Below are 115343 nucleotides of genomic sequence, written 5' to 3' on the forward strand. Positions count from 1 at the left end.
AGCTCCAACAGTCTTAGCACTTTTCAATATTTTATTAACAAGGTCATTAAAATACTCTTGTTTATATTCTGTTGATAATGAGGAAGAAAAATTAATCATTAAAATCCAGTAATCCTAGCATTCAATTTTTAAACAAAAAACATATAAAATATATAACATTTCTTACATTCTTATTAAACAAACAGCTTAGTTAATAAATGATAAAATATTACATAATTAATACTAAATTTAGTATTAATATATAAATACAATTTACATATCAATACAACTATATTATATATCAATATATTTATATTATTAAAATGAAAAATATTAATATTCTCGAATTCGAAACAAGTCCCAATCCCCAATATACGATAATTTGGATTCATGGTTTGGGTTCAAATTCTAAAGATAGCATGTCACTACTACATCTTTTAAACATATCAGATTTAAAAATAAGATTTGTCTGTCCTGACGCTCCCAGAATACCTGTCACCATAAATAATAAAATGATTATGCAATCATGGTACGATATAAAAGACAAAGAAATAAATGATGTTGATTTAGAAGGACTTAAAGAATCTAAATTCATCATTGATAATCTTATAAACAAAGAAGTCAACAGAGGAATTAAAAGCACTAATATTATACTAGGAGGATTCTCACAAGGAGGAGTTTTATCTCTCTATGTAGCAAATAGTTTAAATAAAAAATTGGCCTCTATAATATGCTTATCTGGATACCTAGCAATAGATACTGATATTACCAATAATAATACATCAATACCATTCTTTCTTGCTCATAGATTATTTGACAACATCATACCAATACAAAGATTTTACTCATATACAAAATTACTGAAAAAAGCAGGCTATGCTAATTTGTTTATAAAAGAATATGAAAATGAACACAACGTCTGTCAAGAAGAGCTATATGACCTACATGCTTTTATAAGAAGATTAATGATCTAAATATTGTCTGTTTAAATCAAATCTAACAATACACATAGTGTTATCTTCCTCATCATATGAACTAGAAAAACCCAAGTTTTTCAATAAAGACAACATGGGTTTGTTTTTTCTTAAAACATATCCTTCTATATAGTCTAGTTTTCTTTCTCTAGCTATTTGAATAAGATATATCATCATTTGCCTACCTATACCTAATCTCTGCCAATCATCGCTTACAACAAGAGCATACTCAACTCCCAAACCATCTTCGTTATATAAATAATGAACAAATGCAATCATTTTTTCATTGTTTAAGTTAATAACACTATAGTTAGAAACCTTTGGAATAACCGCTACCAATGCCAATTCTCTATGATAATCAACCTGCGTATAATGAGCTAACATTCTTGGAGTTAATTCACGCATAGCTGAAATAAATCTCATGTATCGTGATTTATCAGATAAACATCTAATAAAATCCTGTAAAATCTCAGCATCTTCTGGTCTAATGGGTCTAATAATATATTCAGCGCCATTATTCATTTTATGTTTTTTTACAAGATTAACAGGATAAGGATGTATTGCCATATGAGGATAATTAATTTTTTTGCTAAATAATGCAATAGATGAATCAGACTTTAATAAAAGTTCAATATTTAAAGATCTCAAATATGTTTTGCCAACAAAACAACCACTTAGATTTAAACTTTCAATCTCAGGAAACTCACTAATTAGCTCAGATACCTGCACTAAAACCCTTTGCAAATTGTTAAATACTTCCTTCTCTATGATAGGATTTATATTATCCTGATATATTCCACTACGTTCCATCAAACGACTAGCAAGAAAATTATTTAATGGTGGTATATCAATACCAATATTCTCAGAAACAAAAATATTATTTTTAGCTAAAGATGTTAAACTTATAATAGGACCAAAAATTGAATCACTCCATATATTTATTGAAAAAGGACCTATCTCTTGATCCAAATCAATATTATTAGAAAAATTAAGATTTATATTAAACAATTCAAATAAAGAACTAATTTCTTTAACATCCAAAAAAAGATGTTTTTTGAGAATAGCAGTTTTTATAATTTTTTGGGCATGATTAATATAATTTAAAGGACTGAATGGAATAGATGGTTGAACCTGCAGTAACATCTGTTGATTATAATAATGCTCTGCTAAAACCTGCATTGCACAAGCTGCAGATTCTGGAGTGCGAAATGTAAAAACCCCAGAGTCATCTAATAGTTTCCTCAATGGTTTCATTTCAGCATCACCCATTAAACAAATAATAATAGGCTTACTTGCGTTCAGAACTGATTTCGATAAATATTTTATAACATTTAAAGCTTCTGATGAAAAATCAGGAGCTAACAATATTAAAACACCATCAACATTTTTATCATTCAGAAGACAGTTAATAACTTTGTCTAAAATATCAATAGTAAATGCTCTATGAACAACAATTACATTATTCTGAATATAATCTTTATCTATAAAAGTCTCTAAATATTGTAAAGTACTAACACTAAGTCCTGACTTGAGAAGAACTGAATCATTACCTAACATATCTAAAGCTAGCTGTGGAGGACCACTACCATTTGATAATAATACTATATTACGACCATAAATCTTTTTAGGATAAGATAAAGCCTTTACTGCAGAAAATAACTGAACAAAATAATGCACACGAACAGCGCCAGCTCTACGCATTACAGCGCTAAAGGCAATATCAGCATTGCGATCATTTTTACCTGTTTTCAAAACTATAACAGGCTTAATCCTTGCAAGAGCACGTAAAGAACTAACAAATTCACGTGCTATACCCATAATATCTTCTAAATAAAGAACTATACTTTCCGTATAAGGATCGTATATCAAATAATCTAGTATTTTAGAAACACTAAGAAAATCTTTTTTCCCTATTGAGGCAACTAAAGAAAAACCTATATTAATATCTTCAGCCCAGTCCATAATAGAAGCAACAATTGATTTTGATTGTGCCAATAAAGCGACCTTACCTGCCCTTGCTAGGCGAGTATGCAATCCTAAGTTTAAAGAAATTTGTGGGCGCTGTATCCCTGAAGATTCTGGCCCTAATAATTCACATTGATTTGTCATTGCCCACTGTTTACAAAAATCTATAGTCTTAGAACAAGATCTATCATATTGGCAACTTAAAACAATTACAGATCTAGGTCTAAAATCAACTAAAAAATTTAAAACATTTGTTATTAAACCACTTGGCATACAAATTACAGCTAAATCCAGTCTATTATCAGAAGAGTAATCGGTAAAATATCCCTTTTTTAAATAAAACCCAGTGCTTGAATTATAATCAAAATATGCTGTCCTCACATTTGGATTGCTGGGAAACGAAAGTTTTATTTTAACTCTCGCATCAATAAAGAAAAATATAGAATTAGGATCAAATAACGAATTAAGGAAGTGTCTAGACATCAAAACCCTCAAGAAATTATTTACATATTTATAATATAATAACTATGTAAATAAATATCATTAATAATTTATTTTAATCCAATAAACAACAAACTCTTTAATTTTAAATAAATCTTATGTCCTATAACCAAATTAGATTACGATTCGCACCTTCACCCACAGGTTTCCTACATTTGGGAGGAGCTAGAACAGCTTTGTTCTCATGGGCTTTTGCTAGGCATCATAATGGCTCTTTCCTATTAAGGATAGAAGATACAGATCTAAAAAGATCAACTAAAGAAGCGGTGGATTCAATAATATACGGTATGAAATGGTTAGGATTGGAATCTGATGAACCTCCAATATACCAAACAAGCAAGATGTCAAGATACAAAGACATACTAAATAATATGCTTGCGAATGGCTCTGCCTACTATTGCTATAGTTCACAAGAAGAAATAGAAGCCATGAGAGAAGAAGCAAAACAAAAAGGCCTTAAACCAAAATACAGTGGATTATGGAGACCAGAAGCAGGAAAAACACTACCTAAAATACCAGAAAATCGTCAACCAACAATACGATTTAAATCACCTTTACATGGAACAACTTCTTGGAAAGACATCGTAAAAGGAGAAATAAGCATTCCTAATCAAGAATTAGATGACTTAATAATAGCTCGCTCAGATGGCTCTCCAACATATAATTTCTGCGTGGCTATAGATGATTGGGATATGAAAATTTCACATGTTTTACGTGGAGATGATCATGTCAGCAACACACCAAAACAGATAAACATATTGAAATCAATAGGAGCACAATTACCAGAATATGGTCATTTGCCTATGATTCTTGGTCCTGATGGAGAAAAATTATCCAAACGACATGGAGCAGTCAATATATTAGAATACAAAAAATTAGGCTATCTGCCAGAAGCAATGATAAATTATCTTGCTAGGTTAGGATGGAGTCACCAAAATGATGAAATATTTAACTCACAAGAATTAATCAAATGGTTTGATTTCAAACATTTATCAAAATCTGCCGCAAAATGGGACAATAAGAAACTTAATTGGATCAATTCTTATTATATAAAAAACACAAATACATCTACTCTAGCAAAGACAATAGAAAAAACAATTAGAGAAAAAGAAAACTACAATAATGCTGCAACAACAAACCTAGAAAATATAATAGACCTATTCAAAGATAGATCTGAAACTCTAGTAGATCTAATTAACTCAGCTATGATATTTTATAGCGAACCAAGCAATAAATTAATTAAAGAACTTACAAAAGAAGATATTCTAATATTAAAGTTATTTATTCAAAAAATTAAAAATATAGACTGGACATTGACTAACATAGATATAGCAATTAAAGAAATATTAGAACAAAACAATTTATTAATGAAACAACTTTTACTACCTATAAGAGTATCTATTACTGGAATGTCAAAAACTCCCGCTATAAATAAAATCTTGTTAATTATGACCAAAGACGAAGTTATTAAACGTATACAAAGAGTTATAAGCTCCTAATTATCAATATATCATTAATACTAAATAGGTTTGTTATTATAATATTCCTATTTAGTACTTTTAGTATTCTAAACAGATATGCTTTATCTGCATACAAAAAAATAACATCAAATAATTTTCACTTGTAAAAATAAAATTAAAACACTACAATTGGTAAACTAATGCACATTAAACACTATATATAGTATATTGAAAGCTACACCAGCACCTTTTACAGTAACAAAATTAAGTTTTATCATATTGAAACAAGTTTCTGTTATTCCACCAAACATATGGATAAAATATGCATAACAAAACAAACATTATAATAGATATAAATCACCAAGAAGATCCTTTGCCTTCATTAAATAATGATAATGAACGATGGTTAAAATACAAAATAATACGTCGTAATGGATCCATTGTGTCATTTGCACCTTACAAAATAAGTACAGCTATAACAAAAGCATTCATAGCCGTGCGTAATGAACAAATCTCACTATCAATAGGAGATAGAGAACTTATAGAAAAATTAACTTTTCAAGTAATCAATGCATTAACAAGAAACAAATCTGACACAGCTATATTTCATATAGAAGATGTACAAGACCATGTTGAACTCTCTTTAATGAGATCAGGATTACATGATGTTGCCAGAGCCTACGTTCTATATAGAGAAAAAAGAAACCAAGCTAGAGCAATAGAACTAAGTAATATACAAAAAGAACAAGAGTTTGAATTTCCAACAATTAACATTCTAGAAAATGGTAAAAAACACAAATTAGACATAAATAGACTAAAATCTATAATACAATCCGCTTATAATGGCTTTGAGCATAAACTAGATTTAAAAGATATAATAAAAGACACACTAAAGAATCTATATGATGGTATTCATATAAATGAAGTTTTTAAATCCATCATTTTTACCACAAGAGCCAGAATTGAAAAAGATCCCGATTATAACTATATAACAGCACGTTTACTATTAAATACAATAATAAAAGAAGTCATAGGAGAAGATATTGTCAGTAGTGATTTAAATACTCAATACAAAAAATATTTTCCAGAATTTATAGAAAAAGGGTTGGAATCAGGATTGCTTGCCCCTGAAATGAGTACTTATGATTTAAATAAATTAGGATCTGTTCTTGATTATAAAAAAGATCTAAAATTTAAATATCTAGGGTTACAAACACTATATGATAGATATTTTCTACATATTGATGGAAAAAGAATTGAATTACCCCAAATATTTTTTATGAGAGTTGCTATGGGGATAGCTATAAATGAACCTCAAAAAGACGATAAAGCAATAGAATTTTATGAAATCTTATCTTCTTTTGATTTTATGAGTTCTACCCCTACTTTATTTAATTCTGGCACCAAACATTCACAAATGTCATCTTGTTACTTAACAACAGTACCAGATAACCTAATAGGAATTTATGATGCAATCAAAGAAAATGCTTTACTTGCAAAATATGCTGGTGGTTTAGGTAATGATTGGACTCCAGTAAGAGCACTACGAAGTCATATAAAAGGAACTAACGGGGAGAGCCAAGGAGTAGTGCCCTTTCTTAAAGTTGTAAACGATACAGCTGTAGCTGTTAATCAAGGAGGTAAACGCAAAGGAGCTGTTTGCACATACTTAGAAACATGGCATTTGGATATTGAAGAATTTCTAGAATTACGAAAAAATACTGGAGATGAGAGAAGAAGAACTCATGATATGAATACTGCTAATTGGATACCAGATTTATTCATGAAACGCGTACATGAAAACCTTGACTGGACTCTGTTTTCTCCATCAGACTGCCCAGATTTACATGAAAAATATGGTAAAGAATTTGAAATAGCATATATACAATACGAAAACAAAACAACTACTGGTGAAATAAAATTATTCAAAAAATTACCTGCTGTTACATTATGGCGCAAAATGTTATCAATGTTATTTGAAACAGGTCATCCATGGATAACATTCAAAGATCCATGTAACATTAGATCACCACAACAACATGATGGCATCATTCATAGCTCGAACCTTTGCACAGAAATAACTCTAAATACTAATAATAATGAAATAGCTGTTTGTAATTTAGGATCAATAAATTTAGTTAACCACCTAAAAAAATCAAACAATGGATATTTTTATTTGGATGTAGAAAAAATACAAAAAACCATTACAACAGCTATGCGTATGCTAGATAATATTATTGATATAAATTACTATGCAGTGTCGAAAGCAGAGATATCTAATAGAAAACATAGACCAGTAGGTCTTGGACTTATGGGATTTCAAGATTGTTTACACTTAATGAGAATTCCATACTCCTCACAAGAAGCGGTAGATTTTTCTGACAAATCAACAGAAATTTTGTGCTATTACTCATACTTAGCATCAAGCAATTTATCTAAAGAACGTGGAAGTTATAATTCATACAATGGTTCATTATGGTCTAAAGGCATTATGCCTCATGATACCTTAAAAACTCTTCTTGATGAAAGAGAAGGATACCTTGATGTCGATGTCTCAAGTTCACTAGACTGGGACTATCTACGTAACAATATAAAAAAATATGGCATGAGGAACTCTAACTGCGTAGCTATAGCACCTACAGCAACAATCTCGAACATAATAGGGGTATCAGCAAGCATAGAACCAAACTTTCAAAACCTATACGTAAAATCAAACTTATCCGGAGAGTTTACTATCATTAATGAGTATCTTGTAGAAGATCTAAAAAAACTAGGATTATGGGATCAAGTAACAATTGCTGATTTAAAATATTTTGATGGAAGTTTAGCAAAGATTGATCGTATACCTGCATCTATAAAAGAACTTTATAATACAGCTTTTGAAATAGAACCTGAATGGTTAATACATTGTGCATCACGAAGACAAAAATGGATAGACCAAGCACAATCATTAAATATATATATGTCTGGAGTCTCCGGAAAGAAACTAGATGAAATATATAAACTTGCATGGATAAAAGGTCTAAAAACCACTTATTATCTAAGAACCTTAGCAGCTACCAGTGCAGAAAAATCAACAGGGAAAGGAGGAGAACTAAACTCAGTAAGAGCTGATATCAGCCATATAACATCTCCTAATAATAAGAATATTTCTTGCCCAATAAATAGAAGTGATGATTCAGAATGTGAAGTATGTCAATAATTTATTGTTAACATATTATTGGAATATACAAATGGAAAAAGAACAGAATACAACCAAACAAGAAAAATATAATTTAAATACTCAAAGAGTACAATTATCAGACAAACGAATAATTAATGGTAAAACTGATGTAAATCAACTAGTTCCTTTTAAATACAAATGGGCCTGGGAAAAATATCTTGGATCTTGTGCAAATAACTGGATGCCTCAAGAAGTAAATATGTCTAGAGATATCGCTCTATGGAAGAATCCAAATGGACTTACAGAAGATGAACGCAGGATAGTAAAACGTAATTTAGGATTTTTTGTAACCGCTGATTCCTTGGCTGCTAATAATATAGTATTAGGAACATACAGACATATTACTGCTCCAGAATGCCGCCAATTCCTACTAAGACAAGCTTTTGAGGAAGCAATACATACACATGCTTATCAGTATATAGTAGAAAGTTTAGATTTAGATGAAGGTGAGATTTTTAATGCTTATAGTGAAATAGATTCAATTAGAGCAAAAGATGAATTCTTAATTCCATTCATCAATATAATATCTGATAGTAACTTCAAGACTGGTTCATTAGAGTCAGATCAAAATCTACTAAAATCATTAATTGTATTTGCCTGTCTAATGGAAGGATTATTCTTCTATGTAGGATTTGTACAAATTCTATCCTTAGGAAGACAAAACAAAATGACTGGTGCAGCTGAACAATATATGTATATACTGCGAGATGAATCCATGCATTGTAACTTCGGGATTGATATGATAAATACAATTAAATTAGAAAATCCCCATCTATGGACAGATAGCTTCCAAGAAGAAATACTTGACCTGTTTAAAAAAGCTGTGGAATTAGAGTATGCTTATGCAGAAGATACAATGCCAAGAGGAATACTAGGATTAAATGCATCAATGTTTAAATCATACTTAAGATTTATTGCTAATAGACGTTGTCAACAAATAGGACTTAATACAATATTTGCGCAAGAAAACAATCCTTTTCCATGGATGTCTGAAATGATAGATCTAAAAAAAGAAAGAAACTTTTTTGAAACAAGAGTCATAGAATATCAAACTGGAGGTGCTCTAACCTGGGAATGATATTTTTGATCATTTAGGATAACGAGTATGTATAAGATATAAACATACTCGTTAAGAAAAGAATAATTATTTACAAGTCTTTTCCCCTTCTAAACAAACCCACTCTTCTTTTTCTTTCCATACAGATAATTTCATATATTTGCTATAAGTAGCAATGACAGAATCTGCTTGATGAGAAAGGATCCCAGATAAAACAATCCTACCACCAGGATGGATTTTAGAAAACAAGTAATTAGCAAGTTTTTGCAAAGGTTCTTTCAAAATATTTGCTAAAACAACATCATACTTACAATCAAACATATCATCAGGAAATCCAACATCAATTACAACATTATTAATTTTAGCATTTTGCATAGTAGAATATATAGCTTGAGGATCAATATCAATAGCAACAGAGCTAGAAGCGCCCAACTTAGATGCTGCAATAGATAAAATACCTGACCCACATCCATAATCCAAGACTGAACTACCAGTTATAATATTACTATCTAACCATTCTAAGCATAAATGAGTAGTAGGATGACTACCAGTACCAAAAGCCATACCTGGATTTATTTCCAATAAGATTTTAGTATCGTCATAACACTTAGAATAATTATTGGGAATTATTATTAACCTTTTTGTAATATGGATAGGAGTAAACTGATTTTGTACTAGGGAAACCCAATCGGTATCAGGTATTTTCCTAAAAGACAAGTGATCAATAGCAATATTTAATGATAAATCTCTCAAAGAATAATCTAAAATCTGCAATACATCTAAATGAGTAGGGATTAAAACAGAAATTTTGTTTTTTCTCCAAGCAAGATGCTGCAAATTAATACCAGGTTCTCCAAAAATAGGACTTTCTACAATTTCACCTATTTCAGCATCTTCAACAGTTACTGAACAAGCCCCAACTAGCAACAACGCCTCAGACAAACAATCAGCATTCTCATAATCACAATAAAAAACCAACTCTTGCATAAAATTATTTTCTTAAATATTATCAAATACGTTGAGAAAGTTTATGTTCTAAATAATGTATACTAGTTCCACCTTCAATAAATCTAGCATCTTGTAATAACTCTCTATGTAATAAAATATTTGTTGAAATACCTTCCACAACCATTTCTGAAAGAGCAGTACGCATTCTTGCTAAAGCTTGATTTCTATCATCTCCATAAGTTATTAACTTGGCAATCATAGAATCATAATAAGGAGAAACATAGTAACCACTAAAAACATGAGAGTCAATCCTAACTCCTGGACCTCCAGCAACATGCCAATTTGTAATTTGACCTGGACTAGGAACAAAATTAAAAGGATCTTCTGCATTTATTCTACATTCTATTGCATGACCTTTTAAGATTATGTCACGTTGACGAAATCTTAATTTTTCTCCAGCTGCTATTCTAATTTGTTCTTGCACTAAATCAATTCCTGTAATTAACTCAGTAACAGTATGCTCAACTTGAATTCTAGTATTCATCTCTATGAAATAAAATTCACCATTCTCAAATAAAAACTCGAATGTTCCTACTCCACGATATTTCATTTTTTTACAAGCTTCAATACATCTATCACCTATACGAGCTATTAATTTTCTAGGAATCCCTGGTGAGGGAGCCTCTTCAATCACTTTTTGATGGCGCCTTTGAACAGAACAATCTCTATCACCTAAGTAGACACTACTACGAAAACTATCTGATAAAACCTGAATTTCAATATGTCGAGGATTCTCTAAGAATTTTTCTAAATAAACATCTGCATTATTAAAGGCAGCATCTGCTTCAGAACGAGTCATAGTAACTGCATTTAATAGCGCGGCTTCTGTATAAACTACCCTCATCCCTCTTCCACCGCCACCTCCAGATGATTTCACTATTACTGGGTATCCTATTTTTCTTGCAATATCTAAAATCTCAGCATTATTCTCAGGTAGAATACCATCTGAACCAGGAACAACAGGAACACCTGACTCAGACATTATTTTCTTAGCACAAACCTTATCACCCATTTGTCTAATTGTTTCAGGACGAGGTCCTATAAAAACAAATCCACTTTTTTCCACTCTCTCTGCAAAATTTGCATTCTCAGATAGAAAACCATACCCTGGATGAATTGCCTCAGCATCAGTAACCTCCGCTGCTGATATAATGGCTGGCATGTTCAAATAGCTATCCTTAGATGCAGCTGGGCCTATGCAAACTGATTCATCAGCCAATCTCACATATTTTGCATCACTATCAGCTTCAGAATGAACAACAACTGTTTTTATACCCATTTCTCGACAGGCTCTTTGAATTCTCAAAGCTATTTCACCACGATTCGCTATTAAAATTTTCTCGAACATATTTTATAACTTAACCAATAATGAATAAATGTTGCCCATATTCTATAGGAGATCCATTATCAACTAATATCTCCTTTACAATTCCTGATTTATCAGCCTCTATTTCATTTAATAGCTTCATAGCTTCTATAATACACAACGTATCACCTTCCTTTACTGACTGGCCTATATTAACAAAAGGAGCAGCCCCTGGATTAGAAGAACGATAAAAAGTTCCAACCATAGGAGCCTTAACAATATGATTATTTTCATTATTAATACCAGTAACAATTGAATCATTTGAATGAAATGAGATTTTTTCATTACTATTCTGTGGCTGATTAATAATATTCAAAGATTTAACTATCTTAACCTTCTCATCACCTTCTGTAATTTCAAGTTCTGTAATAGTAGACTCAGAAACTAAATCTATCAATGTTTTAAGTTTTATAAGATCCATATTTCATCCAAAATACTTTAAAAATCTTTATATTAAAAATAGTTAATATTTTATTGCATACCTTAGAGCCGCTTCATAGCCATTTTCACCAAGTCCAGTAATCATTCCTAATGCTATATCAGACAAATAAGAAGAATGCCTAAAAGGCTCCCTTTTATATATATTAGATAAATGAACCTCAATAAAAGGTATTTTAACTGAAGATAAAGCATCTCTTATAGCAACACTTGTATGAGTAAATGCTGCAGCATTAATAATAATAAAATCCACCTTGCTATAGTAAGCATCATGAATATGCTCTACAATAACACTTTCGCTATTATCTTGATATATGGACAAGTTAACGCTATATTCTTTAGCTATTATTTTCAAATGGTCATTAATATCTGATAATTTCTTATTACCGTAAATATCAGGCTCCCTAATCCCTAATAAATTTAAATTAGGGCCATGTAATAATAATATATTATTTGACATAAAATATTCAGCCTTTATCAAAACAATTAAATTAATACTAAATATTTTTAAATTCTAGAATGAAGCTACAATATTTAATATATTTGAATTTAAGTCATTTAAGTCATTCTAGACATGATGAACAATTATACTCTAATTTAAAGATTCAAATATTAATATAAATACAGCAACAATTATAAGGCGTAAACAAATGACTTAAAATAAACAAAAAATAGAAACATATATTAAAAATACGGAATAGGCATATTAATATAGTTTTTTAATATCAATCATAATAAAATAATAACTTATTTTGAATACAAACTAGATAATGACTTCTTTATTTATTAATTTGAAAGCATTATAGATAACATGGGATATGAAAATGCATGTGCTTTATGAAGAAAATGGAAACTTTAAGACAGCAATCATACTCTCAAAAACAGATGCCAATTTTTTGGTAGAAACTGAGCATGGAAAAAAAATAAAACTTAAAATAAACAATTGCTTATTACATTTTACATCACCTAAACCAAATGAATTATTAGAACAAGCAGCTACTATCTCTAATGAAATGGATATAGTTTTTTTATGGGAATGCGCACCACAGGAAATCTTTTTTGCAAGTGATCTTGCGATTGAGTACTTTGGAAACAAACCATCTCCTATAGAACTAACTAGTATTTTAATAAAATTACATAATGCTCCTATTTATTTTTATAAAAAAGGACAAGGTCAATACATTAAAGCCACAGAAGAAAAAATATTATTAGCACTAGCATCTATTAAGAAAAAGAAACAACTAGAGGAAGAAGAAGAATATCTAACATCACAACTTGTAAACGGATATCTACCGGATATAATAAAACAACAAGCATTAAGTTTAATCAATAATCCTGATAAAAAAAGCATATATTGGAAAGCCCTAGAAAAAGCCTGTAATCAATTAAATAAAAACCCAGAAACATTACTTATAGATATAAACGCGTGGCCAAATTACCTAACTCTATTGAAAGAAAAATTTATTTATAATAATTTCCCAAATGGAGTAATAATTAAAGAAGATAACTTTATTGATATAAATCTTGATAAAGATATACCCATATCTAATGCTGAAATTTACTCTATTGATGATATTAACACCACAGAAATTGATGATGGTATTTCTATAAGAAAAATTGAGAATAACACTATAACAATAGGTATCCATATAGCAGCTCCAGCCTTAGGAATAATTCCTGGCAGTCAATATGATAGTATCGCAAGAGCAAGATCTTCTACTATATATATGCCTGGAGAAAAAATAACTATGCAACCAGAAAAAATAATAAAAATATTTTCTCTTGATGCCAACAAATTAGTTCCAGCTATATCTTTATACGTTACTATTAATAGTATTGATGGATCAATAATTGAATATGAATCACTAATTGAACAAGTATCAGTAAAAGAAAATCTACGAATAAACTTAATAGAAGAGATAGCCACAAAATCAAATATCGAGAATTCTAATATAACTAATCCATTACTTGAGTGGATAAGACCCTTATGGAAAACAAGTCAGTTGTTATCATTGCAACGTGAAAAAACAAGAGGATCGCCAGAAAACTTATCAAGACAAGAATACTCATTTACAATAGATGGAGACCCCAATAATCCATCATCAAAAATTTATATAGAAAAACGACCAAGGGATAACCCAATCAGCATTATAGTAGCTGAGTTTATGATTCTAGCAAATAGTTTGTGGGGGCAAATGTTAAAACAACATGGAGTACCTGGAATATACAGATCTCAACAATCATTTGGAAGAGTGAAAATGAGCACTTCTCCATTACCTCATGATAAAATTGGTGTTTCTCAATACATATGGAGCACTTCCCCTCTAAGAAGATATATAGATTTAGTCAATCAGTGGCAAATTATATCGGTAATAAAACACAATGTATCTGCAAGATTAGTATGTCCATTTAAAATAAGAGATAACAATTTATTTAGCATAATTCAGGAATTTGAAACAAAATATAATTCAATCACTTGCTTCCAAAATGAAATTGAAAATTATTGGTCTATACAATGGCTTATACAACAAAAAATAGAAATAACTACAGCTACTTTCATAAAAGAATCAATTGCCAGATTAAACGACGTTCCTCTTATAGTCCACGTATTTAATCTTCCTATTACGATAATAAAAGGAGAGCTTATAAAAGTAAAAGTTATAAATATTAATGAAATATCCATGGAAGTAAATGTTCAATATATAGATACAATTATCAATACTGATTCTAATATTTAATATTTGTCTTGGCCCCATAAAAATTAAATTTTTACTTATTCAAATAGAACTATGAACAACAAAATAACTATTCCAAACTATGCAGTAATTGGCAATCCTGTAAATCACAGTAGATCACCTCAAATTCATCATATGTTCTCAGAACAAACATCTATAAAATTAAAATATGAAAAAATTCAAGCATTTGAATATGATTTTGAACAAAGAGTTAAAGACTTTTTTTATATGGGAGGATCAGGACTAAATATAACTGTTCCTTTCAAACAAAAAGCATTTATGATGATTTCACCGAATAATATATCAAAAAGAGCTGCTTTAGCAAAAGCTGTAAATACAATTTGGATTGAAAATAATAACTTATATGGATGCAATACAGACGGAGTTGGTTTAATATCAGACCTTAAAAACCTAAATTTTGACTTGAAAAATACAAGTATATTAATAGTTGGAGCTGGAGGAGCAGCAAGAGGTATCTTATATCCACTTATTAGTTCTGGCTGTTCAAAGATAAAAATTGCCAATAGAACAAAAACAAATGCAGAAATTATATTAAAAGAATTTTCAGAAATTCTAGAACAAACAGATATAGAAATCAGTTGCAGTAGTTTACAAGAAGCTAATTCTGATGGTCCTTGGGATATAGTAATAAATACTACAGCTAGTGGCCTGAAAAATGAAGCTCCTAATCTTCCAAGTGGATTATTTAAAACAAATAAATCTTTAGCATATGACTTGATGTATAGCGCTAAAAAAACCCCATTTATATTGCATTCTGAACTAGATGGAGCCACAAGAGTCTCTGACGGCCTTGGAATGCTAGTAGAACAAGCAGCTGAAAGTTTCTTTATATGGCATGGCATCAAACCAGATACTCAGTTAGTTTTAACATCATTAAAGAAAGAGCTTTCTACAAAATAAAGATATTAAAAATATCAAACAACAGGAGATAACCATATGTTTATAATTAACATAATCTTATGTTTATCATAAAACTATATCTAACTAAAGAAATCTATAAAACAATAACAGCAACAATTTTATTGTTCTTAAGTATCATTACTTTTTTCTCATTTCTAGATGACCTCAATCTAATTAATATAGATGTAACTATTATTAAGCTTTTATATATACATATATTAGAAATACCAAGCATATTATATGAAATAATACCAATTGGCGTATTGATAGGAACAACATTATCCATAGCAAAACTAACTAGAAATAATGAAATACTTATATTAAAAACATCAGGTATAAGCACTATAAAATTATTTATTGTAATTTGTATAATAATAATACCAATAGCATTATCTACAATTATATTATCTGAGTTAATAATTCCTATTACAGAAATAAAACACAAAGAAGAAAAGATAAAAATCAGAAAACAAAACAATAAATATAATATTCATAATAATTATTGGTTTAAAGAGGAAACAACCAAAAACATTATTAGATATATAAATATTAGGAATATTTCAACAAAAAATTTAGTAAATTACATTTATATCTACGAGTTCAATTCAAACTTACAAATACAAAAAATTATCTTTGCAGAAAAAGCTCATATATTAACCAAAAATATATTACTAGAAAATGTTACTGCAAACATAATCACACCACCAAACAATCTAGAACAGAAAAATGACTGTCAACATAATAAATATATTATTAAAGAAGCATATGATAAATTAATTATAGAAACCTCACTAACTCCAGAAATTATAATAGCCAATGTTATAAAGCCAGAACATGCATCAATAAACTCATTATTAAAATACATTCAATATATGAAAAAAAATAAAATGCATACTGAGAGACAATCAATAGCTCTTTGGAAAAAGATAACAAATACTATAAATCTATTTATAATGATATCTATCGCTACACATATCAGTTTTTTACAATATAGAAAAAACGATTATAAGCTTAAAATATTGATTAGAATAATAATGGGAATTATTATTCTAATCATTCATCAAATTACTATAAACATAGGAATATTAAATAGAATATCTACTTGGATTATTGTACTAACACCAAGTTTTATTTTTTTTATAATATCAATATATTTACTTATATTAAAAGAGAAAAAAATATAAATATTAAAAATATATTTACAAAATGTTAATTATATTAAGGGTATGATGTGAGTAAAGAAAATGTATGGATAATTGGAGATGTTCAAGGATGCTATTGTCATCTCAAGAAATTATTATCACAAAATGAAATAGCGCAAAATTCCAATTCACAATTATGGTTTGCTGGAGATATAGTCAACCGTGGATCAGATTCACTAAAAACCATTGAGCAAATAATGAATTTAGGCAATAGAGCCACATGCGTACTTGGTAATCATGATATAAATTTATTAGCTATTTTCGCTGGAATAAAAGAAGTATCAAAATCAGATACATTAGCTGATATTCTCAATTCCCCAAATATTAATAATATTATTGAATGGCTTAGGTTTAAACCATTAGCTCATTTTGAATATAATTGTTTAATGGTACATGCCGGAGTTATAGCACAATGGGATATAAAAAAGACAATATCACTCGCATCTGAAGTAGAAGAATTATTAAGAAGTCCTCATTGGAAATATCACATAAAAAAGTTATTTAACAACAGAAACACTGCATGGTCAGATAACCTAACAGGAGAGGAAAGAATTAATACAATAGCTAATGCACTTACTAGAATTAGATTTTGTAATCCTGATGGCAGCATGAACTTTACTCAGAAAAAATCTCCTGAAAAATTAAAAAATAAACAGCTTATCCCATGGTTTAATTTAGAAAATAGAGCCACAAAAAACAATACTATAGTATTTGGGCATTGGTCATCTTTAGGACTTATGATTAAAAATCATATCATATGCTTAGATACAGGTTGTGTCTGGGGTAAGTATTTAACTGCAATGAGACTACATGATAGGAAAATCATACAAATATCCTGCAAAGACCTACAAAAAAACAGCTAGTTAGTTAATTAAAATCACCATGAAAATACAAATCATCTAAATATCTTTGTAAAATTATTGCAGCTGCAATAGCATCATCATTTCCATTTTTTACTATCTGTTGAGCTTCAATACTAGAATAACTCTCATCTACAAATTCAACTTTAACACCAAAACGTCTAATTAGCTGATCTGCAAAATGATATATTAATCCTGTTATCTCTTGCTCTTTTCTGTCTAAATCTAAAGAATGACCAACTATTACCATCCTAACATCCCAATATTTTATTAAAAACCCTATTCTTGCAAAAAAATCATTGTTTTTACAAAAAATTATTTCTAAAGGTTTTGCAATAAAACTAAAAGTATTCCCTATACCGACGCCAATCTTTTTAGTGCCATAATCAAACGACAATAATACCTCTTGAAGCATAATATCCTATAAATAATGAGATAGTAATGAACAATAATTAATCTAAAATTCCATTAGTTCAAAATCTTCCTTCCTTGCTCCACACTCTGGACAAACCCAATTAGGCGGAACATCATCCCATTTTGTCTTTGGAGCTATCCCTTCTTCTGGACAACCTACATTCTCATCATATATCCACCCACATACTAAACAAATCCAAGTACGCATATTACACTCCAGACTAATTTAAATAAAATAAACAATTAATGAATTGTATGTTATAAACATACTTAAATCTTCTAAATTATCACAAGATAATATTTACTTATTAATATGAATAAAATTTGTATCGATATTTAACATAACTATAATCTTATACCAAAATATGCAAAACTCAAAAATACCACGTGGATTATACGGAATCACCCCTGAATGGGATGACATAGATAAACTGATTAAAGCAGTATACGAAGCATCAAAAGGAGGAATGCAGATCCTACAACTCCGTAGGAAAAAAACTTCTTATGACACAATAAAAAAACAAGCGGTAGAATTAATTAAAGTTTGCGCTGATTTGGATGTTAAACTAATTATCAATGATTTCTGGAAACTTGCTTTAGAATTAGGCGCTGATGGATTTCATCTTGGATTAGAAGATTGTAGTATAAAAGACATAGAAGAAAAAGTTAAAACCGGCCTCATAGTTGGAACCTCCTGCTATAATGATATCGAGAGAGCAAAAATATTAGTAGAATCAGGAGTAGACTACATAGCCTTTGGAGCTGTTTTTCCATCAATTACAAAACCATTGGCTCCTCATGTTTCTTTAAATATATTAAAAACAGCAAGAAGCATGATTAATATTAATACACCTTACTCCATAGTAGCCATAGGAGGCATTACTGTTGACAAAATCCCTCAAATTATAGAATCTGATATAGATAATATAGCAGTTATTAACGGACTTTTCGAATCAGAAAATATTTTTAATACAGCTCAGAAATATTCTTCCGCTTTCAATTCTACAAAAAAACAGAATCATGATGAATAATACAGAAATTTTTAATAAAGCTTTAGAAGTCATTCCAGGTGGAGTAAACTCACCAGTTCGTGCATTTCTATCAGTAGGAGGCAATCCTAGATTTATTGAGAAGGCCTCTGGAGCTTATATGTGGGATATAGAAGGTAAAAAATATATTGATTATGTTGGCTCTTGGGGACCAGCTATTCTTGGACACGCTCACCCAGAAGTTATAAAAGCAGTGAGCGAATCTATAAAAAAAGGACTCTCGTTTGGAACTCCTACAAAAGGAGAAGTTGATCTAGCAAAAATACTAGTATCTAGAATACCATCTATAGATAAAATACGTTTGGTAAATTCTGGAACTGAAGCTACCATGACCGCAATACGCTTAGCTAGAGGATATACAAAAAAAAACAAAATAGTAAAATTTGAAGGTTGTTATCATGGACACTCAGATAGTTTATTAGTCAAAGCGGGGTCAGGATTGTTAACATTAGGTAATCCAAGCTCCTCTGGAGTTCCTGAAAGCTTTGTGAATGACACAATAACTTTACAATACAATAATTCTTCTATAGTAGAAGAAGCTTTTTATAAATACGGAACAGATATTGCATGCATTATAGTTGAACCAATTGCCGGCAATATGAATATGATAAAACCTAAAAAAGAATTCTTAGAATCATTACGATTTATAACTACAAAATATCACTCCTTACTAATATTTGATGAAGTAATGACTGGATTCAGAGTTGGACCTCAAGGAGCACAAGGAATATTCAACATATCGCCTGACATTACAACTCTCGCAAAAGTTATAGGAGGAGGAATGCCAATAGGGGCAATTGGAGGGAAAAAAGAAATAATGAAACATCTCTCTCCCGAAGGGACTGTTTATCAAGCAGGAACATTATCTGGGAATCCAGTAGCTGTAGCAGCTGGTATTAAAACACTAGAGTTGATAGACGAGAAAGATTTTTATATTAATCTCTCTAATAAGACGAAAAAACTAACAGAAGGATTACAAAAAATTGCTAAATCTATGAATTTAAAAGTAACCTCTGATTATCAAGGCGGACTCTTTGGTTTGTATTTTTGTGAGAAAATACCAACCTCATTTGAAGAAGCATCCAAGTGCAATCATGAAATGTTTAAACAATTTTTTAATTCTATGTTAAATAAAGGAGTATATCTTTCTCCTTCTCCTTTTGAGGCTGGGTTTGTATCTTCAGCACATACTGATGAAATCATTGAGCAAACTTTATCAATAGCAGAAGATTCTTTCAAAGAAATAAATTAATATAATTTAATTGTTAAATTTCTATATTATCAATTAACCTGGTGCTCCCTAGTTTGGCTGCACCAAGAATTACTAAAGAACTAGAAAAAATATCATCACTATTAGGAGTATTTAACTTATCTTGTGTCCTTACTGTTATGTAATCAGTCACCCAACCTCTCTTTTGTAATTCTACATAAGCCATTTCTTCCATTTGAAATAGCTCACTTAGTAATAAATGAGGTTTTTTAGAGATAATCTCTTCTCTTAATTTTGATAAAATCCTATATAAATTAGGAGCCTCTTCTCTTTCTTCTTTGGTTAAATATGTATTGCGAGATGAGAAAGCCAAGCCATCACTACAACGAATTGTTTCTTGACCTACGATATTTATAGGTAATAAGAATTGACTACACATATTTTTAACAACAGTTAATTGTTGATAATCTTTTTTACCTAAAATTACTATATTAGGAAGAATATTTGAAAAAAATTTTAATAGTACAGTACAAACTCCTGAAAAAAAACCAGGTCTAATCTTCCCTTCTAAACTCTCTCCAATTTGAGCAGGGATCTTCACAAAAAAATTCTGCTCTTGCGGATAAATGTCTTTTTCCTCTGGAATAAACAAAAGATCAACATTCGACTTTTTATATAAAATATCTATATCTGATTCTATAGATCTTGGATATTTATCAAAATCTTCTTTAGGACCAAACTGTAAACGATTAACAAATATACTTACAACTACATAATCGCTAATATTTCTTGCCTTCTCAATTAATTTCAGATGACCATCATGTAAACTGCCCATAGTGGGAACGAAAGAAATTATTGAACCATCTTTAGGTAAATAATCACGTATTTTTTCTAAAGAATTAACAATTATCATAAATTTTCACCTTTATAACCTTTTCTATCTAAGATCTATGATTTAATACAAAGATACTATCTTAATCTGTTTGATACACATAAGATTTTTGTGGAATCCTAACAGAATCAAAATCTTTTTTTAAAACCAAATCTATAGATTTATCCCATAATATAGAACGACCTATTTTTTGTTTTAATTCTATCTCTGGATGTGCTTTTTTAAAAGCATTTAAAAAAACAGTTATTTCTGATTCATATATATTTGCCATTACAAAACCCACCTATTATTCTAAATAAATATTTAATATATTATGAAACTATAATCTTAATGTAATTTTTATCTAATGAAGATAAATCTTATGAACTATACATTACTATTAAAATCTCAGTCATAACAAACTACTTTAGATAGTATACATAATTAGAATTAAATTATCTTATCTTCAATAAGAGTATTATTGTTCTATCAAGAATATAATTATTGTAATATTAAATATAAAATTGCTTACTTATGTTATATATCTTTTAAATATGATACTATTCTAGCAAATATGGTTAGCATGAATGTTTTACCAACAAAATATAAAAAAATATTGTCTTAACTTACAATTAATGTGAAAATAGACATCCTTATTCACAATATTTTTATATTGTAAAAACATTTAAAATAGAACAACAAGTTTTTGTTTTAAATCTTTAACAGCAATTCAAATAAATAACTATTATTTAAGTCTTATATAAATAATTTATTAAAGAATAATTACTATCCAATAAGTAAGTTACTAAGATTTAATAACAAATAGCTACTAAGGAAAATACAATGCATGCGGTTATAAAAACTGGTGGCAAGCAATATAAAATAGCCATCGGCCAAAAAATCAAGATAGAACAGATACCAGCCGACATTGGACAAGAAATAACACTTGATCAAGTGTTATTAGTAGAATCTAACGATCAGTTCAAGATTGGCACCCCTATTTTATCAGGAGCAAATGTCAAAGCCAAAGTTCTTGCACAAGGACAGCATGACAAAATAAAAATATTTAAACTCAGACGTCGTAAACATTACCAAAAACACCAAGGTCATAGACAGAGATATACAGAAATTATTATAAATGAAATTAACATAGAATAATTTATAGAAGTACTACAAATAATAGATATATTTTTAGGATATTACAAATGGCACATAAAAAAGGCGGTGGGTCAACCCGTAATGGACGAGATTCAGAATCGAAACGATTAGGCGTTAAAATATTTGGGGGGCAACAAATTACAGCTGGCTCTATAATAGTTCGTCAACGTGGCACTAAATTTCATCCAGGCATTAATGTTGGAGTAGGCAGAGATCATACTTTGTTTGCTCTAAAAAATGGAGTAGTACAATTTAATGTGAAAGGACTACTAAAGAAACAAATAGTTTCTGTTCTATGCCAATAAATATTAAAACATAAACCACCTAATTAACTCGCCTAAATTATTTTTATTTATATATAAATACTAATTTAGGCGAAAGTTTTTATAAATAAATAATCTATGTAAGAATAGTAAAACATGAAATTTGTAGATGAAGTAACTATTGAAGTAATTGCAGGTAAAGGTGGCGATGGAGTAGCTAGCTTTAGAAGAGAGAAGTTCATCCCTAAGGGAGGACCTAATGGAGGTGATGGCGGACGTGGTGGATCTATAATAGTTATATCAGACTACAATATAAATACCTTAGTGGATTTTAGATATAAAAGAATATTTAGAGCAAAAAATGGAGAAAATGGTAGGGGATCGGACCAGAATGGAGCCGCTGCAGAAAATATAATTCTCACAGTTCCAATTGGAACAATTATTAAAGATCTTGAAACTAAAGATTTAATAGCAGATTTAAAAAATCATGGAGATAAAATTATATTAGCAAAAGGTGGAGAAGGTGGATTGGGTAATCTACATTTTAAATCTAGTATAAACAGAGCTCCTCGTCAATTCACCAAAGGAATAGAAGGAGAAACAAAGAAAGTACAATTAGAATTAAGAGTGCTAGCTGATGTAGGATTACTAGGATTACCAAATTCCGGGAAATCGACTCTTATATCAAAAATATCAAACGCAAAACCTAAAATAGCAGAATATCCATTTACAACATTATATCCTAACCTAGGAGTAGTAAGAATTTCAGAATCTAATAGCTTCACTGTTGCGGATATCCCTGGACTTATTACAGGAGCCTCAAAAGGAGCAGGACTTGGTCATTTATTTCTAAGACATTTAACTAGAGCCAAAATTCTGTTACATATAATTGATATATCATCTATTAATTTAGAAAATAACAACATAAATAAAATACTACAAGATTATAAAGATATAAATAAAGAATTAAATGAATACAATAATGATTTAGCAAATAAACCAAGATGGCTTGTTCTAAACAAAATGGATCTAATACCACACGAAAATATCAATAACCTAGAAAAAAATATAAAAAATAAACTTGAATGGAACAACCCAATTTTTACCATTTCTAGTATAACAAAAGAAGGCGTAAATAATTTACTATACGCCCTTCAATCTTATATCAATAAAAATAAAACATCCTCAAAGTAATTATTTATGTCTATATGAACAAACTTCACAACTACTATCTCTATTAAAATAGGAAACCTTAAAATCTGTGTTTAACAAGTCAAAACGCACTAGTCTTCCTACTAAAGTTTTACCTATATTTGCCAATATTTTTAAAGACTCTGATGCTTGCATACTACCTATAACACCAACCAAAGGAGAAAATACTCCAGTAGTAGCACAATTTTCAGATTCTAATAAATCATTCTTCTCATACGGGAAAAGACAATTATAACAAGGACTATCTATTTGCTTTAAATCATAAACACTAACCTGTCCATTAAAACGTATTGCAGCTCCCGAAACAAGACTCTTACTTGCTTCAACACACATCCTATTTATTAAATAACGAGTTGTAAAATTATCAGAACAATCTAATACTAGATCCACGTCCATAATAATTTTATTCAAAACATCTTCATTAGCCTCCTGACAAATAGCACTAACACTCACCTCAGGATTAAGACTCGATAAAGTCTTTTGCGCTGATAATACTTTTGACATCCCTATATTATTAGTATTATGTATAATTTGTCTTTGCAAATTACTAATATCAACCTCATCTTTATCAATTAAAGTAAGTTTACCAATACCACAAGAAGCTAAATACATAGCAGCAGATGATCCCAACCCTCCTAGTCCAACTATTAACACATGTGAATTCATTACTATTTTTTGCTTCTCGAACCCATATTCTTCTAAGAGAATATTGCGCGCATATCTCATTAATTGTTGATCATTCATGTTTATATAAAATTAATTTGTTTTTTAAATTATATTGCTATTAGAATTCTTCTAATTGTAAACCAGATATAATATTAATAGCTTTTGTGAGTTGTAAATCATGTTTGTTGCCTAAATCAAAAAAATCTCCTAAATATAAATTATCTTCTACATTATTATCCAATAACATTTCTTGGCTATTATATAAGTGACTTTTTAAATCCACCTCTCTTTTTATAAAAATATTTTCCTGCCTACTATCTGAAACCCTATAATCAGGGTATATACCTCTTGCTTGGATTGATTTTCCCTGAGGAGTAAAATATCTAGATGTAGTTAATTTAATAGCGCTTGAATCGCTTAATGGTAAAATTGTCTGCACAGAACCTTTACCGAAAGTTCTATCTCCAAGAATTTTTGCCCTGTTATGATCTTGCATAGCACCAGCTACTATCTCTGAAGCTGATGCAGAACCAGAATTTACTAGTACTATCATAGGAGTATTTTTTAAAAAATCTCTCCACTCTTTACAAAACATAGAATAATATTCATCTGAGTATGAAAAGTAATCATAAGATGAATTAATCGCTCGTCCATGAGTAGAAACTATCAATGTATTCTGTGGTAAGAATATACCTGATACTTCTACAGCACTACTAAGAAGACCTCCAGGATTATCTCTTAAATCTAGAATAAGTCCATTAAATATTTTACTACTATTAGTAATTTTATTTAATTGTTCTAAAATTTCCTCAACTGTTTTTTCTTGAAAATGTTTAATTCTTAGATAAAGAATATTTTCTCTTATAATATTGCCACGAACACTATTAATTTTGATAATATCGCGACATATTTTGAAAGTTATAGGTTTCTCATAACCTTTCCTACTAATAGTCAAAATAACTGATGACCCAGAATCTCCTCTCATCATCCTGATAGAGTCATTTAGAGTCATTCCTTGAGTTAAAGTATTTCCAATCTTTATTATATGATCACCAGATAATATTCCAGATTTATAAGCTGGAGCTCCCTCTATGGCAGAAATAACTTTTAGAATACCTTTATCAATACTTACTTCAATACCAAGACCTCCAAACTCTCCACAAGTAACTGATTGAATATAACTATATTCATCATCTCCTAAATAAGAAGAATGAGGGTCTAAGTTAGATAGCATTCCAGAAATTGCATTATTTATCATTACATCATCATCAATATTTTCTATATAATTATTTTTTATAATAGAAAAAGCCTTATTAAATTGATTAAGTTGTTCTAGTGATAATAAACTACAACTATTTTGGGTTAAAATAGTAGATCTAACATTAAAGAACACAATAACAAGACAACATGTTGTTATTAATAGACTCAAAAAATTTCTAACTTTCATGTGTTATGATTTACTATAAGTGATAATGTAAATTACAAATAACCTTAATGACATAAATAACTAAGATAAATAATATATTAGACTACCCCTTGAGATTTAACAGCCTGAATAGATTTCTCTATTTCCTTAAGATCACCAAGATAATAATTTCTAACAGGAATTAGATCATTATTAAGCTCGTAAACTAAAGGTTGACCAGTTGGAATATTTAAACTCATGATATTTTCATCAGATATATTATCTATATACTTTATCAAAGCTCTTAAACTATTGCCATGAGCAACAATTAAAACTTTCTTATTAGCTCTAATAGCTGTAGATATAGAATTATTCCAAATTGGAATAACTCTTTGAACAGTATCTTTCAAACACTCTGATGCAGGAAGATCATTTAGTTCAACTTTACTATATCTAGAATCAAACCGCGGATGTCTATTATCATCTATGGATAAAGGATCAGGGGCGACATCATAAGAACGTCTCCAAATTAATACTTGCTCTTCACCATATTTAGCTGCTGTACTACTCTTATTAAGACCTTGAAGATTACCGTAATGCCTCTCATTAAGGCGCCAATTTAAAACTATTGGAGTATGCATAATATTCATACTATCAAGAGCTAACCATGAAGTACGTATAGCTCTTTTTAAAACAGAAGAATAAACAACATCAAAGCTATAACCATCTTTCTTCATTAAACTACCAGCATTTATAGCTTGTTGTCGACCTAGTGCTGTTAAATCAACATCTGCCCATCCAGTAAAACGATTCTCTGCATTCCATTCGCTTTCACCATGTCGCATTAAAACTAATTTATACATAAATAAAATCCTCAAATAAATATTAATTATTTTAATATATATAACATTCTATAATTAAAACTACTATTAAATACAAAATTTAAATAAAATAAACAAATATCAACAAATTTAATTAAATAAGGATATTAAATGAGCTTTATAGAATTTATAGCTGACCCAAAGAATATTTTTTTTGCTACAACTGCCCTTCTTACTGGAACCTATCTCATTATATTAAGCTTTAATAAAAATACTCTAGGACTAAGTACTTCTCAATCTATAAAATTAATTAACAGCAAACATGCTATGATTGTAGATTTTAGATCAGAGAATGATTTTAAACATCACCATATCCCACAATCTAAAAATATTTCTTTGAATGAAATAGATGTAAGCTTTAAAAAAATTAACAAAGAAAAATATATAGTAATATTAAGTTCTAATGATAAAGATTCAGAAAACATAGTTAATAAAATGCAGAAAATAGGCTTTATAAATTCCTATTATCTAATAGGTAATATAGATTCATGGATTAATGATGGTCTACCAGTAATCACATATAAAGATAGAAAATAATCTAGAATGATAATACTTATAATAATTTACTAATAGAAAACAACAATGAAATCAGAACCAAAATTTACCTTGCAACGTATATATTTAAAAGATTTATCTATAGAAATGCCTCATGCTCCAAATATTTTTATAGAAATGGATAAATATACAATCGATGTTAATATAAAAGTAGACACTCAAAAACTTTCTGAACATATATTTGAATCCAGCATTACTGCCACAGTACAATCAACAACAAAAGAAAAAATTCTATATATTATAGAAGCTACACAATCTGGAATTTTTGAATTCTTAAATATACCACAAGAACAAATAGATATATTACTAAGCACTCAATGCTATTCAATAATATATCCTTACTTAAGAGCAAATATATCAGATCTAATATCTCGCACATCACTACCAGCTCTAACATTGGAAGAATTAGATTTTAATTATTTATATAAAAACTATAAAAACAATGAATAGTCATATAAATAATTACACAGAAAATCCTCTTAATATACTAGTCATGGGTTCTGGTAGTTGGGGAACTGCTCTTGCTATTGCCGCAAATAAGAAAAATAATACGTGTCTATGGGGCAGGAATTGTGATCAGGTAGAAAACATGATTAAAAACAAAGAAAATCAAGTATACCTACCTGAAATCAAACTACCTAAAAATCTTAATATTACTAATAATCTCAATGATGCTTTTATTTCTTTAAAATCCAAAAACAATACACCTCTATTAATAATAAGTGTACCTATAGCTGAAATTAAGAATATTTGTTATATATTACAAACGAAAATAATCGATTTTAATATTAATAACATTACAGTCATATGGACCTCAAAAGGATTTGAATCAAACACTAATAATTTATTACATGAAATTATTGAACAAAACTTAAAAGTGCCAAATTTAAGAAATGGAATACTATCAGGACCATCGTTTGCGAAAGAAGTAGCCTTAGATCTACCAACAGCACTAACTATAGCGAGCAAAGAAAAAGAAGTATGTGAACTAACTATTAAAGCATTACATACTAATAAACTTCGTTTATATAGCAATCACGATATTATTGGAGTTGAAGTAGGAGGAGCATTAAAGAATATAATAGCCATAGCATGTGGCATTTCGGATGGATTAAATTTAGGATCTAATGCACGAGCTGCTCTTATAACAAGAGGTCTGCATGAAATCAAATGTTTTGGACTAGCTTTAGGCGCACAAGAAGAAACATTTTTTGGACTATCATGTTTAGGAGATTTGGTCTTAACTACAACTGGTGATCTATCAAGAAATAGGAATATAGGAATAAAAATTGCTCAAGGAATTCCAATTAAAAATCTAATAAATTCTAAAATAACAGTTGAAGGAGTAAGATGCTGTATTGCAGCAAGAGATAGAGCAAGAAATTTAAATATAGAATTACCAATAGTAGAAACAGTATGTTCAATTCTATTCGAAAACCTAGATCCTATAAAGGCAGTATCAATTTTACTAGAAAGAAAGTCTCGTTATGAAACATTTTGAAAAAAATAATATGATTATAATCTAAAGGCATCCACCATAATTATTTTGACGCCATGCCTCATATACGGTAATAGCTATAGCATTAGATAAATTCAAACTACGTTGAGTTGCAATCATGGGGATTCTAATTTGATTCTGTTTTAAAAAAGAATTTTTATCAACATCAGAAAGACCAGCTGTTTCTCGTCCAAAAACAAAAACATCACCTGGATAAAATTTTACTTCTGAAAATACATTTCGTGATTTTGTAGTAATTGCAAAACACCTATCTATATTGGAACCTATGAATCTTAATGCACTATTTAAGTCATCATGCACACGAACTGGCTGCCATTCATGATAATCTAAACCAGCTCTTCTTAATTTAGCATTATCAAGATCAAATGGCATAGGCTTAACTAAATGTAAATGAGAACCACTGTTGGCACATAATCTTATAGCATTACCTGTATTAGAAGGAATTTCAGGTGAAACTAGAACAATATTAAACATATATACCTAAAAAATAAAAACCAAAGAGTTAAAGTATATATATTATATATTTTTTTAAAAATGTTAGAATAAAAAATCTTTAAGATCTTATTCAAAATTACATGAAAAATAAATTTCCACTCCCTATAAATCAGCAACATGTCATAAAACAATTTTCTAGAAGACATAATTTAGCAAAAGCTCAGTTTTTATATGCTAACATAGCAACAAAAATGATAGACAACTTAAAGTTTGTCCATATAAACCCTGAAACAATACTGGATGTTGGATGTGGCTCTGGTGATAATTCTGATTTACTAAAATCTCTTTACAAAAAGAGCTATTATATAGGTTTAGATAACTGCGAAACTCTATTGCAAGAATCTAAAAAAAAACTTAAAAAATATCATTGTTTTTTTAATAAATTATTAAACAAAAAAAATATTCCTAAATTTATCCAGTCTGATATGGCCTCCTCAGGATTAGAGACAGAATATTTTGATCTTATCTGGTCTAATCTTGCATTACATTGGCATCCTCAACCACAAAAGGTTTTTCTTGAATGGTATAGATTATTAAAAAATAATGGCCTATTAATGTTTTCATGCTTTGGACCAAACACCATAAAAGAAGTCCGTTTAGCTTTACAAGATGCCAATTTAGAAACAAAAACATTAGAATTCATTGATATGCACGATTATGGCGATATGCTAGTGGAATATGGCTTTACTAATCCTGTAATGAATCAAGAAACTTTAAATATATTTTATAAAACACCGCAAGAATTAATAAAAGATATTTATTGTATTGGTGGAAATCCTTCATTAGGAAGAAAATCAAATTTAACGAGTAAAGAATGGTTAAAAAAATTATATGATGCTTTAGAAAAACAAAAAAACGAATTTAACAATCTTAAACTAACTATTGAAATAATATATGGACACGCATGGCGCCATAATAATCAATTTATCAATAACAATGAAAAATATATAAATATTAATTCTATAAATAAATTATAACTAGACTATTTATTGTCATTGTTCTTTTTTCTAGATGTTGTTGTAATCCCTAATTGTTTTAATTTTCTATATAAATGAGTACGCTCTAAACCAGTTCTCTCTGAAACCCTAGTCATACTATAACCATCCTTCATTAAATGATATTCAAAATAAACACGCTCAAATGTATCTCGTGCATCTCTTAAAGGTTGATCTAAAGAAACACTGCCTAACTTAAAACCACCATTGTTTTCTATTGGAACTAAACATGAGTCAACCCAACAAGAATTCTCTGAACTATCATTTGACTCTTTAACAGGAATTCTAGATGTTTTCAAAGTAGATTGCTTAGCTCTATTACGCAACAATCCAGCAGCAACAGTTTTTAATAACAGTTGTGGTGAAATTGGTTTTTCTAGAAAATCCATTGCTCCCATACGAGTAGCCTCAACCGCTATATCTATACCAGCATGACCACTCATCATTATCACGGGCATATCTAACAATCCTTGTGATATCCACTCTTTTAAAAGACTAACCCCATCTGTATCTGGCATCCATATATCCAACAAAACAAGATCAGGTCTGTAACTTAAACGCGCAGATCTAGCCTGAGCAGCATTCTCAGCCTGTTCAACAGCATGTCCCTCATTATATAAAATTTCTGATAAAAGCTCCCTAATACCAATCTCGTCATCTACTACCAGAATTCTGGCCATATAGCTCCCACTTATGTAAATAATATAATTCTTATAATCTGTAAACAATATGTTTTTTATTACTATAATTAATAGAATATTAGTAATTTTATTAATAATTAATTTTACCAAATATATATAAAAACACTGCTAATTATAAAGCCATAATTCTATAAAAATAATGATAATAAAAACACAACACTAATTTACATATAAATTATAAATACTAAAAATCTAGTATTTATAAAAATGTATATTATATCAAACAAAAATTTTAAAAAAGAAATCCATTTGTTTGCAAAATGATAATACTATTCAATATAACTACAAACTAGTAAAAACAGACTCTAATATATAATCATTTCTTCTTAAAAAGAGCAAAAAAGAACCCATCATTATCTACAAACAACTCATTCTGACTCTTATTAGGTAGTATTTGATTATGAGAATCTAAAAATATTGCATCTTGATGTCTTTCCAGGAAAGATAGTGCCTGAAAAATACATTCCTCAGGAAATATAGAACATGTTACATACAACAACAATCCACCAGAAACAACAGTTTTCCAAAGAGACTCCAGTATTCTTTTTTGAAGCAATACAGATTTTTGTATATCAGAATACTTCCTTAACCACCTTATGTCAGGATGTTTTCTAACAATCCCTGAAGCAGTACATGGAACGTCAGCAATGACAACATTAAACATCACCCCATCCCACCATTGATTTAAAGATCCAGCATCAGCCACTAGAAATCTAGTGTTACTAGAATTTAACTTTAAACGCTCTAAGTTTGCCTGTAATCTATTTAATCTTATCTTATTAGAATCTAAAGCAAGTAATTTTACATCAGCTAATTCTAACAAGTGAGATGTTTTACCTCCTGGTGCAGCACAAGCATCCAATACCCTCATGCCATCTTGAATTTGCAATAAAGGAATAGCTAACTGCGCACCAGAATCCTGGACAGACCACCAGCCTTCATCAAAACCAGGCATATCTTTAATAGATCTAGATTTATATAAAAGAATACCACTTTCACCAAATGATTTGGCTTCAATATTGCTAGATGCAAATTCTTCTAACACTTTCTCTCTATTAATATTTCTCTTATTCACTCGCAAAATTAAAGGAGACTGTGTGTTAGCACAAGACAATATACTTTGCCATTGTAAAGGATAGCACTTCTGGACTTTGTCTATCCACCACTCTTGATAATTCCAAACTGCCTTAAGATCTTTTCTAAAATAAGAATTTATGTTATCTTTTTCTCTTAAAAACCTACGTAAAATAGCATTCAATAAACCTTTATAGGGTCTAAGAATAGGAATTGTATTTGCAACATTACAACTTTCATTTACTATAGTAAACTCTTTGTATATAGGAATATTATTGGTAAATTCTTTTTCTGAAGAAAATTTCAATAAAGTTAATGATAGTAAAAGCAAAGATTCAAACAACTTATTTGGATAATTTCTTAATAAGTATTTCCCTACACAATCAGCCCAACCTAAATAACGCATTGCGTGAAAACTCAAATCTTGAACTGCTGATCTAAATTCATAATCCATATTATCTAAGTACAGAGTAAGGGAATAACCTTTTAATACTTCCTCTATAGCACAAGACGAAATATACATATGGGCAGCTAATGTATTCTTTTTAAAATGAAATTTCATCTAACTAATACTCAAAATATTTTTTATTTTCATATGCTTAATCTTAAGTATCCAATTAATATATTGATTTTCATACGTATTTCTAAATTAGAAAATTTTCAATCACTAAAGTAATTTCACTTAAAAAAAACAAGAAATCAAATGATTACTGAATAACTTGCATACCAACTTTTAATAATCTTCTATATCCTCTTACAAAATCAGCAACCATAGATTTTTTAGATCCAGATTTTTGAAGTTCCTTTAAACGTAAAGCACCTTGTGAGGTAACTATATCTATACCAATCTCATCAACATTAATAATAGTACCTGGAACTTCTTTACCTTTATAATCTAATACTAATGCTTTCCATACTTTAATAGGATCCTTGAATATAGGCAATCTTATAATAGAACCAGGATATGGATTTAAAGATCTAATGAGTCTTTCTAAATAACAAGCATCTTTAGAAAAATCTAGAATAGAATCTTTTTTTTCTATTTTTTTAGCATAAGTAACACCATCTTTTAATTGTGGGTAAGGATCTATGTTATTAAAATTAGCTAAAACATATTCCAATCCTCTAGACCCCTCAAATGCCAACAAGTCATGGAGGTCTTGGTAAGTAAAATAATCCATGATGGGTATTTTAGACTGAAATAGTATATCCCCAGTATCTAACCCAGAATCCATTTTTATTATTGTGATACCAGTATATGCATCCCCATATTCTATAGATCTTTGTATAGGTGCCGCACCTCTCCATCTAGGCAAAAAACTAGCATGAACATTAACGCATCCAAACTTAGGTAGATTTAATAACCATCTTGGTAAAATTAAACCATATGACACAACAACAATAATATCTGGATTTAAATCAAGTAACGTGTTTCTTAATTCTAAAGTTTGAGTACTGCCATTAGGTTCAATACTAAGACTATTAGGTTGAAACACCTTCACATTTCTTTCTATTGCTAACTGTTTAACAGGACTACATTTTAATAATAACCCTCTCCCAGAATGACTATCTGGTTGTGTTATGACAATAGGAATTTCATGACCTAATGAAAACAAATAATTCAGATGAATAGCAGCAAAATCTGACGTTCCAGCAAAAATTATACGCATATTTAAGATTAAAACTGTTAAGTTTGTTTTTTTAATTTGTTAATTTTAGTTCTAATTCTATCTCTTTTTAAAGAAGATAGACGATCTATAAACAATTTACCGTTTAGATGATCTAATTCATGTTGTATACATCTAGATAAAAGGCCTTCCGCTTCTAAATTTCTAAGCTCTCCATTTTGATCCATAAACTTACAAATTATATTACTAGACCTTTCAACTTTCTCATAAACATCAACAACAGATAAACAACCTTCTCTCTCAAATAATTTGTTATTACTAAAAACTGTAATCTCTGGATTTATTAAAACCATCAAATGATTTTGATCTTCAGAAATATCTATTACTACAATTCTTTTTTGTATGTTAACTTGAGTAGCTGCTAAACCAAGTCCATTAGAATTATACATAGTAAAAGCCATATCTTTAATAATTAAATTTAAATTATCATCGAAATCTCTAACAGGTTCAGCAACTAAATTCAAGCGACTATCTGGATATTTTAAAATTGAAAGCAAAGCCATTTTATAAAAATTCTAAATAATGAATAACTGGATTATACTATCATAATATGTGGGTAGATATATCAAATAAATATAAAATAGGATTAAGTAAATATATAACATAATTTATATAACATAATTTTTTCTTTAAATCATGAACAATAAACTCTCAATACAAGAAAGATTTGAATTTATTAATAACAAAATAATAAAAATATGCCAGAGAATAGGTCGCAAAGAAAATCAAATATCAATTTTACCTGTAAGCAAAAATTTTACTTGTAATAATATACAAGAAGCCCAACTTTTAGGATTTAAAAGATTTGGAGAAAATAGAACCCAAGAAATACATTCTAAATATAAAGAACTTATTAATAAAAATATAAAGTGGGTTATGATAGGTCATTTACAAAAAAATAAAATAAAAGATATTATAGAATATATTGAAGAAGTCCAATCTCTTGATAGCCTAGAGTTAGCTCAAAATCTTAATAATTATCTTCAAAAACAAAATAAAACCCTAAATGTTATGGTCCAAATAAAAACATCACCAGAACCAAGCAAATACGGTTTAAATCCAAGTGATTTAATTTCATTCTTACATAAAATATCAGATACCACTACTCATATAAAAGTTATAGGGCTCATGACAATTGCAGAGTTAACCTCGGATCAGAATAGAATAAGAGAATGCTTCAGACTCACTCGCAAATTATTAGAACAGGCATCTAAATATAATATGCCTTCAGTAAATCTAGAACATCTTTCTATGGGTATGAGCAATGATTTTGAAATAGCTATTGAAGAAGGAGCAACAGAAATAAGACTAGGGTCATCTTTATTTGGGAATAGATAATATACAATTATTTTACATAATAGCTATATAACTTGTATTATTATGCAATAAGTTTTAAAAATTTTAAATTGTTATGTATTACCTAATATTCTTTTAATTTAAATTAAATATACAAATATAATATTATGCCTACTAATTATCTAAAAAAAATTTTAACATCTAAGGTTTATGATGTTGCATCTGAAACCTCTCTAGACTTTATGCCTATATTGAGCAAACAATTATCAAATAATATTTTTCTAAAACGTGAAGACACTCAATCAGTTTTTAGTTTCAAATTAAGAGGGGCTTACAACAAAATGGCAAACCTCCCTTTAGAATCTCTAAAACGTGGAGTAATCGCAGCATCTGCTGGTAATCATGCTCAAGGTGTAGCTCTATCAGCAAAAAGACTTGGTTGTAGAGCTGTTATAGTCATGCCCACAACTAGTCCTCAGCTAAAAATTGACGCTGTAAAAAGACTAGGAGGAGAAGTCGTTCTAGTAGGTGAAAGTTTTACCGACTCATATAATCATGCTGTTTTATTAGAAAAAGAAGAAAAACTTACTTTTGTACATCCCTTTGATGACCCAGATGTTATTGCAGGACAAGGTACAATAGGCATGGAAATACTGCGTCAATTTTCTAAACCTATAGAAGCAATATTCATTGCTGTAGGAGGAGGAGGACTAATAGCTGGAGTTTCAGCCTATATTAAAGAAATACGCCCAGATATTAAAATCATAGGAGTGCAAACTGAAGATTCAAATGCAATGTATACTAGCATCAAGGCTGGAGAAAGAGTACCACTAAAAGACGTAGGTTTATTTTCTGATGGCACAGCAGTAAAAATAGTAGGTTCAGAAACATTTAGATTAACAAAAAAATATGTTGATGATTTTGTTATTGTTAATACAGACTCTATTTGCGCTGCAATAAAAGATGTATTCCAAGAAACGCGTACCATATTAGAACCAGCTGGAGCCATGTCTCTTGCAGCTGCCAAACAATACATAAAAAAAACAGGAATTAAAGACAAAAATATAATTTCCATCTCATGTGGATCTAACATTAATTTTGATCGATTAAGATTTGTAGCAGAAAGAGCTCTTGTCGGAGAAATGAAAGAAGCTATATTCGTAGTTACAATACCTGAAAAAAGAGGTAGTTTTAGAAATTTTTGTGACCTTTTAGGAAAGAGAAATATAACTGAGTTTAATTATAGGATATCTAGTTCTAAAGAAGCCAATATATTTGTAGGAGTAGAAATATCTTATCCTGAAGAGAAAAATAAAATTGCAGATGTTTTTAGAAAAAATGGATTTGGAATAATTGATTTAACAAATGATGAATTCGCAAAAACTCATCTTAGGCATATGGTAGGAGGACAGTCTAGTCTTAGTAATAATGAGCTATTATATAGATTCGAATTCCCAGAACGACCAGGCGCTCTGATTAATTTCTTAAATGCTATGAATCCAAATTGGAATATTAGTTTATTCCATTATAGAAACCAAGGAGCTGATTATGGAAGAATTGTCATAGGAATTCAAGTCCCAGAATCAGATAGAGAGCTATTTAATAGATTTCTAAACGAATTATCTTATCCATACTGGGATGAAACAAATAATCCTTCTTATAAACTTTTTTTATAAAACGACATATAAGAAGTTCAGATTGTTCTTTTATTTACACTCAGAACTTCTTATTTAACTTGCTTCTTTTAAAAGAAGCCCACTTTTTAATCTATATATGTGTTCCACAGTATTACAAGGTATAAATGCATGAGAAACTAAGATAATACTTCTTTCTTTATATCTATATACGTTATTTAAATTATTGAAAATTTTCTGTTCTAAGCTATGATCTAAATTTGCTGTTGGCTCATCTAGCAACAATATAGGAGATTCAGATAATAAAGATCTTGCCAAACATACTCTTCTAGCTTGACCCATAGAAAGATTTGATCCATACTCTCCAATCCATGTGTTAAGACCATATGGAAGTTTTCTAACAAAATCATCTAAATAAACATCCTGCAAAACACTCCATAACTGCTCATCACTTGCAAGATTATTAGCAATCAATAAATTGCTTCTGATAGAACCCATAAAGATAGGAGCATCTTGACTAAGAAAACTAATTCTTTTATGCCATTCTGATTGAACACAATGATTAATATTACAGCCACCAAAACTTATAATTCCATCAGAAGGCTCTTCTAAACCTAACAATAAATTAAGTAAAGTAGTTTTTCCTGAACCGCTAGCTCCAACAATAGCAATCTTTTCACCAACATCTAAATGAAAATTTATATCTTTTAAAATAAGATTACTTTGCTTACATTCATCATAAGTAAAATTCACATTGTTAAAAATAATATTTCCACTTGATGGTAAAATTAGTAATCTATCATTATAAAGAGAGCATTCGCTAAAATTAGTTATAGCACTAATTCTTTTAGCACTACTAATTGCCATTCCTAAACGAGATGATCCCCTAACAATAGTGTTAGTTATCTCAAACAAACCAAAGAAACCCAATAAAATACCTACAAACATAGGAAAATCTATATATTTTTTATCTATATACCTAAAACAAATAATAAGAACACAAACTATAAATATTCCTGAAAAAATATTATTTATATAATTAGCAGTAATAAATATTATTGAATGATTCTTTTTTACAGATGATAAATTTTTACATAGATTATAATAATCATCTTCTTTTTTTGGGAAAAGACCAAATATTATGATATCAGAATGAGATTTTATTGTTTCCAAAATAGAATCTCTTATATCAGCAGAAAATCTTTGATGAGCAATTCCTAAATTTTTAGAAAGAGCAATAACAAAATAAGGAACAAAAAAGATAGTTATACAAATAAAAAATATATAAATAAAAGTAAATATCGGCAATAACTTAATCAATATTAAAATAATAAAAATACTTAATAAAATCATTACAAATAAAGGTCCTAAAAAGAATAGGAATACAGTATCTAACATATCTATATCATTAGTTAATCTAGAAACCAAATCTCCATTGCGATATTTTGACAATTCTTTAGGACTAAAACGCATCAAAGATTCAAAAACTTTTGTTCGTAAATCAACCAGTAAACACAATATAGTATTATGGCCAGTAACTTTCTCAAAATAACGAGATATAACTTTTATGATAGAACTAAATCTAATTAATGAAGAAGGGACAAAAAGATTAAAATACAAACCTGAGGACAATATAGCAGATGCAGTTAACAACCATCCAGAAATACATAATAGAAAAATTCCAAATGCAATAGTTAACAGTAAACACAACAAAGACAAATAAAGCATGCCCTTTCTATTTGCTAATAATGGTACTAATATGCTAAATAATAGTCTCATATTTCTCTTATTCCATGACTATCCAGAAGCAATCTCTTGGAAAATTTTTTAGAAATATAATCTGAATGTGTAACTATTAATAATGTTTTTTTTCTAGAGAAATTAATTATCTCTTCTATAAGATGTAATTCTGTATCAAAGTCTAAATGTGCTGTAGGCTCATCTAGAAGTATTAAATCTGGATCTCTTAAAAACAAACGAGCAACAGATATTCTTTGAATTTGTCCTTTAGATAATCCTCTTCCATTCTTGCCAATTATAGTATTAAGACCATCTTTAAAATTTTTAGCAAAATCCAAGACCAATGATCTTTCTGCTGCATCTAACAATGCACTATTACTAGCATAAGGGTTACTTATCATAATATTTGCTGCAATAGTATCCTCAAATACATAAGAACGCTGACCTATTAAACAAGTTTTATTACGCAACAAATTTTCAGGAAGAACATTTAAATCATAACCATTTAAATAAATATAACCTTTATATTTCTTCAATCTAACTATTGATTCTAACAAAGAAGTTTTACCTACCCCACTTGGTCCAATAAGACAAACATGTTGATTAGGTTCTAAATGAAGATTTATATCCCTTAAAACAAAATCAGAACTGTTAGGAAAATCTAAGCTCAGGTTCCTAACTATTAATTCAATAGAAGAATCATTAAACTTATCTAACATATTCCCATAATTTATATCATCCAATGAATTTCCATGATCTACTAAATTAGGTAAACCATTAAAAAGCTCTTGAATATAATAAGCAGCAGCACGAGCAGCAGCTCTATCATGATAATGAAGTGCCATTTGTCTCAATGGAGAATATATTTCAGGAGACATTAATAAAAAAAATAACCCCATACGTAAATCAAGAACTTCATTATTTGTATTAAGAAAACCTAGAAAATTCAATCCAATATATACAGCCACACCAGCAACACCAAGAGCAGCAAAGAACTCCAATACAGCAGATGATATAAAAGCAATTTTTAAAACCTTCATAGTACGTATTCTTAAGGATTCACTAATAGTCTTTAATGAATTAAGTTCTATTTCTTCTCTGCCATATAATTTTAAAGTATCTAGCCCTCTTACTCTATCAGCAAAAAAACCAGATAATTTAGAAAAAGATGCTAAATATTTTTTACTAGCTTCTTCTGCCCCAAGTCCTATTAAAATCATAAAGAATGGAATCATTGGAATAGTAAGCAATAACAAAAGACCAACAACTTTATCAAAAGAAAAATTAGAATAGAAAAAACTACAGGAATAATAGCTGCATTTATAACGACTGGAATATATTTTGAAAAAAAAACCATCTAAAATTTCTACTTGCTCTATTATACTATTAGCTAACGAACCAGAAACTTGTATTTTTGACCACTGTGGACCTTGCGACCACAACTTATAAAACAATAATTGTCTCAATTTATATTTGATATTCTCAGAAGCAACTATAGCAAACAATTCACCTATATAAGCAATCGTTGATCTTATAAAATAAAATAAAATAAAATAAAATATCTGATAGTAACTATCAGATATTTTCATGTTTTTTATAACTATATTATCTATAACTTCTGACAAACACCAATACTGTAATATTAGAATTAAACCATTTAATAAAGGAGCACCTATAGCCACAGTCATTGCTATAGGTGTTATTTTTATCAAACTATTAAGCCAAGATCCTAGAATCTTAACTTCTTCTTTAGAAGGTTTATCTTTATAAGTCATTTAAAAAAACTAATCATCTGATTTGTTCTTAAATTCAAATAAAACAGCACTAATTATGCTAAAAGAAGCAGCAAAACATAAACCTATTATCCACGAAAAATACCACATATAAATATTCCTTAAAAATACTAATATGAATTAGGATTTTCTTTAACAGACTCTTCTGTCACAATACCTCTTAGCACTCTATAAACCCAAGATGTATATGCCAATACTATTGGCAAGAAAATCACTACCACAATTGACATAATCCATAATGTTAAATGACTAGAAGAAGCATCCCATACAGTCAATCCTCCACTAGAATCACCTAATGAAGAAGGCAATAAAAATGGGAATAAAGAAACTCCAACACTAATAATTATTCCTGATATAGATAATGAAGAACCCAAAAAAGATACTCTATAATTTCTTTTTACAAAACCTAAAAAAGCTAAAAAGGCACCACTTATTCCAAAAATAGGAGCAAGGCAAGTAACAGGTACTTTCTCATAATTTAACAACCAAGCACCTTTTGTCACTTCTACCATTTTTAAGAATGGATTAGAAAAAATATTATGATCTAAATTATTAACAATAACATGGCCATCAAGATTTTTTAACCAAAAACCTCCGATGACAAAAAGAGAAAATGTCAATATAGAACATGCAATACCATAACTTCTAGAACGTTCCTGAATTGATCCTTCAGTTTTTATAGTCAAAAATGATGCCCCATGCATAGTTAGCATAAAAACACTTAGCAGTCCTGCTAACAAAGCAAAAGGTCTAAATAACTGAAAGAAATTACCTTCATAAATAATACGTAAGGAAATACTATCAAAACCTAGTGGAACTCCTAAAATAACGTTGCCCATAGCAACACCAAAAACCAAAGCAGCTACAAATCCAGAAAAACATAAAATAGCATCCCATGAACTACGCCATATAGATGTTTTAATTTTACTTCTATATTTAAAACCTACAGGTCTTAGTATAAGAGCAACCAAGACTAATAACATAGCAAGATAAAAGCCAGAAAAGGAAGCTGCATACAATAAAGGCCACGCTGCAAAAATTGCACCTCCAGCAGTTATAAGCCAAACTTGATTTCCTTCCCATACTGGACCCACTACATTAATAACTACTCTGCGTTCATTATCAGTTTTAGCAACTAATGGCAATAAAGCAGCAATTCCAAGATCAAAACCATCAGTTAATGCAAAAAAAACAAGCAAAGCTCCTAATAATAACCACCATATAAACCTTAAGGTTGCATAATCAAACAAAATGAAAGATTCCATAATCTCGCTCTATAATTATTTATAATAACCTACTAATTAATCTTCCCTGAAGCAACCCTAGAAAATTCAACATCATCATGTGAATCTGGGCCTTGTTTAACAGCTTTCAACATAATTTTAAAACCTATTATAAATAACAATGTATACAATAACAGGAAAACTGCCAAGCTAATAGAAAGATCTATAATAGTTAAACCAGACGCAGCATAATAAGTAGGGAGCACGCCATCAATAACCCAAGGTTGTCTTCCATATTCAGCGACAAACCAACCACATTCAATAGCAATCCAAGGTAAAGACAATGAATAAAAAGCTAACTTTTTCAAGAAATTAGATGTATAAAATCTATTGTTCCACACAAACCATAGAGAAACAGTAAACAAAACAATGAAATAAAAACCTAATAGAACCATAATTCTAAAAGCATAAAACAAAAAACCAATTCCATTTGGAATTAAATAAAGAGACGCTTTAGATATATCATCTTCAGTAACATCATCAAAATTTGTTTTGTAATGTTTTACTAAAAGACCATGCCCTAAATCTTTCCAATTATTATTAAATATAACTCTTGACTCTTCATCACTAGGGTTAGATCTGATCTTTTCAAGAGCTTGATATGCTGTAATTCCATTTCTTATTCGATCTTTTCCTTTTTCAACCAAATCATTTATACCAACCAATTCTTCAGTTAAAGATCTAGTAGCTATAATTCCCATCAAATAAGGAATCTTCACTTCAAAATCATTCTTTCTTTTTTCTGAATTAGGTATAGCTAATAAATTAAATGAAGCTGGTGCAGGCTCACTTTCCCACATTGATTCTATAGCAGCAAGTTTCATCTTTTGATGATCATTTGCCAAATAACCACTCTCATCACCTAATATAACTGCAGATATTGAACCACAAAAACCAAATGCTACAGCTACAGCTATAGAGCGTTTGGCTATATCAATATGCCTATCTTTCAACAAATACCAAGAACTTATAGCTAATACAAATACAGCACCAGTAATATATCCAGCGCTAACTGTATGAACAAATTTAGATTGAGCAACAGGATTTAATAACACCGTAAAGAAATCTGTCATCTCCATTCGCATAGTATCTGGGTTAAATACTGCACCAACTGGGTTCTGCATCCAAGCATTCGCCACCAAAATCCATAAAGCAGATAAATTAGTTCCTATTGCCACTAACCAGGCGACTATTAAATGACTAACTTTTGATAAACGATCCCAACCAAAGAAAAAAATACCCACAAAGGTAGCTTCAAGAAAAAAGGCCATCAACCCTTCAATGGCCAATGGAGCCCCAAAAATATCACCCACATAATGACTATAATAAGACCAGTTCATTCCAAACTGAAACTCCATTACAACCCCAGTAGCAACTCCTAAAGCAAAATTTATTCCGAACAATGTTCCCCAGAACATTGTTATTCGCTTCCATATCTCTCTGTCTGTAATAACATAAACACTTTCCATTATTGCTACCATTACAGAAAGCCCTAAAGTCAGAGGGACAAAAATAAAATGGTAGAAAGCAGTGGCAGCAAATTGAAATCTAGACAGGCTAACTACGTCAAAATCAAACATTAAAAAGCCCCTTCATAAGGTAAAGATTATAACCCAGTATGTTAAAGTAATGAAAAACAAGAACCTATGATACAATTCAGTCTCAAAAACAGATAAATTAACTGTATAAACAACTAAAGACAAATGCATTATAAATTATAACTTGCCTTATGGAAACATATTAATTCTATTTTACTTGACTAAACTCACTACTAAAAATCATGTTATGAAAATAGTATATTTAAGTTAAGAAACAAATCCATACTTCATAAATACTAATTGTTTTATAAATAAAGAACTCACAAATAATAAAATGATATATTCCAATATGGGGTCGATACGCATCGAATTCTTACAAGCAATTAATAACAATTGCATTTGCATTATTAAAGTTAGTTGAATAATTCAATAGAGTTTTTTAATTGTTTTAAAATACCGAGGTAAAAATCAAATAACATTTGTAAAATAAATCTCATATCTTTACAAATAGAATAAATATATTTTTTAATTAATGATTGGCAACAGAATTAAGTAATATGTGTTGTGCAAAACACAAAATATATTACTTGTTAAGAAATTACTAATAGAGCAAAACAAATAGAATTTATATGTAACTTTATTATAAAATTAGAAAAACACAAAGTTTAGTTTTTTTAATAACAAATATTTGATAATAAAGCCATAAAAGAAATATGAGGAACTAAGATGACCATAATTATATATACAAAATAATAATTCGGAAATTCTGAATTCTGTGACTTAAACTAATCAAAACTATTTACATAAAGTACTACTAAAATTAAAATGATTTTTTATAAGAAAAATAATTTTGTTCTAATGATTGTTATATTAATAATAATTACATTTATAACTTATTTGGCAGATGACTTTTATTACAGAGATAAAATAAACATCACAAACAACAACCGACCATCAAAAATTTATAGCAAAAGATTTACAATTATTACAACAGATTCTAATGGGCACATAGATAATATTTTACAAGGAAATGAGATAAAAGAAGAACAAGATTTATTAGAAGTAAACAATCCTTCCCTAACAATAAATAAAGAAATAAATAGATTTTAAAACCCATCGAATGATAAAAAAAACATTATGTAGAATATTATTTACAGTACAAATATCTCTAATATGCTCATATATAAACCTTGTTTTAGCTATAAATAGCATCGACATAAATTATCAAAAAAACAAAATAATAATACATGCAAATAAGGCTTCTTATAATAAAAGAAACAACACTTATATATTTCTAGAGAACGTGTCTTTAAGTTATAACCTTACTAAAATACTAACAAACAAATTAATTGTTGAAACTGATATAAACAACACTCAAATTTATACAGCAATTTCAGAAACTGATGATGTTAGAATTTATCATACAACAAATCAAAACGAAGAAAAATTAGAGGGCAAATGCAAAAAGCTCGAGTTCAATACTCATACTAATGAAATCAAACTAATAAACAATGCAGAAATTAAATATAAAAAACCAAACAATGTAAATAATATTATAAAGAGCGAAATTATAACCTACAATATTGGAAATGATTCTTATCAAACATACAATAGCAAAAACGAAAAATAATATTATTAACATCCAATAATATAAAAAAGTTATTTGTTATTTTTTTATTTGTTATTTCTTAGTGAGGCTCTAGATGAGCACGAAAATAGAATCTGAATTTCAAGGACACTTAAAAAAAACAGGTGTTTTAAAAGCCTCGAATTTACAAAAGAGTTACAATAAAAGGCTTATAGTACAAAATGTTTCCTTAAAATTAAATAGCGGAGAAATTATAGGACTACTTGGCCCAAATGGAGCTGGTAAAACTACATGTTTCTATATGATTTTAGGTCTAATACAAACAGAACTAGGCTCAATACTTATTGATGATATAGATATAACAAAATTGCCTATATATAAAAGAGCAAGAATGGGATTATCTTACTTACCACAGGATATATCAGTATTTAGAGAACTAACAGTCGAAGAAAATATTAGAGCTATAGTAGAAATAACAGAAACAACACAGCGCATTATTTCTAACAGTGACATAAAAAGAATCACAGAGATTCTACTTGAAGAACTAGACATTATACATGTAAGAAACAATATGGCAATTTCCCTATCTGGAGGAGAAAGACGTCGCCTAGAAATTGCAAGAACTTTAGCTACATACCCAAAATTTATATTATTAGACGAACCTTTTGCTGGAGTTGATCCAATTGCTGTTATTGAATTACAAAAAATAATAACATCTCTAAAAAAACTAGGTATTGGCATACTAATTACAGATCATAACGTTCGTGAAACTTTAGGCATATGTGATAGAGCTTACATAATAAATGATGGTAAAGTTCTAGCAGAAGGAAACCCTGATGAAATTATTCTGAACCAAGATGTAAGAAAAATTTATCTTGGTGAACATTTTAGCTTATAGTTTTTATACTGAATTAATTTTATATTTTTAGAAGAAAACTCATGAATATAAAAATATACAATATTAAGCATATAATAAAATAAACGACTTAGGATAATAGAATGTTTTCATAACTTTGATAAATTATTATTTACTATTTATACATAAAAAATACTAAGCATATTAAATAAAAATATTAAAAATAAAAGATTAAATATTACATTTAAAAATATATGAAATATATCTTTATTCAACTATTAAGTTAACTTTTGAAAAACCAAGAGAATTCTATACAGACACAAGAAAAAATAAATACAATACTTAGACAATAAATACCTAAAATAACAAATTAACTATTTTTTCAACATGAATTCAAATTTCTTATTTAATGCACTGCCAATTGACAACATATTACTAGAGATGTCAGCAACAAGTAAAAAAAGAGCATTTGAAAATATAAGTTTATTTTTTGAAAGAAAGCATGATATCTCAAGCTCTGCTGTATTTAAAAGCCTACTAGCCAGAGAAAAAATAGGCTCTACCTATATAGGAAATAACTTAGCTATTCCACACGGATATGTTTATGATCTAAAAAAAACCATAGCTGCTTTTGTAAGACTAAATCGACCAATTATATTCTATAACCAAAATAGACAACTAGTTAATACTCTTATGTTTTTCTTGGTTCCATTAAATCAGGCAGAAGAACATATAAAAATATTGACCAAGCTAACTAGCAATCTATTAGATAAGACAACAAATAAAATACTACAAACAGAAGATAAAAAAATAATTTATAACACCATTATAAAACAAAAATTATAAACACAAATGACATTGAAATAAAAATGATAACAATACAAAATATAATTCTAGAAAATAGTAACGAAATTGAATTTAATTGGGTGACAGGGCAGGAATCATCTAATAAACCAATATTTTCTGACAACAAAGAATCAGCAGTAAACCTAGTAGGACACTTAAATTTAATTCACCCAGGAAGAATACAAGTAATAGGAAATGAAGAACTAGAGTATTACAATAGATTGAGCGCTGCTGGAAGAATGTATAATGTCAAAGAACTAATCACAGGAAATGTTCCTGCAATTTTAGTAGCAAATAACCTTACTATCCCAGAAGACTTAATAGAAAAATGCTCTCATTACAATATTCCACTATTATCAACAAAAATAGATGCCGCTCAATTAATCGACCTACTTAGATCTTACATAGGTAAAAAACTAGCTCCAACAGAAATAATACACGGAGTGTTCTTAGATGTGTTTGGAATAGGAGTCCTTATTATAGGAGAGTCCGGCCTAGGGAAAAGTGAATTGGCTCTTGAATTAATATCCAGAGGTCATGGCTTAATAGCTGATGATGCAGTTGAATTATTCCAAGTATCACCAAATGTAATAGAAGGTAAATGCCCTCCTCTATTACAGAATTTGCTAGAAGTTCGTGGTTTAGGGTTATTAGATATAAAAACCATTTATGGGGAAATTGCAGTTCGTAGAAAAATGAGATTGAAACTAATAGTACATCTACTAAGAACAGTTATAAATGATAACTATGAACGCTTACCTCTCCAATATGATATTGCTCAAGATATTTTAGGGGTTCCAGTAAGAAAAGTAATGATACAGGTTGCTGCAGGTAGAAACTTAGCAGTAATAGTAGAAGCTGCAGTTCGTAATATGATACTTAAAATGAGAGGCATAGACACATTAGAAGATTTTATGGAAAGACAAGCTATAGCAATATTGCACAATCAATCTTAGAAAATAATAATATACTTAAGTCATTATTCTCTTCAAAGTAAAAAACTTGATCATAACTACAACTTACTTCTATAACACTCTAATGACAGTAATATTTTTTTACGCCATAAGCCACTAGAGAACCCTCTTAAAGTTTTATTACTGCCTATTACTCTGTGACAAGGAACAAATATCAGTATAGGATTACTAGCAATTGCTGTTCCTACGGCTCTGTAAGCATTACTATTTCCTACATCAATTGCAATATCAGAATAACTCCTAGTTTCTCCAAAAGGTATTTTAATTAAACTATTCCATACTTTTTTCTGAAAACAAGTACCCTCAAAGAACAATGGAAGATCAAAACTTATTCTATCACCACAAAACCATTGTTTTAACTCTAAAGAGGCTTTTTGTAAAATATCTAACTTATTATTTTTAATAACCAAATTATTTAAAGAATCATTATTCTTTTCTAAGAAAAATACTGACACTATAAACTTACTAGAAGATATAATTCTTAATGGCCCTAAAGGGGTAAATTCATCAATATAAAATAGGTCCTTCATATTATGTTGTAACCTTTGAAACAAATAATAAAGAACGCTGATATAATTTACTGCGAGAAACACCTGTAATTTTAGCTGCAATCTTCACAGATTGACTTATTGATAAACCCTCTGATAACAAAGATTTTATTAGTTCGTCCCCATGCTCAAGATCACTATCTACATCACCATCATCATTATTAGGATGTAAAATAATTACAAATTCACCTTTAACGTAAAAAGAATTAGAGATCCATTGATGATAATTTTTTAATTGAAAAGTTTGGATATCTTCAAATTTTTTTGTAAGTTCTCTTGCTATAGTAACAAACCTCAATGGTCCAAAAACTTCTAAAAAATCTTGCAAGCTATTTAATATTCTATGTGGGGATTCAAACATAATAATAGGGACTTTAGTACTGATCCAAGAACTAAATACATGTACTCTTTGCAAATGTTTGGTTGGAATAAACCCAACAAAAGAATAACCAGTATCTTTAGAACAAACTATTCCAGCACCCATCAATGCAGCAATAACAGCACTAGGACCAGGTATTGGAACCACGCTATAACCACAAGACTTAACTTCACTAATAACACCTACTCCTGGATCACTTATAACTGGCGATCCAGCATCAGAAATAATCGCAACTCTATTACCCATCTCTAAATACTCGCATATTTTATTCGCAGCGCTCTTCTCAGTATGCTTATGAGCTAAGATAAATGGTTTCTTAATCCCATAATAATTTAACAAAATACTACTAACTCTTTTATCTTCAACAGCTATAAAATCAACCATGCTCAGAACATATAAAGCTCTAAGACTAACATCTCCTAAATTACCTATAGGTGTAGATACTACATACAATGATGATTCTGGCCAATTCTGAGACTCTATTTGTTTTAATGAATTAAATATATTATCAACAGAAATACCAGATATTTGTCTGTCTTTAACCATAAAAAAACCAACTTTAAAGATAATAAAATAACTATATGTTAAGCTAGATACTTGAGAAATCAAATTATTTATAAATTAAACATAACTTTATAGAAAAATAAAATGATTACAACCAAATACAAAAGAAGTATAAGTGTTTTTTATAGATTTGCTGTGTTGTTAACTACTATATGCTGTCTGTCATCTTGTAGCCTAATTCCAATAGTTGTCGGCGGAACAGCTATTACAACTATTTCAGTAGCTACTGATCCAAGAAATGTCCTATCTCAAATAGACGATTACACCTTAGGATTAAAAATAAGGAATGAAATAAACAAAACATTAAAAAGACATAAATCTAAAGATTTTAGTATAAATGTTAATTCATATAATAAAAAAGTATTAATTACAGGGTATGTAAACAAAATATCTGATATAGCAATGGTAAATAAAATAACTTCCTCTATAACAGGGAATTTTATTATAATAAACCAATTACAGATTAGAAATATACCAACTATTTACGACAAATCTAAAGAAAAAATAATATTATCAAAAATTAAAACATCCTTCCTAAGAGACAAAAATATCCCCACCAATTCAATCTCCGTAGTTGTTGATCAAAAGAAAGTATTCTTAATGGGTATTGTAACTAAATCTGAAGGTGCTAAAGCAGCACAAATAACAGCAAACACCAAAGGAGTAGACCACGTAATAAAGTTATTCGAATATATAGAAAACAATAAGTAAAGTATATTAAGATTAACTAAAAATATTTAGCTAAAAATGTTTTAATATAAATATATATAATCAATATTTATAAAAATAAACTTGTTTGCAATTTAGCATTCAATTTTGAATATGTTAATTGGTATAGATAATTTAAATCCACCAAAATTACTACCAAGTGCAAATACAACCTTAAAACCCCAATAATATTATCCAGTAACAAATTATGAGCCACACTCCTACAAATAACACAACAATCAAAATATCCTCATCAATAAAAGCTGATATCCTATCTGAAGCCCTACCATATATTAGAAAATTTCACGGGAAAACCATAGTAGTTAAATATGGCGGAAATGCAATGACAGATACAAATCTACAGCGTAGTGTTGCAAATGATCTTGTTCTTTTAAAATTAGTTGGTTTAAAACCTGTAGTTGTACATGGTGGTGGACCTCAAATTAATGAAGCTCTTAACAAGGTTGGGAAACAAGGAACATTTATACAAGGAATGCGTATTACAGATTCTGAAACTATGGAAGTAGTTGAATGGGTATTGGGCGGACAAGTACAACAAGATATAGTTATGATGATTAATGAATTTGGCGGAAAAGCTGTTGGTTTAACAGGTAAAGATGGTTCATTGATCCAAGCTAAAAAGAAAATGATTCCTAGTAACGATAATCCTAATGAACTAATAGATATAGGTTTTGTTGGTGATGTCGTCAGAATAGATACTTCAGTGGTTAGAGCTCTCCAAAATGATCAATTTATCCCAATAATATCACCTATTGGTTATGGAGAAGATGGTAGGTCATATAATATAAATGCAGATCTTGTTGCCGGTAAATTAGCTGAAACATTACAAGCAGAAAAATTAATTATGATGACAAATACTCCTGGAGTTTTAGATAAAAAAGGCAAACTCATAAGAACACTATCATCGACAGAAATACAAGATTTATTTAACGATGGTACTATTTCTGGTGGAATGATACCAAAAATATCCTCTTCTTTAGAAGCAACTAGGAATGGTGTTAATTCTGTCCATATAGTAGATGGGAGAGTCCCTCACTGTTTGCTATTAGAATTGTTAACCGACCAAGGAGTGGGAACAATGATTTCATAAGAACTATACTGAATGTTATTATTAACTTGTATTATAAAAAACACCATATATATTTTGATTAATATCAATTAAAAGTCTAAAATATTGATATTTCTGTGTAATAAGTAATAAAATTAATTCTGTGTACATTTGATTTCTTTTTAAAATAAGCTGATCTGGAGAATAAATTATGACTAAGTCAAAAGCAATTCCTCCCATCACAGCAAATAAAACTAAACTTCCCATTGGTTTGCTGATGGGAATATTTGCTCTTGTTGGGGTTCTTTTAATGCCACTATCTAGCGATCTGCCTATAGCTGGCCATCGCATGTTAGCTATATTAGCTTTCGCTGTTGTTGTATGGGTTACAGAAGCTGTTTCATATGAAGCAAGTGCCATAATGATTACAGTTTTAATGGCTTTTTTAATAGGAACAGCTCCTAATGTTAAAAATCCTGATGTAATGTATGGTACAGCTACCGCTATGGGATTTGCTTTATCAGGATTTTCTAATTCTGCTTTGGCTCTTGTTTGGGGAGCTTTGTTTATAGCAGGAGCAATGACTTTTACTGGCTTAGACAAAAGAATTGCTTTGTTTACATTATCCAAAGTTGGAACTAGTACTAAACGTATTATGATCGGATGTATAGCTGTTACAATCATACTAAGTCTGGCAGTTCCTAGTGCTACTGCAAGAAGTGCTGCGGTAGTTCCTATTATGATGGGCATAATTTCTTCTTTTGGCATCAATAAAAGATCTAATATAGCTGCTGGTATCATGATTGTTGTAGCTCAAGCTACTGGAATATGGAATATAGGTATTAAAACAGCCTCTGCTCAAAATTTATTGACATCTGGTTTTATGACTAAAATGTTAGGAGAGAGTGTTTCTTGGTCTGATTGGTTTATAGCTGGAGCACCTTGGTCTGCTATTATGTCAATTTTCCTAATAGCCTTAGTACTAAAAATGTTACCTCCAGAACCAAATGGCATATCAATAGGTAAAGAAGCTGTAGAAAAGTCATTAGTAGAACTAGGTCCTATGAGCTCCTCTCAAAAACGTTTAATGCTCATATCACTTATTTTACTGTTTTTCTGGGCAACAGAAGGAACATTACATAATTTTGATACAACATCAACTACTTATGTAGGTTTGGTATTACTTATAATGCCAGGATTTGGTGTAATGTCATGGAAAGATATACAATCACGTATACCTTGGGGAACTGTTATTGTATTTGGAATAGGAGTCAGTTTAGGAACATCTTTACTAACTACAGAAGCAGGTCAATGGTTAGGTAGACAAGTTGTTCTAAATACTGGAATTGATCAACTAGACTCCATAACAGTATTTGCAATCTTAGCTGCTTTCCTAATTATAATTCATCTTGGATTTGCAAGTGCTACTGCTTTAGCGTCTGCTTTGCTTCCAATCATAATATCAGTATTAACTACAATGCCGGGAGATTTTAGCCGTACTGGTATGACTATGTTATTAGGATTTGTAGTAAGTTTTGGATTTATACTTCCAATAAATGCACCTCAAAACATGGTTTGTTTAGCAACAGAAACATTTAATGTAAAACAGTTTGCTACAATAGGAGTTATAATTACTATTGTAGGTTACTTATTAATGTTGCTGTTTAGTATGACCTACTGGCGTTGGTTAGGATGGTTATAGGTTTTAACTATGAAATTATCTATCCAACAAGCGCTTAATTTTGGTAAAAATATACTCATGGCTCAAGGAATACCTTCCGATATAGCTTTTGATGTAGCTGAACATATAGTTACTGCTGATCAAGTTGGTTACACCAGTCATGGTTTATCAATATTACCAACTTATTATAAAGTACTATTAAAAGGATTCCTTCAGCCTGATGGAAGACCAGAATTAGTTAATGATCAATCTGCAATCCTCGGTTTTGATGGCAATAAAGGATTTGGTCAACATGTTGGTAAGGTAGTAGTCAAACAAGCAATTGATCGTGCTAAAAAGCATGGTCAATGCTTGATAACGATAAGTAATTCTCATCATTTAGGACGCATGGGACATTATGGGGAAATAGTAGCTAAATCAGAAATGATTTTATTAGCTTTTACTAATGTCATAAATCGTGATCCTACAGTAGCTCCTTATGGTGGGGCTAAAGCTTGCATGACTACTAATCCTCTTTGTTTTGCTATTCCTTTACCTAACAATAAGCCACCATTTATAGTTGATATGGCCACTAGCTCTATAGCTATAAATAAAGCTAGAGTCCTTGCCACCAAGGGATTAAAAGCAGACCCTGGTACTTTAATAGATTCTACTGGCAATCCAACTAACGATCCTAATGCTTTATTCTCTGACCCTCCAGGAGCTTTATTGCCTTTTGGTGCTCATAAAGGATATGCTCTAGGATTAACTGCTGAATTACTTGCTGGAATTCTAACTAGCGGAGGAACAATACAACCAGGAAATCCGCGTCGTGGTGCGGCTATGAATAACATGTTTGCTATAATCATAAATCCAAAACTAGTTAATTCTAATGAGCAATGGATGATTAAAGAAGCTAATGCTTATATAGACTACCTAAATTCATGTCCAACTCAACCAGGAGTCACTAAAGTGCAATATCCTGGTGAGTATGAATATAATAATAAGATAAAGAATCTTGAGTATATAGAATACGAAGACTCTATATGGGATAATATATCAAACTTAGCAAAAAAATTAGAAGTAACTCTAGAAAAGTAAGTTCTTTTAAAAGATTTAGTTTTATTTTAAAACTAAATCTTTTTTTTATCTCTCTCTGATTCACTTCTTATATTCATTAAAATCCCACAAGATATCCCTATATTTAAAAAAGCTGAACCACCATAACTCATAAATGGTAAAGGCACTCCTACTACTGGCAATATCCCAGTCACCATCCCTATATTTACAAACACATAAGTAAAAAACATCATTGAGATAGAAGCAGATAAAAGCCTAGAAAATTGTGATTTAGCATTAAAAGATATTGATAAACCTATTAGTATTAATGATCCATATAAAATCAATAAAAACACACAACCATAAAGCCCAAATTCCTCTGCAAACACTGCAAATATAAAATCTGTACTTCTCTCAGGAATAAAATCCAAATGAGATTGAGTTCCTCTCATATATCCTTTACCATAAATACCACCCGAACCAACAGCAATCATAGACTGTATAGTATGGAAACCATTCCCTAAAGGATCTGATAAAGGATTTAACAATGTACAAATCCTGTTCTTTTGATATTCGTGCAATAGAATCCAGCTATAATTAGAAAGACATAGCTGATTTTCGTAAATAATTAAAATAAGAATAATACATAAACATAGCACAAAAACTGGAATGATTAATTTAAAAGGCAAACCAGCAAAATAAATAACAAAAACTCCAGATGCAAGAACTAATAAAGCTGTTCCCAAGTCTGGTTGTAAAATAATAAATAAAAATGGTATCAGCAATATAACTAAAGCAATTAAAAAATCTTTTTTTTGTAATTTATAATTCTCAATAGTATTAAAATACCATGCTAACATCATTGGAACAGCAATCTTCAACATCTCTGATGGCTGTATTCTTGTAAAACCTAAATTCAACCATCTTGTGGCACCTTTAGCAGTATCACCAAAGCACTGCACACATAATAACAAGAAAATTCCTAGCAAATAAAAAGGAACAGCAGAATTTCTTAACCAACTAGATGGAAGCCATGAAACTATCCACATAGCAATAAAAGCCACAATAAAATTATTTATTTGTGCTATAAATCTCCAATCAGATTGCCCAACAGCTGAGTATAAAGAAACCATTCCAACAAATGTAAGTATTAAAAATACAAACAATAAAATAAAATCAATTGTTTTAAATAAACTACCAATTTTAGTAATATAATTAAATTTCATAAATAAACATCAAAATAATAATTATTTCTTTTTTTCCAAAAGCCAATAATCAAAAATCTTACGTGCAATTGGTGCTGCTTCCTTAGATCCCCATCCTCCATTCTCTACAAAAACAGCCACAGCTATTGTAGGATTTTCTGAAGGAGCAAAACCTATAAATAGAGCATGATCACGTAATTTCTCATCTATAAAATCTGATCTATATTTAGAACCTTTAAGACTAAATACCTGTGCTGTTCCTGTTTTTCCAGCAACAGAATAAGATGTTTTTAAAAATGACTTTTTTGCTGTTCCATGATTAATAACATCTACCATAGCAGATTTTATTATGTCACAATTAGACTCATTTAATACAATCTTATATAATGGCTCATATGGAATATACTCTTCTTTATTAGACATAGGATTCCTTAACTTATAAGCTAAATGAGGCTTTATATAGGTTCCACCATTTGCAAAAGTTGCTATTCCTTGACATACCTGTAATAAAGTAAAAGAATTATATCCCTGACCTACCATTAAAGAAATAGTGTCACCCAAATACCATTTTTGCATTTTTTTATTACTAGAATATTTTTTTCTCTTCCAATCAGTAGATGGCAAGATCCCTGCTTTTTCTCCATCTAAATCTATACCAGTAATTTGCCCAAAACCAAATTGTTTTACAAAAGAAGATAATTCATCAGCATTTAAATCTAAACTCAAAGAATAAAAATATGTATCAGAAGAAACAACTATAGCTTTTTTTAAATCTACTAATCCATAAGATACACTTCCTGGATTACGAAATTTTTGACCAGCACATTCAAAATATCCAGGATCAAATATTCTATCATCAGGAGTTCTCTTCCCTAATTCAAGAGCTGCTAAAGCCACAAAAGGTTTATAAACTGAACCTATTGGATAAGTGCCATATAACACTCTATTCATTAATGGATAATCTGGTGAGTTATTAAGTAATTTCCAGTTTTCTAAATCTATACCATTTATAAACAAATTAGGATCAAAAGAAGGCTTAGAAACCAACGAAAGAATTTCTCCTGTATTAGGATCTATAGCAACAACACCTCCTTTCCTATTGCCAAAAGCATCATCAATAACTTTCTGTAAACCAATATCTAAAGACAAGAAAATATCTTTACCTGGAATAGGATCTATGGATCTTAATGTACGAACTGGCTTCCCTGATGATGTTACTTCTACTTCTTTAAAACCAGTATGACCGTGTAATACATCTTCCCATGTCTTTTCTATTCCTTTTTTACCAATTAACTCAGTACCTCTATAATTACTAATTTTATCTTGTCTATTTAACTCATCAAGATCATCATCAGAAATCCTTCCTATGTAACCAATTACATGCGCTGACAAAAGACCATGAGGATATTCTCGTAACCATCTCGATTTAATCTCTAATCCTGGAAATTTAAAAGCATGAACAGCAAACCAAGAAGCTTCAAATTCATTTAAATTATTATGGATAACAATAGGTTTATATCTTCCAAATTCATTAAGTTGTCTACGTATCATACGTTTATTATATGAATTAATAGTAATTATTGGAGACAATTGCTCAAACACTTTCTCTAATTCATTTGCTTTTACAAAAGACATTACTAACGTATATGTACGATAATTACGAGCTAATATTTCCCCATTGCGATCAAAAATATCGCCCCTTCTAGGAGCTATAGGAATCACAGATATACGATTTCTATCAGCTCTTTCCGAAAAACCTTCATAACTACTAACTTGTAAATACCAAAATCTAGAAATCAATAAACAAAAAATCATTACAAAAAATAAAATACTTATAATAATTCGTAATATGAAACTCTGTTTCATCTCTTTTTTGTAATCATTTAGCTCTAACATATTAGTCTAATGTACTGATTTTGATTCAGAATTTACAACAGAACGTTGTGGAATCAACAATAATGATCCTAGTACCGGCCATACCACAATTATTAATACAATCTCAATAACCCAGCCTAATCCCATCCAATGAACAATTACCCAAGATATAATTACTTTACTAATTAATTTAGAGAGGAATAGCACAGGAAAAAGATGAATGGCTTGACTTAATAGATCAAATCTCAATAATCTTCTTTGTATCGCCAATGCGAAATAGGCAAACAAAGTAAAAAATAAAGCATTCTCTCCTAAAATTAATGATTCATGAACATCAACCAATAAACCAAAAATAAAAGCTGTAAATAAACCTATCCTAGGAGAATCATAAACACACCAAAAAACTATTACTACAGCCAATAAATTAACAGAAAAAAAAAATGACAACAATGACAACATCCAAAAAAACAATATAGTACCCCAAACAAACTTAGCTTCTGCTGGCTTATCTAATTTATCAAGTTCAACATTACTAGGCATTCCTATTTTACGAGACCGATACAATGTTTTGGATTTTTTCATTTTTAAATTATTCAACCTCTACCTTTAAAACAATAAAATGACGGTAGCATTCAGGATGAGAAACAGATTTAGCAATTGCTTGAGAATAACCAGAAGAATAATCCTTTTCAACAGAAATAACCTGAGCAACAGGCAAACCTGCAGGGAAAACACCACCTATACCACTAGTAACAAGGATATCATCTTTTTTTATATCAAAATCATCATACAAATAACGAACTTCTAAAAATCCAGATATACCTCTACCAAAGGTAATTAAACGAAGCCCATTTCTAGTAATCTGTACTGGAATTAGTATATTACAATCTGATACCAAAGCTGCCTCAGAAGTAAAAGGAGTCACTCTAATAATTTGTCCAACTACTCCTCCCTCACTAATTACAGGCATACCTGGTAATATTCCTTCCTTACTTCCTTTATTAAAAACCAAATGCTGGTTAAAAACATTATTTGTTTCATATAACACCTCTACCACTATTGAGGACTGTTTAATATTACCTGTAATACCTAACAATCCACGTAATTGATGGTTTTCGGCTGTTAATTGTAAAACCTGAGCTGTCACCTGGGATAATTCTATACGCCTTCTTTGCAATTCCTCATTTTCCATTCGGATCATGTTAGCAGTATTAAACCATTCTTTAAAATGCCCGACTAGATCTCTAGGAATTAAAACAATACGTTGGAATGGATATATAGACACTAATATAGTTCTTCTAATAGGTTCCATTTTACTATGAAAATTAGTATCAAGAATCAAAAGAACAAAAGAAGCCATTACAAGAATAAATAATTTAATTTCTAAAGTTATACCTTGCCTAAATAACGGAGGAAGATCTTGACTGCGCATACCAAATATATATAATAAGGTGCTCTAAATAAGGAACTATTTAATCATTTATAAAAATAGAACCCATTTTACCTAAATAATCTAAAGCTTCCCCACAACCACGGACAACGCAAGTCAAAGGATCATCAGCAACAACAACTGGCAGTCCTGTCTCTTCCTGTAACAACCTATCTAAATCACGCAATAAGGCACCACCACCAGTAAGAGAAATACCTTTATCTGTAATATCAGCTCCTAATTCAGGAGGAGTCTGCTCTAATGCAATCTTAACTGCTGAAACTATTTGATTTAATGGATCAGTCAATGATTCTAAAATCTCATTTGATGAAACTGTAAAACCTCTAGGAGCTCCCTCGGCCAAATTCCTACCTTTAACCTCAATTTCCCTTACATCTGAGCCAGGAAATGCAGATCCTATACTTTTCTTAATAAGTTCTGCTGTAGGATCACCTATTAACATTCCATAATTACGTCGTATATAGTTAACAATAGATTCATCAAATTTATCTCCACCAACCCTAACAGATCCTTTATAAACCATACCACCAAGAGATATTACAGCCACTTCAGTTGTTCCACCTCCTATATCTACTACCATAGAACCACTAGCATCTGAAACAGATAAACCTGCGCCAATAGCAGCTGCCATAGGTTCTTCTATAAGATACACATGAGACGCACCTGCTCCCAAAGCTGACTCTCTTATTGCTCGTCTTTCTACTTGTGTAGATCCACAAGGAACACAAACAATAATCCTTGGACTAGGAGCCAACATGTTACGAGGATGAACCATTCTAATAAATTGCTTAAGCATTTGTTCCGTTACAGTAAAATCGGCTATTACACCATCTTTCATAGGGCGTATAGCTTCTATATTCCCTGGAACTCTACCAAGCATTTGTTTGGCCTCATGACCAACAGCTTGGATAACTTTTTTACCATGTGGACCTCCATCATGGCGAATAGCAACAACAGAAGGCTCGTCAAGAACAATACCCTTTCCTTTAACATATATAAGAGTATTAGCTGTTCCTAAATCAATTGCCATATCACTAGAGAAATAACTGCGTAGAAAACCAAACATCTGAACTCAGCTTAAAAATAAATTTTTAAAATCTTATCTAACTATTAAAATTGAATTTACAACACTTACGTAATAAACTATAAGTTATTATAATTAATTAGTAGTAAAATAAGCGGTTATTGTATTGATACTTATCAACACTAAAATATAATTGACATTCTAACACATACATTTTTTTATGGCGCTTAATAAAAACGATATTGATAATATTGCAACTATCTCTAGAATAGAAATAAATGATAAGCAATCTAATATTTTCTTAGAAGAATTAAACTCAACGTTTAAAGTTATACAAAGAATTCAAGATATAGAACTTGCAAATATTGAACCATTAATAAACCCAATTTCTTTATTTGATGGAACAGAATCAAATCTACGTGAAGATAAAGAGGTACAAAATCAATCACATGAATTCATAAATACAATAAAGAAAAATTCTCCAAAATTTGAAGAGAACTTATTTATAGTGCCCAAAATTGTTGAACAACCATGACAAAAACAGCGTTACATACACAATTCAGTGGAATACATAGTCTTCGCAGCTCAATTCTAAAAAAAGAAATAAGCGCTACAGAAGTAGCAATTAGTGCTATAGCAAAAGCAAAAGAACTAGAAAGCTTAAATATATTTTTGCATATTGATGAAGAATTAACCTTAAAAAGAGCAAAAGAAGTAGATATTCTTTTCTCAAAAACATCTCAATTGCCAGCATTAGCAGGAATACCAATTGCACACAAGGATAATATCGTCACTAAAAATTGGTATACAACCGCCGGCAGCAAAATATTAGAAAAATATTTAAGCCCTTTTGATGCTACTGTAGTTGATGAATTAAATAAAGCCGGTAGTGTCTCTATAGGGAAATTAAACTGTGATGAATTTGGCATGGGTTCAAGCAACGAGAATTCTGCTTATGGTCCTGTTAGAAATCCTTGGGATCCACAAATTGTACCCGGTGGATCATCTGGTGGATCAGCTGCAGCTGTAGCAGCACGAATAGTAATGGCCTCCACAGGAACAGATACAGGTGGTTCAATAAGAACTCCCTCATCATTTTGTGGTGTTTGTGGTATAAAACCAACATACGGGACTGTATCAAGATATGGAGTTATAGCATTTGCTTCTAGTCTTGATCAAGTTGGTGTTATTGCTACAAATAGTATGGATCTTTTAGAAATGCTAGACATAATAAGCACCCATGATAATAAAGACTCTACCAATCTAAAAGAATTTAATGGAATAAAAAATCAAACTGGCAGATTAAAAAAAGATTTTGAAGAACATAAAAAGAAATTTGACCATAACATTGACCGCCCATTAAAAGATATTAAAATTGGAATACCTAGAGAATTCTTTGAAACTAACATACATGAAGATATATTATTTGCTATTAAAAAAGCTATATCTGACTTTGAATCGCTTGGCGCTAGCATAATAGATATTTCTATACCTAGTAGTAAAATATCCATTCCTGTTTATTACACCTTAGCTTCAGCTGAAGCATCCAGCAATCTAGCTCGTTACGATGGAGTTAGGTATGGATATAGAACTAGTAATTTCAATAATATTGAAGAAATGATTTCTAGATCTAGATCTGAAGGTTTTGGTCACGAAGTCAAACATAGAATCCTGCTAGGAACATATTTATTATCTAAAGATAATTATAATAAATACTATATGACGGCACAAAAAGTACGTAGAGTTATAACTAATGATTTTCAAGAAAAACTAACAAAAGAATGCGATATCATTCTTGCTCCTGTTTATCCAAAACCAATAAAGAAAATAGGCGCTAAAAATGATTCTGATTGGATAGATGATATATTCACTGTAAATGCCAACTTGGCTGGTTTGCCTGCTATGTCTATACCTTGTGGTTTTAATAAAAATAATAATTTACAACCAATTGGAATACAAATAATTGGGAATTATTTTACAGAAGGTCTTATGATAGCAGTATCAGATTACTATCAACAAATTACCAATTGGCACAAACAGACACCAGAAAATATATAGGGACAATAATGAAATCTGATTGGGAAGTAGTAATAGGACTAGAAACTCATGTCCAACTATTAACAAAAACTAAAATGTTTTCTCAAAGTAGAGCAACATTTGGTGAGAAATCTAATCAAAATACAAATGAAGTAGATATGGCTCTACCAGGTAGTCTTCCTGTAACTAATCTATCTGCCGTAGAATGTGCTATAAAATTTGGACTAGCTGTTAATGCAAAAATCTCCAATAATTCTGTTTTTGCAAGAAAACATTACTTTTACCCAGATCTCCCTAAAGGATACCAAACAAGTCAATTTGAGAATCCTATACTAGAAGGAGGAACTGTTACTTTTTTTGAAAACTCAGAAAAAAGAACGATTAATCTAATAGAAGCACATTTAGAAGAAGATGCAGGCAAATCTATCCATCAAAAATATTCTAGTGGAATAGATTTAAATAGAGCAGGAATTCCTCTTTTGGAAATAGTAACACACCCAGAAATCAAATCAGCCCAAGAAGCATCACTATATGCCAGAACATTACATGAGTTAGTTGTATGGCTTGGTATTTGCGACGGAAATATGCAAGAAGGATCTTTTCGTTGTGACGCCAATATATCCGTCAGATCACGTGGAAATAAAAAACTTGGAACAAGAACAGAAATTAAAAATATAAATTCTTTTAAATTCCTAGAAAAAGCCATATTATTTGAATCTAAACGACAAATTGATTTACTTAAAAAAAATGTCGAAATTGTACAAGAAACCAGACTCTATGATTCAGAAAAGGACGAAACAAGAAGTATGCGCAGCAAGGAGAATGCTGTAGATTACAGATATATGCCAGATCCAGATTTGCCTGTATTAAAGATATCTCCCAAATGGATAGAAGACATTAAAAAGCTAATGCCTGAATTGCCAGAAGATAAAAGAAATAGATTTGAAAAAGATTACGGTCTAAGTAAAAACGAAGTATCCCAATTATCTATGGATATAAATATTTCTAATTATTTTGAGTCAGTTGTAAAACAATTACCTAAAAATCACGCAAATACAGCAGCCAATTGGATAAACGGTGAAATATCAGCCTTCATGAACAAAAACAATATAAATATAAATGATATACCTATAAAAAGTGATACGTTGGCTAGTTTAATAAATAAAGTAATTGATGGTACTATTTCCACCAAAAATGCAAAAGAAATTTTTGAAATTGTTTGCAATACTGGTGAGAGCAATATAAATTATCTCATAGAAAAAAATGGACTAAAACAAATTACAGACAACAATTTTATTATAGAAATAATAAACACAATTCTAAAAAACAATTCTGTTATAGTACAAGACTATAAGTCTGGTAAAGAAAAAGCTTTTAATTCATTAATTGGACAAGTAATGAAAACAACAAAAGGAAGAGCTAATCCAACACACATTAGTGAAATACTTAAGAATGAACTAGATAAACTTTAGAATAATTATGTAAATTATTCTAAAGTCCATATGACATTCTATATTCTTTGATTCTTTCTCTATATTCTATAAAATGTTTATCGTTCTGAACTAATTCAAATATATCCTTAAGAGATGCTATACTAATTACTGGTATATTGTATAGATTTGATATTTCTTTGGCCGCCGAATAGGTTGAGCTATAATTTGATTTCTCCATTCTATCCAAAGCTATAACTATAACAGCTGGATCAGCTCCTTCAGAACGAATAATCTCTATTGACTCATGAATAGACATTCCTGAAGTTATAACATCATCTAATATTGCGATCTTTCCACGTAATTGAGCTCCTATTAGTGAACCTTTTTCTCCATGATCCTTAGATTCTTTACGATTGAAAGCGAATGGAATGTCTTTATAACTATTACTAGAAAAACTTAAAGCAGTAGATGTTGATATTACTAAAGGAATACCTTTATAAGCAGGACCAAATAACATATCGAACTCTATATTCGATTTAATAAGAGCACTAGCATAAAAACTACCTAAAGTTCTAATAGAGAAGCCATTATTAAAAAAACCCATATTAAAAAAATATGGACTTATTCTTCCTGATTTAGTCTCAAATTCACCAAATTTTAACGCATTAACACTCAGAGCTAATCTGATAAAGTCTATTGGACTATCATTTTTATAACTAAACATACGCTTCTATAATCTAAAAAATAATTAATTAGGTATGAGTATAAAATAAGCTTATAATCTATTCCATCTTTTTTTATGTTTTCTTATAAATAATTTTTTTTCATAGAGACTTAGTATTTTGTTAAAAATTACCTCTATAAACGTAAATGGAATTAGGTCAGCCTTTAAAAAAAATTTTAACAATTGGCTCGCTACTAATAACTCAGACGTAATTTGCCTACAAGAAATTAGAATTTCAAATAACGAAATAACAAACACATTACTTAACCCAATCCCTTTTTATGGACACTTCTATTCAGCAGAAAAAAGGGGATATAGTGGAGTTGGTATTTATACAAAAAAAGAACCCAATAAAATCACAAATGGCTTAGGCGTAAAAGAATTTGATTCAGAAGCACGAATAATGCGAGCAGATTGGGATTCTTTTTCTATAATAAATGCTTATTTCCCATCAGGTTCAAGCGGTGAACATAGACAACTAGCAAAAATGAGATTTTTAAATGAGTTTGAATTATACATCCAAGATATTATTCATGATTTCCAACGTAATAAAAAACATTTTTTTATATGCGGAGATTTGAATATTGCTCACGATAAAATAGATATTAAAAATTGGAAAAATAATATAAATAAACCAGGATTTCTACCAGAAGAAAGAAATTGGCTAACAAAAATTCTCAAAGAATATAAGCTAGTTGATGTATTTAGGAAAATAAATCCCACCCTAGAAGAATATACATGGTGGAGTAATAGAGCAAATTCAAGGGAAAGAAATATAGGTTGGAGAATAGACTATCAAATAACAACTACTGAAACAGCGAATCTAGCCAAAACTCATTCTATATATAGAATCGATAAATTTAGTGATCATGCTCCATTAACTATAGATTATGATATAAATGTATAACACAAAGTTTATGGCTTTATTTTGCAAATAATAAATTATAAGTTAGAATTAACCCTTTAGATTTGTAATAATAATACAAAACAATTGTAAAAAATACTAAAATGTTCCTGTAATAACGGATGCATTAAGACAACTCTTTCATAATAATTTTTGAAGTTTTAAAATGCTAACTTCATTTTTCTCATCTCTTGCTTTTAAAGCTTGGTTTAGTGGACTTGTAACTGGTCTTAGTTTGTTTGCTGTAGTAGGTGCTCAAAGTACTTTTGTTATTCGTCAAGGATTAATGAGATCTCATATAGCTACGATAATAATCACTTGTTGTTTAATAGATGCTATTTTTATTTTTTGTAGCGTTCTTGGACTACAAGAACTTATGTTACTAATACCTTGGTTTAAAAACTGCATACTTCTTCTTGGTATAGTATTCTTATCTTGGTATGGCTGGCAATCTCTACAACGATCCCTAAGAAATAGCTCTGGATTGGACTCAACAAATTATATTCTGTATTCTAAAAAAGCTGTAATTTTAACATCTATAGGATTCAGCCTACTTAATCCTCACTTCTGGCTTGATATGATATTAATTGGATCATTAGCTAATGTATATGAAGAAGAAAGCATGGCTTATGCCCTAGGATCATTAACAGCTAGTATTTTATGGCTTAATCTTCTAGGTTTCGGAGCTCGTTTGTGCACACCTATATTTTCTAATCCAAAGGCTTGGAGAATATTAGATGGATTTATAGCAGTTATCATAATGCTTATGACTATCAATCTTATTAACCAATATCTAAATACGTAATGTCAAATAGACTAACATCCAAAGATATATATAAAAATTTTGAATTAATTAGCTGCTCATGGAAAGAAGAAATATCAAAGTATTTCTCATTAAACAATTTGAGAAATACTTTCAACTTCTTGGAAAATAGACTTTCAGAAGGAATCATAATATATCCATCAAATCCTTTTAGAGCAATACATATAACAAACACAATTTCTAAAATTAATATTGTAATCATAGGTCAAGATCCTTACCACAATAATGGACAAGCTAATGGACTGGCATTTTCTATTAATTCAAATTCACACCCTCCTCCTAGTCTCAAGAATATATATAAAGAACTTTCTATTGAATATAAACAATTCACTTTTGAAAAAGAATATAATTTAATTTCTTGGGCTAACCAAGGTGTATTATTATTAAATAATATTTTAACTGTAGAAGATAGCAAGCCAATGTCTCATAAAAATAAAGGATGGGAATTATTTACGGACGCTATAATAAAAGCTGTTGCAAATGATAACAATCCAAAAGTATTTATGTTATGGGGATTACAAGCTCAAGAAAAAGAAAGAATAATTAAGAATCAAAATAATCATCATTTAATATTAAAAGCAAACCATCCATCCCCATTATCTGCCAATAGAAAACCAATACCTTTCATAGGATGCAATCATTTTATAAATGCAAATAGATGGTTGCATTTGAACAAAAAAAACACTATTAAATGGTTTTTTTCTAAAAAATCAGTAGATTGTTATCAAAATTTAATATATCCTCAGTACTAAGTAGATACAATTTAGAAATCTAGTAAAGATTATACTATTCTAAGAACTTTGCAAAATAATATAAATTAAGTTCTGCTGTTAGAATATCATCGATTATCTGACCTCCTTTAGCCTTGTATGTTATAAAATGCACCGTAACGAACGGTTGATGGGTCGGCGCGATGTTGTTTACCCTTTCAATACTATAAGTCAATTATATAAATAATGATCGTTATAGTTTCATTTCATAGCAAGGAAAGTAAATGTCTTTCGAAAATCTTGGTATTAATCCAAATATTATAAGTGCCATAAAAGCCACCGGATTTGAATCACCTACACCAGTACAAAATGCAACCATCCCCAAAGCTATTCTAAGACAGGATTTAGTTGTTTCAGCGCAAACAGGTAGCGGCAAAACAGCTGCATTCATATTGCCAATATTAAACCATTTGTCCCAAATGCCTAAGAGTAGCAATACTGCCATACAAGTATTAATTCTCACCCCAACAAGAGAACTTGCAATGCAAATTACTAAAGCAGCTTCTAGCTATGGAAGTAATTTTCATTGGTTAAGGATGGCTACTATAGTTGGCGGAATGCCTTACCAATCACAAATAAAAGCTTTATCCAAACGCATTGATATATTAGTAGCTACTCCTGGAAGACTTATAGATCAAATGCAATCTGGTAGAGTTAACTTAAAATCTGTACACACTTTAGTTCTAGATGAAGCAGATCGCATGTTAGACATGGGGTTTATAGAAGACATTCAAAATATAGTGAGCCACCTTCCCAAAGAAAGGCAAACTATGTTGTTTTCAGCAACACTAGACAACAGCATCATGAATTTAGCAAAACAAATGATGAATAATCCTGAAAGGATAAGTTTAACAAACAACAAACAAAGTCATAGCAATATTGAACAAAAATTAATATATGTAGATGATAATCATCATAAGATAAGAGTTCTCCAACATTTATTAAACAAAAATGACCTTGACCAAGCTGTGGTATTTACTTCTACCAAAAGAGGAGCAGATGAACTTGCTAATCATTTAGCAGATATTGGATTTGCAGTTGCAGCTTTACATGGAGATATGAATCAAAGACAAAGAACAAGAACCCTAGCACAACTACAAAAAAAACAATTAAAGATATTAATTGCTACAGATGTTGCTGCGAGAGGTATAGATATCCAGGGAATTAGTCATGCGATAAACTTTGATTTGCCAATGCAAGCTGAAGATTATATACACAGAATAGGACGAACAGGTAGAGCAGGAAGAAATGGTGAAGCTCTCACACTAGCATCTCATTCTGAAAAACATAAGATACGCAGAATAGAACATTATATTGGTAAAAATATAAATATAACAATTATAGAAGGATTAGAGTCTAAAGCTCCTAAGGGTCCTAGCAATACTTTAAATAAAAGAAGTTTTGCTAATAGAAAACCTAAAATTGATTATACAAATAATACAAATAGCACAAATAAAAAACCTAGAACAAGCCAAGAAAACTCATATAAAACACAGACAAGAACTTCTTTAAATACAAAAAATAAAAAAGTTGATTCGCCCTTTGCTAGAAATGAAGATAATGGCTACAAAAAAAGAAAAGACTATCAATCAAGCACAACCAAGAGAAACAGTTTATCTAAAAATACTAAAGAGTTTACTAATCATAGAACGCATGTTCACGTTTGATACTTATTATTAATATTTAGATGAGAAATAGATTCCATTTATTAGAATTACTCAATGAAGAATCTAATCACCATATTGCTTTAACAAAAAGACATCTATGTCAAGAAATTAAGAAATATGGTGGATCAATAACATTCGAACATTGGATGGATCAAGCTCTATATGCTCCATCCATAGGATATTATTCATCAAATAAGAATAAACTTTTTAATATAAAAGACTCTCTTAGTGCCAAAGGAGATTTTGTTACTGCTCCAGAATTAACTCCTGTTTTTGCAAAAACATTTGCTAAACAATTAGCTCAAGTATTGAATATCCTCCACTCAAAAAAAATTTTAGAATTTGGGGCTGGAACTGGTAGATTAGCACTAGACTTAATTAAAGAACTGGATTTATTAGGCATAGAGGTTGAGTATGAAATATTAGATATATCTAACAATCTAAAACTTATACAGAAAGAAACTCTAAAAGAATTTTCTGAAAGAGTAAAATGGCTAGATTCTCTACCTGAAAACTTTAATGGTTGTATAATAGCAAATGAAGTAATTGACGCCATACCAGTTAAAATTTTTGAGTGTTCCTACAATAATATAATATTAGAAAAACATATAGGACTCGATAAAGAAGAAAATTTTATATGGGTAGATAAAATAGCAGATGATCACCTGACAAAAATTCTGTTACCAAGAATTAATCCTACACCTGGTTATATATCAGAAATAAACATAAAAGGAGAAGCTTGGTTAAGAACCATCTTAAGAAACACTACAAAAGGAATAGTGTTCATAATAGATTACGGATTTCCTCAAAAAGAATATTATCACCCTCAAAGAGATAAAGGTACATTAATGTGTCATTTACACCATTTCACATACTCTGATCCATTTTTTGCGCCTGGAATACAAGACATAACTGCACATGTAGATTTTACAGCATTAGCTAACATAGCAATAGAAACAGGTTGTAAAATACTAGGATATACCTCTTTAGCCAGATTTTTATTAAATTGTGGAATATTTAATGTTCTAGAAACAGTAGATATATCAACCCCAACAAAAAGAATTAATACTATTGGTCCTGTTCAAAAACTACTATCTGAAAATGAAATGGGTGAACTATTTAAGGTAATTTGTTTCGGTATAAACTTTGATCAACAAGATAAACTAATGGGATTTATAACTAAAGACAGATCAGAAAAATTACTTATTTAGTTTATTAACAAATACTGACAGTCTAGTATTTCTAACAAGGTTTTTTATATCATCTATTTCCTTATTAGATTTTATAATTTTATGCATGTCAATATTAAGAACATTTTGTAGCCTTAACCAAATCTCATTAGTATTCTTAACACCCAAAAAATTAGCAGCTTCTAACAAATCATGAAAACGCTTAGGTCGACGAAAAGCATCACACTTTTCTAACAAAATATAATTATCTATTAAAGAATTCACACTTATACAGTCCATAATATTAGAAAGCAAATTTGCATAATTCCGACATTCAGATTCTACACGCAAATTAACACTTAACATATCTCTACTGCAAGTATCTATACATAATAATGCATACCTAACATATAGGTTAAATTTATTAGGAAGATTTGTCAAAAAACTTATAACCCTATCAGACAAAACTAATTCTGGCATAAGAATAGATAAAGCTCCTGTTTTTTCTAAGAAATCAAACATATTGATTGGTCTATTTGTCATAAGTCCTAAAGATATTTCTTTCCATACTCTTTCTTTGCTTAAATGTCTCAGTTCATCAGTATGAGCAATTGCATAACATATATTAAAAGTTTCTTTAGCAATAGTAAATCTACTAAATTTAGCAGAAAAACGTGCTAATCTAATTAATCTTAAAGGATCTTCTCTAAATGAATCACTAATATGACGCAAAACACCCATCTTAAGATCCTTCAAACCATTAAAAGGATCTATAATTTTTCCATCATTACTACATGCAATAGCATTTATAGTTAAATCTCGTCGAGATAAATCTTCTAATAACGTAACATCCTTCTCGGAATAGCATTCAAAACCTTTATGGCCCACATCTATTTTACGTTCCCTTCTAGCTAAAGCAAACTCTTCTTTAGAAACAGGATGTAAAAACACTGGAAAATCTTTACCAACTTTTTTAAATCCTCTTGCTTGCATTTCTAAAGAATCAGAACCAACAACCACCCAATCTATATCACCTGCAGCAATAGATAATAATTTATCTCTTACTGCCCCTCCAACCATATAAAATTCTAGACCTTTTGTATATTTATCTTCTGTTATCATAAATATTTACTTAAAATTAAATATTTTGTTAAAAAATTATATATTAAAATATATAAACTATAATACATAGATTGTATATTATGGAATAGATAATGGCAGAATTACAATATAACAATGAAATCACTAGAAATATTCGTTCAGAACTACTAACAAAAAGAACAAAAATACCTATGAGTAGAGTATATGAAGACAGCGCACATATACAAAAAAAACTATTAAATTACCTAGAAAAAATAACAAATAATTTCAAACACCCAACCAATAATAAAATAAATATTGCTGGCTTCTGGCCCATAGACAAAGAACCTAATCTGATAGATTTATTAAATAAACTATCTACAAAAGAAAATATAATAGTTTGCTTACCATCCATATATAAAAAGAACCACCCACTTCATTTTAAACAATGGACCCCTAATCATAATATGATAAAAGGAATATATAATATCTTAGAACCAAATTCGCAAGATAATTTGCTACCTAATATATTATTAGTACCTACCCTCGGGTTTACAATATACGGAGATAGAATTGGATATGGAAAAGGATATTACGATAGGACACTATCCAATTTTATAGAAATAAAACATAAATTTTTAACTATAGGAATATCTTGGACTTGTGGTCTAATAACAAATAATCAATATAAAGCTGCTTCACACGATATAAAATTAGACGGAATATTAACTGAAGATAAGTGGATAAAAGAACCCTTAAAAGAAATAAATAAGATTATTTTATAAATAAATTAATCAAATAAATTCTAGTCAATTAACTCTACTTAGAGTCACATGTTAATACTAAAACTTATAACATAATGAATAATAAATTGATTATTAACGTCGAGGATATCCTTCTTTTTTAATTCTTTCCCATATAGCAATTTTTGTTTCTTCATCAAAACAAACCCAATGAGATACTTCATAGGAAGTACGACCACAACCTCGACAAATATCATCGAACAAAGTAGAACAAACAGCAATACACGGTGAATCTGATAGTTGGGTAATGTTACTAGATGAAATTGTATAGAAATTATTCTTTTTGTACATATAATCTCTATTGTTCTAAATATTCTTAAATAAAAGAGTTTTATCAAGCCTTTCCCAGGTAAATTCTGGCTCGGAACGACCAAAGTGACCATAAGATGCTGTTTTATAATATATTGGTCTCTGTAAATCCAACATATTTATAATACTTTTTGGACGCAAATCAAAATTCTCATATATAAAATTAGACAATTTACTATCTGGAGCAATAACCGTATTACCTGTATATACAGTTATATTTATCGGCTTAGCAACCCCAATTGCATAACTAATTTGCACTTGACACTTACGAGCAATACCTGCAGCAACTATATTCTTAGCCAAATATCTAGCCATATAAGAGGCTGACCTATCAACTTTAGATGGATCCTTGCCAGAAAATGCTCCACCACCGTGAGGACATGATCCACCATAGGTATCCACAATAATCTTTCTACCAGTGATACCACAATCACCTTGCGGACCACCGATAACAAATCTACCAGTAGGGTTAATTAAAAATTTTGTTCTAGTGCTAATTAAATTACTAGGGAATACAGGCTTAATAATTTCTTCTACTACAGCCTCTCTTAACATAGCTATTTTAATATCAGGAGCATGCTGTGTAGAAAAAACAATAGTATCAACTTCATTTGGTTGTCCATTAACATAACGGAATGTCACTTGTGACTTAGCATCAGGTCTTAGCCAAGGTAAACGACCATCTCGTCTTAACTCTCCCTGCCTTTGAACCAATCTATGTGCATACCATATAGGAGCAGGCATAAAATCCAAGGTGTCATCACAAGCATAACCAAACATCAATCCTTGATCACCAGCACCTTGATTTAACTCATCTTTTCCAGACGCAGCTAAACCAATAGCAATATCTGGAGATTGCTTATTATAAGACAATAAAACAGCACAATTTCTATAATCCATGCCGTATTCTGCATTATCGTAACCTATGTTTTTAATAGTATTACGTGCAATATTTATATAATCAATATTAGCATTTGTAGAAATCTCACCTGCCAAAACCAACATATTATTACTACATAAAGTTTCTGCTGCAACACGAGCACCAGAATCCTTTAATAAAATAGCATCCAATATAGCATCTGAAACTTGATCAGCAACCTTATCAGGATGACCTTCAGACACAGATTCAGAAGTAAACAAAAAATCATTATTACTCACAAAGAATTCCTTCAAACCTTCTATTTTTTTATTAAAATGAACTTAAATAACAGGATAGAACTAACTATATCAATAACAGTATATTATACTAATCATAGATATAATTTTAATCTAATCGCATTATTTTAATCAATTATTGTTATTTTTAATCATCAACAAAAGAGATTTTTTTAAAAAGAACTATGTTAATCATATTATGTAAGATACTAGCAATATTACCATTAAATATTTTACAAAACATAGGAAGGATTATAGGAAAAACTGTTTATTTATGCTCAAAGAAATATCGCGATAATATACAATCAAACATGATTAAAGCAGGGTTTAATAATCAAGAGCTATTTAGAAAAACAGCAGAAGAATCTGGAGCGATGATTCTAGAAACACCCAAAATATGGTTCAAAAATAAATATTGCCTATCGAAAACATATACATCCCAGATTAACGTAATAAAACAAGCTTTATCTGAGCAAAAAGGAACAATATTTATAACTCCACATATAGGTTGTTTTGAAATAATTGCTAGACACCTAGCCTGTTATTACCCTATAACGATAATGTTCAAACCTCCTAAAAAGAAGTATCTGGAATCATTAATTACAAATAATCGCAATATTTATAATATAAAAGCTGTGCCTGCAAATATATCTGGAGTGAGGCAATTAAATAAAGCATTACGTAGAAAAGAATTCATTGGAATATTACCAGATCAAGTTCCTAATCAAGGAAAAGGAACAATAGTAAAATTCTTTGGACATGAAGCTCATGCAATGACTCTGCCTGCTAAACTAGCATTACAAAATGACTCAATTTTAATATTAGCTTTTGCAGAAAGGCTAAGTAAAGGTAGAGGATGGCAAATATACTATGAAAGAATAATAAAACCCGACACAAATGATGTTGACATACTAACTAATCATATTAACACTATAATAGAAAAAACTATATGTAAAATACCCACGCAATATCTTTGGAGCTATGACAGATATAAGAAACCTTCAGGATCTATAAATAATTAAAATACACCTATTTAATAATTACTATTTTTTTAAAAAATTATTCCCTGAATAAAATACTATCATATCTTACAAAGAAAATATTTTCTATCCTAATAAATCAATATAAAATGCTATACTAACTATTAGTATAATAGAACTATAGATATAGGTACCTATTACTTTCACTACTTAAATCTATATAAGACTTACAAGCTTAAAATAATATTCTAATTGGAAAAATTATGTCTTTAAATTTTACTAAAATGCATGGTGTAGGTAACGATTTTATAGTAATAAATTGCATAAACCAGAATTTTATTCTCACTGCTGAAATAGCTAAAGCCTTAGCAAATCGTAATTTTGGAATAGGTGCAGATCAAATATTATTAGTAGAGAATTCTATAAATCCTGAGGCAGATTTTAGATATAGAATTTTTAATTCTACGGGAGAAGAAGTAGAGAATTGTGGAAATGGTGCACGTTGTTTTGTTAAATTTGTTCATAAATATAATTTATCTAACAAAAATCCTATAAAAGCAGAAATTACATCTGGTATTATTACTCTTAACGAAAATAACGACGGATCAGTAACAGTAGATATGGGTAAACCTTCTTTTGATCCAGAAAGCCTACCATTTAACACAGAATCATTAGAATTTAGAAAACAATCATTAGAAACGTTATGGCAATTAAAAACAGAAAAAAACAAAACGTTATTACTGTCAGTTTTATCTATATCAAATCCACATGCAATAATTGTAATTGATGATATTAATACAAATGAAGTATCTCTTATAGGGCCAGAGATAGAATCTCATCCTAGATTTATAAAAAAAGTTAATGTTAGTTTTATGCAAATCAAAGATCAACATAGCATTCTTCTTCGTGTTTATGAAAGAGGTGCTGGAGAAACATTAGCTTGTGGAACAGGCGCCTGTGCATCAGTTGTTTCTGGAATAAGAAGAGGGTTATTACAATCTCCTGTTCTAGTGCATACAAAAGGAGGTGTTCTATCAATAGATTGGGATGGTAAATCTATTAAAATGACCGGCCCAGCCAGTTTTGTATTTGACGGACAAATATCCATAAACAATCTTATGCAAACAATAAACAAGAATACTAGCTTATTAAAAATATAATTAATTATATTTTTAATAACAATCACAAATACTTAAATAACAATGACCTATGAACATAATACAACAAAACAACTAATAGAAAAATGGTTACTATATATAAGTGCCAATTTAAGATATTCTAAACATACTGTTAATAATTATAAGAGAGATCTTATACAACTTCATAATTTCCTAGAATTAGAAAATGTTAATTTACAAGATCTTACAACTGATATTGTTAGAAATTTTATTGTAAAAAAACATGCATCAGGACTAGGACCTCGTGGATTGGCCAGAATGATATCATCGTGGCGTAGTTTTTATAAATGGCTTAAATTAGAACTAGGTATTCATTTAAACCCATTAGATGATATTAAAGCACCAAAACCACCCAAGAATCTTCCAAAATCTATTTCAGTAGATCAAATGAAAGCATTGCTCGACGAAAACATAAAAAAAATATCTAGCAATGACACCGACCCTATTATTGTAAGAGATCAGGCTATATTTGAATTATTTTATTCTAGTGGATTACGACTGGCAGAATTAATATCTATAGACATGATATTTATCAAAAACAAATCTTATGAATCTAAGAGTTGGTTAAATATAGAAACATCAGAAATAATAATACATGGGAAAGGAAACAAACAAAGAATTCTACCCGTAAGTAATATAGCTATGTTTGCTTTAAATCAATGGATAAAAACAAGACAAAAATTTATCTCAAATAAAACTACTGAACAAGATAAATATGCATTATTCATAGGCATAAAAGGTAAAAGAATATCCCCAAGAGTAATACAAACTCAACTAAGAAAAACTTCTTTACATCTCAATTTACCAGAAAATATATCACCTCACACTATAAGACATAGTTTTGCTAGTCATCTATTACAATCGTCACAAGATTTAAGAGCAGTTCAAGAATTACTCGGCCACAAAACAATATCAACAACGCAAATATATACAAAACTAGATTTTCAACATTTATCACTTATATATGATAAAACTCATCCAAGAGCTTATAGAAAAAATAAATCATAAAAACATAAAATGATAATAATGTTGACGCTTTATTTTGTATGAAATATCCTTATAAACTTGCTAATAAGATTAATTGATTATTTATCTTATTATATTTATAGCACTAAAAATTATTTATTAAATAAGACTTTTTTGATGCTTATATAAAGAGAAACTATTTATGGAATCAGTGAAAGAATTAAAAAACATGATACCTGTAACTATTATTACAGGATTTCTTGGCTCAGGTAAAACCACCTTACTAAATAAAATTCTAAAAGAACAACATGGTAATAAATTAGCTGTTATAGAAAATGAATTTGGATCAGAAAATATAGATACTGAAATCCTAGTTCATGATACTAATGAAGAAATTGTAGAGTTATCTAATGGTTGTGTTTGTTGCACAATACGTGGAGATTTAATAAAAACACTATCAGATCTATATGAAAAATTATCAAAAAAACAATTAGACTTTGAGCGAATAATAATTGAAACTACGGGACTTGCTGACCCAGGACCATTATGTCAAACATTTTTTATAAATGATTATATTGCAAATCATTATAAACTAGATTCACTAATCACCTTAGTTGATGCAAAACACGCTCCAGAAACACTCAACAATCAAATAGAAGCACAAAAACAAGTTGGTTTCGCAGATATTATTTTAATATCTAAATCTGATTTAGTACCTCCTGAGAATCTAAATAATTTAAAACAAAGATTAATTAAAATAAACCCTAAAGCACCTATAAAGATATTAAATATAGATGTTTTAGATATAAACTATCTTCTTAACATAAGTGGTTTTAATCTAGATTCTGTATTGGATATAGATCCAAGCTTCTTACAATCAGAAGATCATACATGTACAGAAGAGTGCCATCACCATCATCATGATGGTATATCATCTTTTGTATTTCAATCATATAAACCATTCGATCCAGAAAAATTAGAAAACTTTCTATCACAAATCGTTCAAAAATATGGAACTGATATGTTACGATACAAAGGCATTTTATACATGAAAGGAATAGAAAATAAAATTTTATTCCAAGGTGTGCATATGATAATGGGAGCAGAACCAGCAGAAGTTTGGGCAAAAACAGAAAAACCCAATAATAAAATAGTATTTATTGGACAGAATCTACCAAAAGACATGTTCATACAAGGATTGGAACTATGTCTTATAAAATAAGACTTACTAAATTATAATTTCCATATTAATAATATCCATAATACAGGTTACTATCGGAGTAGTTGTATGACAGCAAATAAAGTAACAAGCATAGAAGACAAGTGCTCTGTACCCATGCATAACTTCAATGAACAAGATATATTAGCCATGTCTGAAGAAGATTATATGAATGATATACAGCTTGCTTTTTTTAAAAAAAAATTACAACAATTGGAACAAGAAATTCTCTTAAAAGCAGAAGCTACTACAGAATATCTCAAAGAAACACAATTTGTACCAGACCCAGCTGATCGTGCAACAATAGAAGAAGAACATGCCTTAGAACTAAAAAGTAGAGATAGAGAAAGAAAACTTTTAAAAAAGATACAGAAATCTATTGCTCGTATTGAGAGTAAAGACTACGGTTGGTGTGAGGAAACTGGAGAACCTATAGGTATACCAAGATTACTTGCCAGACCAACTGCAACTTTATCTCTAGAGGCTCAAGAAAGAAGAGAAATGCGCCAAAAATTATATGGTAAACAATAAAAATTCTCAGAAGTTTAATATATGCTAATTCTTAACTTATATACAAAAACTGTTAATTATTTTTTATATATAAATTTTCTAAATCAATTATGATTACAATAAAAGAACAAAACAGAAACAGGATAAGTTAATGGAAAATTTTCATGCAACCACTATAGTATGTGTAAGAAGAGGAAATGAAGTATCTATCGGCGGTGACGGTCAAGTAACTATGGGTAATATAGTAATAAAAAGCACAGCAAAAAAAATAAGAAAAATATATAAAGATAGAGTTCTATCGGGATTTGCTGGAGCAACTGCTGATGCATTTACTCTACAAGAACTCTTTGAAAAAAAATTAGAAAAATATTCAGGCAACTTAACTCGCTCCGCAGTAGAAATGACAAAAGAATGGAGAACAGATAAATTCTTAAGAAAACTAGAGGCCATGTTAATAGTAGCAGATAATTTCAATACTCTAATTCTGACAGGAAACGGTGACGTGTTGGAACCAGAACATGGATTGGCTACAGTAGGATCAGGAGGTCCTTATGCACATGCTTCAGCCTTGGCTTTACTACAAAACACCACCCTATCACCTCTTGAAATAGTCAAAAAATCATTAGAAATAGCAAGTGATATTTGTATTTATACAAATCAAAACCATACTATTGAAACTTTATAAATAAAGTATATTTTATTAAGAATTCTAGAATTCCCAAAAAAGGAAATTGTTTTATGCCATCAAGTACTAGCATGACTCCTAAAGAAATAGTTCATCAATTAGATAAGCATATTATTGGACAAAATCGTGCAAAAAAAGCAGTTGCTATAGCCCTACGAAATCGTTGGCGCCGCCAACAAGTACCAGAAGAATTACGCCAAGAAATACACCCCAAGAATATTCTAATGATTGGACCTACAGGTGTTGGGAAAACAGAAATAGCGCGCAGATTAGCAAAGTTAGTTGATGCTCCATTTATAAAAATAGAGGCAACAAAATTTACTGAAGTTGGCTATGTGGGTAGAGATGTTGATACTATTATTAGAGATTTAATAGAACAAGCTGTTAAGGAAGCTAGAGAAAAAGAAAAGAAATTAATTAGGTCACTGGCTGAAGAAGCAGCAGAAGAAAGAATTTTAGATATACTTATCCCTCCTTCCTCTAGTAATGATAATGATCAAATAACAACAGATAATACAGCTCGACAAAAGTTCAGAAAACGATTGCGAGAAGGGAAAATAGATGACTTAGAAATAGAAATATCTATCCCTGTAATATCAACTCATTTAGATGTTATGACTATACCAGGAATGGAAGAAATGGCAGATCAGATTAAAACAATGTTTTCTGGTATGACCCAAGATAAGAAGAAAAATAAAAAAATGCAAATTAAAAATGCATTTAAAATTCTAGTAGAAGAAGAAGAAAACAGAAGAATTAATGATGACGATATTAAATCTAAAGCAATTAAAAATGTAGAACAAAATGGAATAGTATTCCTAGACGAAATAGATAAAATCGCTACTCGTTATGGTTCTGATAATGCAGAAGTATCTCGTCACGGAGTACAACGAGACCTACTTCCTCTAGTAGAAGGCACATCTGTTAATACTCGTTATGGAGTTATAAAAACAGACCATGTGCTTTTCATTGCATCTGGAGCATTTCATTTATCAAAACCTTCTGATCTTATACCAGAATTACAAGGAAGATTTCCTATCAGAGTGGAATTAGACTCACTATCCATTAATGATTTCATACATATACTAAGAGATACTGATTCTTCATTAACAAAACAATATACATCTCTTCTAAATACAGAAAACATAAACATTCAATTCTCTGAAGATGGTATAGCTAAAATAGCTAACTTAGCTTTTTATGTAAATGAAACCAATGAGAATATTGGTGCAAGAAGATTATATACTGTTATGGAAAAACTACTAGAAAACCTTTCTTTTGAAGCTTCTGATATGGATGGGAAAGATATTATTATAAATGAGAAATATGTAGAAGAAGAATTAGGACAAATTACTTCCAATCAAGATCTTGCAAAATACATATTATAAAGAAGTAGCTAGTCCCTATTACAATAGGGATTAGCTACTTCTTTATATTTCTGATCAAATACTCTAATTTTAATTCATATAATGAATCTCACCATAGGATGTCTTCCTAGTGATTCATATATATAATTAAAATGATCGCGTGATAATACATAAATACTTACTGTCAAACTAATATATCGATTGGATTTACTAAAACTTGTTTCTATTTCTTTCTCAAAAACCAATCCTAATTCTGTAAGCAAATTAATTATTTCTTTATTAAAATTATCATTATTAACTCCTATTATTTTAATAGGAAAGGTGCCAGGATAATGACTAATCTCTTGTGTGGCATCATGATTCATAATTTTCTTAATATAAAATTATAGTGCTAACTTTGTGTTTACCCAACGCTTTATAAAATCTATAGATCTTCCTATCAACCCTGCTCTTTTAATATTTTGCAATGAAACAAGAGAGGTTGTTTTTAAAACTTTATCGTCAATAACAAATTGTAAAACACCCACTAATTGACCTTTCTGTACTGGAGCAATCAACGGCTCTATACGTTCCACAATAAATCTAACATCATTTAACCGGCCACGAGGAATAGCAAGCCATAATTTATCTGTTGAACCAAGTCTTACCTTATCTACAGTACCTTCCCAAACCCTAGCTTTTATTTGCTGCTCTTCCTCTTTGTCACATACAGAAATAGTATCAAAATTTTGAAATCCCCAATTCAATAACTTTAGACTTTCTTCTGTCCGAACAGATTCACTATCAACCCCCAATAAGACCACAAGCATTCTCCTATCTCCACGCAATGCTGTCGCCACGAGACAATAACCAGCAGAATCTGTATATCCTGTCTTCAAACCATCTACAGATACATCTGACCACAATAATCTATTTCTATTAGTTTGTGAAATATTATTATATGTAAATTCTTTCTGTTTATAATAGTGCAAAAAACGACTATGATCCTTAATCATTCTTGTTGATAGTATGGCTAAATCTCTAGCAGTAGTTATATGATCCTTTTGAGGTAATCCTGTAGAATTTACAAAATGAGTATTATTCATACCAAGATATTTAGCCTCTTGATTCATTAGAGCAACAAAAGAATCTTCATCACCACTAACAGATTCAGCTAAAGCTATAGAAGCATCATTTCCAGATTGGACAATAACACCTTGTAATAATTCATGAATAGAAATTTTTTTTCTAGGTTCAATAAACATTCTAGAACCACCTGTCTTCCATGCTTTATCTGAAACTGTTATAGTCTGATCTATATCCAATCTTTTATCATTTAATGCATTAAATGCTAAATATGATGTCATGATTTTTGTCAAAGAAGCAGGCTCAAGTTTTATATCTGGATTATATGAAGATAACACTTGTTCACTATTTACATCTACAACTATCCATGATTTAGCGGCTATTTTAGGGTTTGGAAATCTAGAAACTTCACTTACAGGTATAGATAATCTATTTGCATCCCCAGATATTGACAGAACATATGTTTCTTCGAAAGGCTTACTATAAGCATAAAAAGAGAGATTGAGAAACACGAAATAAAAAATAAAAAATATCAATTTCAATAATAAATTCATCAGACAATTACTTATAAAAAAATATATTTGAGTTTATTAAAGCTAAACTACTTATCAGACAATAATTCTACAAAAACCCTAATAGTTGTTAATTCTATTATATTTTAATACTAAATTATACTAGACTTTAAACAATTAGAAACCATTTGCCGCAATGATAATAATTTGCCATGAAAAAAATGTGAACATGAAGGAATCATAATAATAGGTATTGCTCTTGGTCTAGCCCAATCTAACATTTCACTAAATGCTACCACCTCATCTACTTCACCATGAATAATTACTGTATTACTAGGAATAACTAAATCACTAAATTGAAAACGCTGAACAGCTGAACCAATAAGAATTAAATTTCTAATCCTTATTCCCAAATTATCTTTTAAAATCCTAGAAGATAATTCTGCAGCAACAGCTGAACCAAATGAAAAACCTGATATAAAAAGTGGTAAGTCTAATAAGTAAGGATAAAGCTCAATTACATGTTTTATTAACCTAACCATGTCTTCAGTTTCACCAATACCATTATCAAAAACCCCAGAAGATTCACCAACACCTCTAAAATTAGGTCTAATTGATATTAAGCCTTGCCTCACACACTCTCTTGAAATTGTAGTTACAACCTTGTTGTCGCGACTTCCTCCATACAAAGGATGAGGATGTAATACTAAAGACCATCCATATATGTTACTAGGCCAATCAATAACATAGTCTATTGCCTCAGACCCATCTATTAAATTTTTTATTTCACTATTAGACATAAATTAAAATCTCAAATCGTTGTAATTTTCATCAACAATCTAAATATATTGCATAATTGATGGAAGTAGTATCCAGGTATATGAGAAAATAAACCAGAATAAAACTCAAGATATACTTATTAATCAATATACTATTTAAGTTCGTAAACAAGTATAATTAATTATATATTTATTAAATTATATATTCTACAAATTGAGACTACTAGAAAACCTTTATAAAAAAATATAATTACTTGGAATTTTATTAAAATGCCTTCTATATCTTTTGAAAAAAATAAATTATTATTAAAAAAGATAGAAAAAGAACTATATATGTTCAATAAAATATTATGGACTAACGATACATCATCTACTAATTTAGACTTATTAAACATGATAAAAAATAAAAATGTAGAATTACCATGTTTAATAGGAACAAATCATCAATATGCAGGTAAAGGAAGACAAGGTAAAAGTTGGCTTAGCAATAATGATCTAATGTTTTCTTGTGGCTTTAAAATTAGAATTCCTAGTTTCAACTTGTCTTCTATAGCAATAGTAGCTGGAATCAGTGCCTGTGAATCTCTAAAAAAAATAGCAGGTAATAAAGGCTTAGAGTTAAATCTTAAATGGCCTAATGATATTCAATGGAAAGAAAAGAAACTATCTGGCATATTAGTAGAAACTATTAAAGACAAAAAAGAAAATAATATTCATAATATAGTTCTAGGAATAGGTGTAAATCTAAACGATGCATTATATAAATCACAGATTCTTCATAGAAGTGTGGCTGATTGGTCAGAAATCACTAATAATATAAAACCTGAGCAAATTGTTAAAATTATAACTACTATATGTATATCCTGGTATAAAGATATGTATCTTCTACAAAATTACGGACTAAAAATCTTTTATGATCGTTTCAATAGAATTGATTTCCTATTTGGGAAAAGAATTAACGTTGAGGAAAATGGAATAAAAACTCAAAATGGAATAGCAGAAGGAATAAATGAACTAGGACATCTAACAATAAAAACAATGTCTGGAAAAGAATCTGTATATTTTGGTAATGTTTCTATCAATTGTAAAAATGATCATTTTAATTGATTCTGGTAATAGTAGAATAAAAATTGGCTGGTTGGATTATAAAATGAATGTAGCACGCCGTGAATCTCATGCTGCTATTTTTGATAATCTGAATATAAAATCACTAAGTCAATGGATATCAACACTACCTAAAACTCCTATATATGCAATAGGCTCAAACGTTGCTGGTAAACAAAGAGAAGCTATTATTACCAACGAACTACACAAGGTTGGTTGTGATGTTAATTGGATTTCTTCTACAAAAGAAATGTTTGGCCTCACTAACAACTATCAATCTCCCTATATGTTAGGTACAGATAGATGGGCATCTATGATAGGTATTCTTTCTAGACAAACCATTGATCATCCTCCTTTTATCGTAGCTAGTTTTGGAACAGCAACTACGATAGATACAGTTAGTCCTGACAATATATTCATGAATGGAATAATATTACCAGGAACTTTTATGATGAGACAAGCTTTAACAAACGGCACTGCTAATTTACCTATGACCAATGGAAATTCAACAAGATTTTCTACTGACACCATAAAAGCAATAAATTCAGGAGTAGCTGCAGCACAATCTGGGGCTCTTATGAAACAATATACAGAAGCTTTCCATATTTACAAACAAATTCCTAATATATATGTCACAGGAGGAGTATGGCCAGAATTAGAAACAGAAATACGTAATTTACTAGGCAAAACAAATTTAGATAATAGAAAAAAGATAGAAATATCTTATATAGATAGACCAGTTCTTGATGGTCTTGCACGCATAGCAGAACTTTATTATAGAAATAATTAATTTTATAATTCTAAGATTTATTATTCATAAAATTTTATATGTATTTAAAGATTATCAAATTAAGAAACAACTGAACCTTAAAAATTGTAAATAATATAATACTATAATTAACTAATTATTAACCCTACATATTATCCATATAGCAATACAATTTACGCAGTTCCAATTACAACACACATTTCATCTATATTATTACAAATGAAATGTTATGCTGTAATATCCCTATCCTAAGTGTAGATTGATTCTAATCGTCAGTATTCCTTAACTTAATATGCAACTCATCTAATTGTTCAACATTTACTGTTGATGGTGCTTGAGTTAGTAAACATTGTGCCCTTTGAGTTTTTGGAAAAGCTATTACATCACGAATAGATTCAGCTCCTGTCATTATTGCTACCAATCTATCCAATCCAAAAGCTATTCCACCATGAGGAGGAGCTCCATATTGTAAAGCATCTAACAAGAATCCAAATCTATCTTTGACTTCGTCATTATTTAATTTTAATGCTTTAAAAACTTGTTTCTGAATATTCTCTCTATGAATTCGAATAGAACCACCACCTATTTCCCAGCCATTCAAAACCATATCATATGCTTTTGATATAACTTTATCATATCTTTTTTCTTCTAAAAAGATATCATGTCCATCTTTTGGGCTAGTAAAAGGATGATGAATAGCAACATAACGATCTTCCTTTTCATCATATTCGAACATAGGAAAATCTATAACCCAAAGAGGTTTCCATGAATCAATAAATAAACTATTCTGCCTACCAAAATCACTAGTTCCTATTTTTAATCTCAATGCTCCCATAGAATCATTTACAATTTTCTTTTTATCAGCACCAAAAAAAATAATATCACCATTTTGTGCTGATGTTCTTTCTATTAAAAGACTTAAAGCCTTATCATTAATATTTTTTACTATAGGTGATTGAATTCCATCACGTCCTTTATCAAGATCTAATATTTTAATATAAGCAAGACCCTTTGCACCGTATACACTTACAAATTTAGTATAACTATCTATATCACTCCTAGACATAGAAGCACCAGACGGTACTCTCAAAGCAACTACTTTACTACTAGAATCAGAAGCCGCTGAAGAAAAAATCTTAAAATCGACATCTTTAACAATATCTGTAACATCTATTAATGATAAATTTACACGAAGATCTGGTTTGTCGGAACCATATATTTCTAATGCCTCTTTCCATGTAATGGTAGGAAAAGGATCAGGCAATTCAATATTTTTAATGGATCTAAAAATATCTCTAATCATTCTTTCAAAAATATTACGGATCTCTTCCTCTCCTAAGAAAGATAATTCACAATCAATTTGAGTAAATTCTGGTTGCCTATCAGAACGTAAATCCTCATCACGAAAACATTTCGTGATTTGATAATATCTATCAAAACCTGAAACCATCAACATCTGCTTAAATAATTGAGGTGACTGAGGTAACGCAAAGAAATGTCCATCATGCACACGAGAAGGAACTAAATAATCTCGCGCTCCTTCAGGAGTACTTTTAGTAAGCATTGGTGTTTCTATTTCTATAAAACCTAAAGCATCCAAAAAATTTCTAGCTTCTTTTGTAACAAGATGCCTTATTTTAAGATTATTCTGCATTTGTGATCTACGCAGATCCAAAACTCTATGAGTTAAACGAGTTGTTTCCGATAAATTTATATCATCCAAATGAAATGGTATAGACTTTGCAGAATTAAAAATATCCAGATTATTACAAACTACTTCTATATCTCCAGTCATTAAATCAGTATTTTTTGTTCCACTTGGACGTAATCTAACAACTCCTTTCACAAAAATACAATATTCATTACGTAAAGTTCCAGCTAACTGGAAACAATCATCTTTAGGATCAAAAACAACTTGCACTAATCCAGTATGATCTCGCAAATCTATAAATATTACACCTCCATGATCACGACGACGATGAACCCACCCACATAGAACAATAGTTTTATCTAAATATTCTTGAGAAACCTGACCAACATAGCAGGTACGCATTACAAAAACTCCATTTTAAACATTAGTTAAACTTATTAAATACTTATAAATTTGATTCATAAGGACTAACTACACCCATAGATACAATATATTTCAGAGCATTATCAACAGTAATATTCAAAACAATTATATCTTCCTCCTTTAGAATTAAAAAGAAACCAGATGTAGGATTAGGTGTTGTTGGAACATAAACACTTACATATGACCCAGATGTGCTAGATAAAACTAGATCACCAGGAACACCAGTTAAAAATGCTATAGTCCAACAAGATTTTCTAGGATATTCAATTAAAACAGCTTGTTTAAAAGATTGATTTTCTGGTGATAAAATTGTGTCACTTACCTGTTTAACAGAATTATATATAGAGCGAACTAATGGAATACGCCCTAATAAAGATTCCCAATAATTAAGGATAGTACGTCCAATTAAATTAGCAGCTAAAATACCAGTAATAAGAATTACAAAAAAAACTAAAAACAATCGAAATCCTGGTATATTAAATCCTAACAAAGACTTGGAAGATAAAAAATTAGGAACAAATGCTTCCAATATGTTAACTAATAGATTAAGTACCCATAAAGTTATAACTATTGGAATCCAAACCAAAAGACCAGTAATAAAATATTTTTTAAACATATTATAGTTCACTTATAATAAATACTAATCATCAGTAGTTTTAGTAGGAGTTTCTTTAGGAGTAGCAATTCCTTCATTAGCCTTAACTTCTTCTTTAATAGAACTTTTATTATTTTTTTCATTTTTAAAGTCTGTCACATACCAACCAGTACCTTTTAACTGAAAGTTAGGCGCTGTAACTTGTTTTAAATATGAATTCTTCCCACAATTAGGACAATTTTTAATAGGATCTTCATTCATTTTTTGTAACACCTCATTACTATGACCACACATTTCGCATCTATAAGCGTAAATTGGCACAACAATCTCCTAATAAAAAAACAACACTTCTAATATAGAAGTATTTACAATAGAAATACAAAGACCATATAAACGTATTTATGTCATATAGAACATATTTAAAATATAGTTATATAGTAACCAGAATTATAGATAAATCCTATGAATTGAATGAATATCAATCGCCAAATAAGCACCTAAATATAAAATTACCTTTATAAATTTTAAAATGTTGTTTTTTATAACATGAACACATTAAGTAATAACACTAAATAATCTAAAATATTTATATATATGAATATATTTTCATTAAAGCAATACCTATAATACAAATATTACTAATATTCTTCAGTATATCTATAAAAACAGATATATTTACTATGAAATAGTTTATTAAGAAACATAACCTAAATATACAAATGAAGTAGAAAGAATTATTATCAATATAATTAAATATTTTTTAAAAATAAATAGGGGAACCTAAGTGAATAACACAATAGAACCTGAATTTCATTTTTCAGATCGTGCGTTAAAACTAACTAGCTCTGCAATAAGGGAAATTCTAAAAGTTACAGAAAAAAAAGAAATAATTTCTTTTGCTGGAGGTCTACCTTCTCCAGATGGTTTCCCTGTAGAAATAATGCAAGAAGCTTTTAATAAAGTTCTTGCAGAAAATGGTCGAACTGCATTGCAGTATGGAACAACTGAAGGATATACACCTTTAAGACAGTGGATTGTAGAAGAAATGAATGAATCTGGAGCCAATATCAATATTGACCAAGTTCTTGTAGTTTCCGGATCACAACAAGCTATTGATCTATTAGGTAAAATTTTTATCAATGAAGGTGATAAAATTCTAGTAGAAAATCCTAGTTACTTAGGAGCATTACAATCATTTGGATTATATCAACCAAATTTCGTGCCTGTATCTACAGATGATGGAGGACTCATTCCTGAACATATTACAGAACAAATTGCATTTAATGCTCGCTTCCTATATGCATTACCAAATTTCCAAAATCCTACAGGAAGAACTCTAAGCCTAGAAAGAAGGAAAACACTCGTAAAAATTATGGGTGATTTAAATATTCCAATAATAGAAGATGATCCATACGGAGAATTACGATATACAGGTAATAAGCAACCCAGCTTACTATCTCTATCTAAAGAAAATAATAGCACAGTAATTAGATTAGGTACCTTCTCAAAAATACTAGCTCCTGGATTGCGTTTGGGATATGTAATAGCTCCCACTCCTATCATAAGGAAACTTGTACAAGCAAAACAAGCAACAGATTTACATACACCTATGCTGACACAAATGGCTGTTTATGAAGTCATAAAAAATGGATTTCTAAAAACACATTTGCCAAAAATCAGAGAAATTTACCGTACACAGGGACAATGTATGTTAAAAGCTATAAAAGATGAATTTCCCAAAGATGTCAAATGGACAAAACCAGAAGGTGGTATGTTCTTATGGATTACACTGCCCAAACATCTAGACAGTAGCTTACTATTAAACAAAGCAATTAAGCGTAATATAGCTTTCGTAACAGGGAAACCATTCTTTATAGCTCCAACTCCTGAAGAAAATTGTACAATGAGACTAAGTTTTGCTACTGTTCCTGAAGATAAAATCATAGAAGGAATATCATCATTAGGTCAGCTAATTAAAGAAAACTTATAATACTGAACATTAACACAGAATAATACTTATCATCAAAAGATTTAAATGACACTAACAATTATGCTTTATATTAACTCTAATACTAAGCATATAAGTTATGTCACTTAAATCTTCTTGAAAATAAATAATCTTCAATATTGATAAAGACATTTACTCATAAAATAATAGTGCTAAGTACAAATCAATTAAATAATTATATTAATAATATGATATATCTATATCTAACTTAACGAATTGGGTAGTTTTATCTAGAATTACAATAATTTAATTTCTTAACAAGCATTAAGACTCAATAAAAACAAATAAAAAACATAACAAATCAATTATTTGATTTACATAAAAATAAGATATAACACAAAAAAGTTAATAAATTACGTGTTTGTGCATCAGAGCCGTATAAGGTATTCTCAATCTAAACATTAGAGAAATCTTTCTAAGAAAAAAAACAATGTTCTTTGCCTGGAAAAGCACTTTCTCTAACTTCTGAAACATATTGTTCAACAGCTTTTGCAATATGATCCTCCATACAAATATATTGTTTTACAAACTTTGGTGAAAAATCTTTTTGCATACCTAAAATATCATTAATTACAAGTATTTGTCCATCACAAGAAGGAGATGCTCCTATACCTATCACCGGAATACTTAATTTACTTGAGATTCTTTCTCCAATAGATTCAGCAACACACTCTAGTACTATAGCAAAAGCACCAGCATCTTCTAATGATAAAGCATCATCTAAAATTTTTTTAAAAATATATTCTTCTGATTTAAGAGCCTTAAAACCACCAGCTGTATTAAATTGTTGAGGCATTAATCCAACATGACCCATAACTGGAATTCCTCTTTTAGTTAAGAAACTAACAGTTTTTGCCATTTCTGAGCCTCCTTCTAACTTAATAGCTTGAGCTCCAGTATTAGCTAAAACCTTGGCTGAATTCATAAATGCCTGAGACTCAGACTCTTGATAAGAACCAAAAGGCATATCAATTATAATACAAGCACTCTTTGATGATCTTACTACAGCAGATCCGTGAGCTATCATCATATCTAAAGTAACAGACAAAGTATCAGAAAATCCATATAAAGCCATCCCAAGAGAATCTCCAACCAATATAAAATCCACATACCTATCAACAATTCTTGCTACAGATGATGTATATGCAGTTAAAGCTGCAATCTTTTGTTTACCTTTAGAATTCTTAATAACAAATATATTTTTTCTTATGCTTGGCATAGACATATTTATAATATCCTTCTAATAAATTAAAAATATTTACAAAAAATAACAGCTTTATTCTTAAAATGGAATATCATCATCCATTTCTGACAAATCATCAAAAACTTTATTATCTGAATATGAAACACCCTGTTGTTGCTTGTTTTTATATGCACGTGGATTTTGTTTTTCCTCAGGTATAACATTTTCAATATTACTATCTCTTGAACCAAGCATTTGCATTTGATCAGCGATAATTTCTGTACTATACCTATCGGCACCAGTATCCTTATCTTGCCATTTCCTAGTTTTTAATCTTCCTTCTAAATAAATAGGTCTTCCTTTCTTTAAAAACTCACCTACTACTTCTGCTAAACGATTATAAAAAACAACACGGTGCCACTCTGTTTCCTCCTTACGCTCTCCAGTGTTCTTATCTTTCCATTGAGACGTTGTAGCGACCGAAATATTACAAATAGCAGATCCTTCTGGTGTATAGCGAACTTCAGGATCTCTTCCCAAATGACCAATTATAATAACCTTATTAACCGAAGCCATAAAATACCACCTAATAATTATTTGTTTATCAAATTGAATTGTATATCAGTATACAAATACTTTAAACTCATTAGTTATTTAGAAAATATTTTTTTATGATTAAACAAAAAATAGTGTAAATATGAGTAATATAAGCATAAAAGGAATTAGAACACATAATATAAAAAATATATCTATAGATATACCTAGAAATAAAATAGTATTAGTTACAGGGGTATCAGGTTCTGGAAAATCTTCCCTGGTCTATGACACTATATATGCAGAAAGCCAAAGAAGATATTTAGAAAATTTATCTACCTATGCAAAACAATTTACAAACCTTTTAAAGGTCCCAGATATAGACTATATAGATGGTCTTTCTCCTGCCATAGCTATAAAACAGAAAATAAATTCTTCTAGTAACAAATCAACCATAGGTACGGTGTCAGAAATAAGTAACTATCTAAGGTTATTATTTACAAAATTAGGTACCCCGTTATGCCCTAACCACAACACCCCCCTAAGACAGCATAATGTAAAACAAATAGTTGATTGGACTCTATCATTAGAGAAAGGAACTAAAATTTTCATCCTAGCTCCAATACAATGTAATAAATATAATATAGAAGAAATCATTACAAACCTACAAAAACAGGGTTACCTACGAGTACGTATAAATCAAGAAATTATTGAAATAAATGAGTTAGAACAAATCAAGAAAAACAACATATACCACAATATAGAATTAGTAGTAGATCGTTTATTAATTAAAAATGATCATAAACAACGTTTGATTTCTAGCTTTGAAACAGCTTTAAAATTAGGAAATGGAACAGTAATTATAGAAAACAATGAGCACAAAAAAGATTTTTTCTTTTCCAATAAATTAAAATGCCAATATTGTGATTATCAAATAAAAAAAATAGAACCAAGCCTATTCAGTTTTAATAACATGTCAGGAGCATGCAAGAAATGTAAAGGAAGTGGCAAGATATATGTCTTTGATAAAAATCTACTCATAAATCAAGATCAAACTATATCAACATTTATAAAAATAGTTAATAAAACAAACCTTAAAGAGATACAATCACTAATCTCTAAATATAATATAAATATAGATACCACATTTAAATCATTACCTGACAATATTAAAAATATATTTCTTTACGGAGAAGCTAGCTCTAGCAATGAAAAAATCTTATTTAAAGGAATTATTTCTTATTTAGAAAAAGAACTAGAAGACACTAAATCTCAAAAAGTAATAAGTATATTAAAAAAATATACAAACATAAAAGAATGTGACTCATGTAAAGGATCAAAAATATGCGAAGAAGCAAGACATATAAAAATTAGCTATAACAATAGTTTATTAAAAAAAGTAAACAATAATTTATCTATAAATGAAGTTGAATCTCTATCAATATCAGAATGTATTATCTTCTTAGACAACATCGTTTTTAAAAATGATACTGAAAAGCAAATAACAAAACCAATCATTTATACAATACTCAAAAAATTATCATTTCTAGAACAAGCCGGATTAGATTATCTACCTCTTAATATTAACATAAACAAAATCTCTAAAGGAGAAGCACAAAGAGCAATTCTTGTAGGTCAAATATGCTCTAATCTTACAGGCATAACTTATATAATAGATGAACCTTCTACAGGCTTACATAAAAAAGATATATTACATGTGATTAGCATATTAAAAAAACTAAAAAAACTAGGTAATAGCCTAATCATCATAGACCATGATGAGAGCATAATAATGAATGCTGATTGGATAATAGATATGGGTCCAGGGGCAGGTATAAATGGTGGCAATGTAATATCACAAGGAACAGTAGATACTATTATAAATGATGAGAATTCTATAACTGGTTCATTTTTAAAATCTCATTACAATAAGAAAACAAAAGAAACTATAAACTCACATACCAAATGGTTAATACTAGAAAATATTAGAATTAAAAATCTAAAATCTATAAACATAAAAATACCGATTGGATTAATTACTTGTATCACTGGAGTATCAGGCTCAGGAAAAACAACTTTAGTGAATGATGTTATAATTCCTGCTGTCTCAAACTACATTAGGAACAAAGAAATAAAATTTAACTTTTTAATTGATGGAGCAAATAATTTTAACAATGTAGTGTACATAGATCAGAATCCTATAGGCAGCACATCTCATAGCAATACAGCAACTTATTGTGAAGTATTTACTACAATTAGAGAATTATTTGCCCAGACAAGTCAATCTAGAATTCGTGGATATACACCTAGCAGATTTAGTTTTAATCTTAAAGGAGGTAGATGTGAAGAATGTCATGGTAATGGTCTAAAAAATATAGAAATGTATTTTTTACCTAACACACAATCAAAATGTAATTTATGTGATGGTAAACGTTATAACAATGAAACTCTTGAAATTCAATATCATGGTTTAGATATTAATGAAGTACTAAACTTAACCATAGAAGATGCTTTAATTATTTTTAAAAACATACCTGATATAAATAAAAAACTACAATCACTAATAAATGTTGGACTAAATTATATTACTTTAGGACAAAATATAAATACATTATCTGGTGGTGAAATACAAAGATTAAAAATAGCAGTAGAATTATCTAAAAATAATAATAATAATCATTCTCTATATGTTCTAGATGAACCAACTGCTGGTTTACATTTCCAAGATACTAAATCTTTGATGAACATTCTATATAAACTAGCTAAGATAGGTAATACTATAGTTATAGTTGAACACAATATGGAAGTTATAATAAACTCAAATTGGATAATAGACATTGGTCCTGATGGAGGACCATTAGGAGGTGAAGTAGTAGATCAAGGAACGCCAGAACAAATAGCCATATCAAGAAAAGGATATACAGGAGAATACTTATTTAATATGATAAATAATTAATTAAAAATTAATAAAATACTTTAAATTTTATGTAATAAATTATATTCATAAATAGCCTCACGATCAGTCATATTAGCGATATAATCAACTGCAAGTTGAATTTTATTATAAATCATATCAACTCCATCTTGTGATGAGTAATTAAGATTGTTTAATTTCCATTCAAATAAATTCTTAATTATAGATCTTCCTTCTAAGGCTGAAAATAATACTTCCTTATTTTGATATAAATTTTCGTATAAAAAACTTTTTATCTCATTTAAAGATATACGTATATCTTTAGAGAAAGATATCATTCTACTCATCTTCCTAACATCATCAACATTTTTAGGGTTCATTTGCTTAATAATGCGCCTAGAGTTAAAAATTATGTCATTTACTAATACACGTACAATTTCTCTTATAGTTTCAAGAATCAAAACTCTCTCATCAACACCTGAATATAATTTACTAATAGCATCAAAATTTTTACCAAAAAGATATAACTGCTTAACTTGAGATAATTTTATTAAACCAGAATATAATCCATCATCTATATCATGCGTACTATAAGCTATTTCATCAGCACAATCGACCAACTGGGCTTCTAGTGAAGGATTATTTGAATTTAAGAATCTAATCCCTACATCTCCTATTTTTCTTGCATTTTTCCTACTACAGTGTTTAATAATACCCTCACGGGTTTCAAAACATAAATTTAATCCATTAAATTCAGAATATCTTTTTTCTAACAAATCAACAATTCTTAATGCATATAAATTATGTTCAAAACCACCAAAATCAGGATTAAGTCTATTTATAATAATATTCATTTCATCCTGACCTGCATGGCCAAATGGAGAATGTCCTAGATCATGTGCTAAAGAAATAGCTTCTACCAAGTCCTCAGAAAGATTTAAATATCTCGATATGCTTCTTGCTATGTGAGCTACTTCCAAGCTATGGGTTAAACGCGTACGGAAACAACTTCTGGATTTACTATTTACAAAAACTTGAGTTTTAGACTCTAATTTTCTAAAAGATCTAGAGCAAATTATTCTATTAACATCTTTCTGAAAATTATTTAATTTATCATGATCTGTAAATAATTCGTTATATAAACGACCTTTAGTTTCTTTCGGATTACATGCATAAGGCGCTATATTAATTCTCATGTAATATTTACTTTGTTGTTTCTTGTATAGCAAGTTTTATCATATCTTCAGAAACATCCTGTACTAAAGACTCACCAATTTTAGTAATTAACACAAATCTAATCTTGCCATGTTGATTTTTTTTATCAACTAACATTAAATCAATCCATTTTTCCAAACTAAAATTGGGAGCTGTGATAGGACACCCTATAGACTTAACTAATGACTTAACTCTTTCTACAATACTTTCATCCAAATTAAATAATAAAGATGATAAGACAGACGCTTGTACTAATCCACAACCAACAGCTTCTCCATGTAACCAATTTCCATACCCAAGACCAGACTCTATAGCATGACCGAATGTATGACCTAAATTTAATATAGCTCTTAATCCAGATTCTTTTTCGTCTTTACCAACAACATAAGCCTTTAACTCACAAGAACGCTGAATAGCATAACTCAATGCATCTTTATCTAAGGATAGTAACTTGTTTATGTTGTTTTCACACCATACCCAGAAATCCTGATCTAATATTAATCCATATTTAATAACTTCAGATAATCCTGAAGATATTTGTTTAGCATCCAAAGTATTTAGAACATCAATATCAATTTCTACTGATTCAGGTTGATAGAATGACCCTATCATATTTTTACCTAAAGGATGATTAACAGCTGTTTTTCCTCCAACAGATGAATCTACTTGTGCTAACAAAGTAGTTGGAACTTGAATAAAACGTATTCCACGCATATACACAGAAGCAGCAAAACCAGTAATATCACCAATAACACCACCACCTAAAGCAACTAGTACAGCATGACGATCCATTTTATTTGATAATAGAACATCAAAAATTTTATTTAAATTAACCCAGTCTTTATAAATTTCACCATCTGGCAATTCTATTACAAAAACAGATAAACCAGTTTTTAACAAAGATTCCTTAACTCTTGATAAATATAGAGCACCAACCTTAGGATTGGTTACTATAGCTATAGAAGTAGCATCAGACGGAACAGCGCTATCTAGAAAATCTAAACGTCCTGGTTCAATATTTATAGAGTATGACCCACTAGGTACATTAACTGTAACAACATTCATCTTAATTTCTCATATTTTTTGTAAAATTAAACACAATTCTTTAGCTATATCAGCAGCATTATATGAACTAGTATCTATAACTATATCAGCAATTTCATGATAAATAGGATCTCTAATTTCAAGTAGTTCTTTAATCTTTACATACGGATCTTTAATGGCTAATAAAGGTCGGTTTTGATCTACAGAAACTCTTTTAAATAAAACATCAATATTAGCTTGTAAATATACAACAATCCCACCACTAGTCAAAAGATGTCTATTATCTTCTGCTAATACAGCACCTCCACCAGTTGCTAGGACTATATTTTTCTCTAAAGAAATTTTTTGTAATATATCAGTCTCCCTTTTTCTAAATCCATCTTCTCCTTCTATTTCAAAAATCACTGGGATATTAACACCACAAGCAATTTCAATTTCAGAATCTAAATCTACAAATTTTTTTCCTATATATTGAGCTAAACATCTACCAACTGTACTTTTCCCTGCTCCCATCATTCCAATTAAAAAAATTGATGTATTCTTGTTTGAATATTTTTTTGATATAACATTATTATTATCAATACTTTGATGAATTGCTTTAGATACTGTAGGCTTTGTGTAATTAGAACAAGATTTTTTAGACATATTCATATTTCAATTGCCACTTTTATAAATTATGAGTTAAAGTTTAGAACATTTTTCATTATTAAGATAAAACCAACTAATCCAACAATTAACTCTTATGAACGATAAAAAATCATTATTAGAATTAATGATTAGAATTTTAATAATACCTATACACTTACTTATAAGTCTTACAACATTCGTTTTCATTATACTATCTATTACATGGTCTAAGTTGCCTAATCTTGATGCAATGACAAACTATAAACCACCTATACCTCTAAGAATATATAGTGCAGATCATATTCTAATCGGAGAATTTGGAGAAGAACGACGTAAATTGCTAAAATTTCATGAAATACCTGATCAAATGAAAATGGCAATATTAGCAACTGAAGATGACCGTTTCTATCAACATAAAGGTATAGATTGGCAAGGAATATTAAGAGCGGGCATAGTTAATTTAAAAAACATGTCTAAGTCCCAGGGAGCAAGTACTATAACAATGCAAGTAGCTAGGAATTTCTATCTTTCAACAGAAAAAACATATTTGCGTAAGGTATATGAATTACTTTTAACGATTAAGATAGAATCAGAACTTACAAAAAATCAGATCTTAGAACTATATATGAATCAAATATATTTGGGTCACCATACTTATGGATTTGAAGCTGCTTCTTTAAAATATCTAAACAAATCATTATCAGAAATAAACATAGCTGAAGCAGCTCTATTAGCTGGAATACCTAAAGCTCCTTCTATATACAATCCAATTTCTAATTTTTCTCGTGCAAAAACGAGACAAAAATATATTTTAGATCGGATGTTATCTCTTGAATATATTTCAAAGAGTGAATATATTGACGCATTAAATAAAAAAATCATTATAAAAACGATAAATAAACAATCAGAAAATTATAATTCTCATGGAGAATATGTTGCAGAAATAGTTAGACAATTACTATTTAAAGTTTATAAAAATAAGCTCTATTCAAAAGGAATAAATGTATACACAACCATCAAAGCTAAGGACCAAGAAGCTGCCTATCAAGCTATAAGATCTGCCGTTATAAAATATACGCTACAATCTGAATATAATGGACCAGAAGAAAAAATTAAAGTGCCTGTAAAACTTGAAGATAAACTTACCTTCCATGATGAAAATATACATAAAATACTTGATCAACTATATGATAGTGACGAATTAAAAGCTTATTTAGTAATAAATATAGATGAGAATGAAGTAACATTAATCAACAAAAATAAAAAATTAATTAAATTAAATGATAAAAAATCTATCAATTTAACTAGAATAAAAGATCAAACTAAATTAATAACAGTAGGGTCAATAGTTTACGTATATGAAAAAAATAATATTAAACAAATTACTAACCTTCCTTCGGTACAAGCAGCATTTGTTTCAATATCTCCACAAAATGGTGCAATATTGTCTCTTATAGGTGGATTTGATTTTAATATTGGTAATTTTAATAGAGTAATTCAAGCCTGGCGACAACCTGGATCAAGCATAAAACCATTTATATATGCAGCAAGTCTTGAAAAAGGAGTATCACCAAACACAAAGGTATCTGACTTGCCTTTTTCATTAACTGCAGAAAAAACAGGATCCAAACCATGGAACCCTAAAAACTATGGTCATCGATATGAAGAAAATTTAACAATGCGTCAAGGTCTCTATAAATCGAAAAATATGATTTCAATAAGAATCTTAGATAACATTGGACCTATCTATGCTCAGGAATATTTAACAAAATTTGGGTTTGATAAATCAAAACATCCTGCTGTTCTATCTATGGCCTTAGGAACAGGTTTAGTAACACCTTTACAATTAACCACTGCATTTTCTGTTTTTGCAAATGGAGGACATTTAATACCTCCTTATTTAATAGAAAGAGTTACAGATAGTAATGGAGAAATCCTTATGCAACACTCTGATGTTGAATTAAACGACACTAATCAAACTATAGATTCAAGGGTTTCATATATTATGAATAACTTATTAAAAGGAGTTGCTACCTATGGAACAGCATCCAAGGCTAAAAAAGCTCTTAATCGCAGTGATGTAGCAGGAAAAACGGGCACTACAAACGAATCATTTGATGCATGGTTCTCAGGTTACACACCAGAAATTGTCGCAACTGCCTGGCTAGGTTTTGATCTACCCAAATCTCTTGGTCAATATGAAACTGGTGGTAGATTAGCTATGCCTATATGGATAGATTATATGAAGAAAATCATAAAAAACTTACCTGAGCATAAAGAAAGCAACCCACCAGAAGGAATTATTATTGAAAATAATGATTATTATCTAAAAGAATTTCCACCTGGGAAAACAATATCCGAAATATGTACACATATACCAGATAATTTGATAAACACAAATAAAAAAACCATTAAATTATTACAGTCTAATAATAATATTTCTTCCGACTATACTAGAACATAATTCTGATAACTTATCACAAAAATCAACACCTCCTCGATTATCTATCCACTTAAAACCATCATAATAATAATGAAAACCGCCTTTTTTTAATGCAGCTAACCATAACTCTTTTAAATGTATTTGAGGGGTTATTACTATATGATTCTTATCATTAAATAATATTTCTAAAACTCTACCATTAATATTAACATCAACATCAATGTTGTCATTTAAAAGTTCATTTATTTGATCTTCAACTGCCTCTAAAGTATTATCAACTAATGTTATAAATTCAATGTCTTTCATATGTTTTTTATTTGTTGAATAGAAAATAGGAATATCCTATAAATAATATTATCTTTTAAAGATAGTATCCTTAATCTATTATAAATTGTAAAATTAACTGTCATGAAATATAAAAATAAACTTTTTACTATTATAACAATAATATTTTTATCTTCACTTTTAAACTCATGTGGATATAAAGGCCAGCTTTATATTGAAACAATGCAAAAACCACAAAATAATATTATTAAAATTAATAATTAATAATTAATATAGATTAGACTGTAGTATTTCCTCTAGAAACTTAATATTTTATAACTAACATTCATAATATGAAAAATAATCATTTAAAATTAAAAAACAATATATTCCATGTAGAAAATATTAACTTAGAATTACTAGCAAACAAAATGGGAACTCCGTTATATGTTTACTCAAGAGCTGCTATTAAGGATTCATGGAATAGATATGCCAAAGCCATATTAAACAAAAATTGTTTGATATGTTATGGTATGAAAGCCAATTCAAATTTAGCTATTTTAAAAGAATTTTCTGAACTAGGCTCTGGATTTGATATTGTTTCTGGAGGAGAATTAGAAAGAGCTCTAGCTATAGGTGCCAATCCACAAAAAATTGTTTTCTCAGGAGTAGGAAAACAAGAATGGGAAATAATATATGCACTTAAATCTGGTATAAAATGTTTCAACATTGAATCTGAAGCTGAATTACATAAAATATCTGATATTGCAAGCAATTTACATATTACAGCTCCAATATCAATAAGAGTTAATCCTGATGTTGATGCAAAAACACACCCATATATTTCTACAGGCTTAAAAGAAAATAAGTTTGGTATATCTATTAAAAATGCTTTAAATTGCTACAAAACAGCCTCAAAATTACCTTTTATCGATATTGTAGGAATAGACTGCCATATAGGATCACAATTAACAGAAATACCACCATTCATAGATGCTTTAGATAAATTAATTCCATTAATAAAAGAACTAATTAAAAATAATATTTCCATTAAACATTTAGATATCGGTGGAGGATTAGGAATTACATATAAAGACGAAGTCATTCCAGATCCAAAACAAATTATTGATTCTGTCATATTAAAGCTAAAAGAATCAAATCTAGATCATTTAGAACTGATATTAGAACCAGGTCGTTCTTTAATAGGAAATTGTGGCATACTTCTTACAAAAGTTATATACATCAAACACTCTGAAGATCGCAATTTCGTAATAGTAGATGCCGCCATGAATGATTTACTAAGACCTGCTCTTTATCAATCATACCACGAGGTAAAACCAGTAGCTCCAAGAACAGGAAACGCTAAAGAGTATGATGTTGTAGGACCTATTTGTGAAAGTGCTGATTGGCTAGCAAAGAATAGACTATTAAATGTACAAGAAAATGATCTTTTAATCATAGAATCTGCTGGTGCTTACTGTACCACAATGTCTAGTAATTATAATTCTAGAGTTAGGCCTGCGGAAGTTATAGTAGATGATTGTAAATATTATATTATAAAAAACAGAGAAAATTTATCAGATATACTAAAACTTGAAACAACGATATAATTCAAAATACTTAAATAGCCTAATTAATTATTAGGCTTATATTTTCATAAAAATTTAACTTATAAAAACATCAGTGTCACTATTACATACGGCTTCTTTTTACATTTCATCTCAAAGAACAAATCAATTACCTCCTGAAAGTGAGCCAGAAATTTGCTTTCTAGGAAGATCCAATGTAGGTAAATCTACAGCTATAAATATAATAACAAACCAGAAAAGACTTGCTTTTTCTAGTAAAACGCCCGGAAGAACAAGACTTATAAATATGTTTAGCTTGAAAAAAAACGAAAATATTTTTGGATATTTAGTAGATATACCTGGATATGGATACTCCACTTTATCTACAAAAGAACAAAAAGACATAGGTATTACTATAACTGATTATATAAAAAATAGAAAATCTATAGAAAGTTTTGTTCTTTTATTAGACGTAAGACGTGGAATAACCTCTTTGGATTTACAACTAATTAATTTGATTAATCCTTTAAACAAACCTTTAGTAATACTAATTACTAAAACAGATAAATTAAATTATGAAAAACGCATAAAAACAAAAAATCACATAGAAAAACAACTTGAATCATTCAATAATATAAAAACTATTATCAATTTTTCAGCAAAACAAAAAACAGGAGTATCAGAATTATCTGATTATATTGAAAGATTAATTCTATTTAAAAAGGATAGAATATGACAACGCAAACAATTTCTGCTAAATTCCCTAGCACAAGACTTAGAAGAACAAGAAAGAATATATTTTCAAGAAATTTAGTCTCAGAACATACTCTAACAGTAAATGATTTAATCTTACCTATCTTTATACTTGATGGGAAAAACTCTAAACAAGAAATATCCTCAATGCCAGGAGTCTATAGATATTCAATTGATAAAGCATTATTTGTTGCAGAAGAATGTCTAAATTTAGGAATTCCAGCAATAGCTCTATTCCCAGTGATAGAAAACTCATTAAAAACATCTAACGGTATAGAAGCAATTAATCCAAATGGAATAATTCCAAGAGCAATAAAAGAAATCAAAGACAAATTTCCTGAGTTAGGAATCATGACTGATGTTGCATTAGATCCTTATACATCTCATGGCCAAGATGGTTTAATTGATGAAAATGGTTATGTAATAAATGATTCAACAATTAAAATTCTAGTACAACAAGCAATTCTTCAAGCTGAATCAGGATCAGATATAATAGCACCAAGCGACATGATGGATGGCAGAATAGGAATAATAAGAAATAGTCTAGAAAAGAACGATTATATAAACACTCTTATAATGGCTTATTCAGCGAAATATGCGAGTGTTTTTTATGGTCCATTTAGAGATGCCGTAGGATCAACCAATAATTTAAAAACAGCAACAAAATTGAATTATCAAATGAACCCCAGCAACTCCGATGAAGCATTAAGAGAAGTTTACTTAGATATAAAAGAAGGAGCTGATATGGTAATGGTCAAACCAGGAATGCCATACCTCGATATCGTATACAAAGTAAAAGAAGCTTTTAAAATGCCAACATTTGCTTATCAAGTAAGTGGAGAATACTCCATGATAAAATCAGCTATAAATAATGGTTGGTTTGATAAAGATAAAAGTATTCTAGAAACCCTAATAGGATTTAAAAGAGCAGGTGCAGACGGAATACTTACATATTTCTCAATAGAAGCAGCGAAGATAATTCAAGATAAAATACATTTATAATCTGTCGCAAGAACAAAAGGGTTTCTTTAACAAAAAGAAATCCTTTTGCTAAAAGAATATATTAATATTTATTCATCAGATGCTTTAGATTCTGATCTATCTACCATTTCCATAAAAGCCATAGGCGCATTATCCCCTTGACGAAATCCCATTTTAAGAATTCTAGTATAACCACCTGATCTGCTAAGATAGCGTGGTCCAATATCATCAAATAACTTAACAACAGCATTACGATCACGTAATCTTGCAAAAGCTTGACGTTTATTTGCAAGGGTCGGGTTCTTACCTAAAGTAATCAATGGTTCTATAACATGACGTAATTCCTTTGCCTTTGGCAAAGTTGTCTTAATAGTTTCACTATTTATCAAAGACACAGCCATATTGCGAAACATAGCAGCACGATGACTACTGGTGCGATTTAGCTTACGCAAACCATTACCATGACGCATAATAAATTTCCTTCAATTTAAAAAAATATCATTTCCAAATCTCTCGATAAACAATCAGGAATGCTCTATATCTATAGGAGGCCAATCATCTAATTTCATACCGAGTGTCAATCCCCTAGCAGCCAAAACATCTTTTATCTCATTCAAAGATTTACGACCTAAATTAGGAGTTTTTAACAGTTCATGTTCTGTACGTTGAATTAAATCACCAATATAATAAACATTTTCTGCTTTTAAGCAATTGGCAGAACGAACAGTCAATTCCAATTCATCAACAGGTTTTAATAAAATAGGATCAATACGTGGTGCATTTTTAGAAGGAACTTCTTGCAAATCATCTGATCCTTGTAAAGAAGCAAATACTGAAAGTTGATCCACCAAAATATGAGCTGCTTTTCTAATAGACTCTTCAGGTGTAAGAACACCATTTGTTTCTATATCCAAAACAAGCTTATCCAAGTCTGTACGTTGTTCAACACGAGCATTTTCAACATAATAACTAACTTTTCTTACTGGGCTATAGGAAGCATCTAATACAATACACCCTATTGAATCATTCCTTTCTTCATTAAGTGATCTCATATTACCAGGAATATAACCACGTCCTTTTTCCACTCTAAAATGCATTTCTAACCTACCACTACCAGTCAAATTACAAATCAAATGTTCTGGGTTAATTATTTCAACATCGTGTGGTAATTCTATATCTTTTGCTAAAACAGCTGTTGCTCCATCTTTGATCAGAGTCAAATCGATTTTACTTTTATCTCCATGAATCTTAAAAACAATGCCTTTTAAATTCATCATTATATCTACAACATCCTCTCTAACTCCAGGAATAGTAGAATACTCATGAACAACTCCAGCAATGCTTACTTCAGTAGGAGCATATCCCTCCATTGAAGATAACAATATACGTCTCAAAGCATTTCCGAGTGTATGCCCATAACCACGTTCAAAAGGCTCCATGATTATTTTAGCTCTATTTGGAGCTATTGGTTCTACCTCAACGGTTCGAGGCTTTAAAAAATCCCGAATAGGCATATTAAATTCCTATACAATACCCTCAGTTCGTTACACTGATAAGGCTGATAAATAAAAAACCTATTTAATTCTAAAGTTTCAAATTAGAATGGCAATATTATCGAGAATAAAGCTCAACAATCATTGATTCATTTATATCTCTAGCAACATCAACACGGTCAGGATATGACTTAAAAGTACCTGTTAATTTCTCTGAATCAACATGCACCCATTGAGGGATACCAATACTCTCAGCTAATTTGATTGACTCCTTAATTCTAATTTGATTCTTAGATTTTTCACGAACAGAAACTACATCTCCAACCTTAACAGATAGAGATGCTATATCAACAACTCTACCATTTACCTCAATAGATCTATGACTAATTAATTGACGAGATTCAGATCTAGTTGATCCAAAGCCCATTCTATAAACAACATTATCAAGTCTAGACTCAAGAAGTTTTATTAAAGTTTCACCTGTGTTTCCTCTACGACGCTCAGATTCCTCAAAGTATCTACGAAATTGTTTTTCTAAAATTCCATACATTCTTTTTAATTTTTGTTTTTCTCGCATCTGAGATCCATAATCAGACGTACGTGATCCAGAAGTGCGACCATGTTGACCTGGTTTTGATTCAGCCTTACATTTTGAATCAAAGGATCTACGTGCGCTTTTAAGAAAAAGATCAGTACCCTCACGACGTGAGAGTTTACATTTTGGTCCAATATAACGTGCCATGATAAATTTTACCTTTCCATTTATATGCGACGACGCTTTGGAGGACGACACCCATTATGAGGAACAGGTGTGATATCTGCTATACTTGAAATTTTAATACCAAGTGCATTTAATGCTCTTACAGAAGATTCACGTCCAGGTCCAGGTCCTTTAATACGAACCTCGAGTGTTTTAATTCCAAAATCTACTGCCGCACGACCAGCTGCTTCAGCAGCAACTTGTGCTGCAAAAGGAGTAGATTTTCTTGAACCTTTAAACCCAGAAGATCCTGAAGTCGCCCAAGACAAAGCGTTACCTTGTCTATCTGTTATAGTTACGATAGTATTATTAAAAGAAGCATGTATATGTGCTATACCATCAGAAATATTTTTTTTACTTTTTTTACGGACACGTGAAGATCCGCTTACAGAATTTTTCGCCATAATATTAAAATTCCTCTACTATTTTTTCAAAGAGGCAGCTGCACGACGTGGACCTTTTCTCGTGCGAGCATTAGTTCTAGTTCTTTGACCACGAACTGGAAGTCCTCTTTTATGACGCATACCACGATACGTACCAAGATCAATTAATCTTTTAATCGAAAATTGAATCTCACGACGAAGATCACCTTCTACTGTAAACAATCCAACTTGTTCGCGAATACTCTCTAATTCCGCATCAGTCATATCCTTTATCTTTTTGCTACATGACACTCCAGAAGCTTCACAAATTTTGCGAGCAGTAGAACGTCCTATACCAAAAATTGCGGTCAAACCAATCTCAGCATGCTGTTGTGGCGGAATATTAATGCCAGCAATACGGGCCATAAATGTTCCTTGAATAAATCATCTATTCCATCAAAAAAAATTAATATATAAATATATCAACCTTGACGTTGTTTATGACGCGGATCAGTGCAAATAATACGCACTACTCCGTGACGTTTAATAACCTTACAATGGCGGCAAACCCGCTTAACCGATGCCATTACTTTCATGGACAACTCCTAAACTTCCGTAAAATTCTCAGGCTTACTTGGCACGGAAAATAATTCGGGCCCTAGTAAGATCATAAGGTGTAAGCTCTACTGTCACTTTATCCCCTGGTAATATCCTAATATAATGCATTCGCATTTTACCAGAGATATGACCTAGAACCACATGACCATTTTCGAGCTTAACTCTAAAATTTGCATTAGGAAGATTTTCTAAAACCTCTCCCTGCATTTGTATGACATCGTCCTTAGACATTATCTTCTTTACTAAAAATAAAACAAATGTTTTCCATTACTCTAACTCTTAAAATTAGCTTTCTTAAGCAAAGAATCATACTGATAAGACATAACACAAGATTGAACCTGAGTCATAAAATCCATCGTTACAACAACAATTATCAATAAAGAGGTACCTCCAAAATTAAAAGGCACATTCCATTTAGAAATTAAAAACTCAGGAATTAGACATATTACTACAATATATATCGAACCTACCAATGTTAATCTTGTTAAGATTTTATCAACATAACGTGATGTTTGTTCACCAGGTCTAATACCTGGGATCAAAGCACCACTTTTTTTAAGGTTGTCAGCCGTTTCTCTACTATTAAAAACTAAAGCAGTATAAAAAAAACAGAAAAAAACAATCAAAACAGAATATAAAAACACGTACAAAGGTTGTCTAGGTGACAAGTTTTCAGCCACAACATTTAACCAATTCATACTATCAACGCCAGAAAACCAACTAGCAATTGTAGCAGGAAGAAGCATCAAAGAAGAGGCAAAAATTGGAGGAATAACCCCTGACATGTTTAATTTTAAAGGTAAATGAGAATTTTGTCCTCTATAAATCTTATTACCAACTTGACGTTGAGCATAATTAACAACAATTTTACGTTGCCCCATCTCTACAAAAACAACCAAAAAAGTTACTGTAAAAACAACAGCAATAATAAAAAATGCTGCAATTAAGCTCATGGAATTAAAACGAACCATTTCTAAAAGAGCAAACAAAGCACCTGGTAATTCAGAGACTATACCTGCAAATATTATCATGGAAATTCCATTTCCTAATCCTCTTTCAGTAATCTGTTCTCCTAACCACATTACAAACATAGTACCTGTAATTAAAGTTAAAATTCTTACAAAATGAGGAAACATACCATTACTTATAATTAAATCATGCTGTGATTCTAAAACCAAAGAAACACCGAAAGATTGTATTAAAGCAACTAATACTGTAACGTATCTAGTATATCTAGATATTTTCCTTCGTCCTGCCTCACCTTCCTTTTTCAAAGATTCCAATGAAGGTATGACTACACTTAAAAGCTGCACAACTATTGATGCAGATATATAAGGCATGATACCTAAAGCAAAAATTGAAAATCTAGATAAAGCACCTCCAGAAAACATATTAAATAAACTTACAATACCACCTTGATTATTGTTAAAAAGCTCCGCTAAAGCATAAGGATCAACACCTGGAACAGGAATATGTGTACCAATACGATAAACAATAAGAGCCAGAACAAGAAATAAAGATCTTCTTTTAAAATCAGAAGAACCTAAATTATTTGCAAGCGATGAAATTTCTTTAGCCACTTAAAAACCTCTCAAAGTATCGAACCACCAAGCTTTTCTAAAGCCATACGAGCACCAGAAGAAACAGAAAGCCCCTTTAATATAAACTTGCGAGATACAGTTCCAGTTTTAATAATTTTTACAAATTTAACTTCATCTTTTACCAAGCCTGCTAATTTCAACACTTGCAAATCAATTTCTTCAGTTGGCAAAGACTCTAAAGAAAATAAACGGACTTCTCCATAAAGATGTTTACCCATTTGCCGAAATCCTCTCTTAGGAAGACGTCTTTGTAAAGGCATTTGACCACCTTCAAAACCAACCTTATGAAAACCACCAGCACGCGATTTTTGACCCTTATGGCCTCTTCCTGCTGTTTTTCCAAAACCAGAACCAATTCCACGGCCAACTCTACGCCTAGAAAACTTACTGCCCTCGGATGGACTAAGTGAATTTAATCTAATCTCTAACATCTCAATCCTTTAGATATTCGAAACATCAACGAGATAATCTACCTTACGAATCATTCCTCTTACCTCAGGAGTGTCATTTAAAACACTAATGCTATTTATTTTTCGTAAACCAAGACCTCTAACAGTTTCTCGATGAGACTTTTTAATTCCTATCGTGGAACGTAGAAGTTTAATTTTTAGTTGCTTATTAGTCATCAGAATTATCCTAATATTTCCTCAACGCTTTTACCTCTTTTAGCTGCTACTTCTGAAGGCGTTAAAGAACTACGCAAACCATTAAATGTAGCTCTAACTAAGTTATATGGATTACTAGAACCTAAACTTTTTGCTACAACATTACGTACTCCCATTACCTCAAAGATAGCACGCATAGGACCACCAGCTATAACTCCTGAACCATCAGATGCTGGAGAAATTATTACTTTAGAAGCTCCATGTTTACCAACAACAGCATGCTGTAAAGTTCCATTTCTTAGAGAAACTTTAAACATATTACGACGAGCTTGTTCCATAGCTTTCTGAACAGATACAGGAACCTCACGAGCTTTACCCTTACCCATACCTATACGACCATCACCATCACCAACAACTGTAAGAGCGGCAAAACTCATAGTTCGTCCACCCTTAACAACTTTGCTGACACGATTAACAGCTATCATTTTCTCACGTAAGCCGTCATCATTTTCTTTATCTGTATTATTCCTGCCTTGTACTTTGGCCATTGTTAAACCCTCTTAAAACCGTAAGCCAGCATTTCGTGCTGCATCAGCAAGCTCTTTAATCCTGCCATGATAACGAAATCCTGAACGATCAAAAGCAACAGATTCAATTCCTACTGCTTTTGCTTTTTCCGCGATACGCATACCAATTATAGAAGCAGCTATTTTGTTACCTCCATGAGTAGTTTTGCTTGCCACTAAAGAACGAACTTCTGACTCTGCTGTAGAAGCACTAACTAAAATCTTATCCCCTTCAGGTGAAATAATATTTGCATAAATATGCAAGTTAGAACGAAAAACAGAAAGGCGATTAATTTGCAATTCTCTAATTCTACGCCTTGTCGGAATTGAACGACGTAACCTGGAATTTCTTTTGTTCATAATTGTTCCTTGTTTATACTCCTATTATTTCTTTTTAGCTTCTTTAAGAACAACTTTTTCATCAACGTATCTAACACCTTTACCTTTATAAGGTTCAGGTGGACGATAAGATCTAATTTTAGCTGCTACCTGACCAACTGCTTGCTTATCTATACCTTTAATGATTATCTCTGTAGGAACAGGGATTTGTGCAGAAATCCCTTCAGGTAAGGAATATAAAACATCATGAGAAAAACCAAGCTGCAACTTTATAACATTACTTTGTATAGATGCTCTAAAACCAACACCAATTAAAAGCAACTTGCGCTCAAAACCTTTACTAACACCTACAACCATATTAGATATTAATGCACGCAAGGTGCCAATCATTGCTTTTGAATGATCAGAACTATTAACCAAAGAAAAACTAATCTTATTATCTATCAAGTCTACTTTTACATCATCAACTAGAAATTGAGTAAGATTACCTAATTTTCCAGTGACAATAATTTGCTCTTGTTCAATTTTTACCTGAACTCCTTCAGGTATTTCAATAGGATATTTAGCGATTCGTGACATTAGAAATTCTCCTTAAGCCACGTAGCATAAAACTTCACCACCAACTCCACTAGCTCGAGCTTTACGGTCTGTCATAACACCTCGCGAAGTTGAAACAATTGCTATTCCCAAACCATTCATAACTTGAGGAATACTTGCACTTTTTTTATAAACACGTAAACCAGGTCTAGAAACTCTATCAATCTTTTCTATAACTGGCCTTCCTGCATAATATTTAAGAGTAATTTCTAACTCAGGTTTAGAAACAACACCTTTAATTTGAAAGTTATCCACGTATCCTTCTTCTTTTAAAACAGCAGCTATAGCCATTTTAATATTTGAAGAAGGCATGCTAACCGTTAATTTATCAGCTTGCTGTGCGTTGCGAATACGAGTCAACATATCAGCAATCGGATCGCTCATGCTCATCTCATTCCTCCTACCAGCTAGCTTTAGTCATGCCAGGTATTTCACCTCGCATTGCCATCTCGCGCAATTTATGGCGAGCTAAACCAAACTGACGAAAAACACCTCTAGGGCGCCCTGTAATAAGACAACGATTACGTTGTCTAGTCGGATTGGCATTTCGCGGCAATTGTTGCAGCTTAAGTCTAGCTTGATATCTTTCTTCTTCGTTTTTAGAAGAATCATCAATACAGCTCTTTAATTCAGCACGTTTTGCAGCAAATTTATTTGCCAATTTTATGCGTTTAATATCGCGATTTATAAGGGATAGTTTAGCCACTTTAATAATCCCATTAATTACGAAAAGGAAAACCAAAAGCTGTCAATAGAGCTTTAGCTTCCTCATCAGTCTTCGCTGTAGTATTAATGCTAATATTTAGACCTCGAATAACATCAACTTTGTCATACTCGATCTCAGGAAAAATAATTTGTTCCTTAACACCAACATTATAATTTCCACGACCATCAAATGCGCGACCAGAAATTCCTCTAAAGTCACGCACTCTAGGCAGTGCAATTGTTACCAAGCGATCCAGAAATTCATACATGCGTTCGCCGCGTAGCGTAACCATGCAACCTATTGGATAATTCTCTCTAATTTTAAAACCAGCTATAGCTTTTCGTGTTTTTGTTACAACAGCCTTTTGACCAGATATTCTTGTTAAATCAGAAACAGCACTATCAATCACTTTCTTATCTGCAACAGCCTCTGAAACTCCCATATTAAGAGTAACTTTAGAAACACGAGGAGCTTCCATTACGCTTTTATAACCAAACTTAGAGCGTAAATTTGCTATAACTTCATTTTTATATAAATCTTGCAGTCTAGACATATAACTTTCGCTCCTTATGACTTATCACCAACAACAACATCACCACTGGAACGAAAAATTCTGACATTATTACCATCATCATTTTTCTTAATGCCTACACGCTCTCCCTTATTAGTTGTAGAATTAAAAAGAGCAACATTTGAAATGTGTATTGGCATAGTCTTATTTATAATACCACCTGGATTATTAGCCATTGGATTAGCCTTAAGATGCTTTTTCACAACATTAACGCCTTCTACCAATAAATGGTCTTTATCTACTCGCGCCAAAACGATTCCTCGTTTCTTTTTATCACGACCAGAAAGAACAATGACCTCATCTCCTTTTCTAATTTTATTCATAGAAAACCTTTACAAAACCTCTGGAGCCAAGGAGACAATTTTCATGAATCTCTCTCCACGTAGTTCACGAGTAACAGGTCCAAAAATACGAGTACCTATAGGTTCTAATTTAGCATTAAGCAAAACAGCAGCATTACTACCAAAACGAATTAAAGAACCATCTTTTCTACGCACTCCTTTAGCAGTACGAACTACTACTGCATTATAAACCTCACCTTTCTTTACCTTCCCACGCGGGGCGGCATCTTTCACACTTACTTTAATAACATCGCCGATTCCGGCATAACGTCGCTTAGAACCACCAAGAACCTTGATGCACATTACATGACGAGCACCAGTGTTATCGGCCACATCTAGCGTGGTCTGCATTTGGATCATGATTTTTCCTGTTCCAACTTAACTAAAATTTAAAAAGCAACAATTATAAATTTTTGCCAGTTTTGGCCCCGTAAATTACTGCTATTGAAAAAAAACAATAATTATGGGTTGAAGTATAATTAAAAAATAAGCTTTCTGATTTGTAAAAATATGTCAAAAAACTTCCCAACAAATTGTCTCATAGAGACAAAAAAAATTCAAGCCTTACAAAACAAAATATATAGATGGCAAACAGAAGTTGCCCTCTATATATTTATAAAAAACTAAAAAACAGAACTAGTATTAACCAAACGAACAACAACCCAAGATTTATCACGTGAAATTGGCCTGCATTCCTTTATTTCTACCAAATCTCCTTCTTTGTATTTATTATCTTCGTCATGAGCTTTATAATTAGCAGATCGAGTAACTATTTTACCAAAAATTTGATGTTTAACACGTCGTTCTACCTTTACCACAACTGACTTATCCATTTTACTACTAACAACCTTGCCAACTAAAATACGCTGGCGTTTAGTAATTTGATCTTCTATTACTTTATCCATTTGATTGTTTCCTTGCTTTTTCTGTCAAAATAGTACGTATTCTAGCAATACCTTTCCTAGTATTGTTTATTTGAGCAGTATTAACAAGTTGTTTAGTAGCCATTTGCATACGCAGTTTAAACTGTGCTTTCAATAAACTATTAAGCTCATTATTCAACTCTGATATATCTTTTAAACGAAGTTCACTAGCCTTCATTAAAATTTCCCCTTAAGAACCACCTATACGACGAGATACAAATACTGTCGAAATAGGCAATTTAGCAGCAGCTAAACGAAAAGCTTCACGAGCAAGTTCTTCGCTAACTCCTTCCATTTCGTACAATACTTTCCCAGGTTGGATTTCAGAAACCCAATATTCTGGATTTCCTTTACCATTACCCATTCTAACTTCAGCAGGCTTTTGAGATATTGGTTTATCAGGAAAAATTCGAATCCATACACGACCACCACGCTTAATATGCCTATTAATGGCTCGTCTAGCAGATTCTATTTGCCTTGCAGTTAATCTACCTCTACCAGTAGCCTTTAAACCAAACTCCCCAAAAGAAACGTTAGCTCCACTAGTAGCCAAACCTGTATTACGACCTTTATGTTCTTTACGATATTTTCTACGAGCTGGTTGTAACATAATTAATCTCCTTCACCAGATGAAGAAGTTACTGCAACCTTAGCAGATGAACGGTTGCGATTACGATGACGATTGTTTTTATTATCTGTCTTTTCACCGCGAGCAGATTTACGAACTTTTTTTGGCTCTTCTTCACGAACAACATTATTAGAATCAAATAAAGAATCACCACTTAACAGCAAATCTCCCTTATAAACCCAAACTTTTACGCCTATAATACCATAAGTAGTACGAGCTTCAGAGGTGCCATAATCTATATTTGCTTTTAAAGTATGTAAAGGAACTCTACCTTCTCTATACCATTCAGTTCTAGCTATTTCAATACCATTAAGCCTACCAGAACTCATGATCTTAATACCTTGAACCCCTAAACGCATAGCATTCTGCATGGCTCTTTTCATTGCTCTACGAAACATTATTCTCTTTTCTAACTGCTGTGCTATAGAATCAGCAATTAATTGAGCATCAGTTTCTGGTTTTCTAACTTCTTCTATATTAACATGAACAGGAACACCTGCTAACTTTTGCAAATCAGCTTTAAGAATTTCTATATCTTCACCTCTTTTACCTATTACAACACCAGGTCTAGCAGAATAAATAGTCACTCTAGCATTTTTTGCAGGTCTTTCTATTAACACACGACTAACTGAAGCACTCTTAAGTTTTTTCTTTAAGTATTCACGAATCCTAATATCACCTGCCAAAATAGAACTAAAATCACGATCTTCAGAGTACCATCTAGAAGACCAGTTTCTAGAAACCGGCAGACGAAATCCTGTAGGATAAATTTTTTGTCCCATATATACTCCTCCTAGGATCCGACTTTAACTGTAATATGACATGTTTGTTTTTCAATACGATTGCCACGACCTTTAGCTCTTGCAGAAAAACGCTTCATGGATTGTGCCTTATCTACAAAAATTGCACTTACTCGTAATTCATCTATATCAGCACCATGATTATGCTCTGCATTAGCTATAGCAGAATCAACAGCTTTCTTTAAAATACCAGCAGCCTTCTTAGAAGAAAACTTCAGTATATTAAGCGCTTGTGAAACCGTTTTACCTCTAATTAAATCAGCAACCAAACGTGTTTTTTGAGAAGATATATGAACTCCACGAACGACAGCAGTAGTTTCCATATTTTACCTTTTAGCCTTTTTATCAGCAGCATGACCTTTAAAAGTTCTAGTCAAAGCAAACTCTCCTAGCTTATGACCAACCATATTTTCATTTATATAAACAGGTACTTGTTGACGACCATTATGAACGGCAATAGTTAAACCAATAAACTCAGGTAAAACTGTAGATCTTCTAGACCATGTTTTAATTGGTTTCTTATCTTTGCCTGCAACAGCAGCATCTACTTTCTTCATAAGATGAAGATCGACAAAAGGACCTTTTTTTATCGAACGTGACATGTTGTTCGCCTCTTATTTGTTTTTGCGTCTCTGGACTATCATATTAGTAGTCCTTTTATTGCGACGAGTTTTATAACCCTTGGCTGGAGTACCCCATGGACTAACTGGCTCTCGAGCCTCCCCTGTTCGGCCTTCACCTCCACCATGTGGATGATCAACCGGATTCATAGCCACGCCTCTAACCGTAGGACGAATTCCACGCCAACGCATTGCGCCAGCTTTACCTATTTGCCTAAGACTATGTTCTTCATTCCCAACTTCACCTAGAGTAGCTCGACATTCAACATGAATATTACGAACCTCACCAGACTTCAAACGAACCTGAGCGTAAACACCTTCTCTAGCAAGTAAAACAGCTGATGATCCAGCCGATCTAGAAAGTTGCGCTCCTTTGCCTGGACGCATTTCTATACAATGTATAGTTGAGCCAACAGGTATGTTACGTATAGGAAGAGTATTACCTATTTTTATAGGAGCATCTAATCCAGACAATACAACTGCTCCAATTACTAAACCTCTAGGAGCTACTATATAGCGTCTTTCCCCATCTGAATAACATAATAAAGCAATATTAGCGCTACGATTAGGATCATACTCAAGCCGTTCTACTTTTGCAGGAATACCATCCTTATTCCTAAGAAAATCTATTATCCTATAAGCTTGTTTATGCCCGCCACCTTTATGCCTAATGGTAATATGTCCATTATTATTACGACCAGAACCACGTTTCTGTTTCTCCAACAAAGGAAAAAAAGGTGCGCCTTTATGCAAATTCTGGTTGGAAAGCTTAACTAAACCTCTTCTGCCTGGTGACGTTGGATTCACTTTAACAATTGTCATTACACCACCTCTGCAAAGTTAATTTCATGCCCTTCATGAAGAGAAACATATGCCTTCTTTTCATTGCGACGACGGCCTACAAAACGACCAAAACGTTTAGTTTTTCCCTTGTGATTAAGAACGGTCACGGAATCAACTTGCACTTTAAACAACAACTCTACTGCTTCTTTTATTTCTATTTTAGTAGCATTTGGCAAAACACGAAAAACTACTTGACGAGACTTCTCAGCAATAAAAGTAGCCTTTTCTGTAATAATAGGAGCCAAAATTACCTGCATTAAACGTTCTGCATTCATCCTAGCATCTCCTCTATTTGACTAATAGCAGCTTTTGTAATAAGAATTTTTTTATAGTGTATAAGAGACAAAGGATCTATATAACGAGGCTCTGTAACTGCAATATGAGGCAAATTACGAGTGGCTAAATATATATTCTCATCAATTTCTTCCACCAAAATCATCGCTGACGTTAATCCAAGCGATTTAATTTTATTAGCAGCCAATTTAGTCTTAGGAGAATCTAACTTAAAAGACTCTACAACAATCAAACGATCTTCACGAACTATCTGAGATATTATAGATCTCATGCCAGAACGATACATTTTCTTATTTATTTTCTGGGAAAAATTCTCTTCTGGAGAGTTAGGAAATATACGACCACCACCACGCCATAAAGGAGAAGAAGTCATACCAGCACGAGCTCTGCCTGTACCTTTTTGTTTCCATGGTTTTTTTGTGCTATGTCTAACTTCAGATCTATCTTTCTGAGCACGATTTCCTAAACGCGCATTTGCCTGAAAAGCAATAACCACTTGATGCACTAATGATTCATTAAAATTACAGGCAAAAACATCATCAGATACACTAAACAAATCACTATGACCTTGATCATTAAGGAGCTTTAAATCCATTTTTATTCTTGCCCCCTCTCTTTTATAATCTTTTTAATAGCTGGACGTACTATCACGTCTGAATCAGAATAACCTGGAACAGCTCCTTTTAAAAGAAGTAAACTTCTTTCCAAGTCTATTCTTACTATCTGTAGATTTTGAACAGTACGAGTTACAGCTCCCATATGACCAGGCATTTTCTTTCCTGGGAAAACCCTACCAGGATCCTGAGCCTGACCTATAGATCCAGGAGCTCTATGAGAACGTGAATTACCATGTGAATTTCTTTGAGCTCCAAAATTATGACGCTTAATAGACCCAGCAAAACCCTTACCTATTGTTGTTCCAGTTACATCAACATGCTGACCAGCTTTAAACAAGCTATCAATAGCAATCACAGAACCAACAGAAAAATTTTTCAACTGAAGCATCTCATCATTCAAATGAAACTCTCTAAGACTACTACCTGCCTCTATACCTGCTTTAGCATAATGGCCAATTTGAGACTTAGATAAACGAGAAACTCTACGAGATCCATAAGCTACTTGAATGGCAGTATACCCATCAACTAAATGTGATTTAATCTGAGCTATACGATTATTAGACACGTCTACTACAGTCACAGGAATAGATTCCCCTTCATCTGTAAATATACGAGTCATGCCAATCTTGCGACCTATCATTCCTAGCCTATAAGGCAAAGAAGTAGTTGTCAACTCTGACATTATTATCTCCATTCCGACTACGATTGGTCGGGATTTTTTTAACTAAAAAAGTATTAAAAAATTTATTTAATACTTACAACAAAATTTTTAGAAATTTTCTAAAAAACATAAAAATACTAAAATACTAAAATAAAACAATAAAAACTACTGTAAAGCAATTTCAACATCAACACCTGCTGGTAAATCCAGTCTCATTAAAGCATCAACAGTTTTATCAGTTGGATCTACTATA

General features: G+C 30.4%; 127 protein-coding genes (2 of these 127 only partly in view). 52 read left to right on the forward strand and 75 right to left on the reverse strand.

The window, feature by feature from the left end; all coding sequences use genetic code 11:
* Positions 1-99, reverse strand: partial view of a metalloprotease PmbA gene (gene pmbA / locus CDSE_RS03210; protein WP_015396569.1) — the start only. 1269 nt of this gene lie to the left of the window's left edge; only the first 99 of its 1368 coding nucleotides appear in the window; it begins with the start codon at positions 97-99; its stop codon lies off the left edge, out of view.
* A 203-nt stretch (positions 100-302) separates the two neighbouring features.
* On the opposite strand from pmbA, the gene CDSE_RS03215 reads away from it, so the two are divergent.
* Positions 303-953 carry an alpha/beta hydrolase gene (locus tag CDSE_RS03215; RefSeq protein WP_015396570.1) on the forward strand — a complete coding sequence of 217 codons (651 nt, stop codon included), beginning with the start codon at positions 303-305 and terminating at the stop codon, positions 951-953.
* Here the strand turns inward: CDSE_RS03215 and CDSE_RS03220 are convergent.
* Positions 942-3401 (reverse strand): GNAT family N-acetyltransferase, encoded by a 2460-nt coding sequence (locus CDSE_RS03220; protein ID WP_015396571.1) that lies wholly within the window; start codon positions 3399-3401, stop codon positions 942-944. The two genes, CDSE_RS03215 and CDSE_RS03220, sit on opposite strands and share 12 nt — an antisense overlap.
* Before the next feature lie 116 nt (positions 3402-3517).
* On the opposite strand from CDSE_RS03220, the gene gltX reads away from it, so the two are divergent.
* The 3 genes from gltX to CDSE_RS03235 all read left to right on the forward strand — a co-directional run bounded on the left by gltX (position 3518) and on the right by CDSE_RS03235 (position 9180).
* A complete protein-coding gene (gene gltX / locus CDSE_RS03225) occupies positions 3518-4918 on the forward strand; it encodes a glutamate--tRNA ligase (RefSeq protein ID WP_015396572.1) in 1401 nt (466 codons plus the stop codon).
* Between the two features lie 283 nt (positions 4919-5201).
* On the forward strand, positions 5202-8081 hold the full coding sequence (locus CDSE_RS03230) for a ribonucleoside-diphosphate reductase subunit alpha (RefSeq protein WP_015396573.1): 2880 nt from the start codon (positions 5202-5204) through the stop codon (positions 8079-8081).
* Between the two features lie 31 nt (positions 8082-8112).
* Positions 8113-9180 (forward strand): ribonucleotide-diphosphate reductase subunit beta, encoded by a 1068-nt coding sequence (locus tag CDSE_RS03235; protein WP_015396574.1) that lies wholly within the window; start codon positions 8113-8115, stop codon positions 9178-9180.
* Positions 9181-9246: 66 nt separating this feature from the next.
* Here CDSE_RS03235 and prmA read toward each other — a convergent pair whose 3' ends face one another.
* The 4 genes from prmA to aroQ are packed head-to-tail and all read right to left on the reverse strand — an operon-like array spanning position 9247 to position 12431.
* Positions 9247-10146 (reverse strand): 50S ribosomal protein L11 methyltransferase, encoded by a 900-nt coding sequence (gene prmA / locus CDSE_RS03240; RefSeq protein WP_015396575.1) that lies wholly within the window; start codon positions 10144-10146, stop codon positions 9247-9249.
* A 22-nt stretch (positions 10147-10168) separates the two neighbouring features.
* Positions 10169-11515, reverse strand: a complete 1347-nt coding sequence (accC, locus tag CDSE_RS03245) for an acetyl-CoA carboxylase biotin carboxylase subunit (RefSeq protein ID WP_015396576.1) — start codon at positions 11513-11515, stop codon at positions 10169-10171.
* Positions 11516-11525: 10 nt separating this feature from the next.
* A complete protein-coding gene (gene accB / locus CDSE_RS03250) occupies positions 11526-11954 on the reverse strand; it encodes an acetyl-CoA carboxylase biotin carboxyl carrier protein (protein WP_015396577.1) in 429 nt (142 codons plus the stop codon).
* A 42-nt stretch (positions 11955-11996) separates the two neighbouring features.
* Positions 11997-12431, reverse strand: a complete 435-nt coding sequence (gene aroQ / locus CDSE_RS03255) for a type II 3-dehydroquinate dehydratase (RefSeq protein ID WP_015396578.1) — start codon at positions 12429-12431, stop codon at positions 11997-11999.
* A 364-nt stretch (positions 12432-12795) separates the two neighbouring features.
* On the opposite strand from aroQ, the gene CDSE_RS03260 reads away from it, so the two are divergent.
* From CDSE_RS03260 to CDSE_RS03275, 4 genes are read left to right on the forward strand one after another with little or no spacing between them, the layout of a single operon-like run.
* Positions 12796-14709 (forward strand): ribonuclease catalytic domain-containing protein, encoded by a 1914-nt coding sequence (locus CDSE_RS03260; protein ID WP_041186229.1) that lies wholly within the window; start codon positions 12796-12798, stop codon positions 14707-14709.
* Positions 14710-14760: 51 nt separating this feature from the next.
* Positions 14761-15627, forward strand: a complete 867-nt coding sequence (aroE, locus tag CDSE_RS03265; RefSeq protein ID WP_015396580.1) for a shikimate dehydrogenase — start codon at positions 14761-14763, stop codon at positions 15625-15627.
* Positions 15628-15686: 59 nt separating this feature from the next.
* Complete coding sequence (locus CDSE_RS03270) at positions 15687-16811, forward strand: LptF/LptG family permease (protein WP_015396581.1); 1125 nt, start codon at positions 15687-15689, stop codon at positions 16809-16811.
* A gap of 47 nt (positions 16812-16858) precedes the next feature.
* Complete coding sequence (locus CDSE_RS03275; RefSeq protein ID WP_015396582.1) at positions 16859-17692, forward strand: symmetrical bis(5'-nucleosyl)-tetraphosphatase; 834 nt, start codon at positions 16859-16861, stop codon at positions 17690-17692.
* A 4-nt stretch (positions 17693-17696) separates the two neighbouring features.
* On the opposite strand, the gene ruvX is transcribed toward CDSE_RS03275, so the two are convergent.
* A complete protein-coding gene (gene ruvX / locus CDSE_RS03280) occupies positions 17697-18104 on the reverse strand; it encodes a Holliday junction resolvase RuvX (RefSeq protein ID WP_015396583.1) in 408 nt (135 codons plus the stop codon).
* Positions 18105-18146: 42 nt separating this feature from the next.
* On the reverse strand, positions 18147-18311 hold the full coding sequence (locus CDSE_RS03285; protein ID WP_015396584.1) for a rubredoxin: 165 nt from the start codon (positions 18309-18311) through the stop codon (positions 18147-18149).
* A 157-nt stretch (positions 18312-18468) separates the two neighbouring features.
* Between CDSE_RS03285 and thiE the strand changes: the two genes are divergently transcribed.
* Both thiE and hemL read left to right on the forward strand, forming a co-directional pair.
* A complete protein-coding gene (gene thiE / locus CDSE_RS03290) occupies positions 18469-19134 on the forward strand; it encodes a thiamine phosphate synthase (RefSeq protein ID WP_015396585.1) in 666 nt (221 codons plus the stop codon).
* The gene (hemL, locus tag CDSE_RS03295) at positions 19124-20404 is read left to right on the forward strand and encodes a glutamate-1-semialdehyde 2,1-aminomutase (protein WP_041186230.1); all 1281 of its coding nucleotides are present in this window, start codon (positions 19124-19126) and stop codon (positions 20402-20404) included. Before thiE ends, hemL begins: the two co-directional genes overlap by 11 nt.
* A gap of 13 nt (positions 20405-20417) precedes the next feature.
* On the opposite strand, the gene panC is transcribed toward hemL, so the two are convergent.
* Both panC and CDSE_RS03305 read right to left on the reverse strand, forming a co-directional pair.
* The gene (gene panC, locus CDSE_RS03300; protein ID WP_015396587.1) at positions 20418-21275 is read right to left on the reverse strand and encodes a pantoate--beta-alanine ligase; all 858 of its coding nucleotides are present in this window, start codon (positions 21273-21275) and stop codon (positions 20418-20420) included.
* 61 nt (positions 21276-21336) lie between these two features.
* Positions 21337-21525 carry a DUF3460 family protein gene (locus tag CDSE_RS03305; RefSeq protein WP_041186231.1) on the reverse strand — a complete coding sequence of 63 codons (189 nt, stop codon included), beginning with the start codon at positions 21523-21525 and terminating at the stop codon, positions 21337-21339.
* A gap of 551 nt (positions 21526-22076) precedes the next feature.
* Between CDSE_RS03305 and rplU the strand changes: the two genes are divergently transcribed.
* The 3 genes from rplU to obgE all read left to right on the forward strand — a co-directional run bounded on the left by rplU (position 22077) and on the right by obgE (position 23848).
* On the forward strand, positions 22077-22391 hold the full coding sequence (rplU, locus tag CDSE_RS03310) for a 50S ribosomal protein L21 (RefSeq protein WP_015396590.1): 315 nt from the start codon (positions 22077-22079) through the stop codon (positions 22389-22391).
* A gap of 47 nt (positions 22392-22438) precedes the next feature.
* Positions 22439-22696 carry a 50S ribosomal protein L27 gene (gene rpmA, locus CDSE_RS03315; RefSeq protein WP_015396591.1) on the forward strand — a complete coding sequence of 86 codons (258 nt, stop codon included), beginning with the start codon at positions 22439-22441 and terminating at the stop codon, positions 22694-22696.
* A 114-nt stretch (positions 22697-22810) separates the two neighbouring features.
* On the forward strand, positions 22811-23848 hold the full coding sequence (gene obgE, locus CDSE_RS03320) for a GTPase ObgE (RefSeq protein WP_015396592.1): 1038 nt from the start codon (positions 22811-22813) through the stop codon (positions 23846-23848).
* Here the strand turns inward: obgE and CDSE_RS03325 are convergent, their stop codons facing one another.
* The 3 genes from CDSE_RS03325 to gpmA all read right to left on the reverse strand — a co-directional run bounded on the left by CDSE_RS03325 (position 23849) and on the right by gpmA (position 26800).
* A complete protein-coding gene (locus CDSE_RS03325; protein WP_015396593.1) occupies positions 23849-24610 on the reverse strand; it encodes a HesA/MoeB/ThiF family protein in 762 nt (253 codons plus the stop codon).
* A gap of 40 nt (positions 24611-24650) precedes the next feature.
* Positions 24651-25961, reverse strand: coding sequence for a S41 family peptidase (locus CDSE_RS03330; protein WP_235043907.1), 1311 nt, complete (start codon positions 25959-25961; stop codon positions 24651-24653).
* 95 nt (positions 25962-26056) lie between these two features.
* On the reverse strand, positions 26057-26800 hold the full coding sequence (gpmA, locus tag CDSE_RS03335) for a 2,3-diphosphoglycerate-dependent phosphoglycerate mutase (protein WP_015396595.1): 744 nt from the start codon (positions 26798-26800) through the stop codon (positions 26057-26059).
* Between the two features lie 129 nt (positions 26801-26929).
* On the opposite strand from gpmA, the gene CDSE_RS03340 reads away from it, so the two are divergent.
* Genes CDSE_RS03340 through CDSE_RS03350 form a run of 3 tightly spaced genes read left to right on the forward strand, consistent with a single transcriptional unit; the run spans position 26930 to position 28874 of the window.
* The gene (locus tag CDSE_RS03340) at positions 26930-27355 is read left to right on the forward strand and encodes a rhodanese-like domain-containing protein (protein WP_015396596.1); all 426 of its coding nucleotides are present in this window, start codon (positions 26930-26932) and stop codon (positions 27353-27355) included.
* A 45-nt stretch (positions 27356-27400) separates the two neighbouring features.
* Positions 27401-27823 (forward strand): protein-export chaperone SecB, encoded by a 423-nt coding sequence (secB, locus tag CDSE_RS03345; RefSeq protein ID WP_015396597.1) that lies wholly within the window; start codon positions 27401-27403, stop codon positions 27821-27823.
* Positions 27816-28874: an NAD(P)H-dependent glycerol-3-phosphate dehydrogenase gene (locus CDSE_RS03350; protein ID WP_015396598.1), complete on the forward strand. Its 1059-nt coding sequence runs from the start codon at positions 27816-27818 to the stop codon at positions 28872-28874. The genes secB and CDSE_RS03350 overlap by 8 nt, the downstream gene beginning before the upstream one ends.
* A gap of 21 nt (positions 28875-28895) precedes the next feature.
* Here the strand turns inward: CDSE_RS03350 and CDSE_RS03355 are convergent, their stop codons facing one another.
* Positions 28896-29366, reverse strand: coding sequence for a tRNA (cytidine(34)-2'-O)-methyltransferase (locus tag CDSE_RS03355; RefSeq protein ID WP_015396599.1), 471 nt, complete (start codon positions 29364-29366; stop codon positions 28896-28898).
* A 101-nt stretch (positions 29367-29467) separates the two neighbouring features.
* On the opposite strand from CDSE_RS03355, the gene CDSE_RS03360 reads away from it, so the two are divergent.
* Positions 29468-30364, forward strand: coding sequence for a methyltransferase domain-containing protein (locus tag CDSE_RS03360; protein WP_015396600.1), 897 nt, complete (start codon positions 29468-29470; stop codon positions 30362-30364).
* Between the two features lie 5 nt (positions 30365-30369).
* Here CDSE_RS03360 and CDSE_RS03365 read toward each other — a convergent pair whose 3' ends face one another.
* The 4 genes from CDSE_RS03365 to def all read right to left on the reverse strand — a co-directional run bounded on the left by CDSE_RS03365 (position 30370) and on the right by def (position 34348).
* Positions 30370-31062 carry a response regulator gene (locus CDSE_RS03365; RefSeq protein WP_015396601.1) on the reverse strand — a complete coding sequence of 231 codons (693 nt, stop codon included), beginning with the start codon at positions 31060-31062 and terminating at the stop codon, positions 30370-30372.
* A gap of 337 nt (positions 31063-31399) precedes the next feature.
* The gene (gene rsmB, locus CDSE_RS03370) at positions 31400-32719 is read right to left on the reverse strand and encodes a 16S rRNA (cytosine(967)-C(5))-methyltransferase RsmB (RefSeq protein ID WP_015396602.1); all 1320 of its coding nucleotides are present in this window, start codon (positions 32717-32719) and stop codon (positions 31400-31402) included.
* A 145-nt stretch (positions 32720-32864) separates the two neighbouring features.
* Positions 32865-33827 (reverse strand): methionyl-tRNA formyltransferase, encoded by a 963-nt coding sequence (gene fmt, locus CDSE_RS03375; protein ID WP_015396603.1) that lies wholly within the window; start codon positions 33825-33827, stop codon positions 32865-32867.
* Positions 33828-33844: 17 nt separating this feature from the next.
* The gene (def, locus tag CDSE_RS03380) at positions 33845-34348 is read right to left on the reverse strand and encodes a peptide deformylase (RefSeq protein WP_015396604.1); all 504 of its coding nucleotides are present in this window, start codon (positions 34346-34348) and stop codon (positions 33845-33847) included.
* 133 nt (positions 34349-34481) lie between these two features.
* Here def and CDSE_RS03385 point away from each other — a divergent pair, with 133 nt between their 5' ends.
* Together CDSE_RS03385 and ilvA are read left to right on the forward strand one after the other, a co-directional pair.
* Positions 34482-35183, forward strand: coding sequence for a YggS family pyridoxal phosphate-dependent enzyme (locus tag CDSE_RS03385; RefSeq protein ID WP_015396605.1), 702 nt, complete (start codon positions 34482-34484; stop codon positions 35181-35183).
* A 125-nt stretch (positions 35184-35308) separates the two neighbouring features.
* Positions 35309-36817 carry a threonine ammonia-lyase, biosynthetic gene (ilvA, locus tag CDSE_RS03390; protein WP_015396606.1) on the forward strand — a complete coding sequence of 503 codons (1509 nt, stop codon included), beginning with the start codon at positions 35309-35311 and terminating at the stop codon, positions 36815-36817.
* 54 nt (positions 36818-36871) lie between these two features.
* Here the strand turns inward: ilvA and cydC are convergent, their stop codons facing one another.
* From cydC to CDSE_RS03410, 5 genes are read right to left on the reverse strand one after another with little or no spacing between them, the layout of a single operon-like run.
* A complete protein-coding gene (gene cydC / locus CDSE_RS03395; protein WP_015396607.1) occupies positions 36872-38554 on the reverse strand; it encodes a thiol reductant ABC exporter subunit CydC in 1683 nt (560 codons plus the stop codon).
* Positions 38551-40290 carry a thiol reductant ABC exporter subunit CydD gene (gene cydD / locus CDSE_RS03400; RefSeq protein WP_015396608.1) on the reverse strand — a complete coding sequence of 580 codons (1740 nt, stop codon included), beginning with the start codon at positions 40288-40290 and terminating at the stop codon, positions 38551-38553. The genes cydC and cydD overlap by 4 nt, the downstream gene beginning before the upstream one ends.
* 9 nt (positions 40291-40299) lie before the next feature.
* Positions 40300-40398, reverse strand: a complete 99-nt coding sequence (gene cydX, locus CDSE_RS03980) for a cytochrome bd-I oxidase subunit CydX (protein ID WP_083873550.1) — start codon at positions 40396-40398, stop codon at positions 40300-40302.
* A gap of 20 nt (positions 40399-40418) precedes the next feature.
* Positions 40419-41573, reverse strand: coding sequence for a cytochrome d ubiquinol oxidase subunit II (gene cydB / locus CDSE_RS03405; RefSeq protein ID WP_015396609.1), 1155 nt, complete (start codon positions 41571-41573; stop codon positions 40419-40421).
* A 32-nt stretch (positions 41574-41605) separates the two neighbouring features.
* Entirely contained in the window at positions 41606-43171 is a 1566-nt protein-coding gene (locus CDSE_RS03410; RefSeq protein WP_015396610.1) for a cytochrome ubiquinol oxidase subunit I, read from the reverse strand.
* 816 nt (positions 43172-43987) lie between these two features.
* On the opposite strand from CDSE_RS03410, the gene CDSE_RS03415 reads away from it, so the two are divergent.
* The 5 genes from CDSE_RS03415 (at position 43988) to hprK (ending at position 47375) form a co-directional block, all read left to right on the forward strand.
* Positions 43988-44239 (forward strand): hypothetical protein, encoded by a 252-nt coding sequence (locus CDSE_RS03415; RefSeq protein ID WP_148283577.1) that lies wholly within the window; start codon positions 43988-43990, stop codon positions 44237-44239.
* A gap of 10 nt (positions 44240-44249) precedes the next feature.
* Positions 44250-44759: an LPS ABC transporter substrate-binding protein LptA gene (locus CDSE_RS03420; RefSeq protein ID WP_015396612.1), complete on the forward strand. Its 510-nt coding sequence runs from the start codon at positions 44250-44252 to the stop codon at positions 44757-44759.
* A gap of 73 nt (positions 44760-44832) precedes the next feature.
* Positions 44833-45615, forward strand: coding sequence for an LPS export ABC transporter ATP-binding protein (lptB, locus tag CDSE_RS03425; RefSeq protein ID WP_015396613.1), 783 nt, complete (start codon positions 44833-44835; stop codon positions 45613-45615).
* 345 nt (positions 45616-45960) lie between these two features.
* Positions 45961-46419, forward strand: a complete 459-nt coding sequence (locus CDSE_RS03430) for a PTS sugar transporter subunit IIA (protein ID WP_015396614.1) — start codon at positions 45961-45963, stop codon at positions 46417-46419.
* 23 nt (positions 46420-46442) lie between these two features.
* The gene (gene hprK / locus CDSE_RS03435) at positions 46443-47375 is read left to right on the forward strand and encodes an HPr(Ser) kinase/phosphatase (protein ID WP_015396615.1); all 933 of its coding nucleotides are present in this window, start codon (positions 46443-46445) and stop codon (positions 47373-47375) included.
* A 56-nt stretch (positions 47376-47431) separates the two neighbouring features.
* Here the strand turns inward: hprK and CDSE_RS03440 are convergent, their stop codons facing one another.
* Entirely contained in the window at positions 47432-47923 is a 492-nt protein-coding gene (locus CDSE_RS03440; RefSeq protein WP_015396616.1) for a methylated-DNA--[protein]-cysteine S-methyltransferase, read from the reverse strand.
* Position 47924: 1 nt separating this feature from the next.
* The gene (rsmI, locus tag CDSE_RS03445; protein ID WP_015396617.1) at positions 47925-48866 is read right to left on the reverse strand and encodes a 16S rRNA (cytidine(1402)-2'-O)-methyltransferase; all 942 of its coding nucleotides are present in this window, start codon (positions 48864-48866) and stop codon (positions 47925-47927) included.
* A gap of 102 nt (positions 48867-48968) precedes the next feature.
* Between rsmI and CDSE_RS03450 the strand changes: the two genes are divergently transcribed.
* The 4 genes from CDSE_RS03450 (at position 48969) to CDSE_RS03465 (ending at position 53422) form a co-directional block, all read left to right on the forward strand.
* A complete protein-coding gene (locus CDSE_RS03450) occupies positions 48969-49595 on the forward strand; it encodes a BON domain-containing protein (protein WP_015396618.1) in 627 nt (208 codons plus the stop codon).
* Between the two features lie 205 nt (positions 49596-49800).
* On the forward strand, positions 49801-50703 hold the full coding sequence (gene argB / locus CDSE_RS03455; RefSeq protein WP_015396619.1) for an acetylglutamate kinase: 903 nt from the start codon (positions 49801-49803) through the stop codon (positions 50701-50703).
* Positions 50704-50872: 169 nt separating this feature from the next.
* Positions 50873-52363: a DASS family sodium-coupled anion symporter gene (locus CDSE_RS03460; RefSeq protein ID WP_015396620.1), complete on the forward strand. Its 1491-nt coding sequence runs from the start codon at positions 50873-50875 to the stop codon at positions 52361-52363.
* Positions 52364-52372: 9 nt separating this feature from the next.
* Positions 52373-53422 (forward strand): Ldh family oxidoreductase, encoded by a 1050-nt coding sequence (locus CDSE_RS03465; protein ID WP_015396621.1) that lies wholly within the window; start codon positions 52373-52375, stop codon positions 53420-53422.
* 32 nt (positions 53423-53454) lie between these two features.
* On the opposite strand, the gene rodA is transcribed toward CDSE_RS03465, so the two are convergent.
* The 5 genes from rodA to CDSE_RS03490 are packed head-to-tail and all read right to left on the reverse strand — an operon-like array spanning position 53455 to position 58976.
* Positions 53455-54606: a rod shape-determining protein RodA gene (gene rodA / locus CDSE_RS03470; RefSeq protein WP_015396622.1), complete on the reverse strand. Its 1152-nt coding sequence runs from the start codon at positions 54604-54606 to the stop codon at positions 53455-53457.
* A 21-nt stretch (positions 54607-54627) separates the two neighbouring features.
* On the reverse strand, positions 54628-56481 hold the full coding sequence (gene mrdA / locus CDSE_RS03475) for a penicillin-binding protein 2 (RefSeq protein WP_015396623.1): 1854 nt from the start codon (positions 56479-56481) through the stop codon (positions 54628-54630).
* A gap of 6 nt (positions 56482-56487) precedes the next feature.
* Complete coding sequence (gene mreD, locus CDSE_RS03480) at positions 56488-57042, reverse strand: rod shape-determining protein MreD (protein WP_015396624.1); 555 nt, start codon at positions 57040-57042, stop codon at positions 56488-56490.
* A 7-nt stretch (positions 57043-57049) separates the two neighbouring features.
* On the reverse strand, positions 57050-57892 hold the full coding sequence (mreC, locus tag CDSE_RS03485) for a rod shape-determining protein MreC (RefSeq protein WP_015396625.1): 843 nt from the start codon (positions 57890-57892) through the stop codon (positions 57050-57052).
* Positions 57893-57932: 40 nt separating this feature from the next.
* A complete protein-coding gene (locus tag CDSE_RS03490; protein ID WP_015396626.1) occupies positions 57933-58976 on the reverse strand; it encodes a rod shape-determining protein in 1044 nt (347 codons plus the stop codon).
* Between the two features lie 178 nt (positions 58977-59154).
* Between CDSE_RS03490 and gatC the strand changes: the two genes are divergently transcribed.
* The 3 genes from gatC to gatB are packed head-to-tail and all read left to right on the forward strand — an operon-like array spanning position 59155 to position 62443.
* Positions 59155-59469 (forward strand): Asp-tRNA(Asn)/Glu-tRNA(Gln) amidotransferase subunit GatC, encoded by a 315-nt coding sequence (gene gatC, locus CDSE_RS03495; protein ID WP_015396627.1) that lies wholly within the window; start codon positions 59155-59157, stop codon positions 59467-59469.
* Positions 59466-60992, forward strand: a complete 1527-nt coding sequence (gatA, locus tag CDSE_RS03500) for an Asp-tRNA(Asn)/Glu-tRNA(Gln) amidotransferase subunit GatA (protein WP_015396628.1) — start codon at positions 59466-59468, stop codon at positions 60990-60992. The genes gatC and gatA overlap by 4 nt, the downstream gene beginning before the upstream one ends.
* Positions 60993-61000: 8 nt before the next feature.
* Complete coding sequence (gene gatB, locus CDSE_RS03505; RefSeq protein WP_015396629.1) at positions 61001-62443, forward strand: Asp-tRNA(Asn)/Glu-tRNA(Gln) amidotransferase subunit GatB; 1443 nt, start codon at positions 61001-61003, stop codon at positions 62441-62443.
* A gap of 19 nt (positions 62444-62462) precedes the next feature.
* On the opposite strand, the gene pyrE is transcribed toward gatB, so the two are convergent.
* Positions 62463-63128 (reverse strand): orotate phosphoribosyltransferase, encoded by a 666-nt coding sequence (pyrE, locus tag CDSE_RS03510; protein ID WP_015396630.1) that lies wholly within the window; start codon positions 63126-63128, stop codon positions 62463-62465.
* Positions 63129-63246: 118 nt separating this feature from the next.
* On the opposite strand from pyrE, the gene CDSE_RS03515 reads away from it, so the two are divergent.
* The 5 genes from CDSE_RS03515 (at position 63247) to CDSE_RS03535 (ending at position 68503) form a co-directional block, all read left to right on the forward strand.
* Positions 63247-64035, forward strand: a complete 789-nt coding sequence (locus CDSE_RS03515) for an exodeoxyribonuclease III (RefSeq protein ID WP_015396631.1) — start codon at positions 63247-63249, stop codon at positions 64033-64035.
* Between the two features lie 163 nt (positions 64036-64198).
* On the forward strand, positions 64199-64837 hold the full coding sequence (locus CDSE_RS03520; RefSeq protein WP_015396632.1) for a LysE/ArgO family amino acid transporter: 639 nt from the start codon (positions 64199-64201) through the stop codon (positions 64835-64837).
* Positions 64837-65607 carry a uracil-DNA glycosylase gene (locus CDSE_RS03525; RefSeq protein WP_015396633.1) on the forward strand — a complete coding sequence of 257 codons (771 nt, stop codon included), beginning with the start codon at positions 64837-64839 and terminating at the stop codon, positions 65605-65607. Before CDSE_RS03520 ends, CDSE_RS03525 begins: the two co-directional genes overlap by 1 nt.
* Positions 65608-65849: 242 nt before the next feature.
* Positions 65850-67292, forward strand: coding sequence for a DEAD/DEAH box helicase (locus tag CDSE_RS03530; protein ID WP_015396634.1), 1443 nt, complete (start codon positions 65850-65852; stop codon positions 67290-67292).
* A 20-nt stretch (positions 67293-67312) separates the two neighbouring features.
* Entirely contained in the window at positions 67313-68503 is a 1191-nt protein-coding gene (locus CDSE_RS03535) for a class I SAM-dependent methyltransferase (RefSeq protein ID WP_015396635.1), read from the forward strand.
* Here the strand turns inward: CDSE_RS03535 and CDSE_RS03540 are convergent.
* On the reverse strand, positions 68492-69583 hold the full coding sequence (locus tag CDSE_RS03540; RefSeq protein WP_015396636.1) for a tRNA nucleotidyltransferase/poly(A) polymerase-related protein: 1092 nt from the start codon (positions 69581-69583) through the stop codon (positions 68492-68494). The two genes, CDSE_RS03535 and CDSE_RS03540, sit on opposite strands and share 12 nt — an antisense overlap.
* A gap of 92 nt (positions 69584-69675) precedes the next feature.
* Here CDSE_RS03540 and CDSE_RS03545 point away from each other — a divergent pair, with 92 nt between their 5' ends.
* Positions 69676-70326 (forward strand): 5-formyltetrahydrofolate cyclo-ligase, encoded by a 651-nt coding sequence (locus tag CDSE_RS03545; protein ID WP_015396637.1) that lies wholly within the window; start codon positions 69676-69678, stop codon positions 70324-70326.
* 93 nt (positions 70327-70419) lie between these two features.
* Here CDSE_RS03545 and CDSE_RS03550 read toward each other — a convergent pair whose 3' ends face one another.
* Both CDSE_RS03550 and metK read right to left on the reverse strand, forming a co-directional pair.
* Positions 70420-70635, reverse strand: a complete 216-nt coding sequence (locus CDSE_RS03550) for a DUF1289 domain-containing protein (RefSeq protein WP_015396638.1) — start codon at positions 70633-70635, stop codon at positions 70420-70422.
* A 15-nt stretch (positions 70636-70650) separates the two neighbouring features.
* A complete protein-coding gene (gene metK, locus CDSE_RS03555) occupies positions 70651-71811 on the reverse strand; it encodes a methionine adenosyltransferase (protein ID WP_015396639.1) in 1161 nt (386 codons plus the stop codon).
* A gap of 182 nt (positions 71812-71993) precedes the next feature.
* Between metK and CDSE_RS03560 the strand changes: the two genes are divergently transcribed.
* The 7 genes from CDSE_RS03560 (at position 71994) to hslU (ending at position 78734) form a co-directional block, all read left to right on the forward strand.
* Positions 71994-72830 (forward strand): lysophospholipid acyltransferase family protein, encoded by an 837-nt coding sequence (locus CDSE_RS03560; protein ID WP_015396640.1) that lies wholly within the window; start codon positions 71994-71996, stop codon positions 72828-72830.
* A gap of 221 nt (positions 72831-73051) precedes the next feature.
* On the forward strand, positions 73052-73948 hold the full coding sequence (gene dapF / locus CDSE_RS03565; protein ID WP_015396641.1) for a diaminopimelate epimerase: 897 nt from the start codon (positions 73052-73054) through the stop codon (positions 73946-73948).
* A gap of 42 nt (positions 73949-73990) precedes the next feature.
* The gene (locus CDSE_RS03570; protein ID WP_015396642.1) at positions 73991-74974 is read left to right on the forward strand and encodes a tyrosine recombinase XerC; all 984 of its coding nucleotides are present in this window, start codon (positions 73991-73993) and stop codon (positions 74972-74974) included.
* Positions 74975-75134: 160 nt separating this feature from the next.
* Positions 75135-76154 (forward strand): CobW family GTP-binding protein, encoded by a 1020-nt coding sequence (locus CDSE_RS03575; RefSeq protein WP_015396643.1) that lies wholly within the window; start codon positions 75135-75137, stop codon positions 76152-76154.
* Positions 76155-76220: 66 nt separating this feature from the next.
* Positions 76221-76682 (forward strand): RNA polymerase-binding protein DksA, encoded by a 462-nt coding sequence (gene dksA, locus CDSE_RS03580; protein ID WP_015396644.1) that lies wholly within the window; start codon positions 76221-76223, stop codon positions 76680-76682.
* A gap of 130 nt (positions 76683-76812) precedes the next feature.
* On the forward strand, positions 76813-77346 hold the full coding sequence (gene hslV / locus CDSE_RS03585) for an ATP-dependent protease subunit HslV (RefSeq protein ID WP_015396645.1): 534 nt from the start codon (positions 76813-76815) through the stop codon (positions 77344-77346).
* A 53-nt stretch (positions 77347-77399) separates the two neighbouring features.
* The gene (gene hslU / locus CDSE_RS03590) at positions 77400-78734 is read left to right on the forward strand and encodes an ATP-dependent protease ATPase subunit HslU (RefSeq protein ID WP_015396646.1); all 1335 of its coding nucleotides are present in this window, start codon (positions 77400-77402) and stop codon (positions 78732-78734) included.
* A gap of 74 nt (positions 78735-78808) precedes the next feature.
* Here the strand turns inward: hslU and CDSE_RS03595 are convergent, their stop codons facing one another.
* The 3 genes from CDSE_RS03595 to CDSE_RS03605 all read right to left on the reverse strand — a co-directional run bounded on the left by CDSE_RS03595 (position 78809) and on the right by CDSE_RS03605 (position 81090).
* Positions 78809-79078 carry a YbeD family protein gene (locus CDSE_RS03595; RefSeq protein ID WP_015396647.1) on the reverse strand — a complete coding sequence of 90 codons (270 nt, stop codon included), beginning with the start codon at positions 79076-79078 and terminating at the stop codon, positions 78809-78811.
* Between the two features lie 18 nt (positions 79079-79096).
* Positions 79097-80332: a D-alanyl-D-alanine carboxypeptidase family protein gene (locus tag CDSE_RS03600; protein ID WP_015396648.1), complete on the reverse strand. Its 1236-nt coding sequence runs from the start codon at positions 80330-80332 to the stop codon at positions 79097-79099.
* Between the two features lie 110 nt (positions 80333-80442).
* Positions 80443-81090: an alpha/beta hydrolase gene (locus CDSE_RS03605; RefSeq protein WP_015396649.1), complete on the reverse strand. Its 648-nt coding sequence runs from the start codon at positions 81088-81090 to the stop codon at positions 80443-80445.
* A gap of 249 nt (positions 81091-81339) precedes the next feature.
* Here CDSE_RS03605 and CDSE_RS03610 point away from each other — a divergent pair, with 249 nt between their 5' ends.
* Together CDSE_RS03610 and CDSE_RS03615 are read left to right on the forward strand one after the other, a co-directional pair.
* A complete protein-coding gene (locus CDSE_RS03610; protein WP_015396650.1) occupies positions 81340-82176 on the forward strand; it encodes a biotin--[acetyl-CoA-carboxylase] ligase in 837 nt (278 codons plus the stop codon).
* Positions 82160-82963, forward strand: coding sequence for a type III pantothenate kinase (locus CDSE_RS03615; protein ID WP_015396651.1), 804 nt, complete (start codon positions 82160-82162; stop codon positions 82961-82963). Before CDSE_RS03610 ends, CDSE_RS03615 begins: the two co-directional genes overlap by 17 nt.
* A 244-nt stretch (positions 82964-83207) precedes the next feature.
* On the opposite strand, the gene aspS is transcribed toward CDSE_RS03615, so the two are convergent.
* The 3 genes from aspS to CDSE_RS03955 are packed head-to-tail and all read right to left on the reverse strand — an operon-like array spanning position 83208 to position 85932.
* Positions 83208-84995: an aspartate--tRNA ligase gene (gene aspS, locus CDSE_RS03620; RefSeq protein ID WP_015396652.1), complete on the reverse strand. Its 1788-nt coding sequence runs from the start codon at positions 84993-84995 to the stop codon at positions 83208-83210.
* 43 nt (positions 84996-85038) lie between these two features.
* Positions 85039-85632 carry a DUF502 domain-containing protein gene (locus CDSE_RS03625; RefSeq protein ID WP_015396653.1) on the reverse strand — a complete coding sequence of 198 codons (594 nt, stop codon included), beginning with the start codon at positions 85630-85632 and terminating at the stop codon, positions 85039-85041.
* A gap of 24 nt (positions 85633-85656) precedes the next feature.
* Entirely contained in the window at positions 85657-85932 is a 276-nt protein-coding gene (locus tag CDSE_RS03955; RefSeq protein ID WP_083873554.1) for an FmdB family zinc ribbon protein, read from the reverse strand.
* A gap of 463 nt (positions 85933-86395) precedes the next feature.
* On the opposite strand from CDSE_RS03955, the gene CDSE_RS03635 reads away from it, so the two are divergent.
* Positions 86396-87601, forward strand: coding sequence for an aminotransferase-like domain-containing protein (locus tag CDSE_RS03635; protein ID WP_015396655.1), 1206 nt, complete (start codon positions 86396-86398; stop codon positions 87599-87601).
* Positions 87602-88034: 433 nt separating this feature from the next.
* Here CDSE_RS03635 and panB read toward each other — a convergent pair whose 3' ends face one another.
* A complete protein-coding gene (panB, locus tag CDSE_RS03640; protein WP_015396656.1) occupies positions 88035-88844 on the reverse strand; it encodes a 3-methyl-2-oxobutanoate hydroxymethyltransferase in 810 nt (269 codons plus the stop codon).
* A gap of 57 nt (positions 88845-88901) precedes the next feature.
* Complete coding sequence (gene ssb / locus CDSE_RS03645) at positions 88902-89378, reverse strand: single-stranded DNA-binding protein (protein WP_015396657.1); 477 nt, start codon at positions 89376-89378, stop codon at positions 88902-88904.
* 121 nt (positions 89379-89499) lie between these two features.
* Between ssb and uvrA the strand changes: the two genes are divergently transcribed.
* Entirely contained in the window at positions 89500-92292 is a 2793-nt protein-coding gene (gene uvrA, locus CDSE_RS03650) for an excinuclease ABC subunit UvrA (protein ID WP_015396658.1), read from the forward strand.
* Positions 92293-92312: 20 nt separating this feature from the next.
* On the opposite strand, the gene CDSE_RS03655 is transcribed toward uvrA, so the two are convergent.
* The 3 genes from CDSE_RS03655 to CDSE_RS03665 are packed head-to-tail and all read right to left on the reverse strand — an operon-like array spanning position 92313 to position 95160.
* Entirely contained in the window at positions 92313-93446 is a 1134-nt protein-coding gene (locus tag CDSE_RS03655) for a deoxyguanosinetriphosphate triphosphohydrolase (protein WP_015396659.1), read from the reverse strand.
* 7 nt (positions 93447-93453) lie between these two features.
* Positions 93454-94530, reverse strand: a complete 1077-nt coding sequence (gene aroB, locus CDSE_RS03660; protein ID WP_015396660.1) for a 3-dehydroquinate synthase — start codon at positions 94528-94530, stop codon at positions 93454-93456.
* A 9-nt stretch (positions 94531-94539) separates the two neighbouring features.
* Positions 94540-95160: a shikimate kinase gene (locus tag CDSE_RS03665; protein ID WP_015396661.1), complete on the reverse strand. Its 621-nt coding sequence runs from the start codon at positions 95158-95160 to the stop codon at positions 94540-94542.
* A 91-nt stretch (positions 95161-95251) separates the two neighbouring features.
* Here CDSE_RS03665 and CDSE_RS03670 point away from each other — a divergent pair, with 91 nt between their 5' ends.
* Entirely contained in the window at positions 95252-97600 is a 2349-nt protein-coding gene (locus CDSE_RS03670) for a penicillin-binding protein 1A (protein ID WP_051029240.1), read from the forward strand.
* Here CDSE_RS03670 and cyaY read toward each other — a convergent pair.
* Entirely contained in the window at positions 97556-97885 is a 330-nt protein-coding gene (cyaY, locus tag CDSE_RS03675) for an iron donor protein CyaY (protein WP_015396663.1), read from the reverse strand. The two genes, CDSE_RS03670 and cyaY, sit on opposite strands and share 45 nt — an antisense overlap.
* A gap of 311 nt (positions 97886-98196) precedes the next feature.
* On the opposite strand from cyaY, the gene lysA reads away from it, so the two are divergent.
* From lysA to hemB, 3 genes are all read left to right on the forward strand, one after another.
* Entirely contained in the window at positions 98197-99453 is a 1257-nt protein-coding gene (gene lysA / locus CDSE_RS03680; RefSeq protein WP_015396665.1) for a diaminopimelate decarboxylase, read from the forward strand.
* Positions 99454-99526: 73 nt separating this feature from the next.
* Entirely contained in the window at positions 99527-100147 is a 621-nt protein-coding gene (gene yihA / locus CDSE_RS03685) for a ribosome biogenesis GTP-binding protein YihA/YsxC (RefSeq protein ID WP_015396666.1), read from the forward strand.
* On the forward strand, positions 100144-101166 hold the full coding sequence (hemB, locus tag CDSE_RS03690; RefSeq protein WP_015396667.1) for a porphobilinogen synthase: 1023 nt from the start codon (positions 100144-100146) through the stop codon (positions 101164-101166). The genes yihA and hemB overlap by 4 nt, the downstream gene beginning before the upstream one ends.
* 68 nt (positions 101167-101234) lie before the next feature.
* On the opposite strand, the gene rplQ is transcribed toward hemB, so the two are convergent.
* From rplQ to rpsJ, 29 genes are all read right to left on the reverse strand, one after another.
* Entirely contained in the window at positions 101235-101615 is a 381-nt protein-coding gene (gene rplQ / locus CDSE_RS03695; RefSeq protein WP_015396668.1) for a 50S ribosomal protein L17, read from the reverse strand.
* A 54-nt stretch (positions 101616-101669) separates the two neighbouring features.
* The gene (locus CDSE_RS03700) at positions 101670-102659 is read right to left on the reverse strand and encodes a DNA-directed RNA polymerase subunit alpha (protein WP_015396669.1); all 990 of its coding nucleotides are present in this window, start codon (positions 102657-102659) and stop codon (positions 101670-101672) included.
* 97 nt (positions 102660-102756) lie between these two features.
* Complete coding sequence (gene rpsD, locus CDSE_RS03705; protein ID WP_015396670.1) at positions 102757-103380, reverse strand: 30S ribosomal protein S4; 624 nt, start codon at positions 103378-103380, stop codon at positions 102757-102759.
* A gap of 20 nt (positions 103381-103400) precedes the next feature.
* The gene (gene rpsK, locus CDSE_RS03710; protein ID WP_015396671.1) at positions 103401-103802 is read right to left on the reverse strand and encodes a 30S ribosomal protein S11; all 402 of its coding nucleotides are present in this window, start codon (positions 103800-103802) and stop codon (positions 103401-103403) included.
* Between the two features lie 18 nt (positions 103803-103820).
* Complete coding sequence (gene rpsM / locus CDSE_RS03715) at positions 103821-104186, reverse strand: 30S ribosomal protein S13 (protein WP_015396672.1); 366 nt, start codon at positions 104184-104186, stop codon at positions 103821-103823.
* Positions 104187-104242: 56 nt separating this feature from the next.
* The gene (gene rpmJ, locus CDSE_RS03985) at positions 104243-104356 is read right to left on the reverse strand and encodes a 50S ribosomal protein L36 (protein WP_083873556.1); all 114 of its coding nucleotides are present in this window, start codon (positions 104354-104356) and stop codon (positions 104243-104245) included.
* Positions 104357-104390: 34 nt separating this feature from the next.
* Entirely contained in the window at positions 104391-104609 is a 219-nt protein-coding gene (gene infA, locus CDSE_RS03720) for a translation initiation factor IF-1 (protein WP_015238808.1), read from the reverse strand.
* Between the two features lie 41 nt (positions 104610-104650).
* Complete coding sequence (gene secY, locus CDSE_RS03725) at positions 104651-105958, reverse strand: preprotein translocase subunit SecY (protein WP_015396673.1); 1308 nt, start codon at positions 105956-105958, stop codon at positions 104651-104653.
* Between the two features lie 11 nt (positions 105959-105969).
* Positions 105970-106410 (reverse strand): 50S ribosomal protein L15, encoded by a 441-nt coding sequence (rplO, locus tag CDSE_RS03730; protein ID WP_015396674.1) that lies wholly within the window; start codon positions 106408-106410, stop codon positions 105970-105972.
* A 9-nt stretch (positions 106411-106419) separates the two neighbouring features.
* Positions 106420-106605 (reverse strand): 50S ribosomal protein L30, encoded by a 186-nt coding sequence (rpmD, locus tag CDSE_RS03735; protein ID WP_015396675.1) that lies wholly within the window; start codon positions 106603-106605, stop codon positions 106420-106422.
* Between the two features lie 5 nt (positions 106606-106610).
* Entirely contained in the window at positions 106611-107132 is a 522-nt protein-coding gene (gene rpsE, locus CDSE_RS03740) for a 30S ribosomal protein S5 (protein ID WP_015396676.1), read from the reverse strand.
* Positions 107133-107144: 12 nt separating this feature from the next.
* A complete protein-coding gene (rplR, locus tag CDSE_RS03745) occupies positions 107145-107510 on the reverse strand; it encodes a 50S ribosomal protein L18 (RefSeq protein WP_015396677.1) in 366 nt (121 codons plus the stop codon).
* 24 nt (positions 107511-107534) lie between these two features.
* Positions 107535-108068: a 50S ribosomal protein L6 gene (gene rplF, locus CDSE_RS03750; protein ID WP_015396678.1), complete on the reverse strand. Its 534-nt coding sequence runs from the start codon at positions 108066-108068 to the stop codon at positions 107535-107537.
* Positions 108069-108080: 12 nt separating this feature from the next.
* The gene (gene rpsH, locus CDSE_RS03755; protein WP_015396679.1) at positions 108081-108476 is read right to left on the reverse strand and encodes a 30S ribosomal protein S8; all 396 of its coding nucleotides are present in this window, start codon (positions 108474-108476) and stop codon (positions 108081-108083) included.
* Between the two features lie 10 nt (positions 108477-108486).
* Complete coding sequence (gene rpsN, locus CDSE_RS03760; RefSeq protein WP_015396680.1) at positions 108487-108792, reverse strand: 30S ribosomal protein S14; 306 nt, start codon at positions 108790-108792, stop codon at positions 108487-108489.
* A gap of 13 nt (positions 108793-108805) precedes the next feature.
* Complete coding sequence (gene rplE, locus CDSE_RS03765) at positions 108806-109345, reverse strand: 50S ribosomal protein L5 (protein WP_015396681.1); 540 nt, start codon at positions 109343-109345, stop codon at positions 108806-108808.
* Between the two features lie 14 nt (positions 109346-109359).
* Positions 109360-109686, reverse strand: coding sequence for a 50S ribosomal protein L24 (gene rplX, locus CDSE_RS03770; protein ID WP_015396682.1), 327 nt, complete (start codon positions 109684-109686; stop codon positions 109360-109362).
* A 9-nt stretch (positions 109687-109695) separates the two neighbouring features.
* The gene (rplN, locus tag CDSE_RS03775; protein WP_015396683.1) at positions 109696-110064 is read right to left on the reverse strand and encodes a 50S ribosomal protein L14; all 369 of its coding nucleotides are present in this window, start codon (positions 110062-110064) and stop codon (positions 109696-109698) included.
* A 263-nt stretch (positions 110065-110327) separates the two neighbouring features.
* Entirely contained in the window at positions 110328-110609 is a 282-nt protein-coding gene (rpsQ, locus tag CDSE_RS03780) for a 30S ribosomal protein S17 (protein WP_015396684.1), read from the reverse strand.
* The gene (rpmC, locus tag CDSE_RS03785; RefSeq protein ID WP_015396685.1) at positions 110602-110805 is read right to left on the reverse strand and encodes a 50S ribosomal protein L29; all 204 of its coding nucleotides are present in this window, start codon (positions 110803-110805) and stop codon (positions 110602-110604) included. The genes rpsQ and rpmC overlap by 8 nt, the downstream gene beginning before the upstream one ends.
* Before the next feature lie 12 nt (positions 110806-110817).
* Entirely contained in the window at positions 110818-111237 is a 420-nt protein-coding gene (rplP, locus tag CDSE_RS03790; protein ID WP_015396686.1) for a 50S ribosomal protein L16, read from the reverse strand.
* Between the two features lie 2 nt (positions 111238-111239).
* A complete protein-coding gene (rpsC, locus tag CDSE_RS03795) occupies positions 111240-112037 on the reverse strand; it encodes a 30S ribosomal protein S3 (protein ID WP_015396687.1) in 798 nt (265 codons plus the stop codon).
* Between the two features lie 11 nt (positions 112038-112048).
* Positions 112049-112378, reverse strand: a complete 330-nt coding sequence (rplV, locus tag CDSE_RS03800) for a 50S ribosomal protein L22 (protein ID WP_015396688.1) — start codon at positions 112376-112378, stop codon at positions 112049-112051.
* Between the two features lie 3 nt (positions 112379-112381).
* Positions 112382-112657 carry a 30S ribosomal protein S19 gene (rpsS, locus tag CDSE_RS03805; protein WP_015396689.1) on the reverse strand — a complete coding sequence of 92 codons (276 nt, stop codon included), beginning with the start codon at positions 112655-112657 and terminating at the stop codon, positions 112382-112384.
* A 12-nt stretch (positions 112658-112669) separates the two neighbouring features.
* On the reverse strand, positions 112670-113497 hold the full coding sequence (rplB, locus tag CDSE_RS03810; protein WP_015396690.1) for a 50S ribosomal protein L2: 828 nt from the start codon (positions 113495-113497) through the stop codon (positions 112670-112672).
* Entirely contained in the window at positions 113497-113793 is a 297-nt protein-coding gene (gene rplW / locus CDSE_RS03815; RefSeq protein ID WP_015396691.1) for a 50S ribosomal protein L23, read from the reverse strand. The genes rplB and rplW overlap by 1 nt, the downstream gene beginning before the upstream one ends.
* Entirely contained in the window at positions 113790-114407 is a 618-nt protein-coding gene (gene rplD / locus CDSE_RS03820; protein ID WP_015396692.1) for a 50S ribosomal protein L4, read from the reverse strand. Before rplD ends, rplW begins: the two co-directional genes overlap by 4 nt.
* 2 nt (positions 114408-114409) lie before the next feature.
* Entirely contained in the window at positions 114410-115111 is a 702-nt protein-coding gene (gene rplC, locus CDSE_RS03825; protein WP_015396693.1) for a 50S ribosomal protein L3, read from the reverse strand.
* Between the two features lie 144 nt (positions 115112-115255).
* Positions 115256-115343: the 3' end of a 30S ribosomal protein S10 gene (gene rpsJ, locus CDSE_RS03830; protein ID WP_015396694.1), read on the reverse strand. 224 nt of this gene lie beyond the right edge of the window; only the last 88 of its 312 coding nucleotides appear in the window; the start codon falls outside the window, past its right edge — the gene reads right to left on this strand; the stop codon is at positions 115256-115258.

Origin of the sequence: Candidatus Kinetoplastibacterium desouzaii TCC079E (genome assembly GCF_000340795.1) — a bacterium.
Lineage (GTDB): Bacteria > Pseudomonadota > Gammaproteobacteria > Burkholderiales > Burkholderiaceae_B > Kinetoplastidibacterium > Kinetoplastidibacterium desouzai.

What these genes read in the sequence shown, in the direction of transcription:
- CDSE_RS03215 (WP_015396570.1), top strand. Translation starts at nt 303, where the DNA reads ATGAAAAATATTAATATTCTCGAATTCGAAACAAGTCCCAATCCCCAA.
- CDSE_RS03220 (WP_015396571.1), bottom strand. Translation starts at nt 3,401, where the DNA reads ATGTCTAGACACTTCCTTAATTCGTTATTTGATCCTAATTCTATATTT.
- gltX (WP_015396572.1), top strand. Translation starts at nt 3,518, where the DNA reads ATGTCCTATAACCAAATTAGATTACGATTCGCACCTTCACCCACAGGT.
- CDSE_RS03230 (WP_015396573.1), top strand. Translation starts at nt 5,202, where the DNA reads ATGCATAACAAAACAAACATTATAATAGATATAAATCACCAAGAAGAT.
- CDSE_RS03235 (WP_015396574.1), top strand. Translation starts at nt 8,113, where the DNA reads ATGGAAAAAGAACAGAATACAACCAAACAAGAAAAATATAATTTAAAT.
- prmA (WP_015396575.1), bottom strand. Translation starts at nt 10,146, where the DNA reads ATGCAAGAGTTGGTTTTTTATTGTGATTATGAGAATGCTGATTGTTTG.
- accC (WP_015396576.1), bottom strand. Translation starts at nt 11,515, where the DNA reads ATGTTCGAGAAAATTTTAATAGCGAATCGTGGTGAAATAGCTTTGAGA.
- accB (WP_015396577.1), bottom strand. Translation starts at nt 11,954, where the DNA reads ATGGATCTTATAAAACTTAAAACATTGATAGATTTAGTTTCTGAGTCT.
- aroQ (WP_015396578.1), bottom strand. Translation starts at nt 12,431, where the DNA reads ATGTCAAATAATATATTATTATTACATGGCCCTAATTTAAATTTATTA.
- CDSE_RS03260 (WP_041186229.1), top strand. Translation starts at nt 12,796, where the DNA reads ATGCATGTGCTTTATGAAGAAAATGGAAACTTTAAGACAGCAATCATA.
- aroE (WP_015396580.1), top strand. Translation starts at nt 14,761, where the DNA reads ATGAACAACAAAATAACTATTCCAAACTATGCAGTAATTGGCAATCCT.
- CDSE_RS03270 (WP_015396581.1), top strand. Translation starts at nt 15,687, where the DNA reads ATGTTTATCATAAAACTATATCTAACTAAAGAAATCTATAAAACAATA.
- ruvX (WP_015396583.1), bottom strand. Translation starts at nt 18,104, where the DNA reads ATGCTTCAAGAGGTATTATTGTCGTTTGATTATGGCACTAAAAAGATT.
- CDSE_RS03285 (WP_015396584.1), bottom strand. Translation starts at nt 18,311, where the DNA reads ATGCGTACTTGGATTTGTTTAGTATGTGGGTGGATATATGATGAGAAT.
- thiE (WP_015396585.1), top strand. Translation starts at nt 18,469, where the DNA reads ATGCAAAACTCAAAAATACCACGTGGATTATACGGAATCACCCCTGAA.
- hemL (WP_041186230.1), top strand. Translation starts at nt 19,124, where the DNA reads ATGATGAATAATACAGAAATTTTTAATAAAGCTTTAGAAGTCATTCCA.
- panC (WP_015396587.1), bottom strand. Translation starts at nt 21,275, where the DNA reads ATGATAATTGTTAATTCTTTAGAAAAAATACGTGATTATTTACCTAAA.
- CDSE_RS03305 (WP_041186231.1), bottom strand. Translation starts at nt 21,525, where the DNA reads ATGGCAAATATATATGAATCAGAAATAACTGTTTTTTTAAATGCTTTT.
- rplU (WP_015396590.1), top strand. Translation starts at nt 22,077, where the DNA reads ATGCATGCGGTTATAAAAACTGGTGGCAAGCAATATAAAATAGCCATC.
- rpmA (WP_015396591.1), top strand. Translation starts at nt 22,439, where the DNA reads ATGGCACATAAAAAAGGCGGTGGGTCAACCCGTAATGGACGAGATTCA.
- obgE (WP_015396592.1), top strand. Translation starts at nt 22,811, where the DNA reads ATGAAATTTGTAGATGAAGTAACTATTGAAGTAATTGCAGGTAAAGGT.
- CDSE_RS03325 (WP_015396593.1), bottom strand. Translation starts at nt 24,610, where the DNA reads ATGAATGATCAACAATTAATGAGATATGCGCGCAATATTCTCTTAGAA.
- gpmA (WP_015396595.1), bottom strand. Translation starts at nt 26,800, where the DNA reads ATGTATAAATTAGTTTTAATGCGACATGGTGAAAGCGAATGGAATGCA.
- CDSE_RS03340 (WP_015396596.1), top strand. Translation starts at nt 26,930, where the DNA reads ATGAGCTTTATAGAATTTATAGCTGACCCAAAGAATATTTTTTTTGCT.
- secB (WP_015396597.1), top strand. Translation starts at nt 27,401, where the DNA reads ATGAAATCAGAACCAAAATTTACCTTGCAACGTATATATTTAAAAGAT.
- CDSE_RS03350 (WP_015396598.1), top strand. Translation starts at nt 27,816, where the DNA reads ATGAATAGTCATATAAATAATTACACAGAAAATCCTCTTAATATACTA.
- CDSE_RS03355 (WP_015396599.1), bottom strand. Translation starts at nt 29,366, where the DNA reads ATGTTTAATATTGTTCTAGTTTCACCTGAAATTCCTTCTAATACAGGT.
- CDSE_RS03360 (WP_015396600.1), top strand. Translation starts at nt 29,468, where the DNA reads ATGAAAAATAAATTTCCACTCCCTATAAATCAGCAACATGTCATAAAA.
- CDSE_RS03365 (WP_015396601.1), bottom strand. Translation starts at nt 31,062, where the DNA reads ATGGCCAGAATTCTGGTAGTAGATGACGAGATTGGTATTAGGGAGCTT.
- rsmB (WP_015396602.1), bottom strand. Translation starts at nt 32,719, where the DNA reads ATGAAATTTCATTTTAAAAAGAATACATTAGCTGCCCATATGTATATT.
- fmt (WP_015396603.1), bottom strand. Translation starts at nt 33,827, where the DNA reads ATGCGTATAATTTTTGCTGGAACGTCAGATTTTGCTGCTATTCATCTG.
- def (WP_015396604.1), bottom strand. Translation starts at nt 34,348, where the DNA reads ATGGCTTTGCTTTCAATTTTAAAATATCCAGATAGTCGCTTGAATTTA.
- CDSE_RS03385 (WP_015396605.1), top strand. Translation starts at nt 34,482, where the DNA reads ATGAACAATAAACTCTCAATACAAGAAAGATTTGAATTTATTAATAAC.
- ilvA (WP_015396606.1), top strand. Translation starts at nt 35,309, where the DNA reads ATGCCTACTAATTATCTAAAAAAAATTTTAACATCTAAGGTTTATGAT.
- cydC (WP_015396607.1), bottom strand. Translation starts at nt 38,554, where the DNA reads ATGAGACTATTATTTAGCATATTAGTACCATTATTAGCAAATAGAAAG.
- cydD (WP_015396608.1), bottom strand. Translation starts at nt 40,290, where the DNA reads ATGACTTATAAAGATAAACCTTCTAAAGAAGAAGTTAAGATTCTAGGA.
- cydX (WP_083873550.1), bottom strand. Translation starts at nt 40,398, where the DNA reads ATGTGGTATTTTTCGTGGATAATAGGTTTATGTTTTGCTGCTTCTTTT.
- cydB (WP_015396609.1), bottom strand. Translation starts at nt 41,573, where the DNA reads ATGGAATCTTTCATTTTGTTTGATTATGCAACCTTAAGGTTTATATGG.
- CDSE_RS03410 (WP_015396610.1), bottom strand. Translation starts at nt 43,171, where the DNA reads ATGTTTGATTTTGACGTAGTTAGCCTGTCTAGATTTCAATTTGCTGCC.
- CDSE_RS03415 (WP_148283577.1), top strand. Translation starts at nt 43,988, where the DNA reads ATGATTGTTATATTAATAATAATTACATTTATAACTTATTTGGCAGAT.
- CDSE_RS03420 (WP_015396612.1), top strand. Translation starts at nt 44,250, where the DNA reads ATGATAAAAAAAACATTATGTAGAATATTATTTACAGTACAAATATCT.
- lptB (WP_015396613.1), top strand. Translation starts at nt 44,833, where the DNA reads ATGAGCACGAAAATAGAATCTGAATTTCAAGGACACTTAAAAAAAACA.
- CDSE_RS03430 (WP_015396614.1), top strand. Translation starts at nt 45,961, where the DNA reads ATGAATTCAAATTTCTTATTTAATGCACTGCCAATTGACAACATATTA.
- hprK (WP_015396615.1), top strand. Translation starts at nt 46,443, where the DNA reads ATGATAACAATACAAAATATAATTCTAGAAAATAGTAACGAAATTGAA.
- CDSE_RS03440 (WP_015396616.1), bottom strand. Translation starts at nt 47,923, where the DNA reads ATGAAGGACCTATTTTATATTGATGAATTTACCCCTTTAGGGCCATTA.
- rsmI (WP_015396617.1), bottom strand. Translation starts at nt 48,866, where the DNA reads ATGGTTAAAGACAGACAAATATCTGGTATTTCTGTTGATAATATATTT.
- CDSE_RS03450 (WP_015396618.1), top strand. Translation starts at nt 48,969, where the DNA reads ATGATTACAACCAAATACAAAAGAAGTATAAGTGTTTTTTATAGATTT.
- argB (WP_015396619.1), top strand. Translation starts at nt 49,801, where the DNA reads ATGAGCCACACTCCTACAAATAACACAACAATCAAAATATCCTCATCA.
- CDSE_RS03460 (WP_015396620.1), top strand. Translation starts at nt 50,873, where the DNA reads ATGACTAAGTCAAAAGCAATTCCTCCCATCACAGCAAATAAAACTAAA.
- CDSE_RS03465 (WP_015396621.1), top strand. Translation starts at nt 52,373, where the DNA reads ATGAAATTATCTATCCAACAAGCGCTTAATTTTGGTAAAAATATACTC.
- rodA (WP_015396622.1), bottom strand. Translation starts at nt 54,606, where the DNA reads ATGAAATTTAATTATATTACTAAAATTGGTAGTTTATTTAAAACAATT.
- mrdA (WP_015396623.1), bottom strand. Translation starts at nt 56,481, where the DNA reads ATGTTAGAGCTAAATGATTACAAAAAAGAGATGAAACAGAGTTTCATA.
- mreD (WP_015396624.1), bottom strand. Translation starts at nt 57,042, where the DNA reads ATGAAAAAATCCAAAACATTGTATCGGTCTCGTAAAATAGGAATGCCT.
- mreC (WP_015396625.1), bottom strand. Translation starts at nt 57,892, where the DNA reads ATGCGCAGTCAAGATCTTCCTCCGTTATTTAGGCAAGGTATAACTTTA.
- CDSE_RS03490 (WP_015396626.1), bottom strand. Translation starts at nt 58,976, where the DNA reads ATGTTTGGTTTTCTACGCAGTTATTTCTCTAGTGATATGGCAATTGAT.
- gatC (WP_015396627.1), top strand. Translation starts at nt 59,155, where the DNA reads ATGGCGCTTAATAAAAACGATATTGATAATATTGCAACTATCTCTAGA.
- gatA (WP_015396628.1), top strand. Translation starts at nt 59,466, where the DNA reads ATGACAAAAACAGCGTTACATACACAATTCAGTGGAATACATAGTCTT.
- gatB (WP_015396629.1), top strand. Translation starts at nt 61,001, where the DNA reads ATGAAATCTGATTGGGAAGTAGTAATAGGACTAGAAACTCATGTCCAA.
- pyrE (WP_015396630.1), bottom strand. Translation starts at nt 63,128, where the DNA reads ATGTTTAGTTATAAAAATGATAGTCCAATAGACTTTATCAGATTAGCT.
- CDSE_RS03520 (WP_015396632.1), top strand. Translation starts at nt 64,199, where the DNA reads ATGCTAACTTCATTTTTCTCATCTCTTGCTTTTAAAGCTTGGTTTAGT.
- CDSE_RS03525 (WP_015396633.1), top strand. Translation starts at nt 64,837, where the DNA reads ATGTCAAATAGACTAACATCCAAAGATATATATAAAAATTTTGAATTA.
- CDSE_RS03530 (WP_015396634.1), top strand. Translation starts at nt 65,850, where the DNA reads ATGTCTTTCGAAAATCTTGGTATTAATCCAAATATTATAAGTGCCATA.
- CDSE_RS03535 (WP_015396635.1), top strand. Translation starts at nt 67,313, where the DNA reads ATGAGAAATAGATTCCATTTATTAGAATTACTCAATGAAGAATCTAAT.
- CDSE_RS03540 (WP_015396636.1), bottom strand. Translation starts at nt 69,583, where the DNA reads ATGATAACAGAAGATAAATATACAAAAGGTCTAGAATTTTATATGGTT.
- CDSE_RS03545 (WP_015396637.1), top strand. Translation starts at nt 69,676, where the DNA reads ATGGCAGAATTACAATATAACAATGAAATCACTAGAAATATTCGTTCA.
- CDSE_RS03550 (WP_015396638.1), bottom strand. Translation starts at nt 70,635, where the DNA reads ATGTACAAAAAGAATAATTTCTATACAATTTCATCTAGTAACATTACC.
- CDSE_RS03560 (WP_015396640.1), top strand. Translation starts at nt 71,994, where the DNA reads ATGTTAATCATATTATGTAAGATACTAGCAATATTACCATTAAATATT.
- dapF (WP_015396641.1), top strand. Translation starts at nt 73,052, where the DNA reads ATGTCTTTAAATTTTACTAAAATGCATGGTGTAGGTAACGATTTTATA.
- CDSE_RS03570 (WP_015396642.1), top strand. Translation starts at nt 73,991, where the DNA reads ATGACCTATGAACATAATACAACAAAACAACTAATAGAAAAATGGTTA.
- CDSE_RS03575 (WP_015396643.1), top strand. Translation starts at nt 75,135, where the DNA reads ATGGAATCAGTGAAAGAATTAAAAAACATGATACCTGTAACTATTATT.
- dksA (WP_015396644.1), top strand. Translation starts at nt 76,221, where the DNA reads ATGACAGCAAATAAAGTAACAAGCATAGAAGACAAGTGCTCTGTACCC.
- hslV (WP_015396645.1), top strand. Translation starts at nt 76,813, where the DNA reads ATGGAAAATTTTCATGCAACCACTATAGTATGTGTAAGAAGAGGAAAT.
- hslU (WP_015396646.1), top strand. Translation starts at nt 77,400, where the DNA reads ATGCCATCAAGTACTAGCATGACTCCTAAAGAAATAGTTCATCAATTA.
- CDSE_RS03595 (WP_015396647.1), bottom strand. Translation starts at nt 79,078, where the DNA reads ATGAATCATGATGCCACACAAGAGATTAGTCATTATCCTGGCACCTTT.
- CDSE_RS03600 (WP_015396648.1), bottom strand. Translation starts at nt 80,332, where the DNA reads ATGAATTTATTATTGAAATTGATATTTTTTATTTTTTATTTCGTGTTT.
- CDSE_RS03605 (WP_015396649.1), bottom strand. Translation starts at nt 81,090, where the DNA reads ATGTCTAATAGTGAAATAAAAAATTTAATAGATGGGTCTGAGGCAATA.
- CDSE_RS03610 (WP_015396650.1), top strand. Translation starts at nt 81,340, where the DNA reads ATGCCTTCTATATCTTTTGAAAAAAATAAATTATTATTAAAAAAGATA.
- CDSE_RS03615 (WP_015396651.1), top strand. Translation starts at nt 82,160, where the DNA reads ATGATCATTTTAATTGATTCTGGTAATAGTAGAATAAAAATTGGCTGG.
- aspS (WP_015396652.1), bottom strand. Translation starts at nt 84,995, where the DNA reads ATGCGTACCTGCTATGTTGGTCAGGTTTCTCAAGAATATTTAGATAAA.
- CDSE_RS03625 (WP_015396653.1), bottom strand. Translation starts at nt 85,632, where the DNA reads ATGTTTAAAAAATATTTTATTACTGGTCTTTTGGTTTGGATTCCAATA.
- panB (WP_015396656.1), bottom strand. Translation starts at nt 88,844, where the DNA reads ATGTCTATGCCAAGCATAAGAAAAAATATATTTGTTATTAAGAATTCT.
- ssb (WP_015396657.1), bottom strand. Translation starts at nt 89,378, where the DNA reads ATGGCTTCGGTTAATAAGGTTATTATAATTGGTCATTTGGGAAGAGAT.
- uvrA (WP_015396658.1), top strand. Translation starts at nt 89,500, where the DNA reads ATGAGTAATATAAGCATAAAAGGAATTAGAACACATAATATAAAAAAT.
- CDSE_RS03655 (WP_015396659.1), bottom strand. Translation starts at nt 93,446, where the DNA reads ATGAGAATTAATATAGCGCCTTATGCATGTAATCCGAAAGAAACTAAA.
- aroB (WP_015396660.1), bottom strand. Translation starts at nt 94,530, where the DNA reads ATGAATGTTGTTACAGTTAATGTACCTAGTGGGTCATACTCTATAAAT.
- CDSE_RS03665 (WP_015396661.1), bottom strand. Translation starts at nt 95,160, where the DNA reads ATGAATATGTCTAAAAAATCTTGTTCTAATTACACAAAGCCTACAGTA.
- CDSE_RS03670 (WP_051029240.1), top strand. Translation starts at nt 95,252, where the DNA reads ATGAACGATAAAAAATCATTATTAGAATTAATGATTAGAATTTTAATA.
- cyaY (WP_015396663.1), bottom strand. Translation starts at nt 97,885, where the DNA reads ATGAAAGACATTGAATTTATAACATTAGTTGATAATACTTTAGAGGCA.
- lysA (WP_015396665.1), top strand. Translation starts at nt 98,197, where the DNA reads ATGAAAAATAATCATTTAAAATTAAAAAACAATATATTCCATGTAGAA.
- hemB (WP_015396667.1), top strand. Translation starts at nt 100,144, where the DNA reads ATGACAACGCAAACAATTTCTGCTAAATTCCCTAGCACAAGACTTAGA.
- rplQ (WP_015396668.1), bottom strand. Translation starts at nt 101,615, where the DNA reads ATGCGTCATGGTAATGGTTTGCGTAAGCTAAATCGCACCAGTAGTCAT.
- CDSE_RS03700 (WP_015396669.1), bottom strand. Translation starts at nt 102,659, where the DNA reads ATGCCTATTCGGGATTTTTTAAAGCCTCGAACCGTTGAGGTAGAACCA.
- rpsD (WP_015396670.1), bottom strand. Translation starts at nt 103,380, where the DNA reads ATGGCACGTTATATTGGACCAAAATGTAAACTCTCACGTCGTGAGGGT.
- rpsK (WP_015396671.1), bottom strand. Translation starts at nt 103,802, where the DNA reads ATGGCGAAAAATTCTGTAAGCGGATCTTCACGTGTCCGTAAAAAAAGT.
- rpsM (WP_015396672.1), bottom strand. Translation starts at nt 104,186, where the DNA reads ATGGCCCGTATTGCTGGCATTAATATTCCGCCACAACAGCATGCTGAG.
- rpmJ (WP_083873556.1), bottom strand. Translation starts at nt 104,356, where the DNA reads ATGAAAGTAATGGCATCGGTTAAGCGGGTTTGCCGCCATTGTAAGGTT.
- infA (WP_015238808.1), bottom strand. Translation starts at nt 104,609, where the DNA reads ATGTCTAAGGACGATGTCATACAAATGCAGGGAGAGGTTTTAGAAAAT.
- rplO (WP_015396674.1), bottom strand. Translation starts at nt 106,410, where the DNA reads ATGTTAGAGATTAGATTAAATTCACTTAGTCCATCCGAGGGCAGTAAG.
- rpmD (WP_015396675.1), bottom strand. Translation starts at nt 106,605, where the DNA reads ATGACTAATAAGCAACTAAAAATTAAACTTCTACGTTCCACGATAGGA.
- rpsE (WP_015396676.1), bottom strand. Translation starts at nt 107,132, where the DNA reads ATGGCCAAAGTACAAGGCAGGAATAATACAGATAAAGAAAATGATGAC.
- rplR (WP_015396677.1), bottom strand. Translation starts at nt 107,510, where the DNA reads ATGAACAAAAGAAATTCCAGGTTACGTCGTTCAATTCCGACAAGGCGT.
- rplF (WP_015396678.1), bottom strand. Translation starts at nt 108,068, where the DNA reads ATGTCACGAATCGCTAAATATCCTATTGAAATACCTGAAGGAGTTCAG.
- rpsH (WP_015396679.1), bottom strand. Translation starts at nt 108,476, where the DNA reads ATGAGCATGAGCGATCCGATTGCTGATATGTTGACTCGTATTCGCAAC.
- rplE (WP_015396681.1), bottom strand. Translation starts at nt 109,345, where the DNA reads ATGTCTAGACTGCAAGATTTATATAAAAATGAAGTTATAGCAAATTTA.
- rplX (WP_015396682.1), bottom strand. Translation starts at nt 109,686, where the DNA reads ATGAATAAAATTAGAAAAGGAGATGAGGTCATTGTTCTTTCTGGTCGT.
- rplN (WP_015396683.1), bottom strand. Translation starts at nt 110,064, where the DNA reads ATGATCCAAATGCAGACCACGCTAGATGTGGCCGATAACACTGGTGCT.
- rpsQ (WP_015396684.1), bottom strand. Translation starts at nt 110,609, where the DNA reads ATGGATAAAGTAATAGAAGATCAAATTACTAAACGCCAGCGTATTTTA.
- rpmC (WP_015396685.1), bottom strand. Translation starts at nt 110,805, where the DNA reads ATGAAGGCTAGTGAACTTCGTTTAAAAGATATATCAGAGTTGAATAAT.
- rplP (WP_015396686.1), bottom strand. Translation starts at nt 111,237, where the DNA reads ATGTTACAACCAGCTCGTAGAAAATATCGTAAAGAACATAAAGGTCGT.
- rpsC (WP_015396687.1), bottom strand. Translation starts at nt 112,037, where the DNA reads ATGGGACAAAAAATTTATCCTACAGGATTTCGTCTGCCGGTTTCTAGA.
- rplV (WP_015396688.1), bottom strand. Translation starts at nt 112,378, where the DNA reads ATGGAAACTACTGCTGTCGTTCGTGGAGTTCATATATCTTCTCAAAAA.
- rpsS (WP_015396689.1), bottom strand. Translation starts at nt 112,657, where the DNA reads ATGTCACGTTCGATAAAAAAAGGTCCTTTTGTCGATCTTCATCTTATG.
- rplB (WP_015396690.1), bottom strand. Translation starts at nt 113,497, where the DNA reads ATGACAATTGTTAAAGTGAATCCAACGTCACCAGGCAGAAGAGGTTTA.
- rplW (WP_015396691.1), bottom strand. Translation starts at nt 113,793, where the DNA reads ATGAATGCAGAACGTTTAATGCAGGTAATTTTGGCTCCTATTATTACA.
- rplD (WP_015396692.1), bottom strand. Translation starts at nt 114,407, where the DNA reads ATGGATTTAAAGCTCCTTAATGATCAAGGTCATAGTGATTTGTTTAGT.
- rplC (WP_015396693.1), bottom strand. Translation starts at nt 115,111, where the DNA reads ATGTCAGAGTTGACAACTACTTCTTTGCCTTATAGGCTAGGAATGATA.